The organism is Neptuniibacter caesariensis, from assembly GCF_000153345.1.
Lineage (GTDB): Bacteria > Pseudomonadota > Gammaproteobacteria > Pseudomonadales > Balneatricaceae > Neptuniibacter > Neptuniibacter caesariensis.
This window is the reverse complement of sequence record NZ_CH724127.1, coordinates 411,528-526,870: the sequence shown is the minus strand read 5'-3', so window position 1 is coordinate 526,870 and position 115,343 is coordinate 411,528. Positions and strand designations below refer to the sequence as shown.

General features: G+C 46.2%; 93 protein-coding genes, 1 tRNA gene, 2 other RNA genes and 1 pseudogene (1 of these 97 only partly in view). 43 read left to right on the top strand and 54 right to left on the bottom strand.

Annotated features, from left to right (window positions below; all coding sequences use genetic code 11):
* Together MED92_RS16185 and safD are read left to right on the top strand one after the other, a co-directional pair.
* Positions 1 to 312: the final stretch of a TSUP family transporter gene (locus tag MED92_RS16185; protein ID WP_007022658.1), read on the top strand. Its footprint begins 450 nt before the window's first position; the window shows 312 of its 762 coding nt (coding positions 451-762); its start codon lies beyond the left edge, outside the window; the stop codon is at positions 310 to 312.
* A complete protein-coding gene (gene safD, locus MED92_RS16180; protein WP_007022657.1) occupies positions 309 to 1,679 on the top strand; it encodes a sulfoacetaldehyde dehydrogenase SafD in 1,371 nt (456 codons plus the stop codon). Before MED92_RS16185 ends, safD begins: the two co-directional genes overlap by 4 nt.
* Before the next feature lie 97 nt (positions 1,680 to 1,776).
* Here safD and pdxR read toward each other — a convergent pair whose 3' ends face one another.
* The 6 genes from pdxR to MED92_RS16150 form a co-directional block, all read right to left on the bottom strand.
* The gene (gene pdxR, locus MED92_RS16175) at positions 1,777 to 3,243 is read right to left on the bottom strand and encodes a MocR-like pyridoxine biosynthesis transcription factor PdxR (RefSeq protein WP_007022656.1); all 1,467 of its coding nucleotides are present in this window, start codon (positions 3,241 to 3,243) and stop codon (positions 1,777 to 1,779) included.
* Positions 3,244 to 3,397: 154 nt separating this feature from the next.
* Positions 3,398 to 4,789, bottom strand: a complete 1,392-nt coding sequence (locus MED92_RS16170) for an aminotransferase family protein (RefSeq protein WP_007022655.1) — start codon at positions 4,787 to 4,789, stop codon at positions 3,398 to 3,400.
* Positions 4,790 to 4,872: 83 nt separating this feature from the next.
* Complete coding sequence (rarD, locus tag MED92_RS16165) at positions 4,873 to 5,784, bottom strand: EamA family transporter RarD (RefSeq protein WP_007022654.1); 912 nt, start codon at positions 5,782 to 5,784, stop codon at positions 4,873 to 4,875.
* Between the two features lie 106 nt (positions 5,785 to 5,890).
* Positions 5,891 to 6,607, bottom strand: coding sequence for an aspartate/glutamate racemase family protein (locus MED92_RS16160; RefSeq protein WP_007022653.1), 717 nt, complete (start codon positions 6,605 to 6,607; stop codon positions 5,891 to 5,893).
* 9 nt (positions 6,608 to 6,616) lie between these two features.
* Positions 6,617 to 7,858 carry an NAD(P)/FAD-dependent oxidoreductase gene (locus MED92_RS16155; protein WP_007022652.1) on the bottom strand — a complete coding sequence of 414 codons (1,242 nt, stop codon included), beginning with the start codon at positions 7,856 to 7,858 and terminating at the stop codon, positions 6,617 to 6,619.
* A 25-nt stretch (positions 7,859 to 7,883) separates the two neighbouring features.
* Positions 7,884 to 8,234 carry a RidA family protein gene (locus MED92_RS16150; RefSeq protein WP_007022651.1) on the bottom strand — a complete coding sequence of 117 codons (351 nt, stop codon included), beginning with the start codon at positions 8,232 to 8,234 and terminating at the stop codon, positions 7,884 to 7,886.
* Between the two features lie 497 nt (positions 8,235 to 8,731).
* On the opposite strand from MED92_RS16150, the gene MED92_RS16145 reads away from it, so the two are divergent.
* The 4 genes from MED92_RS16145 to MED92_RS16130 all read left to right on the top strand — a co-directional run bounded on the left by MED92_RS16145 (position 8,732) and on the right by MED92_RS16130 (position 12,914).
* On the top strand, positions 8,732 to 9,196 hold the full coding sequence (locus MED92_RS16145; RefSeq protein ID WP_040663152.1) for a tripartite tricarboxylate transporter TctB family protein: 465 nt from the start codon (positions 8,732 to 8,734) through the stop codon (positions 9,194 to 9,196).
* Between the two features lie 14 nt (positions 9,197 to 9,210).
* Positions 9,211 to 10,731, top strand: coding sequence for a tripartite tricarboxylate transporter permease (locus MED92_RS16140; protein ID WP_007022649.1), 1,521 nt, complete (start codon positions 9,211 to 9,213; stop codon positions 10,729 to 10,731).
* Between the two features lie 92 nt (positions 10,732 to 10,823).
* The gene (locus MED92_RS16135; protein WP_007022648.1) at positions 10,824 to 11,768 is read left to right on the top strand and encodes a Bug family tripartite tricarboxylate transporter substrate binding protein; all 945 of its coding nucleotides are present in this window, start codon (positions 10,824 to 10,826) and stop codon (positions 11,766 to 11,768) included.
* Between the two features lie 195 nt (positions 11,769 to 11,963).
* Positions 11,964 to 12,914, top strand: a complete 951-nt coding sequence (locus MED92_RS16130; protein ID WP_007022647.1) for a LysR family transcriptional regulator — start codon at positions 11,964 to 11,966, stop codon at positions 12,912 to 12,914.
* A 54-nt stretch (positions 12,915 to 12,968) separates the two neighbouring features.
* Here the strand turns inward: MED92_RS16130 and MED92_RS18905 are convergent.
* From MED92_RS18905 to MED92_RS16110, 6 genes are all read right to left on the bottom strand, one after another.
* A non-coding RNA gene (locus MED92_RS18905) (RtT sRNA) lies at positions 12,969 to 13,090 on the bottom strand.
* A 285-nt stretch (positions 13,091 to 13,375) separates the two neighbouring features.
* Positions 13,376 to 14,200, bottom strand: a complete 825-nt coding sequence (locus MED92_RS16125; RefSeq protein WP_007022646.1) for a GIY-YIG nuclease family protein — start codon at positions 14,198 to 14,200, stop codon at positions 13,376 to 13,378.
* A gap of 573 nt (positions 14,201 to 14,773) precedes the next feature.
* The gene (prfH, locus tag MED92_RS16120) at positions 14,774 to 15,397 is read right to left on the bottom strand and encodes a peptide chain release factor H (RefSeq protein WP_007022645.1); all 624 of its coding nucleotides are present in this window, start codon (positions 15,395 to 15,397) and stop codon (positions 14,774 to 14,776) included.
* Positions 15,394 to 16,566 carry an RNA ligase RtcB family protein gene (locus MED92_RS16115; protein ID WP_007022644.1) on the bottom strand — a complete coding sequence of 391 codons (1,173 nt, stop codon included), beginning with the start codon at positions 16,564 to 16,566 and terminating at the stop codon, positions 15,394 to 15,396. The genes prfH and MED92_RS16115 overlap by 4 nt, the downstream gene beginning before the upstream one ends.
* A gap of 318 nt (positions 16,567 to 16,884) precedes the next feature.
* Positions 16,885 to 17,005, bottom strand: a non-coding RNA gene (locus MED92_RS18900) — RtT sRNA.
* Positions 17,006 to 17,046: 41 nt separating this feature from the next.
* Positions 17,047 to 17,134: transfer RNA gene (locus tag MED92_RS16110), tRNA-Ser, on the bottom strand.
* A gap of 231 nt (positions 17,135 to 17,365) precedes the next feature.
* Here MED92_RS16110 and MED92_RS16105 point away from each other — a divergent pair.
* The gene (locus tag MED92_RS16105; RefSeq protein ID WP_007022643.1) at positions 17,366 to 18,619 is read left to right on the top strand and encodes a diguanylate cyclase; all 1,254 of its coding nucleotides are present in this window, start codon (positions 17,366 to 17,368) and stop codon (positions 18,617 to 18,619) included.
* Positions 18,620 to 18,708: 89 nt separating this feature from the next.
* Here MED92_RS16105 and ftsZ read toward each other — a convergent pair whose 3' ends face one another.
* From ftsZ to MED92_RS16080, 5 genes are all read right to left on the bottom strand, one after another.
* On the bottom strand, positions 18,709 to 19,929 hold the full coding sequence (gene ftsZ, locus MED92_RS16100; RefSeq protein WP_007022642.1) for a cell division protein FtsZ: 1,221 nt from the start codon (positions 19,927 to 19,929) through the stop codon (positions 18,709 to 18,711).
* Positions 19,930 to 20,010: 81 nt separating this feature from the next.
* Positions 20,011 to 21,249, bottom strand: coding sequence for a cell division protein FtsA (gene ftsA / locus MED92_RS16095; RefSeq protein ID WP_040663384.1), 1,239 nt, complete (start codon positions 21,247 to 21,249; stop codon positions 20,011 to 20,013).
* Positions 21,250 to 21,954: 705 nt separating this feature from the next.
* Complete coding sequence (locus tag MED92_RS16090; RefSeq protein WP_007022640.1) at positions 21,955 to 22,608, bottom strand: hypothetical protein; 654 nt, start codon at positions 22,606 to 22,608, stop codon at positions 21,955 to 21,957.
* Complete coding sequence (locus MED92_RS16085; protein WP_007022639.1) at positions 22,605 to 24,083, bottom strand: DNA recombination protein RmuC; 1,479 nt, start codon at positions 24,081 to 24,083, stop codon at positions 22,605 to 22,607. Before MED92_RS16085 ends, MED92_RS16090 begins: the two co-directional genes overlap by 4 nt.
* 9 nt (positions 24,084 to 24,092) lie before the next feature.
* A complete protein-coding gene (locus MED92_RS16080) occupies positions 24,093 to 24,452 on the bottom strand; it encodes a hypothetical protein (protein ID WP_007022638.1) in 360 nt (119 codons plus the stop codon).
* A 353-nt stretch (positions 24,453 to 24,805) separates the two neighbouring features.
* On the opposite strand from MED92_RS16080, the gene MED92_RS16075 reads away from it, so the two are divergent.
* The 8 genes from MED92_RS16075 to MED92_RS16040 all read left to right on the top strand — a co-directional run bounded on the left by MED92_RS16075 (position 24,806) and on the right by MED92_RS16040 (position 31,407).
* Positions 24,806 to 25,852, top strand: a complete 1,047-nt coding sequence (locus tag MED92_RS16075; RefSeq protein WP_050764253.1) for an ion channel — start codon at positions 24,806 to 24,808, stop codon at positions 25,850 to 25,852.
* A gap of 58 nt (positions 25,853 to 25,910) precedes the next feature.
* Complete coding sequence (locus MED92_RS16070; RefSeq protein ID WP_007022636.1) at positions 25,911 to 26,261, top strand: hypothetical protein; 351 nt, start codon at positions 25,911 to 25,913, stop codon at positions 26,259 to 26,261.
* A gap of 17 nt (positions 26,262 to 26,278) precedes the next feature.
* Positions 26,279 to 26,917, top strand: coding sequence for an O-methyltransferase (locus MED92_RS16065; protein WP_007022635.1), 639 nt, complete (start codon positions 26,279 to 26,281; stop codon positions 26,915 to 26,917).
* Complete coding sequence (locus tag MED92_RS16060; protein WP_007022634.1) at positions 26,917 to 27,321, top strand: hypothetical protein; 405 nt, start codon at positions 26,917 to 26,919, stop codon at positions 27,319 to 27,321. The genes MED92_RS16065 and MED92_RS16060 overlap by 1 nt, the downstream gene beginning before the upstream one ends.
* 18 nt (positions 27,322 to 27,339) lie before the next feature.
* Positions 27,340 to 29,673: an intermembrane phospholipid transport YdbH family protein gene (locus MED92_RS16055; protein WP_007022633.1), complete on the top strand. Its 2,334-nt coding sequence runs from the start codon at positions 27,340 to 27,342 to the stop codon at positions 29,671 to 29,673.
* A 37-nt stretch (positions 29,674 to 29,710) separates the two neighbouring features.
* A complete protein-coding gene (locus tag MED92_RS16050) occupies positions 29,711 to 29,911 on the top strand; it encodes a YnbE family lipoprotein (RefSeq protein ID WP_007022632.1) in 201 nt (66 codons plus the stop codon).
* A 14-nt stretch (positions 29,912 to 29,925) separates the two neighbouring features.
* Positions 29,926 to 30,261 (top strand): YdbL family probable chaperone protein, encoded by a 336-nt coding sequence (locus tag MED92_RS16045; RefSeq protein WP_007022631.1) that lies wholly within the window; start codon positions 29,926 to 29,928, stop codon positions 30,259 to 30,261.
* Between the two features lie 87 nt (positions 30,262 to 30,348).
* Complete coding sequence (locus MED92_RS16040; protein ID WP_007022630.1) at positions 30,349 to 31,407, top strand: lipid A deacylase LpxR family protein; 1,059 nt, start codon at positions 30,349 to 30,351, stop codon at positions 31,405 to 31,407.
* On the opposite strand, the gene MED92_RS16035 is transcribed toward MED92_RS16040, so the two are convergent.
* Positions 31,402 to 33,237, bottom strand: a complete 1,836-nt coding sequence (locus MED92_RS16035) for a sensor domain-containing phosphodiesterase (RefSeq protein WP_007022629.1) — start codon at positions 33,235 to 33,237, stop codon at positions 31,402 to 31,404. The genes MED92_RS16040 and MED92_RS16035 overlap by 6 nt on opposite strands.
* A gap of 112 nt (positions 33,238 to 33,349) precedes the next feature.
* Between MED92_RS16035 and MED92_RS16030 the strand changes: the two genes are divergently transcribed.
* Both MED92_RS16030 and gcvP read left to right on the top strand, forming a co-directional pair.
* Positions 33,350 to 35,011, top strand: a complete 1,662-nt coding sequence (locus tag MED92_RS16030) for a diguanylate cyclase (RefSeq protein ID WP_007022628.1) — start codon at positions 33,350 to 33,352, stop codon at positions 35,009 to 35,011.
* Positions 35,012 to 35,337: 326 nt separating this feature from the next.
* Positions 35,338 to 38,238: an aminomethyl-transferring glycine dehydrogenase gene (gcvP, locus tag MED92_RS16025; RefSeq protein WP_007022627.1), complete on the top strand. Its 2,901-nt coding sequence runs from the start codon at positions 35,338 to 35,340 to the stop codon at positions 38,236 to 38,238.
* 132 nt (positions 38,239 to 38,370) lie between these two features.
* On the opposite strand, the gene MED92_RS16020 is transcribed toward gcvP, so the two are convergent.
* The 4 genes from MED92_RS16020 to MED92_RS16005 all read right to left on the bottom strand — a co-directional run bounded on the left by MED92_RS16020 (position 38,371) and on the right by MED92_RS16005 (position 48,609).
* Positions 38,371 to 42,159, bottom strand: coding sequence for a type I restriction endonuclease subunit R (locus MED92_RS16020; protein WP_007022626.1), 3,789 nt, complete (start codon positions 42,157 to 42,159; stop codon positions 38,371 to 38,373).
* A gap of 12 nt (positions 42,160 to 42,171) precedes the next feature.
* Positions 42,172 to 43,356, bottom strand: a complete 1,185-nt coding sequence (locus MED92_RS16015; RefSeq protein ID WP_007022625.1) for a restriction endonuclease subunit S — start codon at positions 43,354 to 43,356, stop codon at positions 42,172 to 42,174.
* 1 nt (position 43,357) lies between these two features.
* Complete coding sequence (locus MED92_RS16010; protein WP_040663374.1) at positions 43,358 to 46,117, bottom strand: type I restriction-modification system subunit M; 2,760 nt, start codon at positions 46,115 to 46,117, stop codon at positions 43,358 to 43,360.
* Between the two features lie 317 nt (positions 46,118 to 46,434).
* Positions 46,435 to 48,609, bottom strand: coding sequence for an SEC-C metal-binding domain-containing protein (locus tag MED92_RS16005; protein WP_040663148.1), 2,175 nt, complete (start codon positions 48,607 to 48,609; stop codon positions 46,435 to 46,437).
* Between the two features lie 888 nt (positions 48,610 to 49,497).
* Here MED92_RS16005 and MED92_RS16000 point away from each other — a divergent pair.
* A complete protein-coding gene (locus MED92_RS16000) occupies positions 49,498 to 50,115 on the top strand; it encodes a CBS domain-containing protein (RefSeq protein WP_007022621.1) in 618 nt (205 codons plus the stop codon).
* Positions 50,116 to 50,249: 134 nt separating this feature from the next.
* Positions 50,250 to 50,483: a DUF2789 family protein gene (locus MED92_RS15995; protein ID WP_007022620.1), complete on the top strand. Its 234-nt coding sequence runs from the start codon at positions 50,250 to 50,252 to the stop codon at positions 50,481 to 50,483.
* A gap of 29 nt (positions 50,484 to 50,512) precedes the next feature.
* Here MED92_RS15995 and MED92_RS15990 read toward each other — a convergent pair whose 3' ends face one another.
* The 4 genes from MED92_RS15990 to MED92_RS15975 form a co-directional block, all read right to left on the bottom strand.
* Positions 50,513 to 51,394, bottom strand: a complete 882-nt coding sequence (locus MED92_RS15990; protein ID WP_007022619.1) for a LysR substrate-binding domain-containing protein — start codon at positions 51,392 to 51,394, stop codon at positions 50,513 to 50,515.
* Positions 51,395 to 51,479: 85 nt separating this feature from the next.
* Entirely contained in the window at positions 51,480 to 51,824 is a 345-nt protein-coding gene (locus tag MED92_RS15985; RefSeq protein WP_007022618.1) for a DUF7352 domain-containing protein, read from the bottom strand.
* A gap of 140 nt (positions 51,825 to 51,964) precedes the next feature.
* Positions 51,965 to 52,108: a type B 50S ribosomal protein L36 gene (gene ykgO, locus MED92_RS15980; RefSeq protein ID WP_007022617.1), complete on the bottom strand. Its 144-nt coding sequence runs from the start codon at positions 52,106 to 52,108 to the stop codon at positions 51,965 to 51,967.
* Positions 52,109 to 52,118: 10 nt separating this feature from the next.
* Positions 52,119 to 52,379, bottom strand: a complete 261-nt coding sequence (locus MED92_RS15975) for a type B 50S ribosomal protein L31 (protein WP_007022616.1) — start codon at positions 52,377 to 52,379, stop codon at positions 52,119 to 52,121.
* Between the two features lie 164 nt (positions 52,380 to 52,543).
* Between MED92_RS15975 and MED92_RS15970 the strand changes: the two genes are divergently transcribed.
* The 4 genes from MED92_RS15970 (at position 52,544) to MED92_RS15955 (ending at position 57,218) form a co-directional block, all read left to right on the top strand.
* Positions 52,544 to 53,881 carry a dihydroorotase gene (locus tag MED92_RS15970; RefSeq protein WP_007022615.1) on the top strand — a complete coding sequence of 446 codons (1,338 nt, stop codon included), beginning with the start codon at positions 52,544 to 52,546 and terminating at the stop codon, positions 53,879 to 53,881.
* A 19-nt stretch (positions 53,882 to 53,900) separates the two neighbouring features.
* Entirely contained in the window at positions 53,901 to 54,461 is a 561-nt protein-coding gene (locus MED92_RS15965) for an LbetaH domain-containing protein (protein WP_007022614.1), read from the top strand.
* Between the two features lie 292 nt (positions 54,462 to 54,753).
* Positions 54,754 to 56,628, top strand: a complete 1,875-nt coding sequence (locus MED92_RS15960; RefSeq protein WP_007022613.1) for a thiamine pyrophosphate-dependent enzyme — start codon at positions 54,754 to 54,756, stop codon at positions 56,626 to 56,628.
* Positions 56,625 to 57,218, top strand: a complete 594-nt coding sequence (locus MED92_RS15955) for an indolepyruvate oxidoreductase subunit beta (RefSeq protein WP_007022612.1) — start codon at positions 56,625 to 56,627, stop codon at positions 57,216 to 57,218. Before MED92_RS15960 ends, MED92_RS15955 begins: the two co-directional genes overlap by 4 nt.
* Positions 57,219 to 57,271: 53 nt before the next feature.
* On the opposite strand, the gene MED92_RS15950 is transcribed toward MED92_RS15955, so the two are convergent.
* Entirely contained in the window at positions 57,272 to 58,177 is a 906-nt protein-coding gene (locus MED92_RS15950) for an MBL fold metallo-hydrolase (RefSeq protein WP_007022611.1), read from the bottom strand.
* A gap of 133 nt (positions 58,178 to 58,310) precedes the next feature.
* Positions 58,311 to 58,763 carry an Lrp/AsnC family transcriptional regulator gene (locus MED92_RS15945; RefSeq protein ID WP_007022610.1) on the bottom strand — a complete coding sequence of 151 codons (453 nt, stop codon included), beginning with the start codon at positions 58,761 to 58,763 and terminating at the stop codon, positions 58,311 to 58,313.
* Between the two features lie 131 nt (positions 58,764 to 58,894).
* On the opposite strand from MED92_RS15945, the gene MED92_RS15940 reads away from it, so the two are divergent.
* Positions 58,895 to 59,932, top strand: a complete 1,038-nt coding sequence (locus tag MED92_RS15940) for a PLP-dependent cysteine synthase family protein (RefSeq protein WP_007022608.1) — start codon at positions 58,895 to 58,897, stop codon at positions 59,930 to 59,932.
* Here MED92_RS15940 and rlmF read toward each other — a convergent pair.
* From rlmF to MED92_RS15920, 4 genes are all read right to left on the bottom strand, one after another.
* Entirely contained in the window at positions 59,929 to 60,849 is a 921-nt protein-coding gene (gene rlmF / locus MED92_RS15935; RefSeq protein WP_007022607.1) for a 23S rRNA (adenine(1618)-N(6))-methyltransferase RlmF, read from the bottom strand. The two genes, MED92_RS15940 and rlmF, sit on opposite strands and share 4 nt — an antisense overlap.
* Positions 60,850 to 61,049: 200 nt before the next feature.
* Complete coding sequence (locus MED92_RS15930; protein WP_007022606.1) at positions 61,050 to 62,297, bottom strand: HDOD domain-containing protein; 1,248 nt, start codon at positions 62,295 to 62,297, stop codon at positions 61,050 to 61,052.
* Positions 62,298 to 62,580: 283 nt separating this feature from the next.
* Positions 62,581 to 62,982, bottom strand: a complete 402-nt coding sequence (locus MED92_RS15925) for a YbaN family protein (RefSeq protein ID WP_007022605.1) — start codon at positions 62,980 to 62,982, stop codon at positions 62,581 to 62,583.
* A gap of 152 nt (positions 62,983 to 63,134) precedes the next feature.
* Positions 63,135 to 65,762 carry a nitrate reductase gene (locus MED92_RS15920; protein ID WP_007022604.1) on the bottom strand — a complete coding sequence of 876 codons (2,628 nt, stop codon included), beginning with the start codon at positions 65,760 to 65,762 and terminating at the stop codon, positions 63,135 to 63,137.
* Positions 65,763 to 65,973: 211 nt separating this feature from the next.
* Between MED92_RS15920 and MED92_RS15915 the strand changes: the two genes are divergently transcribed.
* Both MED92_RS15915 and MED92_RS15910 read left to right on the top strand, forming a co-directional pair.
* Positions 65,974 to 66,573, top strand: coding sequence for an ANTAR domain-containing response regulator (locus MED92_RS15915; protein WP_007022603.1), 600 nt, complete (start codon positions 65,974 to 65,976; stop codon positions 66,571 to 66,573).
* 18 nt (positions 66,574 to 66,591) lie between these two features.
* On the top strand, positions 66,592 to 67,617 hold the full coding sequence (locus MED92_RS15910; protein ID WP_007022602.1) for a CmpA/NrtA family ABC transporter substrate-binding protein: 1,026 nt from the start codon (positions 66,592 to 66,594) through the stop codon (positions 67,615 to 67,617).
* Here MED92_RS15910 and MED92_RS18715 read toward each other — a convergent pair.
* A complete protein-coding gene (locus MED92_RS18715; RefSeq protein WP_154715255.1) occupies positions 67,614 to 68,615 on the bottom strand; it encodes a hypothetical protein in 1,002 nt (333 codons plus the stop codon). The genes MED92_RS15910 and MED92_RS18715 overlap by 4 nt on opposite strands.
* A 362-nt stretch (positions 68,616 to 68,977) precedes the next feature.
* Here MED92_RS18715 and MED92_RS15900 point away from each other — a divergent pair, with 362 nt between their 5' ends.
* The 8 genes and pseudogenes from MED92_RS15900 to nirD all read left to right on the top strand — a co-directional run bounded on the left by MED92_RS15900 (position 68,978) and on the right by nirD (position 80,347).
* Entirely contained in the window at positions 68,978 to 70,357 is a 1,380-nt protein-coding gene (locus tag MED92_RS15900) for a CmpA/NrtA family ABC transporter substrate-binding protein (RefSeq protein WP_007022600.1), read from the top strand.
* Positions 70,358 to 70,416: 59 nt separating this feature from the next.
* Positions 70,417 to 71,403, top strand: a complete 987-nt coding sequence (locus tag MED92_RS15895; RefSeq protein ID WP_007022599.1) for an ABC transporter permease — start codon at positions 70,417 to 70,419, stop codon at positions 71,401 to 71,403.
* Positions 71,404 to 71,453: 50 nt separating this feature from the next.
* Positions 71,454 to 72,335, top strand: coding sequence for an ABC transporter ATP-binding protein (locus MED92_RS15890; RefSeq protein WP_007022598.1), 882 nt, complete (start codon positions 71,454 to 71,456; stop codon positions 72,333 to 72,335).
* A 311-nt stretch (positions 72,336 to 72,646) separates the two neighbouring features.
* Positions 72,647 to 74,116 carry a NarK family nitrate/nitrite MFS transporter gene (locus MED92_RS15885; protein ID WP_007022597.1) on the top strand — a complete coding sequence of 490 codons (1,470 nt, stop codon included), beginning with the start codon at positions 72,647 to 72,649 and terminating at the stop codon, positions 74,114 to 74,116.
* 103 nt (positions 74,117 to 74,219) lie between these two features.
* Positions 74,220 to 75,941, top strand: a complete 1,722-nt coding sequence (locus tag MED92_RS15880) for a bifunctional protein-serine/threonine kinase/phosphatase (protein ID WP_007022596.1) — start codon at positions 74,220 to 74,222, stop codon at positions 75,939 to 75,941.
* A gap of 288 nt (positions 75,942 to 76,229) precedes the next feature.
* Positions 76,230 to 77,357 (top strand): annotated as a pseudogene (locus MED92_RS19155) (NAD(P)/FAD-dependent oxidoreductase); the annotation flags it as partial.
* Between the two features lie 108 nt (positions 77,358 to 77,465).
* Positions 77,466 to 79,973 (top strand): nitrite reductase large subunit NirB, encoded by a 2,508-nt coding sequence (gene nirB / locus MED92_RS15875; RefSeq protein ID WP_040663358.1) that lies wholly within the window; start codon positions 77,466 to 77,468, stop codon positions 79,971 to 79,973.
* A 26-nt stretch (positions 79,974 to 79,999) separates the two neighbouring features.
* Positions 80,000 to 80,347, top strand: coding sequence for a nitrite reductase small subunit NirD (gene nirD, locus MED92_RS15870; protein ID WP_007022594.1), 348 nt, complete (start codon positions 80,000 to 80,002; stop codon positions 80,345 to 80,347).
* A gap of 128 nt (positions 80,348 to 80,475) precedes the next feature.
* Here the strand turns inward: nirD and MED92_RS15865 are convergent, their stop codons facing one another.
* From MED92_RS15865 to MED92_RS15845, 5 genes are all read right to left on the bottom strand, one after another.
* On the bottom strand, positions 80,476 to 80,784 hold the full coding sequence (locus tag MED92_RS15865) for a hypothetical protein (protein ID WP_007022593.1): 309 nt from the start codon (positions 80,782 to 80,784) through the stop codon (positions 80,476 to 80,478).
* Positions 80,774 to 82,492: a PepSY-associated TM helix domain-containing protein gene (locus tag MED92_RS15860; RefSeq protein ID WP_007022592.1), complete on the bottom strand. Its 1,719-nt coding sequence runs from the start codon at positions 82,490 to 82,492 to the stop codon at positions 80,774 to 80,776. The genes MED92_RS15865 and MED92_RS15860 overlap by 11 nt, the downstream gene beginning before the upstream one ends.
* A gap of 73 nt (positions 82,493 to 82,565) precedes the next feature.
* A complete protein-coding gene (locus MED92_RS15855) occupies positions 82,566 to 84,617 on the bottom strand; it encodes a TonB-dependent siderophore receptor (RefSeq protein ID WP_007022591.1) in 2,052 nt (683 codons plus the stop codon).
* 142 nt (positions 84,618 to 84,759) lie between these two features.
* Positions 84,760 to 85,905, bottom strand: a complete 1,146-nt coding sequence (locus MED92_RS15850; protein ID WP_007022590.1) for a response regulator — start codon at positions 85,903 to 85,905, stop codon at positions 84,760 to 84,762.
* A gap of 107 nt (positions 85,906 to 86,012) precedes the next feature.
* Positions 86,013 to 86,579: a DUF1285 domain-containing protein gene (locus MED92_RS15845; protein WP_007022589.1), complete on the bottom strand. Its 567-nt coding sequence runs from the start codon at positions 86,577 to 86,579 to the stop codon at positions 86,013 to 86,015.
* Positions 86,580 to 86,717: 138 nt separating this feature from the next.
* Between MED92_RS15845 and MED92_RS15840 the strand changes: the two genes are divergently transcribed.
* Positions 86,718 to 87,671, top strand: a complete 954-nt coding sequence (locus MED92_RS15840) for a methylenetetrahydrofolate reductase (RefSeq protein WP_040663352.1) — start codon at positions 86,718 to 86,720, stop codon at positions 87,669 to 87,671.
* Between the two features lie 38 nt (positions 87,672 to 87,709).
* Here the strand turns inward: MED92_RS15840 and MED92_RS15835 are convergent, their stop codons facing one another.
* On the bottom strand, positions 87,710 to 88,105 hold the full coding sequence (locus tag MED92_RS15835) for a hypothetical protein (RefSeq protein ID WP_007022587.1): 396 nt from the start codon (positions 88,103 to 88,105) through the stop codon (positions 87,710 to 87,712).
* A 420-nt stretch (positions 88,106 to 88,525) separates the two neighbouring features.
* Between MED92_RS15835 and MED92_RS15830 the strand changes: the two genes are divergently transcribed.
* From MED92_RS15830 to MED92_RS15815, 4 genes are all read left to right on the top strand, one after another.
* Positions 88,526 to 89,269, top strand: a complete 744-nt coding sequence (locus tag MED92_RS15830; protein WP_007022586.1) for a TetR/AcrR family transcriptional regulator — start codon at positions 88,526 to 88,528, stop codon at positions 89,267 to 89,269.
* A gap of 144 nt (positions 89,270 to 89,413) precedes the next feature.
* On the top strand, positions 89,414 to 91,801 hold the full coding sequence (locus tag MED92_RS15825) for an efflux RND transporter permease subunit (RefSeq protein ID WP_007022585.1): 2,388 nt from the start codon (positions 89,414 to 89,416) through the stop codon (positions 91,799 to 91,801).
* A complete protein-coding gene (locus MED92_RS15820) occupies positions 91,776 to 92,573 on the top strand; it encodes an outer membrane lipoprotein-sorting protein (RefSeq protein ID WP_007022584.1) in 798 nt (265 codons plus the stop codon). The genes MED92_RS15825 and MED92_RS15820 overlap by 26 nt, the downstream gene beginning before the upstream one ends.
* Position 92,574: 1 nt before the next feature.
* Entirely contained in the window at positions 92,575 to 93,780 is a 1,206-nt protein-coding gene (locus MED92_RS15815; protein ID WP_007022583.1) for a hypothetical protein, read from the top strand.
* A gap of 5 nt (positions 93,781 to 93,785) precedes the next feature.
* Here MED92_RS15815 and MED92_RS15810 read toward each other — a convergent pair whose 3' ends face one another.
* The 4 genes from MED92_RS15810 to MED92_RS15795 form a co-directional block, all read right to left on the bottom strand.
* A complete protein-coding gene (locus MED92_RS15810; RefSeq protein ID WP_007022582.1) occupies positions 93,786 to 94,499 on the bottom strand; it encodes a retropepsin-like aspartic protease in 714 nt (237 codons plus the stop codon).
* 193 nt (positions 94,500 to 94,692) lie between these two features.
* Positions 94,693 to 95,067: a translation initiation factor Sui1 gene (locus MED92_RS15805; RefSeq protein WP_007022581.1), complete on the bottom strand. Its 375-nt coding sequence runs from the start codon at positions 95,065 to 95,067 to the stop codon at positions 94,693 to 94,695.
* A 52-nt stretch (positions 95,068 to 95,119) separates the two neighbouring features.
* On the bottom strand, positions 95,120 to 96,439 hold the full coding sequence (locus MED92_RS15800) for a deoxyguanosinetriphosphate triphosphohydrolase (RefSeq protein ID WP_007022580.1): 1,320 nt from the start codon (positions 96,437 to 96,439) through the stop codon (positions 95,120 to 95,122).
* 148 nt (positions 96,440 to 96,587) lie between these two features.
* A complete protein-coding gene (locus MED92_RS15795) occupies positions 96,588 to 98,006 on the bottom strand; it encodes an aminotransferase-like domain-containing protein (RefSeq protein WP_007022579.1) in 1,419 nt (472 codons plus the stop codon).
* 207 nt (positions 98,007 to 98,213) lie between these two features.
* On the opposite strand from MED92_RS15795, the gene MED92_RS19100 reads away from it, so the two are divergent.
* Both MED92_RS19100 and MED92_RS15785 read left to right on the top strand, forming a co-directional pair.
* Positions 98,214 to 98,636, top strand: coding sequence for a hypothetical protein (locus MED92_RS19100; protein WP_007022578.1), 423 nt, complete (start codon positions 98,214 to 98,216; stop codon positions 98,634 to 98,636).
* Between the two features lie 285 nt (positions 98,637 to 98,921).
* Positions 98,922 to 101,210: a thioredoxin domain-containing protein gene (locus tag MED92_RS15785; protein WP_007022576.1), complete on the top strand. Its 2,289-nt coding sequence runs from the start codon at positions 98,922 to 98,924 to the stop codon at positions 101,208 to 101,210.
* Positions 101,211 to 101,274: 64 nt separating this feature from the next.
* On the opposite strand, the gene MED92_RS15780 is transcribed toward MED92_RS15785, so the two are convergent.
* Positions 101,275 to 102,963 carry a methyl-accepting chemotaxis protein gene (locus tag MED92_RS15780; protein WP_007022575.1) on the bottom strand — a complete coding sequence of 563 codons (1,689 nt, stop codon included), beginning with the start codon at positions 102,961 to 102,963 and terminating at the stop codon, positions 101,275 to 101,277.
* 142 nt (positions 102,964 to 103,105) lie between these two features.
* Complete coding sequence (locus MED92_RS15775; protein WP_007022574.1) at positions 103,106 to 103,477, bottom strand: VOC family protein; 372 nt, start codon at positions 103,475 to 103,477, stop codon at positions 103,106 to 103,108.
* Positions 103,478 to 103,710: 233 nt separating this feature from the next.
* Here MED92_RS15775 and MED92_RS15770 point away from each other — a divergent pair, with 233 nt between their 5' ends.
* Positions 103,711 to 104,277, top strand: coding sequence for a peptidylprolyl isomerase (locus MED92_RS15770; RefSeq protein ID WP_007022573.1), 567 nt, complete (start codon positions 103,711 to 103,713; stop codon positions 104,275 to 104,277).
* A 2-nt stretch (positions 104,278 to 104,279) separates the two neighbouring features.
* Here the strand turns inward: MED92_RS15770 and MED92_RS15765 are convergent, their stop codons facing one another.
* The 6 genes from MED92_RS15765 to MED92_RS15740 all read right to left on the bottom strand — a co-directional run bounded on the left by MED92_RS15765 (position 104,280) and on the right by MED92_RS15740 (position 110,142).
* Entirely contained in the window at positions 104,280 to 106,496 is a 2,217-nt protein-coding gene (locus MED92_RS15765; protein ID WP_007022572.1) for a heavy metal translocating P-type ATPase, read from the bottom strand.
* A gap of 81 nt (positions 106,497 to 106,577) precedes the next feature.
* Entirely contained in the window at positions 106,578 to 107,045 is a 468-nt protein-coding gene (locus tag MED92_RS15760) for a YiiD C-terminal domain-containing protein (protein WP_007022571.1), read from the bottom strand.
* On the bottom strand, positions 107,035 to 107,607 hold the full coding sequence (locus MED92_RS15755; RefSeq protein WP_007022570.1) for a nitroreductase family protein: 573 nt from the start codon (positions 107,605 to 107,607) through the stop codon (positions 107,035 to 107,037). The genes MED92_RS15760 and MED92_RS15755 overlap by 11 nt, the downstream gene beginning before the upstream one ends.
* Before the next feature lie 8 nt (positions 107,608 to 107,615).
* Positions 107,616 to 108,440 carry an NADPH-dependent 7-cyano-7-deazaguanine reductase QueF gene (gene queF / locus MED92_RS15750; RefSeq protein ID WP_007022569.1) on the bottom strand — a complete coding sequence of 275 codons (825 nt, stop codon included), beginning with the start codon at positions 108,438 to 108,440 and terminating at the stop codon, positions 107,616 to 107,618.
* Positions 108,440 to 109,213 carry an ABC transporter permease gene (locus tag MED92_RS15745; protein ID WP_007022568.1) on the bottom strand — a complete coding sequence of 258 codons (774 nt, stop codon included), beginning with the start codon at positions 109,211 to 109,213 and terminating at the stop codon, positions 108,440 to 108,442. The genes queF and MED92_RS15745 overlap by 1 nt, the downstream gene beginning before the upstream one ends.
* Before the next feature lie 8 nt (positions 109,214 to 109,221).
* A complete protein-coding gene (locus MED92_RS15740) occupies positions 109,222 to 110,142 on the bottom strand; it encodes an ABC transporter ATP-binding protein (protein WP_007022567.1) in 921 nt (306 codons plus the stop codon).
* 197 nt (positions 110,143 to 110,339) lie between these two features.
* Here MED92_RS15740 and MED92_RS15735 point away from each other — a divergent pair, with 197 nt between their 5' ends.
* Positions 110,340 to 110,735: a PA2817 family protein gene (locus MED92_RS15735; RefSeq protein WP_007022566.1), complete on the top strand. Its 396-nt coding sequence runs from the start codon at positions 110,340 to 110,342 to the stop codon at positions 110,733 to 110,735.
* Between the two features lie 19 nt (positions 110,736 to 110,754).
* On the opposite strand, the gene MED92_RS18710 is transcribed toward MED92_RS15735, so the two are convergent.
* Genes MED92_RS18710 through MED92_RS15720 form a run of 3 tightly spaced genes read right to left on the bottom strand, consistent with a single transcriptional unit; the run spans position 110,755 to position 115,187 of the window.
* Positions 110,755 to 113,601 carry a bifunctional diguanylate cyclase/phosphodiesterase gene (locus tag MED92_RS18710; RefSeq protein ID WP_007022565.1) on the bottom strand — a complete coding sequence of 949 codons (2,847 nt, stop codon included), beginning with the start codon at positions 113,599 to 113,601 and terminating at the stop codon, positions 110,755 to 110,757.
* Between the two features lie 4 nt (positions 113,602 to 113,605).
* Positions 113,606 to 114,802 carry a porin family protein gene (locus tag MED92_RS15725; protein ID WP_007022564.1) on the bottom strand — a complete coding sequence of 399 codons (1,197 nt, stop codon included), beginning with the start codon at positions 114,800 to 114,802 and terminating at the stop codon, positions 113,606 to 113,608.
* Complete coding sequence (locus MED92_RS15720) at positions 114,777 to 115,187, bottom strand: hypothetical protein (protein ID WP_007022563.1); 411 nt, start codon at positions 115,185 to 115,187, stop codon at positions 114,777 to 114,779. The genes MED92_RS15725 and MED92_RS15720 overlap by 26 nt, the downstream gene beginning before the upstream one ends.
* Positions 115,188 to 115,343 lie beyond the last annotated feature (156 nt).

The following is a 115,343-nucleotide window of genomic DNA, read 5'->3' as shown; positions in this document are numbered from 1 at the left end:
CCCCTACTGGCCGTATTCTTTTTCCGCGACGATCTGAGCAAAGAGGAGATTGTCTGCAATAAATCCTTAATGCAGATGTTCGCCCATATCACCAAGATCCCTGCTTATCTGTTTCTTGGATTCTCGTTTATCGACAACTTTTTCCTGATCGCAACACTGAGCCTGGCCGCTGTCGTCGGAGCAAAAGTAGGTGTTGTGATTTTAGGCCATGTCAAAACCAGCCTGTTTTTCACCCTGATGAAAGTCGCACTCTTTATTGCGGCAGGCCGTATTGGCTATGAGTTATTACCCACGTTTGGAGCCCTGCTATGAGCAACACATATTCCCTAGTAAATCCTTTTGATAACAGCCCTCTCGGTGAATACGAGTACACACCTTGGGCCACCCTGGAAAACCAGTTGGCAATGTTAAAAGAGGGCCAGCTCAGCCAGCGTAAGACTGCTGCTTTTCAAAGGGCTGGGGTGCTGAATAAATTGGCGGCGCTTCTCAAAGAGCATAGCGAAGAAATGGCGACACTGATCACACAGGAAACCGGTAAAACGATATTGGATTCCCGAGTTGAGATGATGCGCGCTTATAATGCTGCGATTGCCAGCGCAGAGGAAGCACGACAGATTCAGGGGGAGAGCCTGGATTCTGATGCCTACGCACCTGCTGGCGGAAAAATCGGGGTAGTTTGCTGGAAACCACTGGGCACGATTCTATGCATCACCCCTTTTAATTTCCCGATCAATATCGCCATCCATAAAATTGGACCTGCTTATGCAGCGGGTAACACGATCCTGTTTAAACCGGGCCCTCAGAATACCGCTTCTGCTCAGTTGCTGGTGAAACTTTGCTACGAAGCAGGTATGCCGGAAAATACCTTGCAGCTTTGCATGCCTGAGTTTTCAGATCTGGATCGTTTGAATGCCCACCCGGATGTTAACGCGATCAACTTTACTGGCGGCACCGCTGCGGCCAATGCGATCAGCGCAGCCGCAGGCTACAAAAAACTGCTTCTGGAATTAGGCGGAAATGATCCCCTGATCGTAATGGATGACGGCGATCTGGAAGCTGCGACAACCGCAGCAATCAACCACCGCTTTGCAACTGCAGGGCAGCGCTGCACCGCCGCGAAACGCCTGTTTATCCACGCAAATGTGTATGAAGCCTTCCGTGATCTGCTGGTCGAGAAAAGCAGTAAACTGGTGGTTGGCGATCCAATGAAAGACGATACCTTTGTGGGTCCGGTTATTAATCAGGGTGCCGCTGATCAGATCCGCACCCTGATCGAGCAAGCAATTGAAGATGGGGCCAGTGTTGCGCTGGGTAATCAGTATGAAGGCGCATTTGTTTACCCAACCATTCTGGAAAATGTCAGCCCAACCTCTGAAATCATGGTCGAGGAAGCCTTTGGGCCTGTAATGCCACTCTATAAATTTGAGTCTGTTGAAGAGATTATTCCGATTATCAATAACACCGCTTACGGTCTGCAAGCCGGCGTTTTCAGCCAGAACCTTGCCACTATTAAAGAACTTTACGAGCAGTTAGATGTCGGGACACTGGCGGCAAACGATGGCCCAGGGTTCAGAACAGAGCACTTCCCATTTGGAGGGGTAAAAGAGAGCGGTATCGGCCGTGAGGGCATCAAATACGCTATCCGCGAAATGAGCTATACCAAAACGCTGGTCATCTAAGCCAGCTTCTATTGGCGGGCCTATGAGTTCAGGCCTGCCACTTCTCAACAATATCTCTACCTTCAGTGGATTTATGCACTAGAGAAATGCATTCAACTCACCCTTTATTGATCAGCTCTGCCAGCTTCTTAATACCAGGCTCAATCAAACCCGTAGAAATGGATGAATACCCTAGCCGGAAACAGTTACGTGGAGCGTCTTGCTGCAAAAAATGGATATGACCAGGCTCAATGAGAATACTCTCCTCACGGGCGCGCAAACTAAGTTGCTCAGCATCCAAAGACTCAGGCCCCTCTACCCAGAAACAGGATCCACCGAAAACAGGCGCGGTATGCGATTCAGGCAAGTGGTTATTAAGGGCTTCATCCATCGCATTCCAGCGCGTTTTATAGTTTCGGGTGATATTCATCACCAGGGCATCGTGATAACCACGCTCTAGAAAAAGCGCCACAGAGCGCTGATTATTAGTTGCCGGATGGCGAACCATTAAACGCCGGAGGGCACGGGCTTCTTTTATCAACGCCTTTGGCGCCACCAGATACCCTAACCGCAAGCCTGGGGCCAGCGTTTTAGATAAACTGCCGACGTAGATCACCCGGTTATGCTCATCGAGGCTCTTCAGCGCGGGGATGGGGTTCAAATCGAAGTTGGTCTCACATTCATAGTCATCTTCGATAATGAAAAAGTCCTCTTCATCCGCTCGTTTAAGCAACTCATAACGACGCTCAAGAGGCATAGTCACCATCGTTGGGCACTGGTGACTCGGAGTGGTGTAAACCAGATCACATCCTTGTAAAGACTCATCAGGAATTAACCCAGACGCATCGGTTGGGATCGGCTTTAACTGGGCGGGATTTATCTTAGCGATATTACGAATATCCACGTAGCCGGGCTCTTCCAAACCGATAGTACTACCCTGATCAAGCAGTAGCTTAGCGATCAGATAAAGCGCTTGCTGGGCACCCACTGTGACTAAAATTTCATCGGCAGATGCCCAGACGCCACGCCTGGGCAACAGACGCGTACGAATCTGTTCGATCAACAATGGATCATCACCATCAAAACGATCGGCTGCCCAATCACTCACTGCTGTCGTGCTCACCGCATCACGGCAGCACTCACGCCAGTTCACAGTAGGGAATAAAGACGCATCAAACTGGCCATAGATAAACGGGTATTTATAGCGTTGCCAATCCTGTGGTTTAACAATGTTATGTTGCTGACTGGGGCGGATTTTGAAATGACGATCCCAATTGATCGGGTTCCGATCATCCTCTTCTCGTACAGAACTCTCAGGTGGGTTTGCGCTACCTTTAAGGATGTCGGGGTTAACAAAGTACCCCTTTCTTTCACGGGCGATAAGGTACCCATCATCGAGCAGGTGCTCGTACGCCAGAACAACCGTGTTGCGACCTATACCCAACTGTTTGGCTAGCTTTCGGCTGGAGGGCAATGCTTCATCAAGAGGAATATTTCCGTTAAGAATAGCCGTGGCAATTTGTTCGCGAAGCTGCTGCTGAATACTACGCCCCAGAGCAGAATTAAGATGAAACAAGTGAAACACAAGCCGCCCTCTTAATGGTGATTGTGAATGCTGACAATGTACACCTGAAGTCGTCCCAGGCAAAACAAAAATCCGGACGGGTGACCCCAGTACCGGATTTTCATATTAGCAGCGTCTCTCTTTTGGGGAGCGCTTTAGGCATAGCTGAAAGCTATTAACTGTCTGATGTTACGCTTTCTAACGCATCATCAAGCGCATCAACAATCCGGTCAATGTCTTCACGTCGCGCGATCAAGGCGGGGCTCAGGCAGATACAGTTATTCAACGTTTTAAATGAGCGATTGGTACGGCCAATAATCACTCCATTTGTCATACAGTGCGCGGCGATGGCCAGGCTGACAGATTCATCAACCGGCTCCTTGGTTTGGCGGTCTTTAACGAGTTCAAATCCGGCAAAGAGACCTTTACCACGTACACTACCAATCAGGCTGTGCTTTTCCATCAACTGGTTAAGGCGGCCGCGCAGATACTCGCCCTGTTCATTAACATTGTCGAGCAGGTTCTCGCGCTCAATGATTGCCATATTCGCCAAAGCAGCCGCTGGCCCCGCTGTGCAACCACCAAAGGTGGAAATATCCCGGAAATACCCCATTCGCCCAGCTTCAGCATCATTCAGCAACTCAAACACAGCTTCGGTTGTGACCGTGCAAGAGATAGCCGCGTACCCAGATGCCACCCCTTTTGCCATCGTCACAATGTCAGGCTGAATACCGTAATGCTGGTAACCAAACCATTTACCGGTCCGGCCAAGACCACAGACCACTTCATCGATGTGGAGCAATACATCATACTGCTGACAGATTTCCTGAACTCGCTCCCAGTAACCCTGCGGGGGCTCAATCACTCCACCACCGGCGGTGATGGGTTCCAGACAGATCGCACCGACAGTATCCGCCCCCTCTTCGAGGATCACCTTTTCAATCTGATTAGCCGCCCAAACGCCGTAATTTTCCAGATCGGCACCTTCCTGAGCACGATACTCACAGCAATGAGGAACTTCGACAAACCCCGGGGTAAAAGGCCCGTATTGATTGCGGCGTTCGAACTGCCCTGTCGCACTGAGGCAGGTAATAGTCGTACCGTGGTAGTCACGCTCACGATATAGAATCTTGCTTTTTTTACCGCCGTACTTCAGCTCCGCAATCTGGCGAACCATTTTGAACGCCTTTTCGTTCGCTTCTGAACCTGAATTTGAGTAATAAACACGACTCATACACGGCATTTTTTCCAGCAGCTTTTCCGCATACTCAGCCGCAGGTACATTCCCCGCAGTCTGAGCAAAGTAGTTCATCGTGACCAACTGATCCTTAACCGCTTCGGCAATTTCAGTCCGACCGTAACCTACATTGACCGTCCATACCGCACCGGATACAGCATCCAGATACTCATTACCTTTGGCATCCCAGACACGCATGCCCTCACCTTTAACAATGACCATCGGATCATTGGTTTTAAAGTTTTCATGTTGGGCGAGATGATGCCAGACGTAGTCGCGATCATTATTTACCACCTCTTTTGCATCAAATTCATTGGCCTGGAATGTCATGCTATTTCCCTCAATTATTCAGTTCATTTCATAACTGATAAGTTACTGAGCTGAGTGAAAAGCCGTTAGAGCCAGTTGTAAAACTATGATGATGCCAGTTTCTTCTTGATCGCCTTATGCACACCTGATGCACGTAAGCCATTGATGGAAAACAGCAAAAAACCAATCCAAACCAGTACAAATGTGACTAAGCGATTGCTGTCGATAGCCTCCATGAAGACAAATACGGCCAGCAGAAAATACAGAGTTGGCTCCAGGTACTGCAAAATTGCCACACTGGAGATATTCTTCATCCTTTTCACACCAAGGGAAAACAGGCCGAGCGGTAGAAGCGTTAAAGGCGCAGTTAACATCAGCAATTGCTGGGTGCGAAGATCTTCAGGCTTGAAGCTCATATGATCCGCTGCGAAAACCAGATAAATCAGGGCAAAAGGCACCATGATCAACACCTCCGCACTCAATGCATTCAACGTATCAATCTGTACCTGCTTTTTTATGAGCCCATAGCCACCAAATGCCAGCGCAATACCAATCGTCAACCAGGGAAAAGACTCAAGGTTAAAACAGGCATAGACAAAACCACTCAGGCAAAAAATCAGCGCCAGTATTTGAAAGCCATTCAATCTCTCTTTAAGAAAAAACACCCCAACCAGGATACTGACTAAGGGCGTCAGAAAAAATGCCAGGCTGACCATCAGTACCTGCCCATGGGTCACGCCCCAGGTATTGAGATACCAGCTAGTTGAAATGCAAGCCGTTGAGAGTATTAACCAAACACAAGAGCGCAGATCCAGCAGCAGCTTAAATACCCGAACCGGCGTCACCGTGATATACAGCAGCAGCGCCATCATAGGGATCGACCACAGTACCCTAAAAGCAAAAATCTCCACCGCCTCCACCCCTTTCAGGTGTTGATAAAAAAGCGGTAGTAACCCCCAAACCACAAAAGCTGAGGTGGTTAATAAAAGCCCTATATGGCGTTGTAACTTCTCCATAACAAATGCTCACTTTCAATGGCTTAAAAAACAAAAAAGCAGATACCCCCTAAATGGCACCATGGGGAGTATCCGCTGGAAAAAACTTCCAAAAGCGATCGGAACTTTACGAGATTTGTCGGTCCGCTGCGGAAGCAACCATCCGTGTCAGGCTGGAAAGATCAAATACGGGTAGGCCGAACTTCCGGTGAAGTGCCGGCGCAAAATGAGAGAGATCAGTACACTCAAGAACGATCGCACCAACCTCCGGGTTTTCGTCCAGCATCTTCTCGACAACCGTGGTCAGTTCCGTTTCAAACTTATCCATATCAAGATCATTAGAGTCGCCGCGCAAAATCACTTCGGCAAATTGCGGTTGATCCTGCATACCGGCAATAACCATAGGCTCATCCTGAATACCCACACCAGAAAGGTGAGCATCCGTTAACGCTTCAGAGTTAGCGACAACAACCCCAACCTTTTGGCTCGGCTTAATCATTCGAGAAACCAGCGGCACCTGAATAAGGCTCGACATAAAGACCGGGATATCGACGGCTTCAGCAATCGCCTTCTGATGCAGAGCCAGGAACCCGCAACTACCGGTAATCGCCTTGACTCCCTCTCGCTCCAGCTCTTTAGCGGCCTCGATAAAAGGCGCCAATAACGCAGGATCCCGATCGCGAATCAAGCGCTCAATCGTGGCGCCTTGAACAGTTTTATAAATCACAGGAAAATCGAAGCTGGCAGGATGTTTAATATGTCCTTCAGGCTTCGGGAAATATGACTCCAGTGAGATCACCCCAACAGTGACGCCACAAATGTTAATACCACCTTTTAAAATCACGCTATCACCTTAACTAAAACGCTCTGGAGCAAACGGCGTAATATCCACAGAGGTTTGCTCATTGTTAATAATCTCTTTAATCAACTGCCCTGTTGCTGCTGCAAAGGTCAGGCCCAGATGACCATGACCAAATGCCAGATTCACCCGGGGATGATTTTTCAATGTTCCGATGACGGGTAAAGAATCAGGAGTAGACGGTCGGCTCCCCACCCAACTGGAAACTACTTCAGGTTCGTTGCCCAGCATCGTGCTGGCATGCTTCAACATCGTATTGGTTCGACTAAGCTCTGCGGGCGCATCAGCATGCGCAAACTCAGCTGTTCCAGCCAAGCGCACACCATCCGCCATCGGCGTAAGAAAAACAGCCTTATCCAACCAACCGACAGGCCTGCTAATCTGCTTCTCTCCAAGATCGAGTGTTAAGTGATAACCTCGCTCACTCACCAGAGGAAAGTTAAAACCAAGAGGTTTCAGCAACGCTTTCGAAGCCACACCAGCACATATCACCACCTGATCAAAAGTAAGCGTCTGATCTGATAGTGTTATCGCTACACGCTGACTGTCTGGGATAACCTCTTGCGCAACGTCTTGAAGAAGAACACCACCCTTTTCAGAAAAATAGCGTGCATAGTTCTGGCTAATTGATACAGGGCTCACGGTAAACCGCGTGTCTGGATAGAAAACCCCACCGGCATAAAATCGTGCCAGATCTGGCTCCAGATCAGATACATCATGAGCGCTCAGGAAATCCAAACGAACGCCTGATTGCTGGCGCTCTAACATATCACCTTGTTTAGCATCACTAAGATCTTGTTCGGATGCGATTAAGGCCAGACAACCATTCGCCTTCACCAGATTTTGAGAGTCACTTAACCGCAGGAGTTTATCGGTCGACTCATAGGCGATTTTTTGTAGCGATGTTAATGCCTGTTTGCCCTGCTCATATTTTTCGCGGGTGCATGACTTAACAAATCCGAGCCCATAAGGGACCAGATTTGGCAGGTAGCTGGTCTGCATAGATAACGGGCTGGAGCTGTCCAGCAACATACCCGGCATCTTTTTCAACAGTGCAAACTTGGTAAATGGCAGGCAGGCATAATCTGCAAATAGCCCAGCATTACCAAATGACGCCCCCTGACCGGGCTTCTCTTTATCAATCAGGGTCACTTTATAACCCGCTTCCAGCAAGCTAATGGCGGTTGAAAGACCAACAACACCGGACCCGATGATAGCAACTGTCTTTGTTTGCATCTTAGTTGTCCAAACGGTGAAATACTTAAGCAGGTTTAGCTGCAACGACCTGAATTTCTACGAGTAACTCAGGCCTTGCCAAACGGGATTCAACACAGGCCCTGACCGGTGCATTTTCACTGTCGACCCAGGCATCCCATATCTCATTCATCTGGGCAAACTGAGCAATGTCTGACACCCAGATATTTGCACTGATCAGATGGCGCTTTTCGGTACCCGCATCCGCTAGTAACTTATCGATCTGATTTAGAATTTGCTGGGTTTGACCTGCCATATCCTGTGAAGGGTCTTGAGCAACCTGACCGGCCGTCCAGACAAGGTTTCCGAAAGTGACCAACTGGCTCATTCGCTGATTAGAGTGTTGACGTTGCAACATGAGATAGATCTCCGATGTAAAGCACTTACATGCTGCTAAAACCCTATAAGCTGGCTAAGCAACAAAAACGAACAGATCCAGAGAACATCAATAGGATGCACTGGCATCTTCAATAAGAGACCGACACCGGCCCCGTTGTTAAAGACATTATTTGTTGCAAAAAACATAATAACAAATCGTATTTTTTTAATAACTCATCAGAATTTCTTATATTGTTGGCCGCACACATTTTTCTGTGTTTCAGATGCAAAATTTCTTAACTCCACATTATTAATAGCTCAACCATAAAAATCACTGAACACATTACGTGACCTCAAGAGGAGAAACATAAGAAAAACTTATGTAATCAAATATTTTTTAGAATTGTATCTATGTTCTCTTTGATTACACTGAATAGATCGATAGGCCGAATTCTGAGTTCAGATCAGGCATAGCAAGGAGTGCTTCTATATCGAGTAAAAGAACGCATAACAATAAGAAGTGCTGTAGGTAATAAAATGGATAGAAGAAAAATAGACGTCGGACTTTCCACGTTTTTAATGATCATCTCAGTGATTATTCTGACAAACGACAATCTGGCGGACGGTGGTGCTGAAAGCGATCTGGGTATCCTTTTTTTACCTCGAGTTGTCGCAGGATTCATTATTCTCTTTGCTGCAATCATCGGCATTCAATCGCTGAGAAGTCTCTCTCAGGGGCACAAACCAGAAGGGCAAGAATTGATTGCTACTGATGGTTTCACCGGTATCTTCATATATATCGCTATCTTTGTATTCTACTGGTTAGCCGTTCCCTATCTGGGCTTCATGATCACGACACCGATCGTCATGCTCGCGGTTGCTTATTTACTGGGCGGGCGAAACTGGCCACCCATCATCGCAGTCTCTGTTATCACTCCCATACTGATTTTCTATGGTTCCCGTGAATTTCTGCGCGTTTATCTGCCGACCTGGGCATTTTAATAGGGGACGATGAAATGATTGATAATATTCTCAGCGGTTTCAGCTCTATCCTGGCAATCGGCCCTATTCTTGGCATTGTTCTGGGCGTTGTCATCGGTATTATTTTTGGCGCAATTCCTGGTATTTCAGCCATTATGGCGATCGCCATCATGCTGCCAATGACATTCTATGTAGACCCGATTATCGGCATTACGATGCTGCTGGCGGTCTATAAAGCAGGCATCTATGGCGGATCGATCTCGGCTATCCTTATTAATACACCTGGCGCAGCTGCCTCTTTCCTAACTGCACAGGATGGGCATGCTCTGACCAAGGCAGGCAAATCCGGCAAAGCACTGGATATGTCCCTGTTCGCATCCGTCTCAGGGGAGATGCTCGCTACACTGGTATTAATTCTGGTTGCGGCACCTATCTCTGCTATTTCGTTGCAGGCAGGTCCGATAGAGAAAGTATTCCTACTCCTGTTCGCATTTACGGTTATTGGCTCTATGGCCGGTGAATCAATCCCGCGCGGCCTGCTCTCTTGCTGCCTGGGTATGCTATTCGCCATGGTAGGCCTTGATTCAATTACCGGCTCATCCCGCTTTACCTTCGGCATTCCTGAACTGATGGGCGGCTTTACCTTTACCCCAATGCTAATCGGTATTCTGGTAATGCCAGAGGTGTTCAACGTCATCAGACGCCGTAAGGTGCCCCATCATGAGATGGCGATTACCCGCTCGCCAAAGCCTGCGGATAATCGTATCAGCCTTAAAGAATACCGCTCTGTATTTGGCACCATTCTAAAATCATCAGGTATCGGCACCTTTATCGGCGCGTTGCCTGGGCTGGGTTCCAGCACCGCTGCCTTCATGGCTTATGGCGAAGCGAAGCGTACCTCTAAGCAACCAGAGAAGTATGGTAAAGGTTCTGTCGAAGGTATCGCTGCTGCCGAATCAGCCAATAATGCGGTCTGCGGCTCAAGCATGATCCCAATGCTGACACTGAGCATTCCCGGGGATGATGTAGCAGCACTATTAATGGGTGCGTTCCTGATCCATGGCCTGACGCCCGGCCCGATGATCTTCTTTGAACACACAGAAACCATTTACGCTATTTTTGCTGGCTTCCTGATCACAGACTTGTTCCTGCTGGGTATTGCCCGCTCTGGATTTAAGTTCTTTGTGAAGATGGCTTCGCTACGCCGTTACTTCATCTTCCCATGCGTGACTGTCTTCGCGTTTACCGGGGCATTTACCGCCGGTCAAAACATGAATGACATTCTGATTTTGATTGTCTTCACTATTGTCGGATACAGCATGCGCCTGGTCGGCTTAAACCCAGCGGTCTTTATCATTGGTTTTATCCTGACACCTTTCCTGGAACAGAACCTGGATCAGGCCTTCGCCATTGTCGGTACGGATTACTCCCAATTCCTGGCTTCACCTTTCTCCTGGGTCTTTATCGCCCTGTCAGCATTCTTCGTATTTTCCAGTATGCGAATGCGCAAGAAGTCTGCAAAAGACCAGAGCACTGCTCGGGAGGAGGCTGCCTGAATTACACCTGAAACACTGTGTCGTGAGTCGTAAAGCGTCAAGCGCACCTTAAATGAAATATAAATATAGAAAAGCTTAAGGAAGTGAACATTATGAATTCAAAGAAAAACCTGCTGTCTATTGCTACCGCTGTAGCCCTGACTGTTGTTTCTGGCGCGGCATTAGCCGAGTACCCTGAAAAACCGATCAAAGTGATCGTACCTTGGGGCGCAGGTGGTGACTCCGATCTGACCACACGCATCTGGGCAGACGCGGTTGAAAAAGAGCTGGGAGTACCTGTAGTCGTAATCAACAAAACAGGTGGTGTAGGTGTCGTTGGTACCTCTTTCGTAGCTAACGCGAAACCAGACGGTTACACACTGATCAACGCTGGCCTGAGTAATATGCTGGTTACGCCTAACTTCAGTAACCCTCCTTACGGTTTTGACTCTTTCACACCGGTTGTTAAATTCACTTCCGTTCCATTAGCTGTCGTTGTTGCAAAAGACAGCCCTTACAAGTCATTCGATGACTTTATCGCAGGGGCGAACAGTAAAACAGTTACTCAGGGTTCCTGGGGTGCGGCATCTTCAGGCACCATCATGGCCAACATCATCGGCAACCAGGCAGGCTATAAAGTTAAATACGTTCACGGCAAAGGCGCCGCTGATTCTATGGTGTCTGTTGTAGGTGGCCATATCGATTCTGCTGTTTCTTTCCCGCCAGCTTTCGGCCCACATGTGAAAGCTGACCGTGCTCGCGTACTGGTAATGGATCAGAAAATGGACGCTTTCCCGGGGGTTCCAACCTTTGCTGACTACGGAATCAAAGGCACCTTTGGTGGCTGGTCCGGTGTCTTCGCTCCGAAGGGTGTACCTCAGGAAGTGGTAGATAAACTGACAAAAGCAACGGCTAAAGCGATGCAGCAGCAAAAAGTCCTCGATGCTTACAACAACATCGGTGCACTGGTTGATTTCCGACACGGCCCTGAGTGGGTTAAGGATCTAAACGCAACCTACGAAATCTATAAAGAAGAAGCGGCCCGCGTTAAAAAGTAAGCCTAAGCGGATAGACACACTAAAAGGCCGATGCACCCGCATCGGCCTTTCCCGTTACAGGCTTTGCTGTAATACAGCCAATACAAAACCCTCTCTTGCATCAAAACAAAGGTTGCCATCTCAAAACATAATTTTTTACGATATTATTCATGCAAACATCAGAATATCTAATGACCGAATAAACAGGATCAGACAATGAATCTTAAACAGATGGAAGCGTTTCGTGCAGTGATGCTTACTGGCTCTGTATCTCAGGCAGCCAAACAGCTTTTCCGAACCCAACCTGCGGTCAGTATGATGATAAGCTCCCTGGAAGAGGAAGTCGGCTTCCAGCTGTTTGAGAGACATAAGAAACGTCTTTACCCCACCCCGGAAGCCAACTATCTGTATAAAGAGGTTGAAGCGATTTTCAGTCGGATTCAGGATGTCAGCCAGACCGTCCAGGACATCCAGAACAAACAATTTGGTTTCCTGCGTATCGGCTGTATGCCAGGTCCATCTACCTTCTACTTACCAAACCTGCTGGCTGACTTTCTGGAAGATCACCCTAAGGTGCAGGTCTCTTTGCAAACACGAACATCCGACCTGGTCGCTGAATGGGTCGCCTCCAATCAGTACGATATCGGTTTAGCTGAAATCACCCAGCATCAGTCTCAGTTAGCGGAAGATGATCGCTTTACCCTGCCCTGTTTTGTCGCCATTCCAGCGGACAATCCACTTGCCCAGCATGAAGTGATAACAACCAGTCATCTGGATGGTGAACCCATGATCACCCTGCATCCGGACCATATGATCTTTCACGATCTGCTAACCCAGTTTGAAAAGCACGGGCATGCAATGAACGTAAGGCTGCAAACGCGCTTCTATATCCCGGCGCTGACATTTGTTGAACGCGGCCTTGGCGTTTGTGTGATGGATCCCATGTCGATTATCAGCTACCAGAGCTATGCTCGCCCCGGGAAGGTTGTGTTCCGCCGCATCAGCCCTGCAATAAACCTTAAGATAGGCATTTTTTATCCAAGCGACCTGCCGCGCTCGATGATCACCCAAGAGTTTGCTGAAAGATTACGGGAAAACCTGATTCAGATACGAGACTTCCCGGATCAGTATCTGAACTGGGGCGAGCCTCATACGTCGGATAAGTAAGAGCAGACACAAAAAAGCCCTGCGGTTAAGCAAGGCTTCTTCGATTTAAATCAATGGCGGTCAGGGAGGGATTATTTCACCCCTTCGGGGCCGTGGTCGCAGGCTCCCACGTTGTCTCGCTTCGCTCGGCTCAAACCCTCTTCTCGGGTTCTCATCCCTCAAGTTACAGACACAAAAAAGCCCTGCGGTTAAGCAAGGCTTCTTCGATTTAAATCAATGGTGGTCAGGGAGGGATTCGAATTTTAACATTAAGCTTCTGTTTTAAAAAAAATACCAAAAAATAGAATACCGACAGTGTTACAAACAGTGTTACTTAAATGCAAAGTCAGATAATGACTTGGAATCCATAACGGCTAGAGCGAGCAGTTTTAGCGCTTTTACTTTTTACAACGCCTAGCTCACCGGAAAAATGCGAGCGCAGCGAGTATTCTGTCCGGTGGAGCTACTTGTTATGCCCACGCTCAGTTTTTGTTGTAGCCGAAAGCGCCTCGTGAAAGAAACACCTCTTTCCAGTAGCTTTCTCGCTCAATAATGAACTTGTCGTCAACCTTCATTGGGCGATGTTCGAGCAATGACAGCGTAAAGTTGTTCTCTGCGTATTCAAAGCCTTCTGAATCAATAATTTTAGTAAGTTCGTCATTCCAGCCATGGCCAGTGCCAATATAGCAACTCCACCTTGACCAAACTCCAGAATCACCATATGCAGAGCCGACGTAAGTTTTTCCGTTGCTTTTATCGGTAATAACATACACACCCTTTATGTTTTCAAGAGCCGCCCTCCAATCCGGTTTCGATTGCTTGAATATTACTGACAAGGCGCTAAACGTGTGATTTATATTTTCATAACCTGGAAATTGTTCGCCCGAATAAGGCTGTTTCAAAATTTCACTCACCATCATGTTTTCGAGGTGATTCTCTAGGTAGAAAGCTCTGCCTCTTGATGGTTTTGGTAGTTTTATTTTCAGCCTTCCTACGTAAGGCGAAAATTCAGGCAGCTCTTCTATCTCGTAACTATGGTCGTGCGCAACATCGCCTCTATGAAGAACCCGATAAATCCCTCCAAAAAGCCAAGTGTCTGATTCTGGATAAAAGTCAATTAGTGAGAATATATATTGTCTTGAAAATTCATCTTTGCTGCTTCGCCAAGTATTCCATTGAAACCATTCGCCTTTGTCTCTTACATAAACATCAAGCGGCTGGTCACCGCCATTCCACCGAGCAGCGTGGAATTTGTACTTACTGGGATCATCAATATGAATGATGTTCGAGAGCGGTATGTCACGCATATATCGTTCCTTTTAAGACATAACATTTTAATCAAAAGCGCGCGCGTTTTTTCTGCTTACACGGAAAACCAGGGCTATCGTAATGAGTTGAAAATAAATCACTTTTTGACAACACCGCCATTTTCCTCCGATAAAAACGAACATTCGTGTTTTGATGAACTTCTGTGCGCAAAAGTCTGCGCAGCAATATCCCTAAGCGCTTAATATGTAACCCTTTTAAGAAAAAGACAAGAATAAAAGCGCGCCAGATGCAGCAGAAAAATGAGCATATAAATTGGACTTATCTATATGCTCTTCGCGAGTCATGTTTAAACTATCTTTCTATCCACAGAAGAATAGATCGAACATATCCGTTATTGGAACGAAGCGATCAAACCTTTAGATCGCGCTCAGCCCTCAAGTTACAGGCACAAAAAAGCCCTGCGGTTAAGCAAGGCTTCTTCGATTTAAATCAATGGTGGTCAGGGAAGGCTTTCAGTCCCCCCCTTCTTTTAAGTTTGGGTATTTCTGAAAGAACTCTTAAATTAATTTTTTAGATCTGCCGATCTAAGATGATATTCACTACAAGCTTTGTCACACAGCCACAAATTTCAGCCCCTTGAATACGCGAGCCGGGTTCCCCCGCTCTAATTCCTGATGCTGCAACCAGTGGGCTTTATCTAACCTGGATTGCTCCTCCCGCACTTGCTCAGCGAGCTTCTGCAAGATAAGCAGTTTAGCTAAACGCTTATTCGCATGTTGGCTGCGTTCGCTTTCCACCCTGACACTGATGCCCGAGCTGACATGTGTCGCCCGAACAGCAGAATCAGTTGTATTCACATGCTGACCACCAGCTCCGGAAGCCCTGCACGTTTGATAGGTTATTTCACCGTCGTTGGTCTCTTCCGCTATCTCATAAACCTGGCCGCTAAAAAACCAGTTTTTACGTTTATGTTTTGGCCTGAAAGGACTCTGACAGATCCATAACAAGACCCCTTGCCATGTTTCAGCAAACTGCTTCGCCCTCTGAGGGCTATCGGCATCACACTGCAACAACAGTGATTTATACCCGCCCCTTTTCTCAGATGGCGTACCACTGATCAACTTAATAGAGACAGCCTGCGCTTTGGCATCCTTATCCAGCTGCTTTAAAGCCAGGCCCACCGCATAAGCGCACTCATCTGGTCCCTGCCCAGCAGATAATTGCAGCAATATCATGAGCAATCTCCATTGGTTTTGAAGGTCAGAGCCGGGCGTAAACGTGCAATCACCCTAACTAAACCAGCATCACAAAGATCATCAATGATCGTTTCACAGTCTTTGTAAGCCTGTGGCGCTTCATCATAGAGCAGCTCTTTGTTGTTGCAGATCACTCGGCTACCCAGCTCTGTTTTAAGCAGATCCTGCTTTTTGTACTTACTACTCAAACGTTGCTGGCAATCGCCTCGCTTCCATTTACGACCTGCACCATGTGCCAAAGAGTGAAGACTTTCATCTAAACCCGATGAGACCTCATCAGTTGAAGCCGTTGGCTGAACCAGGTAACTGTAATCGCCACGTGAACCTGGAATGATCACAGCCCCCTGATCAGCCGGGGTTGAACCTTTGCGATGTAACCACGCTGGCTCACCACCGCACTCTGTTTTGCTGACGAGGTTGTGGTTAATATCCAGTATCAGTTCACCACTTTCCCTTATGGCTTTTAGAAAACGTTTGGCGATAAATTCCCTATTCAGCTCAGCCCAACGCAAGGCTTCATTATGTGCAGTGAGGTAATCATGAAACGCCTGGGTCTCAGCCAATAGCCCTTGGTGGTTAAAAAAAGAAATATGCTCTGTAAGGATTTTCTGCCCCAATCCTCTCGAACCCGAGTGAACCAGCAATAAAACCTTTTTGGCATCTATCCCTAATGCGGCAAGTTTGGCGCTGTCTTCGACCTGATCAATGACCTGGAATTCGGCAAAATGATTGCCACCACCGATGGTGCCAAATGCCTGATCAAACGCTGCATTAGTCACCTGCTTTTGCTGTTTACGCTCAGTAATCTCATCCTGCCAAGCACTCCCCAGTGGCGACTCTACATCATTCAGTTTTTTGATCCACTTCTGAACATTGAGCTTTCGCAACTCTGCGCTGGTTTGCCATAACGACATCCCACAGCCGATATCATTACCTACCAACGCCGGGTAGATTTTATTGCTGGTTAAGAAAGCCGCACCAATCGGATAACCGCGACCCGCATGCAGATCAGGCATACCTACCACTTTCAACATGCTATCCAGTTCAGATGTTTTGATTAATTGTTCTGTTGCAACACCCTCAATCCACGTTCGTTCAGACGCAATAAGGGTGACTTTATCAGTAATTTTTTGGACGGAATTGCCCATACACCAATACCTATAAAATTGGGTAAATAATTTAAAGATGTATTGGCAGGCCTAGAGACAAGGCGGGAGGAGATTGTAGTTCGCTTCCTGCGCTACAGAATCTGACCTGCAAAGAATGTAATCGCATATGTCATGATATTTCTCCTTTGCAGTTAGTTGGTTAAATAATATGCGGCGGGATGATACTGGGCAATACTAGCGAAATCAAGAGAGGGGCTGAACGATTCCATTCTAATTGCATGAATCGGGTTCTCATCCCTCATGCTACAGACACAAAAAAGCCCTGCGGTTAAGCAAGACTTCTTCGATATAAATCAATGGCGGTCAGGGAGGGATTATTTCACCCCTTCGGGGCCGTGGTCGCAGCTCCCACGTTGTCTCGCTTCGCTCGGCTCAAACCCTCTTCTCGGGTTCTCATCCCTCAAGTTACAGACACAAAAAAGCCCTGCGGTTAAGCAAGGCTTTTTCGTTATAAATCAATGGCGGTCAGGGAGGGATTCGAACCCTCGATACGTTTCCGTATACACACTTTCCAGGCGTGCTCCTTCGGCCACTCGGACACCTGACCAGCTCTAAAACTCGTTAGTGAAAAGACTTGTCTCAACCAACGAGGCGCGCATTTTAGCATAGCCTTGTGACACCGCAAGGCATTTAGCTAAAAAAAGAAAAATAATTTCCGAAGTGATTACGACACAGATCAAACGACCGACCGATTGGTCGAAAATTACACTACCCCTTGGGTTTACGGCTTAGTAAACTAAACATTCAATAACTAAAAACTCTAGAGATTCACCAAGTAATGCGGCCCGTTACCAGCCTAAAGAACGCCCTGTTTAACTCCCTGTATCGCTCGTCAATAATCAGCACATTTTTTGCCCTGATTATTGTCGCCACTCTTATCTTTCTATCTATAGAGAAGGATCTACGCCAGGAAGGCCAGTACCTAGGACAATTGGTATTTAAAGAGCTTCGTCAAGCCATGGACAGAGGCGCTAGTTACGAAGAGGTGGACCAGCTCATTGCTGAGATTAATGATCACGCGCCTGATATCACCTACTCAATGTATCGTAGTGAAGCGATACAAAATCAATTCGGTGAGGGGCGCGAACTCACTCAGGAGATACTTGCCCATTTAAACGGAAGTCCTGACGCTACTCATGTCGAATCGCTAGAGAAGATTCACTATTTTCGCTCCATCAATTTTCAACAGGAATGCCTGGCCTGCCACCAGAATGTGGCGGTAGGTGATCTGGCGGGTGTTTTAGATGTTAGCTTTCCTGCCCATCGGGTCAGAATTCCAATTTCCGAAGTTCTGATGGGGCTGTTTCTGGTTTTTAGCATCACGATTATCTCTTCCTATCTGGCACTCTCTACCGACCTGTTGTCGCATATGATCCGGCCGCTCCAGAAACTCGAGCGAAAGCTTAAAGAGACTGAAGGCCACCATGACCTTAATGAAAGACTGGAACTGGATTCTGACCTTAAAGAGATCCTCAGCATTGAGCACTCGTTTAATGCCCAGCAAGAGCTGCTGCACTCGGCTTTCCAGAAAGTAGAAGAGGTTTCTATCTTCGATACACTAACCAGCACCTATAATCGCCATCAACTCGACCGTTTATTCACCGAAGAAACTGTACGCGCGATCCGCCAGAAGAAACCGATGACCATCGCGATGATCGATTTGAACGGATTTAAGCAGATCAATGATACCCACGGCCATCAGGCAGGCGATGAGATCCTGGCGCATTTCTGCAAGGTGCTCCGTCATAACCTGCGCATGACCGACAAAGTCATCCGCTATGGAGGCGATGAGTTTATTGTACTGCTTCCCGATTGCAGCAAAGAGATGGCTGAGGGTTTATTTGCTCGTATTGAAGAGATCACATCCACAGAGCCCTACTATTACAAAGGCCAGGTTCTGTTCACTCAGTTCAGCAGCGGCACTGCGGAGTTTCCTAGCGAATCAGCGTCTGACCAAGGCCTGGAACTGATTGAAACCGCGGATGCGCGTATGTATCAAGAGAAGCAACGCCGAAAGGCAAACCGCACCTAATCTTTTAAAAGCGCTAGAAACAAAAAAAGCCCGGTTAAAATAACCGGGCTAAGTAATACCTGGAAGGTATAGAAAACAATATTAAATAATTAGTCAGCCTGACGACGCAGGAAAGCAGGGATATCCAGGAACTCCAGATCATCCGTACCTGTCTTCTGCATTACCGGTTGCTCAGATTCAACTTCACGGTGAATCTCAACTGGTTGAGCACGCTCTTTTGGCGCTTCACTACGGTTTGTACGCATTACCGCTGGCAGTTCCAACTGATCGAAATCAGTCGCTGCGCCCGCTGCAGTAGCCACTGCAGAGGCACGGCCAGTTCCCGTATTAACAACCTCAACCTGGGCTTCTTCAGCTCGACCCAGGCCTGTCGCAACGACAGTTACCGTAAGCTCATCAGTCAGCTCAGGATCGATAACTGTACCAACGACGATAGTGGCGTTCTCAGAAGCATACTCTTCAACGATGTTACCCACTTCCGAGAACTCACCCAGACTGAGGTCGAGACCAGCGGTGATATTCACCAGAATACCACTCGCCCCCTTCAGGTCTACGTCCTCAAGCAATGGGCTGTTAATCGCGGCTTCCGTTGCTTCAGTTGCACGGTCTTCGCCACGGCCACTACCGCTACCCATCATCGCCATACCCATTTCGGACATGACGGTGCGCACGTCTGCAAAGTCAACGTTGATCATACCCGGACGGATAATCAGATCAGCGATACCCTGCACCGCACCTTTCAGTACATCATTACATGTATTGAAAGCATTAATCAGACTCGTATTTTTACCTAGTACAGGTAAAAGCTTTTCATTAGGGATAATGATCAGAGAATCAACATTCTCTTTCAGCTCTTTAATCCCTTCTTCAGCGATCTTAAGACGCTTGCGACCTTCAAACGTAAACGGTTTAGTCACAACCGCAACGGTCAGAATACCCAAATCACGCGCTACTTCAGCAACGATAGGTGCTGCACCTGTACCGGTACCGCCACCCATGCCAGCAGTGATGAAAACCATGTCCGCACCATCCAGCATTTCGGCCAGACGTTCGCGATCTTCCAAAGCTGCCTGACGGCCAACTTCAGGGTTTGCACCCGCACCCAGACCTTTAGTCAGTTCACCACCGATCTGAATGACTGTTTTAGAATGCATGTTATCCAGCGCCTGAGCATCTGTATTCGCACAGATGAACTCAACCCCATCAACATCACAGCTAACCATGTGCTGTACGGCATTACCGCCACCACCACCAACACCGACAACCTTAATGACGGCGCTTTGCGGGATGCTATCTGCCAACTCAAACATACCGATCTCCTTCCAGATTTTGCGCTTTGTTATACGACCAGCGCTTAATATTGTTTTCTTCCGTTAACCTGTATCCCGGTTTCAGAAATTACCTTGAAACCAGGTCTTCATCTTATTAATTACGCTCACCTGCTCGACCAGCTCTACTTCAGGAATTTCCTGCGCAGGCTCATTACCCAGATCGTCATGAGCGTAAAGCAGCAACCCCATACCTGTTGCATAGATAGGGTTACCCAAAATATCTTCCATTCCTTTTACCCCATGCGGTGAGGCAAGGCGCACCGGCATGTGGAAAATCTCTTCAGCAAGCTCAACGGCGCCTTCCATCTTGGAAGTTCCGCCAGTTAGCACAATGCCTGCCGCAACCAGGTCCTCGAAGCCACTGCGACGCAGCTCAGCCTGAACCAGGTTGAATAACTCTTCATAGCGAGGCTCAACCACCTCAGCTAATGCTTGTCGTGACAATGTCCGTGATGGTCTGTCACCAACACCCGGAACCATGATGGTTTCATCAGGTCCAGCCAACTGCGCAAGCGCGCAGGCATATTTAATTTTGATATCTTCTGCATGCTGCATCGGTGTGCGCAGCGCCATAGCGATATCATTGGTTACCTGATCACCAGCAATAGGAATGACTGCTGTGTGGCGAATGGCACCACCGGTGAAAATGGAGATATCCGATGTACCCCCACCGATATCGACCATACATACGCCCAGCTCTTTCTCGTCTTCCGTTAAAACGGAGTAACTGGATGCAAGTTGTTCCAACACCAAATGATCAACTTCTAAACCACAACGGCGAACACATTTCTCAATGTTCTGCGCAGCGTTCACTGATCCGGTTACCAGATGCACTTTCGCTTCAAGGCGCACACCGGACATACCCAGAGGCTCACGAATACCCTCTGAATTATCAATCTCATATTCCTGAGGCAGGATATGCAGAATCTTCTGATCTGCAGGAATCGCAACAGCGCGCGCTGCATCGATGACCCTTTCCAGATCATAATCAGTCACTTCTCGGTCACGAACTGCCACAATGCCGTGCGAGTTCAGACTATTGATATGACTTCCAGCAATCCCAACGGTTACGGAGTGGATTTTGCAACCGGCCATCAATTCGGCTTCTTCAACCGCGCGTTGAATGGAGCTCACGGTAGACTCAATGTTCACCACCACCCCTTTCTTTAATCCACGGGATGGATGGGAACCGATACCAACGATGTCAATGCTGCCGTCGACATTGATCTCACCCACAAGGCAAACAACCTTGGAGGTACCAATATCAAGTGCAACGATCATATTAGAGTGAGCTGTCATTTTATCTTGCCAAATATTTTTACTAGCTGACTTAATTTTACTAAATAAGAAAAACAAACCAACCTTTTTTCAATGAATTTTTTTAAATTCTGAATACTTTTTAGGCAATCTTAAAAAATAAAATCCACTGGCTATAAATTTACTATCGGCAACAAAGAAAAAAGGTTGAGAAAAAATCCTTATAAATTTCAAGAAGCTACTGAAAGCCGCCTTTGCACTTTTGCTTGATGATTAAAATATAACCTCTTCTTTCAACAGCTTAAAAAACGCGAATAAATCAAAACTTAATTTTGATTATTTTATTATAAATCAATATTTAATTTTGATTATTCTCAAATAAATCAAAACTTAATTTTGATAAATCTCAATTAACTCAAAACTGAATTTTGATTTTTCACGGAATCATCAATATCTGAATTTGCATAAGTAACAGCCTAAACTGTTCAATTTATAAGCTATTTAAAATGGCTTTTTAACTATGAATTTGATTCAGGAGGACAAGATTTTGAATAGAGACAGGTCAAAATATACAGCTACGGTTTGACGCTTTTCAGTAGCCAATCGCTCAAACGAGCGTAAGGGTGGATCCTACAAAAGGAGGTAGGCTTATTTAGGGAATTCGACGTACAACTAGTATGTCTGTAATCGTTGCCTTGATCTCGAACCGCTCTGAAAGCCTGTACCCAAAGGGCATAGAAAAGTCGTTCAGGACTTATTCGCAGGTTCCTTAGATTGATAGGAGTAACTGCAATCGTAGTTCCGCCAATCGAAACCCAGCTCCGAATCAAGATAACGGCGTATGCTAGTACAACCGTCGGCTAGATATGAGGTATCCAGGAAGTTATCCAGAACATCAGCCCCCTGCCCCTCAGCAGCTTGTAAGCAGAATGCCAGATAACGAGGAAAAGGCAAAATATCATCTCGCCAGAGAGGCCCCTGATAATAACGTCCTACCCGCTCATAGAACTCTTTCTCAGAGCCGCATTTCTGAAAGCGATAATGCTCATCAGTCGACTGTGTGCACATCTTCGCTACCGTTTTCACCCCTGATGAATCAACGCTTTCAACATCAACCCATTCAAAGCGGTGCTCACGTTCGTAAAGCTCACTGAAGCTTTCTTCTGAACATTCAAATTGCGAACATATCAGAACCGATGTCTTATCTGCCTCCGTAGCACAGGATGCCAACTGCAAGGACTGGGGGTCGGCTCCATGCCGGCTTAAGAAAACAATTCCTACTTTGTTAAAGATGCGCCGATAACCCGGCACACGGACCAGCCGGAAATTACAGAGATCAGGTACGGTTTCACGAGCAGAGGATTCCGATAGCAGTGAACCATAACCAATAATGGAGATCATGACTTATCACTCTCGATTGCACGATCCACCAGCTCTTTGGAAATCTGTTTTTTGCCTTCGGCACCTAACTTTTGCAGCATCGCCACCTGGCTGACCAGATTACCCCTACCACTTGCCAGACGTTTATGCGCAGTATCAAAGGCTTGTTGGGTTCTGTCCAGATTACGCCCTATATCATCAAGGGATTCCAGGAAACCAACAAACTTATCATGAAGCTCACCGCCTCTTTTGGCGATCTCCTGCGCATTCTGGTTTTGATGCTCATAACGCCAGATGTTGTGAATGGTCCTTAAGGTAACCATCAACGTTGCCGGGCTCACCAGCATGATATTCCGATCAAACGCCTCTTTAAAAAGCGCAGGCTCCTTTTCTAAGGCAAGTAGAAAAGCCCCTTCAATCGGGATAAACAAAAGCACAAAGTCGAGGCTTCGTATATCACTCAGGCCTTGATAGGCTTTTTCACTCAAGCCCTTGATATGACCTCTGACAGAGAGCAGGTGTTCGCGAAGGAAACGGGCCTTTTCAGCCGGATCTTCTGCTGCACAGTAACGTTCATAGGCTGTCAAAGACACTTTGGAATCAACGATGATATCTTTTCCGTCAGGTAGATGGATCACCGCATCAGGCAAATACCTCTGCCCCTCTTCCGTGACAGCTACCTGAAGTTCAAACTCATAGCCTTTGCGTAAACCCGACTCTTCAAGCGCCCTCTCCAGGATCACTTCACCCCAGTTACCTTGCGCCTTACTATCGCCTTTTAGGGCTTTAGTCAGGTTAATAGCATCCTCACTCATCTGTTGGTTGAGGTCACGCAAGTGATTGATCTGCTCATGAAGGGCACGACGATCTTTCGCCTCTTTGTCGTATACATCCTCAACCTTGCGCTTAAAATCACCCAACTGATCTTTCAACGGATTGAGTAACTGTCCCAGATTCTCCTGATTGCTATCGCGGAACTGTTTACTCTTCTCATCAAAAATCCGGTTAGCCACATTCTGGAACTCTTCGCGAAGTTGCTCGCGTGCTTGCTCCAGGGTCTTTAGTTTATCGGCGTGAGCCTCTCTTTCAGCTTCCAGTCGTGTCTCAAGTTCTGCGACGACTTCACTTCGGTCAGCCAACTGAAAGGCGGTCTGCTCCAGCTTTTTTTCCAGATGTTTCTTTTCCTGAACCGCCGTCGTTAACAGAGGCTCAATGCCTCTTAGTCTTTCGGTCAGACGCTCGCGCTGTAGCTCGGTGTGGTGTTGTTCACTTCTGAGCTGCTGTAACGCTTCAGTTGCTTCATTCAAGCGCAGAGTGATCGCTTGCTCAGATGCCAGCAGATTAGCTTTTTCTTGCGCCGCAGCGGCTTCCAGATCAAGCCATTTCTGGCGCTGAATACGGGAAGTAAAATAAGAGAGGAGGAGAATGGTAAAACCACCTGCTGCTAAACCTAACAGCAGGCTTGTCAGATCAAGAGACGATAGGTCCCAGGTCATAATGTTTCTTTACCAATAAAGGTACAAAGCGGCCATCGCCACCAGCACCAAAGGTGAAGTGATCAAGAGCGCTTTAAGATCGCCCAAAACCTTCTGAATAATGACAACATGGATCACAGGGAAAGTGATGAACATACAGAGTAACGGAATCCACCAGTCCAGCTCTTTGAAGCCGTAGGCCATCGCAAATAACAGGGTTACAGCCGCAAGGTTGCCGCCCATGATGATCGAAACTGTACCATTCTTAGTTGAAGCGAAGGCAGGTTTTTCTTCTTCAGGCAGTTTATTAAGCGCCCCTGCACTCAGAGCGGCAGAAAGTGAAACCAGACCTGTAACAAGGAAGATAACCAGAGGATCAATGATGGGCACGATGAATCTCCAAACAACAAAACTATAAAGGGCGCATTGTATGCCTTTTATCACTCAGAGTTAACAGAACCTTTGCATCAGCCAATCGCGCCAAACAAACAATTAGACATATACTTATATCCAATTGGAATTTAAGATTCCTCTAATGTAACATCACCCTGTATTCACCGATTTATGGCTCTATCTAAATCCGCTGTTTGATCCAGTGGAGAGAAAATCCATTTGGGCGTTGCTCGCTGCGGAGCAACGCCTTTTTTTTGCCTTGTCTTTATCGCACCAGCATACCGCGACTTGTTTACGGCCTTAGCTCCACGGTAAAATTCTTAGCTCAATCTATGGATGCCGCTTTTTTCATGCCTATTTTCAAAAGCTTACGGAAGCTAATCTACCGTCACTTTAAGATTATGAAATGGCAGGCCGTACTCGCATTACTACTGTTATATGGTGTGAGTAGCTGGCTCCTTCTGTTTCTTGCCGGCGAAAGTAATCTTATTAATCAGGACTACCTATACTGGTTGGTCGTTACAGCCTCAACGGTTGGCTACGGTGACTTATCTCCTGAGACCGCCTTAGGCAAAGCGATTGTTGCTTTCTATATCATCCCTTTTGGTTTAGGTATGTTTGCCCTTACCGTGGGCAAATTTGCCGCATTCAGCGCATTTCAGTGGAGAAAAGGTGTTATGGGCCTTAAAGAACTTAATTTAGATGATCACATCGTTGTGGTTGGATGGAATGAGCACCGTACCCTCCCTCTGCTTAAGCTGTTAAAGACAGAAGCAAAGCAGAATCTAAATCGAGATATATGCCTCTGTGTAGCCGATGAGATGGAAAACCCTCTACCCGGTGTTATCGAGTTTGTCCGCTGCATTTCACTCAATGATGAAAGCGGCCTGGAACGTGCCGGTTTAAAAGAAGCTTCAACCATTATCATCGATTGCACCCAGGATGATCAGACCCTCAGTGCTGCTCTGAATATCTACAACCTTAATCCACACGCTCACATCATCGCCTATTTTCGCGATGAGAGCCTGAGCAAACTACTCAAACAGCACTGCCCAACCATTGAGTGTACGCCATCCGTTTCTACAGAAATGATGGTTAAATCAGCGATGGACCCAGGCTCCAGCATTTTGCATCACGAACTACTCAATGCCACAACAGGTATGACGCAATATTCTGTTGTGGTTCCTGAAAGCATTCCTGAGATGTCAGTACGTGATCTCTATGTGCCATTAAAAGAGCAGTATTCAGCGACATTAATCGCGGTTGATCTGGACAGTGACGGTCGTCCCGAAGTGAATCCGGCCCTAGAGCAGCGAGTTCGCGCAGGCTGTACGGTCTACTATATTGCAGAAACCCGTATTAAAGATTTTAACTGGGCGCTTATCTCTGGCCACTGAGTATCGGGAAAAGTCTCATACTATCTATCATCCTTGCGATCATAGGAGGAAACATCTTATGCGAAGGCTGTTTCTGCTTTTATTAGCTGTCTTCAGTTTCAATGCAGTTTCTGAAACCCAGGCCCCCGAACCGCAACTCTATAGAGTATTAGATGGCGGTTACACCGTCTGCCAGACATTGCCCCAGTATGAGCAACTAATGAAGTGGTCTCTGTATGGTGTGGGTAGCCCCCCGCAAACGGGTTGCTTTCCTGCGCCGGTAAATGCAAAAGCAATTATCAAGCAGTGCCCGGAAAATGATATTATTATCTGTCAGTTTGAAATCAGCCCTGAAGATGGTCGACCAACCATGCAAGTCTGGGCAAGTAAAGTTATGTTGAAACCCGTTCCGGCTCAATCCGGAAACTAAAGATAGAGAAAGAATCAGTGGAATTTCTGGTAAACGAAGCCGTTGAAGATTACGCATTTCAAAGCACGACCCCTGAACCTGAGTTGCTTCAGGAACTGATTGACGAGACCAACAAGAATATGGGCTGGCCGCAAAAGCTGTCTGGCCGCTTGGTTGGTCGAACGCTTAAGTTCCTTGCCCAACTGCATCAGCCAAAGAATGTATTAGAAATTGGCATGTTTACGGGCTATTCCGCGCTATCTATCGCTGAAGGCATGCCTGATGATGGCAAGATTATCTGCTGTGAGACGAACCCCAGAGCCATCGAATTCGCGCAGACATTCTTTGATCGCAGCCCACATGGGCACAAGATTGAGGTGATCTTTGGTAAAGCGATCGAGACCATTGAAACACTGGATATGGAACTGGATTTCACATTTATCGATGCTGATAAGCGTAACTATCTGAACTACTACCGTAAGGCATTAGAGATGACCCGCCCGGGTGGTCTGCTCGTCGTAGATAACATGCTCTGGTCTGGAAAAGTGCTACAGCCTGAATCCGATATCGACGACGTACTGGTCGATCTGAACAAAGAGATTGCGGCCGATCCAAACGTGGAGAATATCTTCCTCACCGTTCGCGACGGCATGAATGTGGTTCGGAAAATTCGCTAATGCCTTATCTGATCAGCCATTCTGAATCCGATAACCCGCAGCTAGAGATAGTCGCTGCAGTTCCCGCTGATAGCTCGCCAAGCACACTCATAATTAGTGCTGCATCTGATCTGTTGGATATCTATCTGGAAACAGATGAGTCCCACCCGCTGATGGAAGCATTGCGCAAAGTAAGAGCTGAATTTCTGGAAGATCTGGATTCTGTTGCAACCGTTCCCGAAATTTATGGTCTGATGTATTGGTTGTTGCAAGAACAGGGTATCGACAATCGCGGCGAGTCACTGGAAGAAACGGCCGACCGGTTAGGCGATATCGATATAGAAAATGATACTGACCAATTCTCTGATCTAATCTTTCATTTGAAAGATGCTGTGGAGCGTCTCTACGATCTGGAATTGGATTAGCAGCTGTCAGGAGGTGGGATGTCAAAGCTAGGAAAGCGTGTCTGGATCATACTCCTCCTGTTTCTTACCCTTCTTTTGGTAAGTACGCTCGCCTTATACTTTGCTTCACCTGCCCTCGCGGAAAAAGCGCTTAATCACTGGCTGCAGAAACAAAATTATTCTTCGATCGAATTACAGATGAAACCTCCAGGCTGGAACAAGCTGGAGATCGAGCAGATATCGCTTACCAAAGATAGCGAAGACAAAGTCATTCATCTGAGTTCCGGCAATATTCAGGTAAGTTACAACCCTCTTGAGCTGTATTTAAACCATCGCCTGGAAAGCTTGCTGCTTCCCCAGTCTAAAATTCGTATCGAATTTAAAGAAGCTAAAACGGTTCAGGAATCGGAATCTGAGCTGATTGACCTGTCAGGTATGCTCCCCAGCCAATGGTTAAGTAAAGTACCGGTTGGCGCACTTCGTGTGGGTGAACTTGATCTGATTCTGGATTACCCAGAAGGCCAAAACGATTGGGAGTTCAAAGGCGCCCTGCTTTTAGAAAATAGCACCCTGTATAGCCGTATTAATTTCAGCCGCAATAACAGTGAACTCGGCTGGGGTGACCTGCAATTAAACGCAGATGATCAACTTAAACTTCGCTTGCTTGAACAAGACACACCCTTTGTTGTGCTACAGGGACAAATTCAGTTTGCCAAACAATTGATGTTGAATTCAAAGCAATCCATTACCCTGAACAAACTCAGCGGAATTGGGGATAAATTTGGTATTACCGGCCTTCCAGAGCTATCAGGCTCGTTGGAATTTGAAGGCATCAGCAGCTTCCCGGTAAAAACTCGATTAACGCCGGATGCATTACTTAAAAGTATCCAAACCCAGCAACAGCTAACAGGCCATATAAAAGCCGCAAGCATTACTGAGCAGCTGGAAAGCGCGCAGATCAATTTAGAAGGCAAGCTAGGATTCTCTGTTGAGAAACTAGAGATCGAGCTATCGAAATCCAGCTCTGCGGAACTGCAAGGTTTAAATCTGATCCCTAACAAACCTCAGATAGAGCGTGCATCACTGAATCTGACCCAGCCTTTGCAGCTGGATATCAATCTGGCATCGGTATTTATGGATGAAGAAATTAGCCCACAGATATCCCCTATCGCCTTTGAACTAGAGACCAGCACAATAACGCTGCCTTCTCTATCAATTCCTGAAAGTAAAACCGCCATTTCACTTAAAGATATTAATCTCAAAGAGCATTCCTTAAACGGAGAGGTCAGCATAGCAAGGCTGACACCCAAGGTTCCAAACCAGAAGGTTCCACCGATAAGCGTTAACAGTCAGTTCAAACTGACGAAAAAACAGTTTGCGCAAAAGTTACGCCTTAAAACCGCTAATCTTCCGTTTCAAATTGATGCTTCAACAACCACTAACCTTACCAATCAGAAAACCCGTGCTAACTGGAAATTAAAACCGATCGCCCTAAAGAACATCGATCGAACCCTGGCTAATTTCGTAAAGATCCCCGCTAACCTTGCTGTACAGGGCGGCACTTTATTCCACAACGGTAGTGCTCACATCAATGCTCAGGGGGCCTATACCGCCACCCTGAATAACAGCCTCCGTAAAGTGAACTTCAGCTGGGATGAGATTTTCTTTGAAGGCTTAGAACAGGATTCCCGTAGCAGAATTCGTAGTAACGGCATAATAAGTGATACAGGCAACATTAAGCTTAATAAGGTTATAAGTGGTGTAGAGATCACAAAGGTCCAAACCCAGTATGCCTATGAGCATAAAAAAGGGCGTGATCAAATTAAGCTGGAAGCGACCCAGGCTGAGTTGCTGCAAGGGTTAATAACATTTGCTGATTTTGGATTTAATCCTCTGAAACCCGACTTCAGTACTCAGGTCTCAATAAAGCAGTTAGATCTGGGGGAAGTGTTAGCACTTGAGCGGCAACAAGGCCTATCCGGTGAAGGTAAGCTGAATGGTGCATTTCCGCTTCGCTTCAGTGATAACCAACTGACCATAAGCGATGGCATACTCACAGGCGAACAACCCGGTGGGCGTATCACCTTCACACCTTCAACCGCGGTCCAGGCTTATGCAGCAGCGAATATTGGTCTGAAGATGGCCATAGAAGCATTAGGCAACTTTCACTATGACACGCTGGAGATCGGCCTTAACTATTTGAGTGATGGCACTGCACTGTTAAAAACACGTTTAAAAGGGAAAAACCCGGAATGGAATAAAGGTCATCCGGTGGATTTCACAATCAATGTGGAAGAGAACATCCCTAAGTTAATAAAAACGCTACAGTTTGCTGATAAATTGACGAAGACAATTGAGAAACGTTACCGTTAGAATAAATTGGAATCTGTAGCAGAGTTGAGGAACAACCATGAAAGTAAACCAGATATTTCCAACACTGGTTATTGCGATTTCACTCGCAGCAGTAAGCGGTTGTTCGCCGCGGGTAGAAGTGGCAGTACCCAGTGAACCGATCACCATCAACCTGAACGTTAAAATCGAACATGAGATTTTAGTTAAGGTTGACCGCGAGATCGATGAACTTCTCTCTGAAAACAGCGACATCTTTTAATAGGAGGACAAGGAATGAATTTAAAGGCAATTTTAACCTCCATTATTCTGGCAATTTCACTCGTTGCTGCACCGGCTTGGGCTATATCTAAAGATGATGCCAAAGCGCAGGGACTAATCGGCGAACGTAATAACGGCTATCTGGGGATTATCACCTCTTCGCCGAACGCAGACCTTAAGAATCTGGTCACTGGCATCAATAATAAACGCCGTGCAGCCTATGACAAAGGTGCAAAAAAGGCCGGTGTTGAGCGTTCTGTATTTGAACTGCGTATGGGACAACGCCTTCAGGATCGAGCACCTTCGGGCCATTACATACAATTACCCAATGGGAAGTGGCAGAAAAAATAAGCCCTCTATCCCAGTAAGAGAAGCACAGATTATCTGTGCTTTTCTTTTATCCGGGCCCTGCCAAGCAACCTAATTCAGGACTCAGCCATGAAAACGATCCCGCCCTTAATCTTAAGTTTGTGCTGCAGTATGCTAAGCCAGATCAGTCAGGCTGAAGAGCAACCACCCTGGACCCTGAATCTGTACTTTGAAAACGATCTGTTTTCAGAAACTGATCAGAACTATACCAACGGTATTCGCGCTTCATGGGTTTCCCCTAACGTAGACAACTATCTAAAGGACGAGAGACTACCGGAATGGGTCAGAGATGTTAGTCCTTACTTACCGCTATTCGACCCTAGCGATGACAGCGCGCAGAAAGTAGAACGAAATGTGGTTTTAACCCTGGGTCAGCAGATCTATACCCCGGAAGATATTGATCGCTACTCCGTGGATCCTAATGATCGCCCCTATGCTGGCTGGTTATATGGTGGCATCGCCTACCACAGCCGTACCCGCGACAAGATGAACACTGCCGAACTCAATTTGGGGGTTGTCGGGCCTCTGGCGTTAGGCGAAGAAGCACAGGACTTGATACATAGTATTCGAGGCTTCCAGAAATTTAATGGCTGGGATAACCAACTGAAAAATGAACCCGGTTTCCAGCTGGTTTATGAACATAAAAACCGTATTTTCAAAAGCAGGCTCAGCCCACTTTTCGAATATGACATGATTCTCCATGCAGGGGGAAGTTTAGGTAATGTCGCCACCTATCTAAATGGTGGTGCAGAGTTTCGATTTGGCTGGAACCTTCCGCAAGATTTTGGCACCGCAGCGCTGCGCAGTGGTGGGGATAATAGCGCACCCGGACTGGGTGACGGTCGCTATCAGCGCGGTAGCCGGGACAAAAACCTGGGGGTACATGCGTTTATTTCGATGGATGGCCGCTGGGTACTCAGAGATATCTTTCTGGACGGCAACACGTTCAGAGATAGCCATTCAATTGATAAAGAACCCCTGGTCGGTGAAGCAGCTTTCGGTATTGCCGCCCTATACAGAGGCTGGAAACTCTCTTTCGCAAGGGTTCATCGAAGCCGCGAATTTGAAGGGCAGCCCGAGGGGCACGCATTCGGTTCTCTCAGCCTAAGCTATTCCTACAGCTTATAGCCCTAAATACTTGTGAACCTCTTGAATGGGTAGCGGTTTAGCAAAGTAGTAGCCCTGGAAATATTCGCAGCCCAGATCCTTCAGGAAATCCACCTGGGCTTTTTCCTCCACGCCCTCAGCCACAAGCTCAATCTGTAAACCCTTGGCCAAACCGATAATCGACTGCGCTATACAGCGATCATTTTCCGATGAGGGAAGACCATCAACAAACGATTTGTCGATCTTCAGCTTAGTCACCGGCATATGCTTCAGTCGTGACAAAGAAGAATAGCCCGTACCAAAATCGTCAATCGCCAAGCGTACGCCAAGTTCAGACATAGCATTGAGCTGAGCCCGAACAAGCGTTGAATCCTGACTAATCAGCTCTTCGACAATCTCAAGTTCAATCGCAGAAGATGGCAGATTATGCTCGCTAAGTACCTGCTCAATCTCTTTCGCCAGCATTGGATCATATAGCTGCTCACTGGCGATATTGACTGAAACCCATTGAACATCCCCCCCCATTTTCTGCAATTGCGAGATATCCTGACTCGCCCGTTGCAACATAAAGGAACCAATCCGCCCCATTAAACCGAGCTTTTTAGCTGCTGGCAGAAAATCCGCCGGTGAAACGAGGCCCTTTGTTGGATGTTGCCATCTTACCAGCGCCTCTAACCCAACCACTTTGCGCTCATCAGGGCACAGAATTGGCTGATAAAAAGCAGTGAGCTCCTGGTTTTTTAGTGCATCGACAAGCTCATTTTCTAAGGTGCGTTTACCTTCTAGTTCTACCATCCACTCAGTGGAGAAATATTGTACGCCTCCCCGGGACTGATCTTTAGTCCGCTGCATCGCAATCTCTGCACAGCGCAGGGGATCAAATGGTAGGTCACCCTCGGAAGGATAGATAACCACGCCCGTACTGAAATTGACACTTATCGGTGGCGAATCCAGGCAGATAAACTCTTTCTCAGCCACATACTGAAGTTCCTGTAGCAGCTGCTGTAGCTCTTCTGACCCGCGCAGGTTAGGTATCCAGATTGCGAAGGAATCACCCCCTATTCTGGACAGTCGATAGTGGTGGGTGAGTGAAATGGAAGAGAGCTGCCTGGAAAGCTCGACTAGTAACTGGTCTGCAACCTTATGGCCATGGGTTTCATTCACAGCACCAAAGAAATCGATGCCTAGTAAGATAAGTGCCCGACTTCGATCCGGATCAGGCGAATCCTGAAGATCATAATCAAGGCGCTTCTGGAAATTGTTTCTTTTTTCTAAACCTGTAAGGCCATCAAACTGTTCCAGAAACTCAAGCTGTTCTCTGTCTTTCAGCCAAAGTTCATGCTCATTAATCATCGAGATGTTATCTGCTAACGAAGCCACATAAGACATCTCAGCCATATCCCAGGAGCGCTGCTGATCTATCTGCTCCAAGCAAACCACCCCACGCAGCTCACCTTCTGAAAAAATCGGCGCATCCAGCATAGAACAGATAGCATTGGGAATAAGGTAGGGTTCCGAAAACTCGCATGTTCGATCATCGGTAATGGCATTGTCGGCATTGATCAGGCGACTTTCTCTGATGGCGCGAAAATAAGCAGGAAAATCCTTTTCGAAGAGCTCGACACCAAAATAATAACGATCTTCATCAAGGATGTATAAAACCTCACAGGTGATACATCCACGATGATTATCCAGTTTCCAGACACTGACACGGGATACGTTTAACTGCTTCGCGCAGGCTTTAACAATCCGCTTTAGCTTGGTAATCCGAGGAAACTCAATAAATCCCTGACCATGACTCACTGTCATCAATGACTTGTGCAAACGAATCAATTTCTCGATCGATGCCATTCACGACTCCTATGATCCAAACAACTGTTCTAATCTATTTCTGAAAAAAGTATAGCTTTTATCTACAATTTGTAACGAGCTTTCTTAAAAAGATTAGGGGAATTAAGTACCTATGAAGCTAACCAAAAAGCTGATCCTTGGTGAAATTATCTTCTTTCTACTCTTAATGGGTGGAGTCTTTTTTGCTGTATTTACATTTGTGTTACCTGAAATACGCGCCATAGAACGGCAGGGTCATCTTAAGAATCTGGCTAAAATCGAACATGCTTTCCAGAATGAGTTGGAACGTATAAAAATCGCTACCATCGACTGGGGCGAGTGGGACGATACCTACGAGTATGTCGTTAAACCCAGCCGGGATTATGAGGAATCGAATTTACTGGTCGATTCAATAGAGGACCTTAAAGTTGATCTTCTGATCATCCTCAACAGAGATCACCAGGTTATATCTAAACTCCATACAGAAAAGATGGGTAGCCTTGAGCGTATCAACTTACTCAAAGGTCAAAACTGGAGTCATTCGCATCCTCTATTACAATACTTTTCAGATAATGACTCTGCGATTTTTTTCACCGAGAAAGGCCCGTTGCTACTCGCCAGGCACCCTATTCTGACCAGCCAGTCTACCGGGCCAGCCAATGGTTACCTGTTTTTTGCCAGACTTTTAGATAATGAATTTACCGAACATGTATCGAGCTCTCTGGAGCTGGGCTTTACTGCTTCACTTGTAGATAAAACCACACTGCAACCCAGCGTAGAGTTCATCAATGACGATCTTTCACATGCTGTTGGTTATCAACAGCTCGCGAACAGCGTCGATAAAGTAATTCAGTTAGATATTGAGCAGCCCAGGCCTTTCTACCATCAGGCAATGAACGCTACCAAAATATCGCTGCTGGCCGTATTTATTATTGGATTAATGGCCTGCTTTGCGACTTACTTCATGCTGAAAAAGATCTTGGTCAACCCAATTATTCTGTTGCAGAAACAAGCTGAACTATTCACTAAAAGTGAAGGCAAACCCGCTTTTAGCGTTTTGCAAAGGGATGATGAGATTGGTGCACTATCCACATCTTTTGCCGAAATGGCAAAAGAGCTGTCTAATGACTTTAACCGGTTAGAACAAGAACGAGATGAACTTGAAAATGCCAGTCACACCGACGCTTTAACCAACTTAAAGAACCGCCGCTATCTTGAAGAGCTTATGCACTCTGAAGACACCTGGAAAGCTAAGGGTGATTGGACCATCTTCACCCTGGATTTGGACCATTTCAAAAAGGTTAACGACTCCTACGGGCATGATGTGGGTGATGTGGTCTTACAACAATTCTCAAAGGTCATTACTCAAAATTTCCGAGAGCAGGATATTGTCGTTCGAAGCGGCGGCGAAGAATTTACGGTTATTTGCAGACAAACAGATCAGCAAACCGCCAACAGTATTGCCGAACGGCTTCGCCTTGCAACAGAGATGAAAACGTTTGGCAAAGACAATAATCTAAGAATCACTTGTTCGATCGGATTCTTTACCATGAATATTATGTCCGCTGAAGCAGGACTTAAATATTGGCAAAGTATGATAAAAGTATCTGACCTTGCCCTTTATGCCGCCAAACACAATGGTCGAAATACCTGGGTTGGGTTGAACTGCCTAATGGGCTGCGAACATGGCACATACCCCAAAGAACTTCCAGATATCGGAACATGGATTAAGGAAAGAAAACTGCAACTTTCCAGCCCAAAAGCTAATCCCGAAGAGATGATCTGGAGCGCATAAACAGAACCGCCAAAGCGGCTCTAACAACGCATCCACAATACCTCGCTCAGGCATATTTGGTTTCTACATTTCTGATCAATGAACGGTAGAAAACTGCTTTCAGGCTATATCTGCTTTGTATTCCCCAAACATCAACCTCTGCTCACGATGAGAAATTACTGTTTCCTAAAATAAACTTTTGTCTATTTTCTATCACAAAACAGGTAAAAAACCGGTATCATTAGCCAAATTTTGAGCAGCACACCAACATAACTAAGGTAGCGAACTGAAGAGCTTCTGACTCTGCAGATTCAGCGACCAGACAACTGATCATAGGTAACACTAAGATGCCGACACAGAATCAGGCTCCTTTGGCGACTTTGGAGCAGACAGACGCGTTTATCGCACGCCATATTGGCCCTTCTGCCGCTGAGCAGCAGGCTATGCTGAAAGAACTAGGCGTAGCGGATCTTGACCAACTGATTACTCAGACTGTACCTGAGGACATTCTGGTCAAAAGCCCAATTAATCTTCCGGATAGCCGAACTGAAGAGGAGGTACTGACCTACCTTAAATCAGTGGCCGCTAAGAACAAGATCAATACATCGATGATCGGCATGGGCTACACCGATACAATCGTGCCAAACGTGATTCTGCGTAACGTGTTGGAAAACCCAGGCTGGTACACCGCTTATACACCTTATCAGCCTGAAGTCTCTCAAGGCCGACTGGAAGCGATTCTTAACTTCCAGACTATGGTACTGGACCTGACAGGTCTGGATCTGGCCAACGCTTCCCTTCTTGACGAATCCACTGCTGCGGCAGAAGCGATGACGCTATGTAAGCGTATGTCAAAAGCGAAGAAAGCCAATACCTTCCTGATCGATAAAAACGTACACCCGCAGAACATCAGCGTTATTGAAACTCGTGCAGAACCGCTGGGTTACGAAGTGATTGTGGGTGATGTGGCTGAGCTGATCGATCAGCACGAATGCTTTGGTGTGCTGGTTCAGTACCCAGGCACCTTCGGTGATGTAAATGATTACGCAGAGCTGATTGAGAAAGCGCACGATAAGAAAGCACTGTTCTGTGCGGCTGCCGATATCATGAGCCTGGTAACGCTGAAATCTCCTGGCGAGATGGGCGCTGACGTTGTATTCGGTTCTGCGCAACGCTTTGGTGTGCCTATGGGCTTTGGTGGCCCGCATGCGGCGTTCTTTGCAACACGTGATGCCTACAAGCGTTCTGTACCAGGTCGTATTATCGGTGTTTCTGTTGATTCACGCGGTAACAAAGCCCTGCGTATGGCGATGCAAACCCGCGAGCAGCATATCCGCCGTGAAAAAGCGACATCGAACATCTGTACTGCGCAGGTTCTGCTAGCCAACATGGCCGGCTTCTACGCGGTATACCACGGCCCACAAGGCCTGAAAACTATTGCCGGTCGTATTAACCGTTTCGCTTCGATTCTGGCGAAAGGCCTGCAGAGCAAAGGCGTTGAACTGGTTAACCAGAGTTGGTTTGACACGATTACCATCAAACTGGATAACGCAGAAGCGGTTTATAGCAAAGCGCTGGAAGCAGGCATCAATCTGCGTAATACGGGCGATAACCAGTTAGGTATGACCTGTGACGAGTGTACTTCACGCGAAACAATCAACACCCTATGGGATTGCATCCTGGGCGAAGATCACGGCCTGAATCTGGAACAGATCGATGCTGAGATCGCTGCATCAGGTGAGAACTCCTACGCCGCTAATCTGGCGCGTGAATCAGAGATTCTGACTCACCCAGTCTTCAACAGCTACCACAGCGAAACAGAGATGCTGCGTTACCTGAAGAAACTGGAAAACAAGGACATCTCCCTGGCGCACAGCATGATCGCACTGGGCTCCTGCACCATGAAGCTAAATGCGACAGCTGAGATGATCCCTGTCACCTGGCCTGAGTTCGGCAAGCTTCACCCGTTCGCGCCAATGGACCAGGCACAGGGTTACAAACAGCTAATCGATGAGCTGGAAGAGCAGCTCAAAGCGATCACTGGCTTCGACGCAGTCTGCATGCAGCCTAACTCGGGTGCACAAGGTGAGTACGCCGGTCTGCTTGCGATTCGCAAATACCACCAGGCAAATGGTGACGGTCACAGAAATATCTGCCTGATTCCGACATCCGCTCACGGTACTAACCCTGCATCGGCTGCACTGGCAGACATGAAGGTGGTTCTGACTGCCTGCGATGAAAACGGTAACGTTGATGTGGCTGATCTGCGAGCAAAAGCAGAACAGCATAAAGATGACCTGTCCTGCCTCATGATCACCTACCCATCGACACACGGTGTATATGAGGAAGATATTCGTGAGATCTGCCAGATCGTTCACGATAACGGTGGTCAGGTCTATATGGACGGTGCCAACCTGAACGCTCAGGTAGCCGTAAGCCAGCCTGCAGAGATCGGTGCAGACGTTTCGCACATGAACCTGCACAAGACATTCTGTATTCCTCACGGTGGCGGCGGTCCGGGCATGGGCCCTATCGGTATCAAAGCGCACCTGGCACCTTTCGTTGCCAACCACCCAATCCAGCAGATCGATGGTCCTAACCCAGAAAACGGTGCCGTATCTGCAGCACCATGGGGCAGTGCATCGATCCTGCCAATCTCTTGGGTTTACATTGCCCTGATGGGAGGCACAGGCCTGCGCGCTGCGACTGAGAATGCGATTCTGAACGCAAACTACCTGTCTAAGAAACTGGGCGAACACTACCCTGTTCTTTACACAGGTCGTAACGATCGTGTGGCACATGAATGCATCATCGACATGCGTCCACTCAAAGAGTCTTCAGGCATCACTGAGGAAGATGTGGCGAAGCGTCTGATGGATTTCGGTTTCCACGCGCCAACCATGTCCTTCCCGGTGGCAGGCACGCTGATGATCGAGCCTACTGAGTCTGAATCTAAAGCAGAACTGGATCGCTTTATCGAAGCGATGGCGCAGATCCGTGAAGAGATTGGCCAGGTAGAAGACGGTGATATCGACGCGGAAAACAACCCGCTACGTAACGCACCGCATACCATGGCTGACCTGATCGGCGGCGACTGGGATCGTCCATACAGTTTTGAACAGGGCGCTTTCCCGGTAGCACGCCTGCATACCAGCAAAGTATGGCCAACGGTGAACCGTATCGACAATGTATACGGCGACCGTAACCTGTTCTGCTCATGCATTCCGGTTGAAGATTATGCTGAGTAAGTAACTGAGGATCATTAATTAAGTTGGTTAACTTCTGAGTTTAATTTTGCAAAAGCGAACCAATTGGTTCGCTTTTGTTTCTTTGAAGCAAATATCAGCTGGCGCTTAGCTTACATTCCATACAGTATGTGATTAGTGCTCAATACCCTTCCATTTCTCAGCAAGTTTTTCGTTAGTTTTGAAGTCAACAACATTTGGTGAGCTAACTATGCTCTCTTTTTCAGCATTTTCCATTTGGGATTGCTTTAACTTCTCTTTTCGTTTTTTGATTAATAATGATGGGAGAGCAATAAATGCGGCACTCAAAGTTCGTTTACTTAAGTCATAACCACTAGCAATAACAACGGTTTCAATAACTGGTTTGTATGCCTCATCGCCAACAATCTCCACTAAAAATGCTATGAACTCTGTATAAACACTCCCCTCTTTGGCCTCTTTGAGCGCCCACACAATACCGCTCTGACCTTCTTGGTATAGCGGAAGGTCAAGTTCCTTAGTCACCTGTTCAAGCTCTACAAGTGCGGTAAGGGTAATGTCCAAAACGTCAGAAGAGACAACACCTAGCTCTTTTAACTCGGTGTAGCAGCTCATTGCCAACAACGAAGCTGGGTTATCTTGATATGGCGCTTCAGTTTTAAACGTAATTGAACCTAGTTCAAGCGCCCCTGGTAGAGATATCAGCTGGCCAGCCCGATAAAGCGTCACATCACCAATCATTAATGGCTGTGGCTTCAATTGCTGCTGTTCATCGATATTAGCAGGCTCATCCACATTAAACACTTCCGACTGTTCAAAGATAAACGCTCTTAGGTGCTTATCAATGAGCATATTCATTCTAAATAGGGGAATCGTTTTTCCTTCCAACTGCTCAAAGAACGCTCTCGCTTTATCTCTGTTTACAGTAGATTTAAGAGTATCAAAACGCCCAAAACGGTTAAGGTTCTCTTCGTCGATTACACCATTTATGAGTTGTAGCAACAGGTCTTTGTCTAACCCTAGCGCTTTTACAATACCGTCGATGCGGGCTTGCTCTGCTTTGTTTTGATAGCGATTAATATAATCTCTAAAGCTATTGCCTTCACTAAGACGTACATCGCCACGCTGCAAGTCATTCAAGAATAATCTAGCATGTCGCTGTTCTTCTTGTGTGAGGGATGAAAATGACTGATGCAGCTCATTAAGCGTCCGTTCTGTCTCCTCTGCACTAACCCCGCTATTTAACACACGTAAATAACGCTCGAATCTACTATTCATGTAGTCAGAATCTATTCGACCAGTATCAATTTCAGTCAAATAGCCCACGATATCGAATGGAATATCTGATTTTGAGCCGCTGGGATCGCGCTCGCTTTGGCTTGCCAGTTCTCGGTATCGCAGAGCCAAACCTAGATACACTTGCTCACCACACTCTAATGAACCATCAGTCCAATCTAGACCTTGAATTTTCGCGGCTTCAAGGTGTTTGTTGAAATCGCGATAAAGTGCTGCAAATTTCGCGCAGGCTTCATCATCTTCTGGCAGACACTCAAAATCTTGCACATCCGCATTGTTAAATACGGTTTGGATTTCAGCAAAGATTTCATTCATCGCCTCAATGTTGCTTTCTAACTTATCCACGAGCAAACCCAAAGGTTTATCTCCAGAATAGAGCTTCACTGCCTCATCAATATGGCGCTCCATCGTGTCTGGGTAGCGATAATAACGAATTGTGCCATGCGGCTTGTCTGGGCCAAACAAACGGTTGGTGCGTGAGAAAGCTTGGATAATGTTCTGGTATTTGATCACCTTGTCTAAATAGAGCGTATTCACCCATTTAGAGTCAAACCCCGTCAACATCTGGTCAACTACAATCATCAAATCAAGCTGTTTCTCTGGCTCTTTATGGATGCCCTCATACGGCTTTTTGTGCGACATCCGCGCCGCCATATCTTGCTTGAACTTCGGGTGACGGCCGAAGTCGAAGTCTTGACCAAACATCGCATTGTAATCCGCCATGATCTCTTCAAGGCCGTCCGCCTTAAAGGTTGGACCACGTTCTGCGCAGCCATCTACACTATTTTCCCCTTCATTGTTGATGTTAGGGTCAAACAGCGCCGACACTTTAAGCTCAGGTTTGGCGGCTTTAAATCGACGATAGTAATCGATCGCTTCCGCAATACTGCTGGTTGCCAAAATGGCATGAAATTTATTAGCTTGGCTTAATATTTCCCACTGCTCAATGATATCTGCAACGACTTGTTCTTGATGCGTATCCGTTTCATATTGAGTTTTTGGCACATAGTCTTCAATGCCTTTTTCATAACGATCATCAGGCAACGCTATCCCAGCCAACGGCACATCGTTCATAAAGTGGTTAAATTTTTTCTTCTTTTTGGGGTCTGCCATTGCCTCAGAGACCGTTTGCGCTTTTGCTTGCTGCAAAGCGACCGCTTCCCTTAGCTCCCGCTCTTTGAAGGTGCGTATTTTGTATGGATCAAAACCCAACACATTTTTATCGCGGATACCATCGGCAAGGCTATAACGGTGCAGTTCATCGCCAAAAATATCGGGCGTGGTGGTACCTTTGATCTCATTTTCACCTTGGATAGGTGTGCCAGTGAAGCCAAAAAACAGCGCCTTAGGGAAGGTTTTTTTGATGACGGTCAACATGTTACCAAACGTTGAACGGTGTGCCTCGTCTACAATAAATACGATTCGCTTCTCTCGAATAAGATCAATATCCGCAGAATTGGTGGCGGTCCCTTGGTCGTCGACCGCTTCAAAGATGTTGCTCATTTTTTGAATAGAGCTAACGATCAATGTCTCTTTTGGGTCTGAGCTTTTTAGCTTAGTGACCAACACATCGGTGCTTTCGGTAGCTTGCACCTCTTCCCTGTCATCGGCAAAATTGCGATACTCTTTAAGCGACTGTGAACCAAGCTCAATTCGGTCCATCAAGAACACCACTTTGTCGGCGTCACGAGACTGTGCTATTAACTGAGCGGACTTAAAACTGGTCATGGTTTTGCCCGACCCCGTGGTATGCCAAACATAACCACCAAGCCGGTCAGCATTCGAATTAATCTGTCGCCATTTAGTTTTCGCGACCTTATCAGAGATAGCATTAGCGGCGTAGTATTGATAGCTACGCATAACCTTGAGCACCCCATCGGTATTATCTGCGACGGTGTAGAAACCAATCAACTGATGTGCCATCGGAATCGAAAGCAGTGTTGACGCTACCTCTTTCCAGTGATTGACGGGGTCATTGTTCACATTGCCCCAATTAAATTGGTAATCAGGGTTAAACTTGCCATCGGCACCTGGGTTAGCGAAGTATTTCGACTCTTCTGGCTGCATGGCTACAAACACTTGCACCAGTGAAAACAAGCCGCTAAAAATCCCCTCTTTGGAGTACTTCTCTATTTGGTTCACCGCTTGACTAACTGGAATTCCACTGCGTTTTAATTCAATGTGAAACACAGGCATGCCGTTGATCAATAACATAATATCACCACGGCGATCATTACGCAGAGGGCTGCCACGCTCAAACTTAGGTTGCTGAACGATTTGATAACGGCTTTGTCCTGCCGCTATTTCTTGTCTGTCGTAGATCTTTAAGCTGACTTCTTTGCCCAAATGTTCTGGGTCATTCTCGTTGTCACGCTTAATTGCAACGGTTTTACCGTTAATAAAGCCATTGAGCTTAAACGGTGTTTTAAGCTCTTTGATTTGCTCGATGATCTGTTGCATCTCACCGTTCGTGAGCGGCACATCGTTCAAACGATCACGCTGGCGATTGTTCTCAAATAAAATGTTTGCCCAGTTTTGTTGCAAGTCAGCTTCGGTTTTGTTTTTAAGAACCTCGCGCTCCCAGCCTTTATCGATCAGTACCTCGATAAAGGCTTGTTCAAAATCCGCTTCTTTTTTAAAAATGGTCATCGGCTATCCTTGTTACACGAACATTTTATCTAAGCATGCTTGCTTAATATTTTTGAGTTTGGTGATTTGTTGGTTGTGTTGATTAATTAACAAACCGAGCTTTAGGAAATAATCACCAATTTTGATTTGTTCTTCTTGCTGTTCAGGAAAGCAAACCGACAGCTCTCTAAAATCTTGAACACCTAAAGATTTACGAGTTGAACCTGTCGTTTTGTTATCTACTCGACCCTTAAAAACACTCGTATTCATGTACCCCTTCAGGTAAGGAGAATACAATGTAACCGGCTTAACAATCGCCATCGTTGGTGAATACGTATACTCACGATCTACGTTACTTGATAGATCAATAATCTTCCCGATAGAGGCAACACGCCCATAAGCAAAATCCCCTACTTCAACCTGATACCTTTGTCGATGTTCACCATAAATATGATAAGGAACAATTCTCACGTTCTTAAAGTCAACATGTCCATTCTCATCGACATCGCCAATACCAATAAAAGGAACTCCATTCGCTACAGCATCAGGCGCTCGATGGCTTGGGTGCGGATCTATAACATGTGCAATTTTTGATAGCGACGTGGTGGTCCAATTCCCAGTAAAACCATCAAAACGAACTTCTGGTACCGTTTCGCCAGCCTTTGGAAACATCTTTTCCAGCATGGCTTTTTTCAGGTTGCTGAGCTTGTCGTGCTTTTGTTGGTGCTGGTTGATTAGGGTGTCGAGTTTGTGGAAGTAATTGCCGATTGCGGTTTGCTCAACTTTACCAGCGGTAAAAGTTTCTAACTCTGAAAGTTTATTTACCGAAAGACCAGGCTGAGCTGATTGCCCAGAATATTGCCCTAGATTCATTGATCCAAGTTTATAGTAAAGGAAAAGCGTGTCGTTTTTTTCATTGGCTTGTACGGCTATTGCATGCTCAGTGAAAAAAGCCTTTCCATTAGAAAAGTTCATATTTCCGCAAAGTGCCCCCTGCCTGCCTATTAGAGCATAGGAACCTTCATGGTTGTACTCCGAGGTATAACCTCGAAGACCATTTCCACCATAAACTGGGTACGCACCGTCCTTATTAATATCTTCTGATCTTATAAACTTCCCACTCCGGAAATTTGAACAAAGGCTAGCTAGAGTAGCTTTCTTCCACTCACCACTAAAACCGTCAAAGCGAATTTCTGGTTCTTTCAATTCCATAGCCATCTTACTCACCCTTCAGCAATTTAGTCAGTTCCGCTAAGCCCTGCATATCAAACTCATTGCCTGTCAATTGGTCCATCATCTCTGCTAGCTCATTTTCTGAAGTTTGAATCTCATTGGCCACTTTGGAATAGGTCACGGCGTACTTATCAGCTAGTGATTGGACTTTAGTAGTTAAGCGGTTAACCACAGCACTTGGCATAGAGGCTAGCTCATCACATAACGGCGTGATCCACTTGAGCTCTAATAGAGTATTGACCTGATCATCAGAGAGTTTTTCTATCGTTGACTTGGTATTGATATGTAGCTGTAGAGCTTTCTCTTTGATATCCGCTTTTAGCTCCGCTTGCTCATCCAGTAGCTTGCTAGCCTTAATCACTTTTCCTTCAATAGTTTCGGGATCAAAACTAAACTCTGCACGTAGCATTTTGAGGTAAGAATTCACTTTACCTTTGGCGTAAGTGCCGTTTTTGCTGGCTTCCATTTGATGCCATTGAACCTGTGGATACTCTGCAATAAATGCTAACTTTTCGTCCACCTTGGCTTTGTTATCGAGTAACGCAATATACTTATTAAGAGCAGCTATCTCTTCAGAATTAATGCCTAGATAGGCATCTATTACCGCTAAACTTAAACCGGCTTTAGCAAAAGAATCATTATTGTCATTGAGTACAGAATCGTCTTCTTCCTTGAAATATTCAATAAGTTCATCGATAGTCGAAACAACCTCACTGAGCTTGTCTTCTTGCATTTTCAGCTCGTTTAAATCATCAATCAGATAGTTTTTTTGCACCAATTCAAACGGCATAATATGGCCTTTCCAGCCTTCTTGTACTTCGGTCTCTTTGCCTTTGACTTTCTTGATGATCATATTCGGGTCAACCTGCTTGGTAGCATCAAACCCTTCGGTTTGCATCATTTCAAGATCGGCACTAATGATCTGCCACTGGTCACTAAGCAGCTGGTAGGCCTGATATTTATCCACCAAAGCGATCGGCTGCATGCGCTTAAACAGTTCGATACTTAATTGCGCTTGTTGTCGGTTGCGGTTAACGTTTGCCCAACCCTCAATTAAGGTGTTTTTTAGGTACTCATCAAAGCCCTCAAACGCTTGCTTGTATGCCTGAATAAACGCAAGCAGTTGCGGATGCAGTGCAATCGTAGCTTGCACTTGGCTTTTCTCAACCGCCAACTCGCTGTATTCGGATGATTTCGCGGTAAACAGAGCATCAAGAAGCTCTGGCAAGGCATCCCAGTACTCTTTTAGGGCGGCTATTTCACGGTTTGGAATACCCCCTAACATGGTCGCGTGAATATCCCACGTTTCAGCTGCTGGTGATGAGTCCACATAGCGTGGAATATTGAGGTTGTACTCGTTTTCTTGAATGGTTTTCTTGCTAGCCACTTTCGAAAACTTAGCATTATCTTGGCGATTAATCACAGCATCGGTGATGCGCTTGATATCTGAGTCTTGCAGTTTGTTGTTTTTACCTTCTTTCACAAAGTGTTTTGACGCATCTACAATCAATACATCATTGTTTTCACGCTTCTGCTTGAGCACCAAAATCACAGTTGGAATGCCAGTACCAAAGAAGATGTTAGCTGGTAAGCCTATGATGGCATCAATGTGATTGTTTTCTATCAGTTGCTTGCGGATCTCGCCCTCTTCACCACCACGGAAAAGGACACCGTGTGGTAACACAATGGTCATAATGCCATCGGGCTTGAGGTGGTATAAGTCATGTAAGAGAAAGGCAAAATCGGCTTTGGTTTTTGGTGCTAGGCCAAAGCGAGCGTAACGCGGATCGTTCTCTTTGTTTTCTGGTTCCCACTTTTGTGAATAGGGAGGGTTGGAGACTACAGCATCCACATACAGAGGTTGGTAAGTCTCTTGCGGGTTAGTTTCATCAAAGTATGGCCAGTCATCTTCTAGCGTATCGCCATTACGAGTGGTGATGTTATCAGGCAAAATCCCGCGCATGATCAGGTTCATACGAGTTAAGTTGTAGGTACTTTGCTTAAGCTCTTGTGCGTAATATTTGATGTCATCTTTGCTCTTGGCATGTTTTGCCACTGAGCTACCGATGTTAATCAAGAGTGAGCCAGAACCACTGGTTGGATCGTAAATCTCAATCTCATCTTTATGTTTGAGCTCGTGCGCGGTGATTTCAGACATCAATAGCGAGACTTCATGTGGCGTGTAGAACTCGCCCGCTTTTTTTCCCGCATTGGCTGCAAACTTTTCAATCAGGTACTCATAAATGTAACCCAGCACATCATAGCCAAGATTCCCCGTCATCGGGATGGCTTTAATAAGATGAAGTAAGTCGCTGATTGCTTTGGTTCGCTTACCAGAGGTCTCACCCAGTTTGCTTAAACCCGTCTCTAGCGTAGTGAAGATCCCTTCAAACAGTTTTTTATGTTTTTTATTGATCAAACGGTTAAAAGCTGACAATGCATCGCGAACATTCGACTCATCAAACTCTGTGCTTGAATCCACCCAAGTCGAGAATAAATTGTCATAGGCAATGAAAAACCCTTTCTCTCTTCGGATATAATCCACTGTTTCTGTGTCATCTTCGGCCAATGCCTTAATGTCATCTGGTGTCATCCCTTGCTCGATAAGGAAGCTCACTTGGGTATCGCTCAGATATTTGTAGAAAATGAAGCCTAAGATGTAGTCTTTGTATTCGTTTGCTTCGATTTTAGAACGCATCTGGTTTGCTGATTCCCAGATTTTTGCTGCGAGTTGTTGTTTATTCATATGAAGTATTAAATTCTCAAAAAGATCAACACACATCAGTGTTGAAGCTGAAACAGGTATTTTCTGCTTCTCGGGCAGGATGTATCAGAGCACCGACTGCTAACGATGCATTTCATTCACAGATATTTGCTAGTACTTATCAATTGATAGAGTCACTGTCATCAATATTCCAAATATATTTGGTTCCAAAAGTTAACATCAAGTCAACCAATCTCATGCGAGAACATTAAACCCTTTGGATATTAAAAGAAATCCGCATTTTTATGCACTAAGCAGCAACATAAAAAGTTCTAAGCAATAAAAGCTTCCTGCAGGCTCTAGTAACAACATATCTTATATTTCTTTCCACTCCCGCAGTAACACTTATCATTTCTACCTACTTTTCTGGTTGGTCTCACAAAAGTTCGAAAATTGCTAAGCTCTTTTGGATGTTTCATATGTCTCGTTCGATCATCCAGTTCTTGTGAGGCTTCCCAAGGATAATCCTGATCCACTCCAAACTTAATTTCCTCAGTCCAAGGACAGATACACAAACCTAACCATCTATCCTTACCTTCTTTGTACTTCCTGTTCTCACAGTGTTTTACTAGAACTTCGTAAGCCTCTTCATCTGGCCAAGGGTTGATATGAATTGTCATGCCAAGCTCATTCTCAGGCATTAGTGTAAAATCGTGCGGCCTTCCATCGTCCTTTGCTCTGCGCAACATCTCTGAATAGTAGCGATCAAAACTTGCTTGATCTTGAGGATAAAGCTGCAATAAAAACAGACCTAGTTGAATACCCTCGGGTACATTGTGCACATCGATAGACTTAATCAACCTTTGAATAGGACTATCTAAGCCTCTTGTAAGAATTCCAGTTGGGGTCTCCTCACCTGGGTACCCCTCCCTTCTAGACAAAAATGCTATATCTACAGGTATAGAAGAATGCCCGCCTAACACTAAAACTGGATCCTTATCACTTCTAGAATGCCTTAACCCAGAAGTTAGATGCATGGCAAATACGGCATGTTCTTTTTCTGAAACAACAAGCTGTCTATTATTGACCCTGAGGTTTATATAATTGAGAAAGTGTAGAGGGCTTGTTAGAAACTCACTGATTATATCTAAGAAGAAAACATCCATGACATACGGTGGCTGTATTCCCTGACATGATCTAGTAACAAGGTAGGAATCAACTTGTGAATTTAGCGAAGGGTAATGATCGGAAATGACACAAACAGGGTAGATTTCCTTTAATTGATTTTTTAGTTTTAACTCTTCCCCCGATTCAGTAACCAAGCGGTATTTATTTAGCTTGAGTGACTCGGCACAACTAAACGCTTGATCATAAGCAATCTGTACCGCTTGAAAAAAGTCCTTCTCTAAAGCATGTTCATCACCTTGCTTTGCTTTCAAAGTCAGGCGCTTGGATTTGGCTTGAAGGACAATCGCTCTATCGCCATATATAACTAGGACATCTATCTCATCAACTGTTTCTTTTTTCGACTTCTCTATCGTTACATTTCGATAAACACGCTCTTTTCCAAAAACCCTCTCAAGACGCTCAGCTGCAAACTCTTCAGTAAACGCCCCTCTATTCGAAATAAAAGCACTGTAATACTCTTTGTCTTTGATTAGCCAATAAAACGGAGCTTCATATAGAGCGGCACATAAGCTGGCGGCTTGCAATAAAATAAAATGATCACCGCAGCGAATAATTGGCTGAGCATCTATAGGATTGAAATCCGTCGGATTAGAGAACTGTTTAGCAGCCTTTACCCCTTCAATTGTGAAGGTTTTTAAAAAAGCTCTAATCGTTTCAGCCTTTTCTGCTGATTCTTCTACAAGTTCTGAAAAGGCAAATGAATATAGTGGTAATACCGACTCAGTTAACTTTTCTTGATCAATGCGGTTTGGAAATCTTCGATTTAACTTGCTGTTTAGGAGCCTGTAAATGCTTTGGTAGAGACAAATAGCTTGCTCAATTGTAAAGTTCTTATTCTTTACAAACCATTGATTATCTTTGATATAACGACGTTTAGAAAGATCGATATATTGCGAGCCATATGCTGATTCGCCAGCGTAAAAGATAGCTTCCTTTAGCCATTTACGACCTTTAGGGTACTCTCCTGTTTCAGTTCCACCCAAGCCCTTAAAAATTGAAGCGTGTAAATCTTGTAATACTTCCTCCGTTCTAACTAGCAGATGGTTAATCTCTTTAACGGAAATTTCCTTGTCCCATTGCTCACCCTTCAACATCAAACAAGTAATCAGAGATATCTCAGTTCTCAGTAAAGACTGGCTTGAATAATGATCAGCAAGGTGTTCATAACTCAGCTCGTCATCGCAACTGAATGTATATTCACGTAGGCAGACTGTTGCAATGACATGAATAAAACCCGGAGATTTGCATAGCTTCTCTAACTCTTGAAATACCTCTCGCTCTGAACGGACACTCGGTAACTTCTGGTGTATTAGATCAAAATACCCTGACATTAATAAACCTTCCATGGACTAACAAAAGAACCACACTCCTAATAACTTAGTAGCGTATAGCTCATACGCATGAAATTGAAGTACCTTAATGAGTTACACAACTGAAAAAGTGATAGTGAATTGTACTTATGAGAAATTAAGTAGGCTAATCACCCATTGCTTATCTGCTAGTACGAGACGATGGGATTCAAAATCCCTTACCTTCAAGAGCATTCCGGCTGAAAGCTTTAAAACCGCTGATCAAGCCTTTTAACCTTTCGCAGGAACATCTCTTCTGAATCGACCGAGATGCATTGCACCTGCGGGCGCTCATTATGCCCTAGCCTGACAAAATTGTAGGCATCTGAGACAGCAATCATCAGCTCATCTTTGTGGGCATAAAGTCCGGCGAGGAAGAACTTTCCTTTGCCAAGGCCTTAGGAACCTGCGAATAAGTCTCATGCTTTCTCAGTGGGCTATAGAACGGCCATATGCGCGAAAGTCAGTGCAGCGAAATGTCTGGACCTTTTCAAACTGACTGACAAAGCAGATGGCCGTTATAAAGCCCACCCTATGGGGCTTGCAGAGCAAACGAATCGCTTTGTTAATAATTTTCCCCAGGCAACCAGCATGACTGTAATTATTGCCGCGTGCTTCAATTGCTCTGTAAGCCTGAGGCGCATAGGACTTGTTAGCAGGTTCCTTAACCAAAACGAATGATTTTCTTATGAACCCTGACGATTAATTCTTTGTTAACTGATTTCATGTCAGACCTCCTGAAGTAAGTTAAAACTATAAAACGCTCCCTTTTAAATCACATCCAATTTTTTCGAAACTTGTTTTAGAAAATTTCTGAACGTTATTAACAAAAAGAACTTTTAGGCGTTGAATAATTCTAAATGTAAAAGCCAGCAAGGAATTATTATGTTCTCAGTCTACAGTAACGAAAACAGTGTATTTAGCGGGACACTCGAAAACCTGATTACCGTTAAACCACCGCCTGAAGTCGTTGGCGCTACGTTAAAAGCGATACAGCCAGAAGTTGAAACGGTTTCAACAGCCTATCAACCCAGCAGAAGCGCACTGGATACCTATCGGGATCTTATTCATGCTGATCCGAAAGAGCAGATCTGCCATGTTCATGAAGTAATGCACACTGAATATCTGCTGATTAATGACGATCTGCCCTTTCATGAAGCGCTTGTCAAAATGACTGCAGAGCAAGTACACGCAGCGCCTGTGATTAACCAGCAGGGCCGTTTTATTGGTGTTCTTGATGCCCTGTCCATTATTGAACGTCTGGCTCAGCCCGAGGCTGATCTTGCCGAGCTTCGTATTAGTCAGGTGCGCAACTGTATGACAGCGGATGCCATTACCACGGTACCGGTTACCAGTATTCGTCGCGTCGCTCAGGTAATGCAGGCTTACAACCTTGAGATAGTTCCTGTGGTTGATCAATTCGAGATCGTTGTTGGGGTCGTCACCCCCTTAGCTCTGGCTAAGGTAATTGCTATCGATCCGCCCATTAGTGTTTGGACATAGCACAAGGGAATAAGGCTTAAAACATACTGAAACATAATGTTTCCAATTTTTCTGAACAATAAGCAAAAGAAAGCAAATTTATTAATTAACGAATCGCGAGTTAAATATATTAAAAAAACAAAGAGGATAGAGAAATGCTTTATTACGACACAGAAATGCAACAGCTGTTTAAACAGCTGGGTTTAAATGATGACCCTGATAGTATCGATGATTTTATTGAACAAAATAAAATCTATACACACGAACTGCATATTGCCGATGCGCCTTGCTGGAGTAAATCACAGTCTGATTTTTTAAGAGAATCTATCTATTACGACAGCAAATGGTCTGACTCCATTGATGAACTGGATATTATACTGAGAAACTAATGAATGATTTATATGGCAAGGGACTGCCCTCACTCCTCCTGAATCATGTTCTTCAGCACTGGATTAATGATCGCGCTTTCACGGTAGAGTAAAAACAGATCATCCGTTACCGCTTCCGCCTCACCTATCATCTCAACATCGTACTGCTGACATACCTCCTCGGTAATGTAGCCCGGCGCTGAAAAGAAACCTTCACCTGACTGCCCCAGCACTTTTAACAGGGCACTGTCGTCAATTTCAGCACGGATATTGATCTCTATATCATTCTCTTTAAACCAATCCTTTAATTTGCTCAGATAAGGTGTTTGCGCACCGTAACTCAGAAAGTCTCCGCCTTTAAGACAAGCCGGAAACGCCTCTTTGAGATCTTCGAGTTTTGAACGACTGTAGAAAAACGCCATCGTGGTGCTAAGTAGTTTATGTGCCCGTAGCCCTTCACGGTCACACTCTAACGGCAGATAGTCGGTAAGGATTGCATCGAGTTTTTTCTGTTTCAGCTGTACCAGTAGCTCCTGGGTATTGGCGGTCTTACACACCAGATGAATCTGCTCATTGGTATCCAGGGCAGGTTTAATGATTTTCCAGGCTAGAATACGGTGCACTGTCGGGGCTATACCGATTGTGAAATCAAAACTACGATTCTTTTCTGAGGTATCCAGAAGGTGCTCTAACTGGGAAGTTGTATCGAAGATCTTTTCAGCATAAGCGTATACCTGCTTACCCATCGGCGTAAGCACCAGATTACGGCCCTCCCGCTTGAACAACAGGTGGTTTACGTTATCTTCAAGTGTGGCTATCTGTGCACTTAGCGTCTGGGGGGCAAGATCCAGAATATTACAGGCCTGAGTAATAGAACCTTCACGGGCCGTTAACCAAAAATAGTGCAGGTGTTTCAGGTTGAGCATTTTCATACGACAAACCTCAGAAATATAACCTAGCGTTTTACTAGGTTATATTTCTGAGTATTTTTGTCAAGTATTAGAAATGTGTTTGATATTATGCAGCCCTGGGATCAAAGTTATCTGCCTTCCATTCTGGTAAAGATGCCAGTGTATGCTCTTGATCACTGGATACCTCAAACAGATGGAAAGCTTCCGGTTTGAGCAGATCAATCGCGGTATGTATGTGTGCGTAATCTTCGGGTACGGTTTGATTGGTTTTCTTAACCACAAAGCTTTTTTGCACTGCTGGGATATCTGCGCGTAAAGGCGACTCTACCCAAAGTGAAATAACTTTCTCAGTTACCAGGTACTCAACCCGGACTATTCTGAAACCCTGCTTCAGCGTAATGGTCTGGATTTTATCGTCAGTCAGTAAGGTGTGTTTCTGTATAGTTTTCATGTTGAGCCTCCTTTTTTAACTACTATCTATGGAAGCTCTGAAGATAAAAACAGATTTTCTGAGCACTACGTTCACATTTTTTCTGAACGAAGTGCCCAGTACAAACCCATCGCCAATTCCCTGGCTCATGAAACAGGAAGCTATCGTTTCTTTTTAGCCGCACCCTGGCGAGCTTTAAAGCGCGGATTACTTTTGCAAATAACATATAAACGGCCGCGACGTTTAACCACCTGGCAATCAGGATGCCGTTCCTTCGCCGTCTTTAATGAGCTTAATACCTGCATAATCGGCTCCTTACTGCGATCGGCTTGCGCGATTACCGAAACGCTTGTTGAACTGTGCAATACGCCCTTCCGCCTTCGCCTGGCGTTTCTCACCTGTGTAAGTTGGATGCGAAGCACTGGAGACATCCAGTGTCACCAGTGGGTAGGTTTTCCCATCTTCCCAGACAACAGTTTGATCACTTTTGCAGGTTGATCGAATTCGAAAATCACGCCCACAGCTTGTGTCCCGAAAAATCACATAGTCATAATCCGGATGAATACCCTTTTTCATCTACATCTCCAATAAATGTTATACCATAACAATATATATGAGACTCATTATCATTTTCAAGTAGATTTACAATTTACTGTCCACTCGTTGTTCCTGTCTAAAGTGGTTCAACTATTAATTGCTATATTATAACATTGCTTAAATTCTTATACTGATACAGTTCTATGACTTCCACACTGATAAAAAACTGCACGCTCGTAAACGAAGGCCAGATCATTGAAGCAGACCTTCGTATTCAGAAGGGCCGCATTGAACAGATAGGTTCTGAGCTTTCAGCTCAGACAAAAGACCAGATTGTTGATGCAGAAGGTGCCTGGTTATTACCGGGTATGATCGATGATCAGGTTCATTTCCGCGAACCCGGCTTAACCCATAAGGGAACTATCGCATCAGAATCTAAAGCCGCTGTAGCCGGTGGTATCACCAGCTATATGGAGATGCCTAATGTCTCCCCTTCTACAACCACTATCGATGCGCTGCATAAGAAATATGAGATTGCCAGAGTCTCCTCTGCCGCAAACTATGCTTTCTATCTGGGTGCAACGGAAGATAATCTGGAAGAGATAAAGGCCCTGGACCCACAAACCGCCTGCGGTGTAAAAGTCTTTATGGGTGCTTCGACCGGTAACCTGCTGGTAGAAAACCCGGTTGCACTGGAAGGTATCTTCCGCGACTCGCCGGTACTGATCGTGACCCACTGTGAAAGCGGGCCTGTTATTAGTCAGAACCAGAAACGCTACGATGACAAAGGTATTCAGCCGGTTATTCAAGATCATCCTATTATCCGTGATGCTGAAGCCTGCTACCGTTCCTCATCCTGTGCAGTACAGCTGGCGCGTAAATATTCCAGTCAGTTACACGTTTTGCATATTACGACGGAGAAAGAACTTGCTCTTTTTGAAGCGGGACCGGTACAAGGAAAAAACATCACCGCCGAAGCCTGCGTTCACCACCTGTGGTTTAGCGACCAGAATTACCCTGAAAAACGCAATCTGATTAGGTGTAATCCCGCGAATAAAAGCGCCACCGACAGACACGCCCTGATCGCCGCACTTCATGATGGCCGTATCGATATTATCGCGACTGACCATGCACCTCACACCTGGGATGAAAAGCAGCAACCATACCCGCAAGCACCCGCCGGATTGCCCCTGGTTGAACATGCTTTACTAAGTTTGATTGATCACGTTAAAGCCGGGCGCATGAGCATTGAGCAGGTCGTTGAAAAGGTTTGCCATAACCCGGCGATTCGTTACGGGATTAGAGAACGAGGCTACCTACGTGAGGGATATTTTGCTGATCTTGTTCTGGTCGATCCTAAAGGAAGCACAGCGGTATCTCACGGAGATGTCCGCTATCTGTGTGGCTGGAGCCCATTCGACTCGCACACATTCCAGAGCAAGATCTTAAGCACCTGGGTGAATGGTTCACAAGTCTTTGACGGTAGCCATGCATACCCAATGCCAGGTACTGCAGCCGCTTTACGTTTTGATCGTTCATAATAAAAAGGTTTCTAAAACCATGCTAAGAAAAAACCCTAGTGGTGATTACCCTGAGGTATCATCCAGCTCATTTATTGACCCGACAGCTATCGTTTGCGGAAAGGTCACTATTGAAGAGAATGTATTTGTAGGACCTTACGCGGTAATCCGCGCGGATGAAGTCAACGAAGAGGGTGAAATACTACCCATCATCATCAAGAAAGACTCCAACATTCAGGATGGCGTAGTCATTCATTCTAAAGGCGGCGCTGCCGTTACCATTGGTGAGCGCACCTCTATCGCACACCGCGCAATTATCCATGGCCCATGTACCGTGGGGGATGATGTTTTTATCGGCTTCAATACGGTTATATTCAGAGCGCATGTTGGAATGAATTCTGTAGTGCGGCATAACTCTGTGATTGATGGTCTGGATCTGCCCGAAGCTTTCCATGTTCCACCGATGACCAATATAGGTCCCGGATTTGATCTGAGTACCATATCTCCGGTGCCTCCCGAATACTCGTCGTTCTCTGAATCGGTCGTCTCCGCTAACCACGCACTGGTAGAAGGCTACAAAAAGCTTGGCAACGAGCTTTAGTAAAGATCTCTTAACATGTCACATTAAGGCATATTTGGCCGCATTTTATGCGGCCTCTTTTTTACCCCTCCCTCCCCTTTAATTCCACTACCTGTCTTAAGCAAAAAATTGTTTTTCACTGCTTTAGCGTTACCTACACCTTATTTCCATCTAAAAAACATGGTTATTTTGGATAATTATTGACCTACATCCGGTTTCACACTGCAAAGCCTCGCTACAATCGAAGAAAATGATTCATAAATAGAAAAATAATCGCGATTTATATATCACTTCGCGAAGTGAGGAAGAGCCAGTGAGCACTGCAGAATCTACGGCGCAGTACGAGCGTCAGTTTATTTCCGGCAACATGGCTGTCGCGCAGGCGGCACGGGATGCCAACGTCAAGGTCGCAGCGGCCTATCCAGGAACACCGTCAACTGAGATACTGGAATATGTAGCCGAGTTTCCAGAGATCTACTCGGAATGGTCAATCAACGAGAAGGTTTCTCTGGAAGTAACCATTGGGGCTTCAATGGCAGGTAGCCGTGCACTGTGTGCTATGAAGCATGTGGGGATGAATGTCGCATCTGATGCCTTTATGACCCAAACACTGATCGGTGCAGTCGGTGGACTAGTGATTGTCGTCGCCGATGACGTTGGGCTTTCTTCTTCACAAAACGAACAGGATTCCCGCTATTGGGGGCGTTTTGCCCACCTGCCCGTGCTTGAACCAAGCGATGCGCAGGAAGCTTATGACTTCACCCGCGCCGCCTTCTCAATTTCAGAAACCTATGAGGTTCCGGTCATTGTGCGGCTCACAACACGCATCTGCCACGTAAAAGGTGTAGTCGTTAATAGTGTGCCGGAGCTTCATAGCACTGCTGGATTTGTTAAAGACCCTTCCCGTTTAGTGATGGTACCGGGCAATGCTAAAGGCCGTATTCCTAAAATGATGGCCCGGGATCTGGCACTTAAACAATATGCCGAGACCTGCGATTTGAACTTTATCGAGGAAGGTAAAGACTCGGCAGTAGGTTTTGTTACCTCCGGGGCCGCTTACTACCATGTAAAAGAAGCCTTCCCCGAAGCACCGGTGTTAAAGCTGGGTTTTAGCCACCCGGCGCCTATCGAAAAGATTCGTGCTTTTCAGGAACAGGTTGAAAAGCTCGTCGTCATCGAAGAGGTCGAGCCCCTGTTAGAAACTGAACTCAGAGCGGCAAATATTGAACTGTTCGGTAAAGATATTGTGCCTCGTATCGGTGAGCTTTCGCCTCCGGTCATTAAGCCCGCTGTGGAAAACCTACTGGGTAAAAACGAGCAGTATAAGAATATTATTCCAGCTCAGGATATCTTCCCTCGTCCACCGACTATGTGTGTGGCTTGCCCACACCTGGGGATCTATTACTGCCTATCTCACATCAAGAATACGATCATCTCCGGCGATATCGGCTGCTATACGCTAGGTGCAGGGCACCCTTGGAACGCATTGGACACCTGCATCAGTATGGGGGCCAGCCTGAGTGTTGCTCAGGGTATTGATAAAGGCCGCGGTGAAAGCGATCAAAACAAAAATGTGATTGCCGTTATTGGTGACTCAACCTTCCTGCATATGGGAATGCAGGGCTTACTCGACATCACCTATAACAAAGGGAATGTAACCATCCTGCTGCTTGATAACCGCGCGGTTGGAATGACAGGAGGACAGGATGCTCCCTCTTCAGGTATCAACCTTCAGGGCGAGCAAACCAGTCAGGTAGATTTCCGCAAACTCTGTGAAGCCCTTGGTGTTAAATCCGAGCGTATTCGTGAGGTAAACCCTTATGAAATGCCAATCCTGTTTAAAGCGCTCCGTGAAGAGGTCAAAGTCAAAGAGCCGTCTGTAATTATTACCAATCAACCTTGTGTACTCACTGAACGCTACAGCAAGCTTCCTCCTTTAAAAGTTGAAGATGATAAGTGCACCGGTTGTGGTAACTGTCTGGACGTTGGCTGCCCGGCTATCACCGTGACCCGACGTGAGACCGTAGTCAAACCCAATGGCAAAGAGAAAGAACTGGCCTTTGTCCAGATAGACAGTGCCGCTTGTACCGGTTGCACCTTGTGTACAAAACCCTGTGCGCCTGATGCGATTGTTCCTGCAACTGAGTTCAGTTGTGCCCATAAAATCAATACGGTGGAAGTCCAGTGAAAAACGAAGTAACCAACATAATGGTCTGCGGTATTGGTGGACAAGGCGTCATGACCGCCGCCGATATTCTGGCAAATACCGCTTTAGACATGGGATATGACGTTAAGAAAACAGAAGTCGCGGGGATGGCACAACGTGGCGGCGTGGTCACATCACATGTCCGTTTTGGCAACAGGGTGCTTTCGCCATCAATTGCCCCAGGTGAAGCCGATCTGATTCTCGCTTTTGAGCCGGCAGAAGCCTTACGCTGGAGTGAACACCTTCGCCCGAGTGGCAAGGTCATGGTTAACAGCTATGCACAGCTTCCTCCAGTCGTCTCCATCGGATTGTTTGATTATCCTGATAATCCCTTTGAACAACTACTTGAGAAAGGCCTTGATGCTCACCAGTTTGATGCTGGGCATGCCGCCATTGATCTGGGCGACCGCAGGTTGATCAACTCCATTATGCTCGGTGCTATAGCTGATCATCTACCCTTCCCTGCAGAGACGCTCGAGCAGCATCTGCTTGCCCGGTTTGCGCAAAAAGGGCAAAGCGTGGTGGATATGAACAAAGAGGCTTTTAGTATCGGCCGGACCGCCTTTGCATAAAAGACAGACAATTAAAAAGGGGGCTTAGCCCCCTTTTTAGTTTTCATCTGCGCTTACCGGTCAGCATCAAGGCTACTGTTGACGATTCCGATCCATACCCCTGAAGAGAGGAAACCTTTTGTCCAGCTATCCCATTTAGGGGACAGCCCTTTTAGCTGCATCTGGCCTAGGTTCATACCCTGCTCCCGCATCGCCTCGACTTCGGCAGAAGTACCCTCAAGCATCGCTTTATAAGCCGCCAATTCCTGCTTGTTTGACACAGGACCATGACCCGGAATTACCGTCGTGTTTTCATCGATCATATTGAGCACACGGCCAATATTTCTGGCCATTTGCGAGACACTGCCACCATTCTGGATATCTACAAAAGGGAAAAAGCCATTGAAGTAATGGTCCCCCATATGCACCACGTTGGCTTTTTTGAAGAACACAACCGAATCACCATCCGTATGTCCACCGGGCAAATGCACCAGTTGAACCTCTTCATCGTTAATGTGCAGCGTGAGTGCCTGCTGGTAAGTAATTGATGGCAGCGCATGCTCCGGATAAGGTTCTGTTTTCATATTAAACAGCTTAACTTCCTGAGAGGTCAGCAACCTCTCACGAACCTTATCGTGAGCGATGATCTGTGCGTGATGGCCAAAGTGATGGTTACCCTCTGTATGATCGCCATGCCAGTGAGTATTTATAATGTAGGTAAGCTTGTTCTCCCCACCATACTTTTTAAGCGCTTCCTGCAACCCAGCAGACATATTCCGATAATCGTCATCGATCATCAGGATGCCCTGATCGCCGACCAGAATCCCAATATTTCCTCCTCGGCCCTTAAGAAGGGAAATATTGTCGGTCAAAGCTTCGTGCTTAAAGCTAGGTCCCTGCTTATGGTGGTTTTCTGCATTCGCTGATAGGCAAAAAGCTGAACTAAGTAGCAAAACACTGAGTGTTTTTGCGAAAGACATATCTATTCTCCCTGAGATAGTCTGTATTGATCATGACAACATTATCCCAGCATAGATAATGATCCACCAGCCGGATCTTTAGATCTTTAGTTGCATGGCCAATATGGGAAACTATGCCGCAGTAAAGAATAGTTTAAATCGGCAAGGAGGTACTGTATTTGATCTCCTCCATCGCAAAACTGGACGTAACATCTGACAGACCATCGATCTGCTTGACCATTTTTTTATAGAAACGATCAAAAGCGTCAATATCACTCACAGCAACCCTCAACAGGTAATCCCACTCGCCTGCCATTCGATAACATTCCATGACTTCATCAAAGCGGCTCATTTGCTGGGAAAAATTATCTAACCAGTCGTTATCATGCTGCTGAGTTTTGATATGCACAAATACAGATACACCCAGTTGGGCTTTTTTCGCATCCAGTAAGGCAACTCTGGATTTGATAATTCCCTCTTCTTCCAGGCGTTTAACTCTTTTCCAGCAGGGCGTAGTCGAAAGGTTAACTTGTTCTGCCAGATCCGTAACCGAGATGGATGCGTCACGTTGCAAAATCCGCAGAATTTCACGATCAAGCCTATCCATAGAAAATATTTCCCATTATTAGTAATAATAAAGAATTTATTTTTAAAAAGACTAGCCAAACAAGGTTACTTTGGAAAGTAATTTTCTCCATTACAGATAGAATTTTCTTATTCATTAGAGGAGTTCTGACCATGCAGTGGCTATCCCAGGCAATCGCAAAAATTAAAGCTGAGCAACAACGTTCTGCTGATACTCACTTAATTAAGCTGGATCTTCCGACGCTGACCAATATCGATATCTATCTGAAAGATGAGAGCACTCATCCAACCGGCAGCCTTAAACATCGCCTGGCACGTTCACTCTTTCTGTATGCGCTTTGTAACGGCAAGATTCACGAGGGGACAACCATTATCGAAGCCTCTTCAGGTAGTACGGCAGTATCTGAAGCCTATTTTTCACGGCTGCTTGGGTTACCCTTTATTGCGGTCATGCCTCGCTCAACTGCTAAAAGTAAGATCGACCAAATAACCTTCTACGGAGGTCAGTGCCATTTCGTCGATTGCCCCACCCAGATGCATCAGGCGGCAGTCGAGCTGGCCAAAACAACCCAGGGCTATTTTATGGACCAGTTCACCTATGCCGAGCGCGCTACAGATTGGCGGGGAAATAATAATATCGCTGAAAGTATCTTTAGTCAGATGGCATCAGAAACCCACCCTGTGCCCTACGCTCTCGTTATGGGAGCGGGAACAGGAGGCACCTCTGCAACCCTTGGCCGCTATATACGTTATAAAGGGCTAGACTCAAAACTGGTTGTTGTCGATCCGGAAAACTCGGCTTTCTATCCCAGCTATTGCGGCCAAACTAACTTCGCGACTAAAGCCAGTCGAATTGAGGGGATAGGAAGGCCTCAAGTAGAAGCCTCTTTTCAACCCGATGTGATCGATCAGATGATTCAGGTACCTGATGCTGCAAGTATCGCAAGTATTCGCTGGCTGGAGAAAGTTACCGGCCGAAAAGCCGGCCCATCAACCGGCACAAACTTATGGGGCACACTGAAGATCGCCCAACAGATGAAGGAAAAAGGCTTAACGGGTTCGATCGTGACGGTCCTTTGTGATGGCGGCGAGCGCTATGCCAACACCTACTACGATTCGAATTGGGTCAGTGAGAACATTGGAGATTATTCTCACTATCAGTCGCAATTGACTCAGTTCCTGACGGATTAACTGTTTTCCCTGAACCAATCTTGGCGCTGTTTGGCGGTTAAAAAAGTCCAGGCGATAAAACGACTGACTTTCTGGCCCTGGGCCATTTCAATCGTCGCTACTTTTTTGGCACGCGCATTTTGCAATGAGCGGTAGATTGGTTTCAGGTTTTCCTTTTTCGAAACCAAGCAGCTAAACCACTGGCAATTTTGCCCATAGGTAGCGCTTTCTTTAACCATTCGCTTGATAAAAGCGATCTCCCCGCCTTCACACCAGAGTTCATTATTTTGCCCAGCGAAGTTCAGTTCCGTTTTGACCTGGCTTTTGCCGGTTAAGTTACGCAGCTTTCTCAGATTAGCTTGATTCGCTTCCTTTGCTGAAGCATGAAACGGCGGGTTACAAAGGGTAAATGCGAAGCTTTCATTCTCTTTAATAATCCCTTTGAAGATCTGATTCGGGTTGGATTGCTGTCGAATATCCACCTTACCCTTTAGCTGGGGATTGAACTTCACCAGATGTTTGGCGGTGTTGACCGAAACAGGATCAATATCCGATCCGACAAAGCGCCAGTCATAACTACAGACACCTAATATGGGATAGATACAATTTGCCCCTGAACCTATATCCAGCCCTTTAACGTAGCGACCTTGCGGTACTTCCCCGCCATTGTCTTTAGCAAGCAACTCTGCCAAAGCATGAATATAGTCAGCTCGACCCGGTATTGGAGGACAAAGATACCCTTCAGGGATATCCCAATGCTCAATTCCGTATTCTGTTTTCAAAAGCGCCTGGTTTAGTAGCTTAACGGCCAGAGGATTTGAGAAATCGATAGACTCTCGCCCACTCGCCGCTTGGTAAACGCATGGTTTCAGTTCGGGCACTGCTGCGCAAAGCAGGTCAAAGTTGTATCCCCCACAATGAGGGTTATTGGGATGCATTTATGGCACTCAACATTATCAAGCTTGAAAGGTGGCTGTAGCCAGTATGGCGGGAGATTCTAACAATTCCAGACTGAATTGTATCTTCTTACTCAAGATGGAGAAAAAGGAAGCCAGACCCTACCGATCACAGACCCCAAACGTATGTTCCCTGTAAGGCCTGGCAAACTTTCCCAGCGATTTTAGAGATCCTCTCTTTTTTATATATTTGAGACCATGCGAACACGGTACTCGTTGGCGACAATACGCCACTGTGGGACTTCTTCCATGACTCCCACTTGGTCCAGATAACGCAATGATAGATGACTGGCCAGATCGCACTCGCCCTCTACCGGCACTGAAGGCAACATAGCGTCTGCAACATGTACTGCGGTCAGAGGCGTAAACTCTTTACTGTTCGACAAATGCGGAACGTGATGCAGCATTACTGCTTCAACAACCTGTGGCGGGATGTTCCAAAGAGCAAGCAGAGCACCGGCAACCTCACCATGAAAGAAACCAAATGCGGCCTTCTCAACCAGATAGATCGGCTTTTGCTTCTTCACTGCGTAGTTAAGTAGCTTTTTGTATTGTTCAGGATCATGGGAAGCCATAATCAAGATGCCCAGGTCGTGCAGTAATCCCGCAAGAAACGCTTGCTCTTGCATCACCTTACTCGCACCAACCCTTCTACAGATAGCCTGAGCCAGACGGGCAACCAGCAGAGAGCGCTGATTAATCTTTTCAAAATCGAAAGCATCCCAGTCCCGACTCTGTTTGAACTGCTCATTGAGCTGACAGCTCAGCGCGATACTGCGAAGGCTACGTACCCCTAGCAAAGAGATCGCTTCTTTTAGGTCGGATATTTGGCGGTTCAAGCCAAAGAAAGCTGAGTTTACTTGTTTCATGACTTGAGCAGTAACCGCAGGGTCCTGCTCAACAATATGACTGATATCGCCGAGATCTGCGATTTCAGAGCTTACCGCATCAGTTAGCTTGCGGTAGATACGCGGCGGTGTTGGTAAACAACCAATACTGCCAATGTATGACTGTAACGAAGAGCGGTTTAGTAACTTAACCAACTTCACCAGGTAATCCAGCTCATCACTGATTTCCGGGAAACTTATATGACTCGGAAAAATACGATGTGCGCTGTCTGCCGCTTTTGACTTATAAGAGGCGTTCCAGAACTCAGCGCCGATAAATACCCGAACGGTATGGGGCTGAATTTTCTGGATATCATTCATTAACTCAATATCAACTAAAGCGCGCATTGAACAAGGGATAAATACAACATCATATACCTGCTGTTCCAGCTGCGTGATCAGACTATCCTTGGAATCAAATCGAACAAAATCCCAGTTTAAATCGGATTCAGTAACATCTTTACTCCAACCTGCATAACCACCCTCTACATCCAACATGGCTGCGCGGAAGTTGTGAGATGAACTTTTAGCAACGGTACCCATGACCTTTTCCTGCTTACTTAGTATTAATCAAACGAGCACTTGGTTAAAAAGTGTTCGTGTTTTATTAAATCCTAGTGCTTAGCCGCTGGATTAAAAGCCAGGTTTTACTAAAATTTTAAGTAGTTTTTATGCAAAAAAATCATCTTTGTTTGAAAATACCCCCAGCCCCCACAATTCGCAGCTCTCGAAAGGTTCCAAACTGTTTTTAGTAAAATTTTATGCTTTTTTTAATGAGTAAATTTCACTATCAAAAGTGAATTGTCGTTAAAAAAAGGTAGTTTTTTTAAATATCTTTTTGGATAAGACGGCTTGGGACTTCAGAGGGGCGGGACCAGATATAGTAAAGCGCAAAGCAAATGGTAACGACAACCATCGCCTTAAGGCCATAATGGAAGGTTTTGAAGAACATGGGATAGCTAACCATTAACAACATCATCGACGTTGACAGGATCTTAGCTTTAAGCGGGATGATACCGTTCTCTTCCCAGTCCCTTATCAAGCGCCCAAAGTAGCGATTATTCAATAAGGACTGATGCAAACGTTCAGAACTACGGGAAAAGCAAAAAGCAGCCACAAGCAAAAATGGGGTTGTAGGTAATAAAGGTAACAGAACACCTATCAATCCCAACAAAACACAGAATAAACCTGCAACCAGATATAACGAGCGAACAACTGTTTTGCGCACCGGCTCTCCTTATAAGACTTCAACCCGGCAGACGGGATCTTGAAGATAATACCTATAAGATAGCAGGAAAAAAAAGGCATCTTACGATGCCTATAGTTTTTCTCTACTCTGGAAAGGCTTTACATTAGCTAATGAATGGCCTTTTTCTGGTTTTACTTTGCTATCAATGCATTTAGCTCCGGGATACAGGAACCGCAGTTAGTTCCGCATTTCAATTTCTCCCCTAATGCTTCAGCCGAGCAGCACCCCTGGCTGATCGCATCCTCAATTGCATTGCTACCTACCTGGTAACAGCTACAAATAATACTGCCCGGATCTTCTATCTCACATCCTGTAACACTCAGTAGGAAACGTCGCTGATCCAGCGAAAGTTCCGTTTCAGCAAACATCTCTTCCAGCCAACCGGTACTGGGTATCTGCCCATAAGGCATAATAAAGAATGCCCATTGTAGCTTCTCACCCTGCAAGCCTGCGGCTCGAAAACTCTGTTCAGCTTTATCTTCTAACCAGATATCCACTTCACCAAACTTATCACGGCACCACTGAAGTGGATCATCCAGTTCAGCGGTATCTGCCAGATAGTAGAATTCGGTTTCCTTTTTCGGAACCCGCGTCCAGTAGGTCACGGGGAAATCTGGTTTCATCTCAGCCTGGCAGATAAACCATCCCTGCCATTTAGGGTTGAGCGCTTCAATAGCAACCCGCCCATGTTTCGATTCAGGCTGTCCTGAAATTGGGTCTGTCACTGGCTCTAACAGGACGCCCATTCTTGCTTTTGCACTGAATTCACCATTCCAGTGCATTGGCACAAATAACTCACCTGGTCGTTGATCATCGGTAATTCGCGCACGGCCAATGTATTCGCCCTGAGGGTGGCTTAGTTTAACCAATTCACCTTCTACAATGCCTTCTTTCTGCGCATCTGCCTGACACAACTCAACAAATGGCTCATCGCGATGGGAGAATAAGCGGCTGGTTCGGCCGGTCATCGCCATCGTATGCCACTGATCCCTCAACCGGCCTGTATTCATCACATAAGGAAGTTCTGGCGTAGGTAGCTGTTTCGGTTTGTTGGCTGTAACAGGAATAAATCGGGCCTTTCCGGAAGGTGTATAAAATCGACCATCGGCAAACATACGCGCGGTACCGTATGGTGCATCATTGGTCACCGGCCACTGCACAGGTTTTAACGCATCATAGGCTGTTTCCGTAATATCGGAGAAAAGACTGATATCAAAATCGCGCTTACCGTCGTTTTCGAAACCTGATAGTTCTGCATGTTCTGCAAAAATCTGATAAGGGTGCTGATAATCAAAAGCTTCAGCGTAACCCATGCGTTTAGCCACTTCAGATATGATCCACCAGTCATGCTTTGCCTCCCCGCTAGGTGGCAATAACCCTCTTTGTCTGGAAATTCGCCTTTCCGCATTGGTTACCGTGCCATTCTTTTCACTCCACCCGGTAGCAGGCAGGCAGATATCGGCGTAGCGGATAGTTTCTGTACTGGCCATGCAATCCGAAACAACAACCAACGGACACTCTTCCAAAGCCCTAGAGACCTGGTTGGTATTAGGTAAGCTAACTGCAGGGTTTGTGCCCATTACCCAAACTGCTTTTATCTCTCCTTTTTCTACCGCCTGGAACAGATTCACAGCAGTCAGACCATTCGCCTGGGCAATGTTAGGAGCATCCCAAAACCTGCCCACACGATCGATCGCTTCTGCAGAGCTAAAGTCCATATGTGCAGCTAACTGGTTTGCCAGCCCACCGACTTCACGACCGCCCATCGCATTTGGCTGTCCAGTAATGGAGAAAGGTCCAGCGCCGGGGTACCCAATTCGCCCTGTGGCAAGATGACAGTTGATAATGGCATTGGAGTTATCTGTTCCACTGGAGGATTGGTTTACCCCCTGTGAATAGAAAGATATAACTTTGTCAGTTGCACTAAACAACTGATAAAACTGTTCCAATGTCGCCAGATCAATTCCACAGTACTCCGCAAGTTCAGCCCGACTATTGAACTGCTCGGAAGCCGCGCTAATAGCCTCATTAAAACCTTCTGTAAATTGCGTGACATATGCTCGGTTAACTAGATCTTCGCTCGATATATAGCTCAGCAAACCGGAGAATAACTCACTATCCGTGCCCGGTTTTATCGCAAGATGAAGATCAGCCAGATCACAAGTAGCAGTGCGACGTGGGTCAACAACGACAACCTTCAAATCAGGATTCTTTCGTTTCGCCGCCTGCATGCGCTGAAACAGAATAGGATGGTTCCAGGCAGTATTACTACCCACAAGAACCAACAGGTCAGTTTGCTCCAAATCATCATAGCAACAAGGCACAGTATCGCTGCCAAATGCTCTTTTATACCCGGCAACAGCAGATGACATACACAGGCGGGAATTGGTATCTACATTGGCGGTTCCAATAAACCCTTTAATGAGTTTGTTAGCAACATAATAGTCTTCGGTCAGTAGCTGACCCGATAGATAGAATGCTACCGAATCCGGACCATGCTCTTTAATAGTGCACAGCAATTCTTCAGCGACCCGATCCAGTGCATCAGCCCAACTAACCCTTTGTCCATCGACCAGAGGCGATAACAACCTGCCATTAGTACCAAGCACCTCATGTAGGGAGGAACCTTTTACACACAAACGTCCATAATTTGACGGGTGTTCTTTATCTCCCTGAACCTTTGCAACAACGCCCTCTCCCAGCTCAGCATCAACGCCACAGCCCACACCGCAGTACGGACAGGTTGTCAACTTGTGCATCCTAACCTCCATTAAAAACCTTACAGCTAACGTTGGAATTGCACTTATCCGGGTTCACAGGAACACACTACCGAGATGCCTCAGATAAGTGCGCTCCGTTGCGCTGTCTGAAATGTAATTAACCTTGAGGCAGCAAGCTCCGTGCCAGATAGTGGAACAGTTATTGCTTAGTTAAAACCAAGTCCATAACCGGAAACGGAAATCACATTCGATGAAACACCTAAATGTGCTGATAATAGATGAGGAAGCTGATCGCGTTCAGGCGCTTAAAGACGCCCTGCATCAACTTGGGCACCATGTTGTCTGCCATCTATCAGATACTTCCGACCTTAATCACCATGTGGAGAGCTTCCACCCGGACATTGTCATTATAGATATGGATTCCCCAGACAGGGATACGCTGGAAAGTATGGCAACGATGAGCCAGAACAACCCCAGACCCATCGTCTTTTTTGCTGAACAACAGAATGACCGCCGGACCATGGCTGCTGCTATCAACGCAGGTGTCAGTGCATATATCGCTGACGGCTTACAAGCAGATCGGGTGAAAGCCATCATGGATACGGCAATCGCGCACTTCGACGCGCACAGCCTGATAAGAACTGAACTAGAAGAAGCCCGCACCCAACTCGCCGACCGTAAAGTCATTGAAAAAGCCAAAGGGATGTTAATGAAGCATCAAGGCTGCGATGAAAACCAGGCCTATCAGACCTTGAGAAAGATTGCGATGGACAGGGGGCAAAAGCTACCTGATGTCGCGGCCAGCGTCATTGAGGTACTTAATGCCACCAATGGCCTGCTTAAGAAGTAGAGATATGAAGGAGTCGCTATGACAGCGCCAACCGAACTAGAAAAAACCAAGCTGACTCTGGGCTTTGTTGCCCTCCTCGACTGCGCTCCACTGGTTGTTGCCAGAGAAAAAGGCTTCTTTAACAAATATGGGTTGAGCGTTGTGCTCAGCAAAGAATCTTCCTGGGCAACCATCCGCGATAAGGTCAGCTTTGGTATTCTGGATGGTGCGCAAATGCTTGCACCGATGCCACTCGCTGCAACATTAGGCCTGAACGGAAATAAGACCCCAATGGTAACGGCCCTAGCTTTAAGCCAAAACGGCACGGCCATTACTTTGGGCAAGGAGCTGTTTTTAGCATTATCTCAACATGTCACTGACTGGGATAACGATGAGACGGTGGGTTCTCAGTTCAAAGCCCTCATTAAGAGTATGGGGCGTAAACCGGTGATCGCTACCGTCTATCCATACTCAAACCATCACTATCAACTCCGCTACTGGCTCAAAAAACATAACATCAGCTTTGCAGATGATGTGGAACTTGTCGCAATTCCTCCAACAAAAATGCTCGAAAATCTGTCGAACGGTCTGATTGATGGGTATTGCGTTGGCGAGCCTTGGAACAGTCTTGCTCTGATCAACCAAAGTGGTGGCTTGCTGACCACTGGCTATAGAATATGGGGAACACAGATTGAAAAAGTGCTGGGTGTAACGGCTCAATGGGCTGATGAAAACCCGCTGACTCACCAGGCCCTGGTTCGCGCTATATACGAAGCATGTGAATGGTTATCTCAGAGCGAAAATAAAGACGAGCTTATCGAGTTATTATCTCTCCCTCCTTACCTGGACAGGTCTGCCAACCTTATAAAAGGGTTCACACCACCCTACTCAATGGAGCAGCGCTTCTTTGGGAATGAGGTCAATCTGCCAGGTCAGCAACAAGGTCAGTTTTTATTAGAGCAAATGCAAGCGTGCGGGCAACTTTCTGACGAACAGATCGATCTCTTCTCGATCAGTAAACAAGTGTTCCGTGAAGATCTGTATAGGGAATGGTGTACAAATTAGGGAATAATTTGTACCTGATCGCTGCCCGCAACCGGGGGTTCAATACCTTTGGCCCTCAAGGCAGACCGACTAAAAATATACCGCCCAAGATTCTGGGTCACTATAGATATTTTCCCCGAATTCACCGGGGTGTTCAGCATAAGGTTTGCAAGTCTGGCAACGTCATGCCCCATGATGGTACCGCTGACAATCATACCCGCCATTATTTTATCCTTTGCAATGGCTTGTTTATGAACCGTCAAAGCAGGAACAGGGCTATGCTTACCTACCCAATTACTCAACTCATCCAGACTGACATATCGCCCCTCGCTATCTTTCATAGCACCGAAGCCTGCCACTAATAACAGATCGTAACCATTGGCACCGCTGTCGCGAATAGCGTTCTTCCAGGATTCCATGTCAGATATTCTAAGCACATCAGCGCTTATCGTGCGATTAACACTCAACCGAGCTTGATTGCCCAGATCATAGAGATGAAATGCCCGGGCGGTCGGACTGTCCCCCAACAGAATTAACGCTTTTTTGTAATGATGGCCCGTTTGTTTAATAAACTCAGCAATCGTACGTTTTATGAGTGGACGCTCCATCACGCCAGTCACACGCGCCTCTTTTACTACCCAGGGATAGTCAGCCCTGATATCTCCATTAATGCCACAGAAAACCAGCGGAGTAGTGGCCGAAATCTTTAGACCCAATAATTTCAACGCGTTGTCATCACAGATAATGACCAGATCAGGCTTTTGCTTTTTGAATTCCTGAAAGGCTTCATCAGCCGCTTGCTGAAACATATCAACAGGAATTCGTTTGGTGTCCATATAATGGATACTAAGCGCATGCCCCTCGAGCAACTCTTCACGTATCCCGCGCGTCACATCCTCAACCCACTGCAACTCCTGATGGTAACTATGGATTAACATAATCCTGTTATCAGCATTCACAGCCATACAATAAGCCACTATTCCAATGGCAGACAACGTTCGTAATATTTTATTAATCATCAGCGCCCCGTACAGATCAGGCAAAGCTATCAATGCATCTAACTAAATATAGCTAAGAAACCGATCATTTTCTGCGCACTGAAAAAACGCACTCACCTAGGTTCACTGCTTCTATTTTGTGCAGCGCAATATCTAAGCCCTCTCATCAAACACTCCCCAGAAAAACATAACTATATGATATAAATGATTTTTTAATGGTTGGCACAGCTAATGCAATAGAGCAATTAAATTCGATACAGTTTTAAAAAACCGTATCAGAAAAAATTTAAACATTTATTTTCAGGCAAAGGCGCCCGTATTGATCATTTATTTTATGGTCATGACGGCGCCTTTTTGTTTTTTGAGATTTGGAGGAACAATCCATGCTTAAGAAGAAAAAGGCTCTACTAAGCAAAGTTATCAGCAGTGCCGTGCTTGCTGCTTCATTGGTGACGGTACCCGCGTGGGCTGCTATTGGTGAGCCAGAGAAGGAAGATCTGAAGTTCGGTTTCATTAAGCTGACCGATATGGCTCCTTTAGCAATTGCATACGAAAAGGGCTTCTTTGAAGACGAAGGCCTGTATGTAACCCTTGAAGCACAGGCAAACTGGAAAGTTCTTCTGGACCGAGTGATTGACGGTCAGCTAGATGGTGCCCACATGCTGGCAGGCCAGCCATTAGGTGCGACGATCGGCTTTGGTACCCAATCACATATTATTACCGCTTTCTCAATGGACCTGAACGGTAATGCGATCACGGTTTCCAACGATATCTGGAGCCAGATGAAGCAGCATGTACCTATGGGCGCTGACGGCAAACCTGTACACCCTATCAAAGCAGATGCGCTAAAGCCTGTTGTTGAGAAGTATCAGGACGAAGGCAAGCCATTCAACATGGGTATGGTATTCCCGGTTTCTACGCATAACTATGAACTGCGTTACTGGCTGGCAGCAGGCGGTATCCATCCAGGCTACTATGCACCACATAAAGGTGATACTTCTGGCACCATCGACGCAGACGCACTGTTATCGGTTACCCCTCCACCACAGATGCCAGCAACTATGGAAGCAGGCACTATCTACGGCTACTGCGTAGGTGAACCTTGGAACCAGCAAGCCGTATTCAAGGGCATTGGTGTTCCGGTTGTAACTGACTACGAGATCTGGAAAGACAACCCTGAGAAAGTATTTGGTGTATCAAAAACCTGGGCAGACGAGAATCCGAATACCCATTTACGCGTTGTGAAAGCGATGATTCGTGCCGCGAAATGGTTAGACGATAACAACAACGGTAACCGCCCTGAAGCAGTAGAAATTCTGTCTCGCTCAGAATACGTAGGTGCTGATTACGATGTTATCGCTAACTCAATGACAGGTACATTCGAGTACGAGAAAGGCGACAAGCGTGAAGTACCTGATTTCAACGTATTCTTCCGCTACAACGCAACTTACCCATACTACTCTGATGCGATCTGGTACCTGACTCAGATGCGCCGTTGGGGCCAGATTGCAGAACCTAAATCTGACCGGTGGTTCATGGATATTGCGAAAAAAGTATATCGCCCTGACATCTATGCTGAAGCAGCTAAAGAGCTGATTGAAGAAGGCAAGATGACAGCAGACATGTTCCCTGACTTTGCAACTGAAGACGGTTTCAAATCACCACAGACTCACTTTATCGATGGTATTACTTACGACGGCAGCAAGCCAAATGAATACCTGAAGAAGTTCGAAATCGGTCTAAAACCTGAAGATAAGATTTAACCTCAACTGCTTGAAATGCCCCTTGCTTTAGCAAGGGGCAAACTGAGGGAGAAAGAGCCATGAGTAATACAACCGCGTTGTCAGGCGTTAGTGCCTTTTTAGAAAACCCTAAAGCTAATTTAGGTAAATTAAGCAAATCACTGCTTGTACCTTTGATTGGTCTGCTTGCATTCCTGTTCATCTGGGAGATTGGAGCTAAAAGCATCCATACATCCCTAGGTGCCTTCCCAGGCCCAATGGCAGTGTACGAGCAAAGTGTAAACCTGATTAAAGATCATAATCGTGAGCGGGAAAAAGAAGTAGCATTTTACAAACGCCAGGAAGAGCGTAATGCGAAAAAGCTTGCGAAAAGTCCCGATGCAAAGATAAAAGTTCGCCCCTACACCGGCAAACCAACCTTCTTCGATCAGATTGGTACCAGCCTGATTACGGTATTAGCGGGCTTTGTGTTGGCGTCCCTGATCGCAATCCCAGCGGGTATTATGATCGGTCTGAACCAGACCCTGTATTCAGCATTCAACCCCTTAATCCAGTTGTTTAAACCCGTTTCACCTTTAGCCTGGCTACCACTGGTGACAATGGTGGTAAGTGCGGTGTACGTGAGTAAAGATCCGATGTTTGCTAAGTCATTCATCACGTCCCTGATTACCGTATCTCTGTGCTGCTTGTGGCCAACACTGCTGAATACCGCTGTAGGTGTATCCGGTATCAGCAAAGATCTACAGAACGTTTCTCAAGTGCTGCGTCTAAGCTGGCTTGCCCATGTGACAAAGATTGTACTGCCTTCTTCTATTCCGATGATCTTTACCGGTCTGCGCTTGTCACTAGGTATCGCATGGATGGTATTGATCGCAGCAGAGATGCTTGCGCAAAACCCTGGCCTGGGCAAATTCGTCTGGGATGAATTCCAGAATGGTAGTTCCAGCTCTTTAGGACGCATTATGGTTGCCGTACTTGTTATCGGTCTTATCGGCTTCCTTCTTGACCGCGTGATGCTACTTATCCAGAAAAAAGTTTCCTGGGATAAAACTGCGGTACTGCGTTAATTGAGAACAGAATTATAAGCCTGGGGGGATTCCCCCAGCAGGAGAAAATCATGACTCAGCCTCCAAAGCACTTAGAACTGACAAAAGTCGATATCGATTTCCCGACACCAACGGGCCCATTTAAAGCACTGAAAAATGTAAACCTGACCATTAATAAAGGCGAATTCGTTTCTCTGATTGGTCATTCCGGTTGCGGTAAATCAACAGTACTAAACATTGTGGCCGGCCTTTACCAGGCAACAAAAGGTGGTTGCTTGCTGGATGGGAAAGAGGTCAACGAGCCCGGACCTGAACGTGCTGTTGTCTTTCAGAACCACTCATTGCTTCCCTGGTTAACCGCTTATGAAAATGTGGAACTCGCCGTAAAACAGGTTTTTGGCAAGCAAAAGAGCAAGGCCGAAGTAAAAGAGTGGATCGAGCACAATCTCTCCTTGGTGCATATGGACCATGCTATGCATAAACGCCCTGATGAAATTTCCGGTGGTATGAAGCAACGTGTCGGTATCGCCCGAGCACTTGCGATGGAACCTACAGTATTACTGATGGACGAACCTTTTGGTGCACTGGACGCATTGACCCGTGCCCACTTGCAGGATTCCCTGATGGAGATCCAAAAAGACCTGAACAACACTGTCATCATGATTACCCATGACGTGGATGAAGCCGTCCTGCTATCTGACCGTATCGTGATGATGACGAATGGTCCGGCAGCAACCGTAGGTGAAATTCTGGATATCGACCTGCCACGGCCCCGTGACCGTATCGCGCTGGCTGATGATCCAAAGTACAACCACTACCGCCATGAAGTGCTGACCTTCCTCTATGAGAAGCAGCGTAAACCCGATGAAAACAGCACTGCAAAAACTGAAGAAAAAAATGTGGCACAAGACCTGCAAGAAGATAAAGCAGATAGCGAGGATCAAGCTGCATAAGTGCTCAACGCCCCCATTCAAAGCCGAATAAGGGGCACTAACACAAGCCAAAGCAGTGCACTGCTCTAAAAACGCACCAAGAAGGCGCGCGTTTTAGCAACGGTGTGAATTAATAACTCTGGTACTCGCGCCCATTGAACAAAGGCGTTCGAACTCCCCTTCACTCAGGAGATGTGTGAATTGGGAGATTTGAACGCCTTTTTTCGTTTTGGGACCGACTTTATAGCACCTTGATTGCTGTTGATTTAAAGGAGCCAGAACAGAGGTTCTCTCTGGCTCCTCACAATTTATAACTATTAGAGGCCAATGACATGAGCGGAAGCGACAAACTTAACATTTTCTCGTTCACCGGGAAGATGAAGATCCTGCATATGAGCTGGATCGCTTTCTTTATCACCTTTTTTGTTTGGTTCAACCATGCTCCACTGCTTGGTGCAATTGCAGAGTCACTGGGGCTAACTAAGGCTGAAGTAAAAACACTTTTGATCCTGAACGTCGCTCTGACCATTCCAGCCCGTATCATCATCGGCATGCTGACCGATAAATATGGACCAAGGATCACTTACGCATCACTGCTATTTATCGCCAGCATCCCTTGCTTTGCTTTCGCGCTTTCCACAGATTTCGCCCAGGCCGCTATCTCTCGCTTCTTACTTGGTTTCATTGGCGCCGGCTTTGTCGTGGGTATCCGTATGGTGAGTGAGTGGTTTCCTGCTAATGAACTAGGGACTGCTGAAGGCATCTATGGCGGCTGGGGCAACTTTGGTTCGGCAGCGGCAGCTATGTCACTTCCGACGCTGGCACTGATCTTCGGTGGCGAAGATGGCTGGCGCTATGCGGTTGGCCTGACCGGTTTAATGAGCCTGATCTTCAGTTACATCTGGTACAAAAATGTTTCTGATACACCAAAGGGTTCAACCTACTTTAAGCCTAAGAAGATCGGCGGGATGGAAGTAACCAGCAAAGGCGATTTCTATTTCATGCTGGTCATGAAGATTCCGATGTACGCAGCACTTTCCCTGCTTACCTGGAAGCTGTCACCAGCGGGCGTTTCTATTCTTTCAGAGTCTGCGGCCATTGCGATCTATGTCAGCCTGGCCTTCATCCTGATCTACGATTGCTACAGCGCATATAACGTTAACAAGGAGATTTTCGTTAAACCCGTACCCGAAGTGGAGCAGTATAAATTTAAGCAGGTTGCGGTATTAAACGTACTTTATTTCGCTACATTCGGTTCGGAACTCGCAGTTGTCTCTATGTTGCCCTTGTTCTTCTCTGAAGTATTCGAGCTGGATATGGTCTACGCAGGGTTACTCGCATCAGCCTATGCATTTATGAACCTGATGTCCCGACCTGGGGGTGGTTGGATCAGTGACCGTTTTGGCCGTAAGAAAACGCTACTGATCCTTACAGCTGGTTTAGCGGCGGGTTATGCGACTATGTCAATGATTGATAGTTCATGGCCTCTATTCCTCGCGGTGGCTGCTGCGATGGCATGCTCTTTCTTTGTCCAGGCAGGTGAAGGTGCAGTTTTTGCGGTAGTGCCACTGATCAAACGTCGCCTAACAGGTCAGATCGCTGGTATGACAGGCGCCTACGGTAATGTTGGAGCTGTATTCTATTTGACGGTTCTCTCTATGGTCGACTATTCAACTTTCTTTACCGTTATTGCTGCAACAGCGGTACTAGGTTTTGTTGCATTGCTTATGCTTGAAGAGCCAAAAGGTCATATGGCTGAAGTGAATGAAGATGGTACTGTTGAACTTATCAAAGTTAACTAATACTGACAGTATTTAAGCAATCCCATTCGCACTGAGTGGAACTACAGCATCAGAGAGTTAATCTCTCTGATGCTCATTACAACAATAAAAACGGGTAACAAACATGAGCTCAAAAAACCTGTCTTTACGCTTTGGCGGTCTTTCCAGCGCTGGCATAAAGGATCTGAATCAGGACGCATTTGCAGCTCATTTACCGACCACAACCGATCTTGAATTTAAAGGCGGCGCTGCTGTTATCGCAGACGGTGTGAGTAGCTGTGAAGATTCGCATATCGCAAGCCAAACCAGCGTCACAAGTTTTATGCAAGATTACTTCAGCACACCACACAGCTGGAGCGTTCGCAATTCAGTTTCCCGGGTTATGACCGCCCTGAACAGCTGGCTGCATAAAGAAAACAGCCAGAGCAGCCGGGAAAAGGACAGTATGCTATGCACCTTCTCCGCCACTATTATCAAGTCCAACACACTGCATCTGTTCCATGTAGGTGATTCCCGAGTTTACTTGTTTCAGGATGGCGAGCTTGAACAACTTACCAGTGACCATGTACGTAAGTCCGGGGGTAAGAATTACCTTGCTCGTGCACTCGGCGGCGATCGTCACCTTGAAGTTGATTACAGCACACGCGCATTAAGTGAAGGTGACCTTGTCATTATGACAACGGACGGTGTACATGACTTCATCAGTCCTAAGGATCTGAAAAGCATCATTTCCACCGGCTTTGAAGATGCGGAATCAACGGCCAAAAAGCTGATCGATCTGGCCCTAAAAAACGGTAGTGATGACAACCTCACTGCACTGATTACTTGCGTAGACCAGTTGCCAAAAGAAACCCTGGATGAGAGTCATACTCGACTCATACAGCTACCGATCCCTCCGGTAATGAAAGCCGGGAACAAAATTGATGGTTATGAAGTCCTAGACGTGATTTTCAGTGGCACCCGTAGCCATATGTATCTGGTAAAAGATCAGGAAAATGCAGACAAATACGTACTGAAAGCCCCTTCTACTAACTTCTCAGATGACACACTCTACCTGGATGGTTTTATTCGTGAAGAATGGGTAGGGCAACGTATCGATCACCCTAACGTAATGAAAACTTACCCAGGTAAACCTGATAAACGTTTTCTCTACTACCTTGGGGAGCATGTTCAGGGGATGAACCTCAGAGAGTGGATGAATGATAATCCCAACCCGCCTCTCGACGAGGTCAGAGACCTGACAAAACAAATTATTAGGGGCCTAAGGGCATTCCAGCGAGCTGATATGGTTCATCAGGATCTGAAACCCGAAAATATCATGATCAATCAGGATGGACGGGTAAAGATTCTCGATTTCGGTACTGTAAAAATAGCCGGAATCGAAGAGATGAACTCGCCATTGGATAAGTCGATCCCACAGGGTTCAGTAAACTATGTGGCGCCTGAATATCTGCTGGGAGAAAAAGGGAATTTCAAATCCGATCTGTTCTCTCTGGCCACAATTGTCTATGAGATGATCTGCGGCAAGCTACCTTACAAAGAGATGTCAGCCAATCAGATCAGCTTAAAAAGCTATGCGGAAATGGACTATACCCCTGCCCTCCACCATCGCAGGGATCTTCCGCTTTGGGTTGAAGGTGCGCTAAAAAAAGCATTGCAACCAAACCCGCGGTTTCGCTACGACGCATTCTCTGAGTTTCTTCAGGATATCACCCATCCAAATCAAAGCCTGGAATCAATGGTTCAGCATCAGCCGTACCTGGAAAGAAACCCGCTACTTGTCTGGAAAGTGATTGCCTTGATTCTGTTGATGATCAACTTAGTGCAATTTTATCTGGACCAATAACAGACCGTAGCAAACAAGCACCATAAAAGTGCACGCAAATACTGCACTGCATTAAAAAAAACCATATTAATACTAAGATTTTGCCCACTAAAGCCCCCTATAAAAATAACCAATTGATTTTATTGGTATTTTAAAACATGGCATAACATGTGCTTTAGATAAGACACCTATCCACAACGATTTGTGGTCAGGTTCACAACAAGCTCTGAGAACAAAGGCGTTCTGCAAATAGCACTGAAAAGTGTTAGCTGCGAACGCCTTTTTTATTTTTTGGAAGAACACTGAACTATGAAACATCGCCTGGTAATCATCGGAAACGGAATGGCAACTGGCCGCCTTTTGCAGCTGATCGCTGACAGTGCAGCCGATCGTTTTGATATTTCAGTGTTTGGGGAAGAGCCCGGCGGTAGTTATAACCGAGTACTGCTTTCTCCACTTCTCGGTGAAGAGATCTCATTAGAACAGGTCATGACTCTGGACCTCGACTGGTACAAAAATAACAACGTTACCCTCTATAGCGGAGACCCTGTTGTTCATATTGATGCCAGCCTCAAACAGGTCATCAGCCATAAGAACCTACGGGTTTCCTACGATTCACTCATCATTGCTACAGGTTCTAATCCGAGTGCAGTCCCTGTTGAAGGTTCGAGCCTGCCCGGTGTCATGAACTTCCGTACCCTGCAAGATGTTGAAACCATGCAGCAAGTAGCAGCCACTAAGAAGAATGCAGTGGTGATTGGTGGAGGTTTTCTCGGACTAGAAGCGGCTGAAGGTCTTCGGCTTCAGGGTATGAATGTAACGCTGCTACACAGAAGCGATTACCTCCTCAACAAACAATTGGATAAACCCGCCGCACAGATGCTGCTAAACAATCTGCAAAAACGTGGCATCGATTTCAGATTAAACGCTAACACTCAGGCGTTTCTGGGTGACACACAGGTTGAAGCGGTTGAACTGGACAGTGGTGAAGTTATTCCAGCTGATCTGGTTATCACGGCGATCGGTGTAAGTCCTAATTCGCAACTTGCAGAGGCTTCCGGATTAACAGTTAAGCGCGGCATTCTGGTCGACAAACAGATGCGTACCAGCGACTTAAATATTTACGCTTTCGGTGAGTGCTGCCAGTTTGAAGAGTACACATATGGATTAGTCGCGCCTATCTGGCAACAGGCGGAGGTCGTCTTATCCAGCCTGATTGGTGAGACATCAAACTACCGCGAAGAGCCGGTAGCCACCCAACTCAAAATCAGTGGTGTCGAACTGTTCTCATGCGGCGAACTTATCGACGCTGATGATCGTGACACTCTGATCTATCAAGACTTCAAGAAAAATGAATACCGCAAATTGTGGTTAAAAGAAAACCGACTGGTAGGTGCAGTGCTGTATGGCGATGTACGTGAGGGCCAGTGGTATTTCGAACAGTTAAAAGAAAACAACGATCTGAGTGCCTGTAGACAGCAACTGCTGTTTGGCAGTCCGTTATGTGCTCAGGACACACAGACAGAAAACATGGGTATAACTTCTATGACTACAGAATCCAATAAACGCCAGTTGGTTGTTATCGGTAATGGCATGGTGGGTCACCACTTTGTAGAAAATTTTGTGAACAGCAATGTTGCCGGTGACTACGAGATCCATATTTTAGCTGAGGAATCCCGCGCTGCTTACGACCGGGTACATCTCTCAGAGTATTTCAGCGGATCCAGCTATGAAGATCTGTGTCTGGTAGAAGAGAACCTATATGAGAAACACGGCGTTCACCTGCATTTAAGTGAAGGTGCAACGCAGATCGATCGCGATGCAAAGCAGGTCATCACTGAGCAGGCTGTATACTCCTATGATACGCTTGTAATGGCCACCGGATCATACCCATTTGTCCCCCCCATTCCGGGCAATGATGGTGAGGCCTGCTTTGTTTATCGCACACTGGAAGATCTGGATAAGATTCAGGCATGTGCTGAAGATGCGAAAGTTGGCGTTGTTGTGGGTGGCGGTTTGTTAGGTTTAGAAGCTGCAAACGCTCTGAAATCACTGGGTCTCAAATCACATGTTGTAGAATTTGCCCCACGCCTGATGCCTGTTCAGTTAGATGAAGACGGCGGTGAGCTACTAAAGAAAAAGATCGAAGCACTGGACGTGGATGTTCACTGTGAGAAAGCAACCACTGAAATTGTTGCCGGTGAAGAACATACCTATCGCATGAACTTCAGCGATGGTTCATTCCTTGAAACTGATCTGATTCTCTTCTCAGCAGGTATTCGCCCACAAGATACTCTGGCACGAAGCAGTGAGCTGGAGATCGGCGAACGTGGCGGTATCCTGGTTAACGATCAGTGCCTGACATCCGACGAAAACATCTACGCGATTGGAGAATGTGCTTTATGGAATAACCAGATCTTCGGTCTGGTTGCGCCAGGATACACCATGGCGAAAACGGCTGTAGCCGCTATTGCGGGTGATGAAGCTGCCTTTACCGGTGCGGATATGAGTACCAAACTGAAACTACTGGGTGTTGATGTTGGCTCTATCGGGGACGCCCACGGTAAAACCCCAGGCAGCATCAGCTACCGTTATCTGGATGAAGATGAACAGACGTACTACCGGATCATTGTTTCAGAAGATAAGAAAAAGCTATTAGGTGCAGTACTGGTGGGTGACAACAGCAAATACGACACCCTACTGCAATACGCTCTGAACGGCATCGATCTTCCTGAAAAGCCACAAGGGCTTATTCTGCCATCGATGGATGGTTCTGCCGCGCCTGCGCTAGGTCCGGATGCATTACCAGACGAAGCCACTATCTGTTCCTGCCTGAACGTAACTAAAGGTCAGATCTGCTGCTCCATTGATGAAGGTGCCACCAGCGTAGCCGATGTAAAAGATGCAACTAAAGCAGCTTCAGGCTGCGGTGGTTGTGCCGCCATGCTGAAAAGTGTTGTGGATAATGAATTATCCAAGCGCGGTGTAGAAGTTAATACTGATCTCTGCGAACACTTCGCTTATACCCGTGAAGAGCTTTATCACATCATCCGCGTGGAAGGTATCCGTAGCTTCTCTGAGCTTCTGGAAAAACACGGAAAAGGCTTAGGTTGCGAGATCTGTAAGCCAGCCGCCGGATCTATCCTGGCATCTTGCTGGAACGAGCATATTCAGGAAAAACCTCTGGTAAGCCTTCAGGATACCAATGATACCTTTATGGCAAACATGCAGAAGAACGGTACCTACTCTATCGTTCCACGTGTGCCGGGTGGTGAAATCACTCCCGATAAGCTGATCGTGATTGGTCAGGTTGCCAAGAAATATAACCTGTATACCAAAATCACCGGCGGTCAGCGTGTTGACCTGTTTGGTGCGCAATTGCATGAACTGCCATTGATCTGGGAAGAGTTAGTCAACGCAGGTTTCGAAACCGGCCACGCTTACGGTAAATCCCTGCGTACCGTTAAATCTTGTGTGGGTAGCACCTGGTGCCGTTTCGGTGTCAACGACAGTGTCGGTATGGCGATCAACCTTGAGAACCGCTACAAAGGCCTGCGCGCACCACACAAAATCAAATTTGCCGTTTCCGGCTGTACACGTGAGTGCGCAGAAGCTCAGTGCAAAGACATCGGCGTGATTGCTACAGAAAATGGCTGGAACCTTTATGTATGCGGTAACGGCGGTATGAAACCTCGCCATGCTGACCTGTTTGCAACCGATCTGGACGATGAAACGCTGGTCAAATACATCGACCGTGTACTGATGTTCTACATCAAAACGGCCGACCGTCTGCAGCGTACTTCAGTATGGATGGAGAATCTTGAAGGTGGTCTGGACTACCTGAAAGAGGTGGTTATCGATGACAAACTTGAGATTGGTGAAGAGCTGGAAGCTCAGATGGCCCACATCGTATCTACCTACGAGTGTGAGTGGAAAGCCACCCTGGAAGATGAAGAGAAGCTGAAACGTTTCCGTACCTTTGTAAATACCGAAGACCAGGTTGACCCTCAGATTGTACATATTTTAGAACGCGACCAGGTTCGCCCGGTTTAAGTCACAGATAATTAGGAGAAGCGAAGATGACTACTAATCCAAAAGCAAACTGGACCAAGCTTTGTTCTAAGGATGATCTTGTGCCTCACTCAGGTGTAGCAGCAAAAGTTGAAGAACAACAGGTCGCTCTGTTTTACATCCCCGAATTTGCCGATGAAGTCTTTGCTATCGGCAATCATGATCCTTTCAGTGGTGCTAATGTTCTGGCCCGAGGCCTGATCGGTGACCTTAAAGGTGAACCGATGGTTGCCTCCCCTATCTACAAACAACACTTTTCTCTCAACTCCGGTGTTTGTTTTGAAGATGAAGAAGTCGCTGTACCGGTATGGCCAGTCCGATTAGAAGGCGATGATGTGGAGATTCTTATCGCTTAAGAAAGATGCAAACTCAACCTGCTCACGGAAGAGCCTGGTGCTTCAATAATGACTCATACCCATATTTTTGAAGCATGTCTCCTATGACTATCCATAGGTTTAGCGCAGGCACATGCCTGCGCATTTTTTTACTCCGCTTCGATCTCTTCCATATCGACTTCAACGACATGCCCAGGCCCCGCATCCAACAGGATATAAAATTCAGATTGAGGTCTGGCAAAAACAAACGCTGACGCACTGTCAGTATTACCTGCTAAAAGAGGCTCATCTTCGTAAGAGATCACCTCAAAAGGGAGGTTTTCCGCGCTGGAGCCATCAGAAAAACTTGCCTGACATGCTACCCCTTCAGCGCTATCTTTGCAGTCTACAAAAATACTGTGCGCAGACAGGTTCCCTGCTACCATACACAAACCAATAAGCCAAAAATTAACGCGCATCTACCGTCTCCTCTCCGTTAGGCATTAAGCTCCAGGATGCCTGATATACATCGCCTTTCCAGGTGACCGCTGTCACCCAGAGTTCCGCATTGTCCTTTATCTTTTTTGGCAGCTGCATATGTACATGCTTTGCTCCGACAGGGCCATGAATCAGTGTTCCTGGTGCACGCAGATTCCTGGGTTTACCTACCTTGGCATAGATAAACTTAATCGATTCCAATGCGGCTTTATCGATCTGAACATTGAGATTAGTTTTTGCCCCTGCTCTGATAGGTGGTAGATCTTTTTCCAGCAGACCGGCCACCGCATTCATCGATACACTCCAGGGCCCCAGTGGCTGTTCCTGATAAATAAAACCACTACCTTTGGTACCCTGGCTGCTAAGGGTCAATGCTAAACCGGTACCCATCACAACTCCCGCGATCAGCAACGCATTGAGATATTTAAAAGCCCCCATCGGGCCTCCCCAGGGTTTAATAACATCAAATATCTTAATAAGTTTCTGCCTGACACCCGTGAACCGGGCTGCACGTTTCGCCGCACGACGTGTGCGCTTATAGCTGATGATCAGACCACTCACCGACAGGAAGGTCATTCCCAAACCGCCGATGAAATAGAAGGTTTTCACGATAAGATCAGGTGCTCCACCTACCGCCCAGGTGCCATAATGAATAGGCGTCATCGCCAGATCGGTACGCTGCATTAAAGAGAGTTTATCCGCTGGAAATACGTCGATAATCTCTCCTGTAAACGGGTGAACCATAATTCGGGTTCCCTTCCATTCACTGATCAGCCACTCGCCTTCGCTACCTATAATTTCAAAAGGATCAGAATTATGCTCCGGTGTGTTGATAATGTTTATCTGCAGATTAGGACGCTCCTTCAACACCCGATTGACCACCTCCTCAGCGGACAACATCTTGGGGGCTTGATCGGTGCCTAAATGATCCAGATCAGCATAGGAAAGCAGTGGCTTTCGAGGATGGGCTTCAACAATACTCGGTACGCCAAAATGTTTTACGAAAGGATCAAAATAAAACCACCAGCTCCCAGTCACTCCGATAACCAGGACAATCCACAAACTCCATAAACCAATCAGTTTATGCAGATCCGCCAGAAATACACGGGTGTTACCTGTACGTGGTTTACGTAAAAAGTAGCGCCAGAATTTAGGGAAAGCGATTAACCCCGTAATGAGTGACAGCAATACCAACAAGCCCAAGGCATTTACCAGACTGTTTCCTATCGCAGGAAGAAACAACGTCGCATGCATAAAACCGATAAACTGACCAATCGAAAGTAAAACGGTGTCATCTTTCACTTCGCCGGTATAAGGGTCTATCCAGGCATGGCGATAGCCCCCGTTATCATCGATAAAGCGAGCATATGAATTCAGGCTTGGGTAATTTTCGCTGGTACGATAAAAAAACAATCCATTCTCAGGGTAAGCCGCTTGAAGCTTATCCAACATTGCACCGGGGTTCTGCCTTTCATCCTGAACGTCTGCTCGCATCTCTGAATAGATCAACCAGTCCAATTCTTGCTGAAAGACTGCGATGGTTCCGGTAAACAGTACGACCGTCATCAATAGCGTTAGTTTGAGTCCAACAAAGCTATGAATGAGATAAGCGATATATTGCTTTGAGAGCTTACTTTTTTTCTTTGCCCTGCGTTGCTGGGCCTGCTCTTCTATAGTGGCTATTGTCATGATTTCTTTCCTAAACTAATAAACGCAAAAAGCCCTGCCTGAAGGGGCAGGCAGGGCGCTCTGAATTCAGCGTTTAAAATTTGTAACGTGCATTCAGTGTTGCGTTTAGCTTTTCTCCATAACCACAGTCAGTACCGGCACTACGGCACCAGGCAACATAAGTTTTGTTAGTCAGGTTTTTCACGTCAGCCGTGAATTCCCAATCACCGGTTTCATAGCCAACCATGGCATCAAGCAGCGTAACGCCTGGAACTGCAGGGCCCGTTCCGCCCCAGCCAACCGTGTCCCCTGTGTAGCGAACACCAAAGCCGGCTTTCCAATTAGATGGGAATTGATAATGAGACCACAGTGAGGCCTGACGCTCAGACAGATATGGAATACGCGGACCATTTTCATCTTTAGTATTCAGATCAGAGTAATTGAACAGCACACTAAAACGATCCCAGTTTTTCCTCGCTTCCAGCTCCCAGCCGTCAATCTCGGCATTGCTTTGTGCCAGGCCGCCAGGTGTGGACCCAGACGAAACTCGCCCAGTTTCTTCAATTTCGAAGTAAGCGAGAGTCACACTGGTGCTGCTATCCGGAGACAGGTATTTCACACCATACTCCATCTGCTCGCCTTCAGTAGGTTCAAGAATACCGCCTGCACCATCAGAATCGGTATTAGGTTCAAAAGACTCGGAATAGCTCACATAAGGAGAGATTCCGGAATCGAACTGGTACATGTATCCCAGATGCTTGGATAACGCGCTTTTAACACTGCCATTTGTATCGGCACGGTCATGCCTTAATGCCGTCGAAATGATGTTGTTACCAATTTTGATATGATCAGCAACGTAAACACCTAACTGTTTGGTAGTCACTGCATCCGGATCAGTAATATCCGAAGGATCAATGACAGGCAAAGAACCATAAACAGGATTGAACAGATTGATGGAACTTGTGAACTGGCTGTACTTATTCCACTCATCTGTAGTGATGTCCTGATGATCTATACCCAGCGTGAGCTTGTGCTCTGTATCAGCAATTTTGAAATTGCCATTAACGCGGGTGTCGATACTAAAACCTTCAGTACTGCGATCTGACATCGTCGCTCTTCGAACAATATCTCCTGATGCATTTGCTGTTGCTCCCCAAGGAGCTGCGGTAAAGATCTCACGCGTTTCAGTGTTCGCATCAACATAACGTGCTACCGATTTTAAGCGCCAGGATTCGTTGAATGCATGTTCAAACTCGAGCGTTAGCGCTTTTTGTTCACGATCATACTTGTCCCAATCCGGCTCACCCACAAACCTGGAAGGGTCAATAAAACCAAGCGGGTGAGCATCGAGCGTACCTTGCTGAGGCAGGAACATCGCATTGACTGCGCCTTCACGCTTTTGGTAGTTAGCTATGGCAGTAATCTGCGTTTTATCGGTGATCCGCCAAGTTACCGATGGCATGAACAGCAGCTCGTCATCATCCGCATAATCGACCTGCGTACCGCTATCGCGGGCTAAACCGACGAACCTGACGAGTACTTTGCCTTCATCATCCACAGCGCCAGTCCAGTCGGCCGCTAACTGCTTACGATCAAAAGAGCCAACTTGCGCCCAGAATTCACCCTGCTGCTCTTCCTTAGGTCGCTTAGAAACCGCATTGACCAGTCCACCAACCGTACTTTGTCCGTAAAGAACCGAACTTGGCCCCTTTAATACCTCCACCTGTTCGAGCGCAAAGATACTCGGGCGGACATTATTATAATGAGAGTAATGGGAACGAAGTCCGTCAAGATATTTCAGTGGGTCAGCACCACGTACCATTGCCGAATCGATACGTGTATCAATACCAAAGTTGCCAGCATTGACACCTGAGGTATAAAGCAGAGCATCCTGAATATTTTTTGCTCCGGTGCTTTGAATAAAGTCTTGATCAATCACAGCAACAGAGTATGGCAACTCTTCGATAGGCGCTCCGACCTTACTGACCTGAGCTTCTACCTCTAATGGTTGAGCAAGTCCTTTGGACTCCTGACCTACCACTGTGACTTTATCGTTTTGTACAGTTTCTTCTGCTACAACCTGTAGAGAAGTGATTCCCATCGAAGCTGCTGCAATGCAAACAGCTAAGTACTTCTTGTGAGTCATTATAAATTCCACCCTAGTCTTATCAGGGCGGGAATATACTTGGGAATAATTCTCATAATCAATAAAATTTACATTTGTAAAAAATGTAACAATTATTGACCAACCAGGATTAGGTTATCTGACGGTGAATTTAAGAGGGGTATTACTGATTAGCTTTTAAAGCCTGGAGGTTGTGACCCATTTTATAGAGTAGCATGTCACGATCGACAGGTTTGAGCATCACCTCATGAACCCCCATCCGCATCGCCTCCTGAACATTTGCATTATCTCCCGGCTTCGCTAAAACCATGATACGGGTCTTTTCCATATCAGGATCCTGGCGAATCTGATCGATAACAAAAAGCGCACTCATATCAGGTAGCGTCAGGTCCATTAACACTACATCCGGTTTCCAGCTATTAAGCAGCTTCATTGTATGTGTAGCACATCCGGATACCTGCGCTTTGTACCCACCAGAATCGAGGATTGCTTTAATCTTATCCCTTTCTGTCGCTTCATCTTCCAACAACAAAATATTGCTATCATCAAAGACGACGTCACTATCTTCAAGGATCCGCTCTTTTTTAACCGAGGCTACATCAGCTATCGCCTGTGAACGCTCCTCTACTTGCTGATTCGCTGCTCGCTGGTGCTCCCCAACCTGCTGGATATGCCCTTGGGCATGATTATCAAAAGCGCTTCGCAAACCTGAATGGTGGGATTCGGCCACCCCACTATCCTTAATGACTTTCTCCCGCATCTGTTCCATTGAGAAAGACATCAGGCTCATCAGCTTTTCATAATTCTCAGCGTTGAGGTCCTTAATATCTCCATCACAGCTGACAATTTGATCCAGGTACTCGCACAGGCTCTCAACCGAAAAAGCATCAGCAGGCAGTGTATTCGTCATCTGCTGAGTACGGCGAATAAAACGTAGTCTTAGAAGCAGATGATAGGGATCATATAGAGGGCGGACAATAAAATAGTCATCAAAGACATCTTTATTGCAGATACTGAAAGCTTCTTTCAGGTCTTCTCGACTGCAAAATACAATTTTGCGGAACAGGATTTTATCAACGGACTTCTTAGCACTGAGCAGATGCAGGTAGAAAATTTCATTCTCCTGAATCGTATTTAGCCCCATCAAAAGTACATCGATTTTTTGTTCAGTAATTACAGAGAGGGCTTCTTCTTCAGAAAAAGCAATAAAGAAGTGAGGGAAGTGACGCTTTACCATGTTGCATAAAGATTCCAGATCATCCTTATGCTTGACAACTAACAACACTGAAAAACGGTTCTCAATTCCCATAAACCATCACCTGCTCACACTTAAACTCGCGATCCCTGCTATTAATATTTCCGTTCTGCTAATAATGGCCTGAAAATGCACTTTTTTCACTACCTAAGCGTAGAACCTTAGGCTATTTCCCCCAGAGAAAAACGCTCACCATGACTTGAAACAACTAATTTCACAGCCCCATTATCATCAAGCTCTTCTGCAAGTTCGACTAACTGATAGAAAACATTGCGATGAATCAGCCCTTTCATACCAAACCGAACATTGATGTAAGGTGACGGCTCCCCTGAGTCTTCGAATTCATCAACCCATAACGCGTGTTCCGGACCCGCTTCTACCACATCTCCAGTGGTGCTGGTAAATAACAAGACCTGCTTTCCTTCGCGACTCTCTACCTCAAGCTCAGTAAATAGAAAGGGGGCATCATCAACCCGAATTCCGATCTTTTCTACAGGGGTCTTAAGGTAATGTTTACCCTCTTCAAACCATAGTACAGTTGAAAAGAGTTTCACCATGGCAGGTCTACCAATAGGCGTCCCCATGTAAAACCATTTTCCGTCTTTAGCGATACGCATATCGATATCACCACAGAAATCTGGATTCCACTTTTCTACTGGAGGAATTCCACTGCCACTCTCTTTTATCGTCTGGGACACGCGCCCCAGATCAAAGGTATTCTCGCTCACTTAAACCTCACTCGTGCAGAGCTTATTAATAAACTTCAACTTAGCTCGCAAAACTTTCATCTTATAACCTAATCACATGAATAATATTAATTGTTAGAATAGTCAGCAATTAAAGCTTAGACAAAAATGCACACCAAAATGAAACAGGATCTTAAAACAAAGTTTAGTGATAGCAGCCGCGGTGTCTATCTGTTTGGAACTACACCTCCAAAAGATGGTATTGAAGATGCGACTGTATCCTCTATTGCCGACAAACTACTTGAGCGTTTGGCTCATGTAGAGTTCGACGGTCTGATTGTCTATGACATTCAGGATGAAAGTAGCCGCATCGACAAACCACGTCCGTTTCCTTTTATGCGGACTCTGGATCCACGTGCTTACTCTAAACTGTTAAGAGAGAAGTCAGAAAAGCCGGTGATTACTTATAAAAGTGTATCGCAGAGAGACGAAGCGGCTTTCACAGAATGGCTTGACGAGGCGTGGAATAAGTATGGTGTCCGCGACACCGTTCTGGTTGGAAGCCCTTCATCGGAAGGCGAAATCCAGCTTAGCCTGAATGATGCTTATAAAGTTATTGAGAAACACCCCGCACAATACCAACTAGGTGGTGTAACCATCGCTGAACGTCATGCGTCGAAACGGAACGAGCATGAGCGTCTGATCAGCAAGATCGATCAGGGTTGTGATTTCTTTGTATCCCAGGCGGTTTATGATGCTCAGGCAACCATCGACATGCTGAGTAGCTATGCCCGTAAATGTAGAGAAGAAGGAATTACACCCAAACGCGTCATCCTGACCTTTACTCCGTGTGGAAGCACCAAAACACTTGAATTTATGGAGTGGCTGGGTATCTCTGTTCCTGAAGCAACACGCTTTAGAATCATGGATGCACATAACCCACTGCAGGAATCTATCCGTATCTGCCGGAATAACCTTGAGCAGATACTGGAAGCCGTGATGCCGCTGGATATCCCTATCGGCCTGAATATTGAAAGTCTGACAAACCGAAAAGAAGAGATCGATGCTTCGATTCGACTGTTCAAACTTCTCAAATCAGTTGTAGATTTGAAACTGGCCGAAGCTGCGCTATAAAAAAACAAGGCCGCTTAATAATAAGCGGCCTTTTTCTTTCACATCAGCACCCGATTAATCTGTAACAGCCTGTGCGTCCGCTCCAGATCTTCCCGAACCCGCTGTTTATAAGCTTTAGAATTAACACATTCAGCAGATTTCTGCCTTAACACAGTCCATTCCTGAAGGTTCTCTTCCTCTTTTAAAAGCATTTTGAACGCTTCGGGAAAATCTTCCTCCGTTGAGATTTTGGAGATATCTACTTCCCCCTTCAATAAATAGACAGAATCCCCTTCATCACAACACACCCTGGATTCACTGAAATGAAACAGGTGCGATGCGTATTCCGGGGTAAAACAAACAGGCATATCAAAGTTGCGCTTTCCCTTGCTGGCCAGTTCCATCTGCCCTTCTTCTCCATGCTTAACTGCAAGTACATACGTAGCTACTTTCATCCCTAACTCCTTCCCTGTGATAACAACAGTGTCATCTTCTATGAATCAACGCCCTCGGTTTCCTTTTTGAGGGAACTGCAGATTTAGAATCACTACAATTTAAGACAGTCAGAAGTGTAGACAATCTACAAGATTCTGTGGTGACAATTCTGTCATTATTAAGATTTTTCAATGCCTGAAAGTTAAGAAACAGCCCCCTCCACCGGATATTCCGGAAAACTTTAGAAATCCCTAATTTAAATGTGTGCCCCGAGTTTTGGGGAAGTAATTGAAATTTATTAATGATCAATCAATTTTCAAGATTACCAAAATGCAACAATTCCTAAAATAGTGAACAGTTTGTTGTAGAAAACGCTATTGAATATTTTTTGATAAATCGCTATTTTTGACGAACCGTCATTAAAAAACAGTTTCCCTTTTATGAGCCCGAAAATTATAGATGAAGCAACCCTTGAAGCCCGCGAAGAAGAGATCATGCGGACCGCACTGGAAATAATCTCCGAACTGGGTGTTGCCGGGCTAACAATAGACAAGGTGGTTTCTCAGCTGCCCTATTCTAAAGGTACCGTATACAACCACTTTACCTGTAAGGAAGACCTATTAACCGGGCTATGTAATCGTAGTGTAAAAAGCGTTGCGGCACTCTTTGAAAGAGCCATAACCTTTGATGGCAGTAGTCGGGAGAAAATGCTCGCAGTGGGTTATGCGTACATGCTGCACTCTATGCTAAATCCTACCGAGTTCATGCTGGTTATCTCTGCGAAAACCCCTTCCGTACGAGAGAAATCAACAGAGCGACGCCAGGAAGAGCATGTTGCACTAGAGAACAGACTGCTTGGCGGTCTTCTACAGGTTATTTCCAACGGCCTTGCATCGGGTGAGCTACAACTACTTCCTCATCTTAGCCCTGCTCAGGTCGCCTTCTCACTGTGGTCTATGAGTTTCGGAACCATCGCGTTACTCCATGAAACACTTGACCGCTGTAGCGTCCGTATCGAAATGCAGCTGGAAAGAGAGCTGGTCAATCACTGCAACATCCTGCTGGATGGCCTTAACTGGCAACCTTATACACAGGAACACAATTGGATGGACACGATTGACCACTTTAAGAATGAACTGTTCGCTCCTGAAGTCGAGCAACTGAGAGAAAGATTAAACGGATAACCCGATAAGTTTTCGAGAGAGCGGTGCCAGACACCGTTTTTTCAATGGTTTTTATTGACACTTCGTCAATATTGGTTGTTTATAAATTAACCAAAATTGCCTTAAGAGCAATCTAACATCCCAAAGGGACCCTGGAGCAGGAAAATGAGAGATCGTCTTTTCCGATTCGTGATAGACCATCCGGTCTGGGTGATTCTATTATCTGTGCTGTTTGCCTTTGGTGCCGCATCTGGCGCCAAAAATCTGGTCTTTAAAAGCGATTATCGTGTGTTTTTCAGTGAGGAGAACCCTCAGCTGACCTCATTCGAGTCGATGCAAAAGATTTACAGTAAAAGTGACAATGTTGCTTTTATCATCTCCCCGGATGACGGAGAGGTATTTAAACCCAGTACTCTGGCTGCGATTCATCAGTTAACCGAAGAATCCTGGCAGGTACCGTTCTCGACGCGAGTAGACTCGATTACGAACTTCCAGCACACCTGGTCAGAAGAAGACGACATGATCGTCGAAGATCTGGTGTTGGATCCTGATACACTTGCTGACTCTGATATGTCTCGCCTGAAAGAGATTGCAGTTAATGAGCCTTTGATGCTGCACAAACTTATTTCAGAAGAAGGCCATGTTAGTGTCGTAAATATTACCGTTCAACTGCCCGGGGTTAACCCAGTAGAAGAAGTACCGCAGGTTGTATCCAAAGTCCGGGAAATGCGCGACAACTTCATCGCTGCCAACCCTGACCTGAAAGTGCACCTTTCCGGCATGGTGATGATGAATAACAGCTTTGCCGAAGCTTCCCTGAGCGATAACGCTACCCTGGTTCCCATTATGTTTGGTGTAGTGATTCTGGGTATGGTTTTTCTGCTAAAAACCATCAGCGGCACCATCGCAACGGTCGTTGTCATTCTCTTCTCTATCGCTGCCACTATGGGCTTAGCCGGATGGAATGGCATGTTCCTTACGGGGCCCTCATCCAGTACGCCTATCATGGTCCTAACCCTGGCTGTTGCGGATTGCGTGCATATATTAACGACCATGTTCTACGAGATGCGCCAGGGCGTTAAGAAAGAGAAAGCGATTCAGGACAGTCTGCGTATTAATTTCCAGCCTATCTTCCTAACCAGCGCAACCACTGCGATCGGCTTTATGAGTCTTAACTTCTCTGACTCTCCTCCGTTCCGCGATCTGGGTAACATGGTTGCAGTGGGCGTCATGCTGGCATTTATCTTCTCGATTACTGTTTTCCCTGCACTTCTGCGCTTACTGCCGCTGCGTGTAAAACAGATCGAAGAAGGCGAAAGCGACACTATGTATAAGATTGCCGGTGTGGTAATCGAAAAACGCCGCATCCTTCTGCCTGGCATGGCATTGATCATGACAGCGATTGCTGTGTTGGTACCTATGAACCAACTGAATGATGATTTCGTTAAGTATTTTGACGAAACGGTGCCATTCCGACAGGCTACCGACTACATGCAGGATAACCTATCCGGTATGACCTCGATGGAGATCTCTATCGATAGTAAGGAAGCCAGCGGTATCAATGCACCAGCTTTCCTTAAAACTGTAGGTGATCTCAGCGAATGGTTACGTGCTCAGCCTGAGACTGATCACGTCAATACGCTAAGCGATACGATCAAGCGTTTGAATAAGAATATGCACAGTGATGATCCTTCTTATTACAAACTGCCTTCAGATCGAGAGCTTTCAGCTCAGTACCTGCTGCTTTATGAGATGTCCCTGCCATATGGTCTGGATCTTAATAATCAGTTGAATGTTGATAAGTCCTCAACACGTGTTGTAGCGACCTTTATGAACATGACCAGCACCCAGCAGATCGAGATGGAAAGCCGTATCTACGACTGGTTCGCTGAAAATGCACCTCAGTACAAAGTTGCGATCGCCAGCCCAAGTCTGATGTTTGCCCATATCGGTCAACGTAATATTTACAGCATGCTACTAGGCACTTCGATCGCTCTTGTTCTGATCTCTGTGCTGCTAGGCTTTGCGCTACGCTCTGTGAAATTTGGCTTTATCAGTCTGATTCCTAACCTGGCGCCTGCTGCAATGGGCTTTGGTGTCTGGTTCCTGATTGATGGCCAGATCGGTCTAGCTCTGTCAGTCGTAGCCGGTATGACACTGGGTATTATTGTAGATGACACCGTTCACTTCCTGAGTAAGTACCTACACGCCAGAAGAGATCGGGGTAAAAACAGTAAAGAAGCCGTTCGTTACGCTTTTGGTAGCGTAGGGCGTGCTTTATGGATTACCACCATCGTATTGGTAGCCGGTTTCATGGTACTCGCCCAATCCAGCTTCAAACTGAACGCTGATATGGGGCTATTAACCGGTCTAACGATCCTGATTGCACTGATTGTAGACTTCCTGTTCCTGCCACCACTACTCATGATGCTGGACAGAACAGTTGAAGAAGAGAAAGAAGACAATACACCTGACAGCTCAAATATGAAAAACGAAGCTGTAGCTAAAGATTCTGAAGGAGAGAATGATGACTCTGTTAACCAACTCGCTTAAAGCCGTGTTGATTTCGAGCCTGGCTGCAGCGCCTGCAGTCGTAATGGCTGAAACTGCTGAAGAGAAAGGTCTGCGCATTGCCGAAGAAGCTAAAGCAAGCGACCTTGGTTGGAAAGACATGCAAGCTCAAATGAACATGATCCTGCGTAACAAGCAGGGCCAGGAAAGTGTTCGTGAAATTCGTATGAAATCACTCGAGATCGAAGACGATGGCGATAAAAGCCTGTCAGTTTTCGACAAACCACGCGATGTTAAAGGCACAGCATTCCTGAGCTTCTCTCACCCAGTTGGTGCGGATGACCAGTGGCTATACCTGCCAGCGCTTAAGCGAGTAAAGCGTATTGCTTCACGTAATAAGTCTGGCCCATTTATGGGTTCTGAGTTTGCCTATGAAGATCTGTCTTCATTTGAGGTAGAAAAATATACCTATAAATTTATCCGTGACGAGGCTTGTGAAGGCGGTAACTGTTTTGTAGTTGAACAATACCCTGTAGATAAAAACTCAGGTTACACCCGCCGTGTAGTCTGGCTTGATCAGGCAGAATACCGTCCATGGAAAATCGAATTCTATGACCGTAAGGATTCACCACTTAAAACGCTGACCTACCATGAGTACAAAGAGTATGAAGGTAAGCACTGGCGTCCTGACCTGATGAAAATGGTAAACCACCAGACGGGTAAAAGTACCGATCTGACCTACCAGGGTTATCAGTTCAAAACCGGGCTTTCTGACTCTGACTTCAACAAAAACACCCTGAAACGGGCACGTTAATATGAATAGCCAGAAACTACTCCCCTGGCTTCTGGCGGCAGGGCTGACAACAGCCCTGCCATCTCAGGCCGAAACCTACTATGAGATGTCCGGTAAAGTGACCGCTGACCTGCGTTACTTTACTCAGGATGGCCAGTTTGCCAATCAGGATTACGATACCAACCTTTCATTTACCGTAGAGCCTGAATTCTATTGGGAATGGAATGATGGTGCAGACACGCTGACGTTTACCCCTTTCCTTCGTGTAGATGAGAACGACAATGAGCGTACTCATGCCGATATCCGCGAACTAAGCTGGGTTCATATTGGTGATGACTGGGAACTACGCACCGGTTTGCGCAAAGTTTTCTGGGGTGTCACCGAATTCCAACACCTTGCCGATGTGATTAACCAGACCGACGGTGTCGAAGACTTCGATGGTGAAGATAAGCTCGGCCAACAGATGATTAACCTTTCTCTGGTAAAAGACTGGGGGATCGTTGATCTGTTTCTCCTTCCCGGCTTTCGCGAACGAACCTTCGCAGGTGAAGACGGCCGTCTAAGGGCTGGGCTGGTTGTGGATACCGACCAGGCTGAATATGAATCAGGAGCGGGTGAAAATCATCTGGATACAGCTATACGCTGGAGCCATACCATCGGTGATTTTGATCTGGGTGCATACTGGTTCCACGGTACTAACCGTGATCCGAAATTGGTTGCTCGTAATATCAATGGTAAAACCGTGCTAGTTCCATACTACGAGCAGATGGATCAGATCGGTTTTGATGCGCAGGCAACTATCGATAGCTGGCTATGGAAGCTCGAGACCATACACCGGGATACAAGCTCTGAAAATTACTGGGCTGCACAAGCGGGCTTTGAATACACCTTCTACGGTATTCAGGACTCAGCAGCTGATCTAGGCGTTCTACTCGAATATGGCTGGGACGAACGTGGTGAAGAAGCTGACGCAGCGGTTCAGAACGATCTGTTTATGGGAGCAAGAATTACCCTGAACGACGCTGAAAGCACAGAGATTCTTGGCGGTATCAGCCATGATCTGGACTACGACAGTCAAAGCTTGATTGTTGAAGCCAGTAGACGGATTGGTGATTCATGGAAAGTTAGCGTAGATGGGCGCTTCTTCAGCGCTGATGATCAGGCGGATCTAAGTTACAACTTTAGGCAAGATGACCATTTGCAGTTTACTGTGGAACGTTACTTCTAAGCTGACTACTCTTCTGGAACAGCCGTTGCGGATTTCAATTGCTGTTCCAGAATATTCAATTCATCTAACTTATCTTGTAATGCCTGATACTTCTCGGGATACCACCTTATATGCTGTTTTTCCCGATCGAGTTCAAAACGAGCATTATATAAAAAATCCATTCCCAACAGGCCTTGATTTGATCCACTTCCACCTTTGAAATCTATGACCGAAGCCTGGATATTCTCTGCCTTATAAGGGCCAATTTCTACGCTATTTAGACTGACCTTCTCGGTCAAAACGACCCTGCCATCAGCAACTCTCGCAGCTCCTCCTGAAAGAAATTGCGGAGATAAAGACTGTAGTGCGTCTTTGTGCAGAACGGTGACCGAAGCTCCTGTATCCATGACGAGGCTAAGGGTTTTCTGCCTTCCACCATAAGAGATTCTCACAGGTAGCAAAACCCTGTTTGATTGAAACTGAAAAGGCGTAATCCATTTGCGCATTGCCTCTTGGATTCTTCTTCTCTCTGTAGAAATTTTAGAAATAGCTAACTGGCGATCTCTTTCAAGCTGAAGCTGATCAATCTCAGCTTGTGAAAGCTTCTCATTGCTTTCTTCTCGGCTTTCCAATTGCGAGCGATATTTTGCCGGTACCTTTGAAAGACGATCAACAAACACTTTCTTGCCCGTTTCATCAACATATTCGTAGATTTGAGCTTCAGAAAGATTAGAAAACATTACGCAAAGCGCAGTTACTACAAAACATCTACGAAACATAAAGCAACCTTTTAGCTATAGCTTCGAAAATCACTTGTCGAGTTAAGAAATAAAACCGCTTAATCCATTAAAAACAAACAACGCCACAATCGCTAAAAAAACCAAACCGAAACGCATAACCAGGCAACGTGTACATCTCTTCTTACCTGACACATCAGCCTCCTGCTAACTTCACAGTAAAGCCTTCTTTTTCCAGCATAACTTTCAACTTTTCCCGGTGGTCGCCCTGTATTTCAACAATTCCATTTTTTAATGCGCCACCTGTTCCACAACTCTTCTTGAGTTTTTTAGCCAGGGTTTTCAGCTCAGCTTCCGGTAAAGGGATACCCGAAACCGTTGTTACGCCTTTGCCTTTTCGGCCCGATGTTTCCCTGCGGATGCGTACCACACCATCAAGGCCCGCGAGACGATTCTGCTCATCAAGCTCAGAACAGATGCAAGTATCGATCGCTTCATTACACCCTGGGCATAATTGCCCTTTTTCGGTTGAGTAAACCAAGCCACTCAATTGATCTTTCAGTGACGCCACTGATAATTCCTCGTAGGTAAAATCTCATTATAAGCGGCAACAAGGTTTTTCCCTAACTTAACCCGCCAATTTGCCTTGCGAGGTAGGTTGCATAGTTGTCCGTCATTCCACTAATAAAATCCAGAGCTCGCATATAAGCTTTATAGAGCGGTATCTGGGGTCTTGGAGCATGAATACCCATCAGACTAATAATCCTTTCACTGCGATAGCTAAGCCCCTCACCTTGCAGCCTATGATTATCATGAACTGCATGACAAAATGCCTCCAGCAAGACACCTAATGTCGTATAAGCCCCAACTTCTAGCTCAGTCTTCCGTGTATCAGGGAACACCTTCTCTTTTGCCAAGCTCTTAGCTAGCTGTAACCCATCCCTGACATCTGCATCACCATCAGCCAGAAGTTCACCTTGATATTCGCCGCGCATAATCAAATGCTGGTTATCCATATACGCCTGAACAGCAGAGCCCACCATGAACTCCATCGCTTTACCCCGTAGCGCTGAAATTTTACGACGAGAGGAAGCCTGAGTACTAAATATGTCATCTTCAAAAGAAACATCACCGCAGAGTTGTAACAGAATCGGTTTTATTTCATCGAAACTGAGGATATTCAATTCGATCGCATCCTCAAGGTCGAGAATGGCATAACAGATATCATCCGCTGCTTCCATCAGATAGGTTAGCGGATGACGGCACCAGCGGTTTTCGCCCAGTGAGATCAATCCTAACTCCCGACCCAGCTTATTAAGAATTTCCAGCTCGGTCTGATAAGCACTGAATTTACCTTTATCACCGGAATGTTCAGCGCTCCATGGGTACTTAAGCAGTGCCCCCAGGGTTGGATAAGATAAGCGTAAACCACCATCGAACAGATGGTTTTCTATACGGGTGACAACACGAAACCCCTGCGCATTACCCTCAAAAGTCATCAAGTCCAACTTCTCTGCTTCACTCAGGCTTTTTAAAAGCACGCTATCTGACTGACGCTTGAACCAATCGCGGATCGCATATTCACCCGCATGGCCAAATGGCGGATTACCGATATCATGGGCAAGGCAAGCAGACTGAACAATCATGCCAATGTCATAAGCAGTTGCCCAATCAGGAAGTTGTTCCCGTATCTGTTCACCAACGCGAATGCCCAGACTACGCCCTAAACTACCCACTTCAATCGAGTGGGTCAGGCGAGTGTGAATATGATCGTTCAATGACATGGGGTGAACCTGAGTCTTCCTTCCTAACCGCCGAAAGGCACTGGAAAAAATAATACGGTCCTGGTCTTTGTGGAAATGACTTCTGCCAATCTCCTCATCGGTTAACTCAGCATGTCCATAACGCTTAGTCGATAATAACCGTTGCCACTGCATCTCCATCTAATACTCTCCTGAACAGATAGGGCTGGGAAGCCAATGAATAGGCACCCCTTAAGCTATCGGCCATATGATGCCCAGCTATAGATAACCCGAAGCATATTTTAGCTAGGGAGCCTGCGAGCAAGTCCGAGACCTATTCTCAGGTTCCCTAGGCTTGCTCCATAAGCAGCAGTGCTTGTTTCGCAAGCTCCTGCAGCGCTGCCCTAATCTCTTCATCAGGTTTTTTCGCAAAATTCAAACGCAGGAAATTACGGTACTTTCCTGAAGCTGAAAAAATAACTCCCGGTGCTATGCTGATTTTCCTATCTTCAAGGCACTTATTCAGTTTTACCGTATCAACTTCGATCGGCAATTCTACCCAGAGTAGATATCCACCTTCGGGATAGCTGATACGGGTTCCTTCTGGAAAATAGCGCTTAATCAAATCGATAGTCATATCCCTTGCGACTTTATACTGGGCACGCATCTTTCTCAGGTGACGCTCGTAATAGCCATTAGCAATAAATTCAGCTACAGCCTGCTGCTGGACCGGGGGGCTACTCACCGTCGATACAAATTTTTTATGCAATACTCGTTCAGTACATTGCCCTGGCGCCACCCAACCGAGTCTTAAACCGTATGCAATTGTTTTTGAAAATGAAGAGCAAAGCAGAACCCGCCCTTCCTCATCAAATGACTTAATCGTGCGAGGCCTCGGGGATTTGTAGTAAAGGTCACCATAGATATCATCTTCGATGATAGGGAGGTCGTACTGCTGAGCTAACCTTAGCAGCTCCTTTCTACGTGGTTCTGGCATGGTATAACCCAGCGGGTTATTACAAGTAGGGGTCACTTGGATTGCAGCGATCGGCCATTGATCTAAAGCCATCTCTAAAGCTTCAATACTAATACCTGTTTCAGGATGGGTGGGGATCTCTAAGGCTTTAAGCCCTAATGCCTTTATCGCTTGGGTAGAACCATAAAAACTGGGGGAATCCGTGGCAACAATGTCACCCGGTTTGGTCACGGCTCTCAAGCTACAAACTAACGCTTCCTGACATCCACTTGTGATAATAATTTCATCAGGATGTAGCTTACAGCCTGAAGCTAAGGCCAACCGTGCAATCTGCTGTCTTAGAAACTCCGATCCATGAATATCGCTGTAGTTAAGGAAGCTATCCGAAGCATTAGCCGCGGCCTGTGTCATCGATTTCATTAAAGGTTTTAATGTCGGTGTATCAATCTCTGGCATTGCTGTACCCAACGCCACATAGCCATTACCTTTAGCATTGTTCAACAGGTGATAGACCTGCTCCCAATGGGAAACCTCTAACGGACGCTGCGCGGGCCTGCTCACTTCAGGCAGATCCGGCAGATCACCTCTAGGCTTAACGTAATATCCCGATTTAGGCCTAACTTCCGCATAACCTTGCTCTTCAAGTCGCTGATAAGCTTCCTGAACCGTTGAGATACTCACCTGACTTTCCTGGCTTAATACCCGAATAGAGGGCAGCTTGCTGCCTACCTGGTAGTAACCCTGATCTATTCGATGAACCAAGCCTTCGAGAACTTTCTCGTACAGTTTCATATGCAAAAAACACCACAGAGACAAAAACAGTACAGATTAAGACAATTTTCACATCACAGTCTGTTAATTGCTAAATCTGTACATTAAAACAAAACAAAAATGTAAATCTGTAATGCAATTCTACAGTATTTTAGAATATTTGAACACTAAACAAACAGTTCTGTAATCATCAATCAATTACAAAGTAAAACTGTAAGGAGAAGAAAGATGAAGAGATTAAGGAAATACAGCGTTTATTTGCTTGGAGCAACACTGATAAGCGGGTGCGATAGCAGCTATCACACTTTTAACGGCGTTTCAGGCTTTTCTTATGAAGAAATAAAACCGCATACTTATCAGCTGAGCTATACAGGCTCGCCAAAAGACAGATTAATTGATGTGGAAACTATGTTGCATCACACGGCACGAGAACTCTGCCGCGGCGGTGCGTATAACCTCTCTGAGAAGAGGTCTATGGTAGAACGCGCCTCTACCCAATTAACCGCGGCGGGAAGCGATGAATCAGTCCATAAAGTCGAAGGTGAGCTACAGTGCCTGGCACCAAACTACGCCTTACACATGCAGAACTCTTTCTTATTTGGCAAAAACTTTGCCACCAATGAACTTAAACGCAGGGGTTCCTCTGACTAATTGCTCACGGGCAAACAAGCTTCCGCATTGCGGGCATACACATGGGGTCTGAGTAAAATCTTCTCTGATTCTCTCTTTGAAGCATTTGACTAGAGACCCCTTCCCCCCCTTACGATATTTATAAAGCAAAGCTCTGCACTTAGCGCAGTAAACATCGACAGTAGTCACCGGCCCCTTTTTATTAGGTTTTGCCATTCAAGTGTTTCTATTCCAAGATTAAGTCATCGGCAGGATAGCGATCTATTCTCGAATTGTCATGGAACTTCTCCGCAAGGAATAAGCACGATGGGATACTTCAGTAAGCCACTTATTCTTACATTGTTTTGGCTTTCCCTCACGAGCCTTCAAAGCCACGCAGCCCCCATTGAGGCTCAACCCGAACTATCGGTAAAAACTCAGTATCAACATCCCAACGGCTTACCTATCTATACAAATTCGCTGGTAAATGAAATTTCACCTTACCTTCGCCAACACGCCCATAACCCTATTGAATGGAATAGCTGGTCCGCAAAACCGTTAAAGAAAGCTAAAGAAACAAATCGGCCTGTCTTTATTTCAATTGGCTATTCAACCTGCCATTGGTGCCACGTGATGGCAGAAGAGAGCTTCGATAATGAAACGATCGCAACCCTTTTAAATGAAAGGTTTATTAGCATTAAGATAGACAGAGAGCAACATCCTGCGATCGATAGTTTCTATATGCAAGCTGCGACTATTCTAAAAAGCCAGAGGGGCTGGCCCCTAACAATTCTGGCCACCCCGGATGGTATGCCATTCTTTATCAGCTCCTACCTAACCACTGATCAACTTGCTGAAACACTTAATAATTTCTCAGAGCAATGGCAGAAAACACCGCAAAAACTACAGGCCAAAGCAAACGAAGTACAGCAGCAGATTGCTGATATGAACAGGGAGACTGAAGCAGAGGTACAAGCTGTTAATCAATACCAAACGGAAGCAACAGTTTTCTGGATGAGCCAATACGATGAGTTTAACGGTGGCTTTGGAAACGTCTCCAAATTCCCGAACGCTCCCGTTCTTGAATTTCTCCTCTACCAATCCCTGCTCAACTCCGATTCCAACCTATATGACGCCATCCTCCATACACTAAACGCGATGATGAATGGCGCAATTCACGACCAACTAGATGGAGGATTTCACCGCTACACGATCGATCCTGAATGGCAAACACCTCACTTTGAAAAAATGCTCTATGATCAGGCGCAGCTGGCTCGACTGTATTGTTCTGCGTACGCCATCACCGGGGACCCTGAATACTCCAGGACGCTGAGGTCGACACTACAGTTTATTGAACAAAGCCTTCAAGCACCGAACATGCTTTTTTATTCGGCCATAGATGCCGGAGATAAAGAAAATGAGGGTGCCTATTATCAATGGTACCGATCAGAACTCGCATCTGCTCTGACAGAAGAGGAGTTCGACCTGACCACCGAATACTTTGGGTTAAACAACCAAAGTGAATTCGAGGGGCCTTATACGCTTACTCCAGCTATCTCGCCCCGGGAATACATCTTAGAAAACGGCATCAATACGCACCGCTTTATCAAACTGCTAAAATCCATCAAAGCGAAACTTGCTACACAAAGAAAGCTTCGACCACACCCGCATATCGACAAAAAAATTATTACATCATGGAATGCAATCACCATCAGCATGCTCGGTGCTGCAGCCAAATGTCTTGATGATCCTGACCATCTAATTACCGCTAAGCAAACGGCGGATGCTCTATGGAGCAAGCATAAAGTCAGCCACGGCTTGCTTAGAGATAGTGTAAAAAACCGAACAGGCGCATGGGGAACACTTGAAGATTACGCTCAGTTTGCCCTGAGCAATCTTGATCTGTACGACCTTACTCAGGAAAAGAGATGGCTTAAACGTGCAGAAATACTAACGCAGGAACTGGTAGATAAGTTCTGGGACCAAAGCAAAAAGCGTCTTTTCCTTACTGAAAAACAACACCTCACTCCTTTCAATCTAAGTAGCCAGACAGACTCCGCCAAACCAGGGGGCCATTCACTTGCTTATGGACTCTTCCTACGCATGAGCACAGTGAGCGAAGACCTGCGCTACCCCGAACTAGCAAAAGAATTACTTAACTCTCTTTCTACCCAACTGAAACAAAGCCCCGAGCAATTTAGCCACTTGCTTAAGGCACATCTGGCCGCCCAATACCCTATAGGCTCCATACAAAGTTTTGCCAAAGGCTCTGGACTCGCTTCACTGGAAAAAAGTGAAACAGGGTTTAAGCTGGCCCTCAATATAGAACCAGGTTGGCATCTGACAGCGACATCTGCCGATCAAAAGCTCAAAGGCTTAAAAATTAAGGCATCATGGGCTAAGAAGATTGATCTGCCCAAACCCAAGAAAAGCACACAACAGCTATCCAGCGCCCCTATGTGGGTTTACCAGCGGCAGACTGAAATTAACCTTGAACCTAATCAAACCAATACAACAGTCCTACTTGATCCCATCCAGGTAGAGCTTCAAGCATGCGGCAACAATGTTTGCCTTGCCCCGGAAACACTCTACTTTTCCCCCCGCCTGGCGGAATAAAGCCAAATAAAAAGCGGGCTTATGCCCGCTTTAAAAGATCTAACCGCAATTCAAGCTGAAATCATTAAGCTTTAAATTGGTTCACAAGGGATGTCAGCCTCTGCTCTAACTGGGTCATTTCAGACGTCGTATTCGACAGCTGATCAGCATTACTGGAGGCTCTTTCAGAGATATCAGCAATGTGTTGAATACTTCTGCTTAGCTCATCAGCAACCGAAGTCTGCTGCTCAGCCGCTGTAGCAATCTGAGTACTCATGCCACTGATATCACTCACAGCCGTAGTAATATTATTCAGCTGCTCACCGGTATGACCTGCTTTTTCAACAGTCTCATCTGTTTGTACCCGGCTACGCTCCATCTCCTGTACAGCCTGACGTGCTCCACTCTGAAGCTTCTCAATCATCGACTGGATCTCATCCGTACTTTGCTGAGTACGATTAGCCAGTGTTCTTACCTCATCAGCAACGACCGAGAACCCACGCCCTTGCTCGCCGGCACGAGCAGCCTCAATCGCAGCATTTAGTGCCAGAAGGTTGGTTTGGTCCGCAATCTCTTTAATAACGTTAATAACGGTACCAATATGCTCGGAATCCTTATCCAGCTGCTCAATAACGCCAGCTGCATTGTTCACTCCTGACTGAAGCGACTGAATAGAAGAGATCGTTTCATTTACAACCCGCTGACCGCCAATCGCAGATTCATCCGCTGCTTGTGCTGAATGGGACGCATTGGTTGCATTTGATGACACTTCCTGGACAGCCGCAGCCATCTCATGAATCGCTGCTGCCACTTGTTCTGTCTCTCGGCGCTGCTCATCAACGTCCTGACGGGTATGATCCATTACCCCTGTCATACGAGCAGTCGCTGACGAAAGCTCCTCAATAGACCCCTTAACTTCAACAATCAGAGTCTGGATTTTCTCAGCAAATGCATTAAAGCCATGTGCTAACTCACCCACTTCACCTTTAGCATTAGTATCCAGGCGTTTACTCAGATCGCCTTCACCTTCACCAATATCTTTCAAGGCTGCAGCTGCAGCTGCCAGTGGATTCGCAATACCATTAGAGAAGATGACCGCAAGGAAACCAAACACGATAACAAAGCCACCGCCAATCATCAGGATGAACATCATCGTATTGGAAATTTCGTCTTCCAGTACCTCTGTCGCTGCAGCGACCTGATCATCGATGTCATCAATATAGAAACCAGTCCCTACCATCCATTGCCACTTATCCATGCCAACGGCATAACTCAGCTTATCAACATCAGCATTTTTAGATGGCTTGGTCCAAACATAAGTGAGGTACCCACCGCCTTTCTTCGCAGAATCAATCAACTCTTTCACGATCAAGGTACCGTTAGTGTCCTTCAACCCCATCAGGTTCTTACCTTTTAACTGAGGTTTAGGGCGCGTTGCCAGATTGGTACCATCGTATTTATAAACAAAGATATAACCATCCCCTTTCTCTCCGTAAGTCAGATTGGTCATTATCTCTAAAGCTTTGTCTTCTGCGACGGTATCTCCAGGTGCGGCATTGTCGTAAATATGCTGCACAGACGAAACGGCAAGATCAATATAGCTTTTCAGTGAATCCTGCTTACTTGCCATCAACTCGCTGCGCAGCTTTTCGATCTGATGTTCACCCAATACCCTTAACTGAGTATTTGCAACAAACATGACGACACCAAGAACCGCCACTAAAGGAATGATTGTTAACAGAAGCATCTTCTGCTTCAGCTTCATATTGCCCATTATTAAGTGCACTCCCACTCTGGTCATAACATCACGAAATGTAACGTTATTGACTTACTGGCTTTGTAGTTATGGTTGGTAGTTTGAACTACTCTTTTTTCTAGTATAAACGATGACCCTTGTACTTTTACTATGACAAAGGTCAAGCAGCTTTTAACTCGATACGATTCCCGTCAGGATCTTCTATATAAACAGAACTTCCAAACCCAGAAGCGCCATTTCGCCTTTCTACTGAGCCATAAGGCACAGAGTTCCTTCCTAAATAGGGCAACAACACTTCTGGTTCGAAAGGCGAAATCTGCAGACAGAAATGATCTACATTACTGCACTTTTCAAGCAGATCGACAGGCTTTAGGTCGATAAGCGATGAGCCCGCCTTTAATTGATACAATTCGGGCTTGTCCAGCTTGCGAACAAGTTCACAGCCCAAAACATCAATGTAAAAGCGAAGGCTTTTATCTACATCGGCCGTATTCACTACGATATGGTCAAGTTTCTCGATCGAAAAACACATACCCCACCAATCGGTTCAGATAGCAACAGCGCCTGCGCATTGGCTAACCCCGAACCAAAACGACACTAAAGAGCCCTGCAATTACTACTATAGAACGTATCTCGTAATAAGCAAAAGTCATTGTATATCAGGCAATTGCTTTGTCTAATGACTTTTCGCGATGTAGTTATTTCCTCATTTATCCAATTCCAATAAACTGGATTCATTATCTTTAATGATCTAATGGAACAATTATGTTGAAGTCACTCACCAGCCTGGCACTCTGTCTGGCATTATTTGCAGGAAACGCTTTCGCTGAAAGCAACCCAAAAGTTCTGATGAAAACCAATAAAGGTGATATCACCCTGGAACTTTTTCCTGAGCAGGCCCCTGAAACCGTAAAAAACTTTTTAGAATATGTGGATAGTGATTTTTATGACGGCACTATTTTCCACCGCACCATCGCGGCATTTATGATTCAGGGTGGCGGGTTTACAGAAGATATGAATCAGAAAGATGTTCACGATCCGATAAAAAATGAATCAGGAAATGGGCTAAGCAACAAACAGGGAACGATTGCTATGGCGCGGACTAATTATCCGCACAGTGCAACATCGCAGTTTTTCATCAATGCGGTAAACAACCGGAACCTGGATGCTCGCGGAAATCGTTTTGGTTACGCAGTATTCGGTCAGGTAACTGACGGGATGGACCTGGTCATTCAGATCAGTCGCACCCCAACAGGATCAAAAGCAGGACATAGGGATGTACCTAAAAGCCCCATTATCATCGAGTCAATTGAGAGAATCGAAGCTGAATAAGACTACAGTTTCACATTTCTCAATCGGTTAGCATTACTTACCACGGTAACCGAAGACATAGCCATAGCCGCCCCGGCTATGGCTGGGTTTAGCAGCACACCAAACACTGGGAACAACAGCCCCGCCGCGACAGGAATAGCAAGGCTGTTATAGATAAATGCGCCAAACAGATTCTGGCGAATATTTCTCACCGTATGCTTGGAAAGGCTCATTGCTTTATTAACCCCCCGCAAAGAGCCTGAAATAAGGGTTACATCTGCACTAGCGATAGCCACATCAGCGCCCGTACCAATGGCATACCCCAAATCGGCCTGAGCCAGTGCAGGCGCATCATTGATACCATCACCGACCATTGCAACGACATGACCTTCACTCTGCAGATCGGCGACAACCTGACGCTTATCCTCAGGCTTCACCTCTGCTATGACACGATCAACGTTGACCCTGTCACCAATAATCTGAGCTGTTTTCTGGTTATCGCCTGATAATAAAATGACACGCAGACCTGCTTCCTTCATTTCATTAATTGCGATAAGCGAATCCTCTTTCACAGGGTCTGCAATACCTACCAACGCACAAACAGAACCATTACGGCTCACATACACAGGCGTCATCGCCTGCTGGCTCAAATCATCGGCCGCTGAAACAAATGGAGATATATCCACGTTCTGCTCTAGCATTAGTTGCTGATTACCTACGAACCAGTCATTTCCCTGAAGAACAGCGATAACACCTAAACCGGGCAACTCTTGAAACTGCTCGACTTCAAATTGCTGTTTCATCACATACGAATCACAGATAGCCCTGGCCAGTGGATGCTGTGAAAGACTCTCGACCGAGAGCAGCTCCTGAATAATGTGCTCCTGCTCATCTTCGCTAATAAAGAATTCGACTTTTTCAACAGTAGGCTTACCCTGCGTCACCGTTCCCGTTTTATCGAGCAATACGGTAGTGACTTTCTCTGCCTGCTGCAAAGCATCTGCATTACGGATAAGAATGCCTTGCTTCGCCGCTCTTCCTACTGAAACCATAACCGACATCGGTGTAGCTAAACCCAGCGCACAAGGGCAAGCGATGATAAGCACTGTCATCATTGTAATGACGGAATAGGTAAGCTGAGGCTCTGGCCCGAACGCCCACCAAACTAATGCCGTCACCAGAGCAATAACCATTACCACAGGGACAAATACCGCGGCAATTCTGTCAGCCAACTTGCCCAATTCCGGTTTGCAGTTCTGCGCATCCCGAACCGATTCAATAATTTTAGCCAAAACCGTTTGAGCACCGATCTGTTCGACCTGCATGACCAAACTACCAGAGCCATTAATCGTGCCCCCGACCAATTGATCATCTGCCTGCTTATGAATAGGCAGAGACTCTCCGGTGAGCATCGATTCATCAACATGGCTTTCCCCAGTTAACACGACCCCATCGACTGGGACACTCTCACCAGGTCGAATTCTTACCTGATCACCCGGAGCCAATAGTGCTACCGGGACTTCCTTCTCTTCACCCTCTCTTAAGCGAATTGCTGTAGCAGGCTGAAGATTCATCAGACTGCGAATCGCCTCGCCCGTGTTCTTTCTCGCGCGCGCCTCCAGCGCCTGACCAAGAAGAATAAAACCGAGAATCATCACTGAAGCTTCGTAATATAGATGACTGGCTTGTTCGATCAGTTGTCCACCCGCCAAGACATAGATAATAAGACCTGTTGAGTAAACCCATGCAGCCCCAGTACCCAATCCTATCAGCGTATCCATGTTGAAACTTCTACGCTGAATAGACTGCAAAGCACCTTTGTAGATGTGACCCGCACAAAACCACATGATGGCAAGGGTAAGCAGGCCAATGACAGCACCTTGAAGTAAACCAGTCCCTAAGGTCAGATCAGGCATAAATCCCAGCCAGCCCTGCACCATCAAAAGGAAACCAAAGCCCAGCGCTATAAGGCTACGCTTAATCGTCAGATGATAATGGGCCAATTCCGCGGCTTCGGCCTGCTCTAAACCATCATTATCATCCAGCGGAACCGCTCCATATCCAGCTGCCTCAACCGCGCTAATAACATCAGACACATCGGTTTCGGAAGATACCGTCAGACTGCGGTCGGCAAAATTTACCGAATAATCGTCGATGCAATCAGATTGTTTTAAACCTTTCTCCAGAGACCGGACACAACCTGCGCATTTAACACCCTGCAGAGATAAACGATAGACCATTTTTGCACCTAAAATGATGGGATTTATCTATAGAATAAACCCTGAAGTAAACTTCAGGGTCAAGCGGAAATCAGAAAGGAATTAGCGAGGCTTTTTTTCCAGCGCAACGTAGCTGCCGGTAAGACGTAGCGCAACTTTATCCTGTTGAAGGATTTCGATGACCAGATCCATCCGGGCACGCCCTTTTGCATCCATTTTTTCATCAAACTGCTGCAAAACATTGCGTTCTGGCAGTGAAGTGGCTGCGGTGAAATCAGAAGTCACCGGTAGAAAATACTCTAGATGGCTATCTCTGATGACAACATCATCATTACGGCCCTGCTCCCTCAGATAGAGCGTCACAATACTCCAACCGCAGAGTGTCGCCACTGTTGCCAAAGAACCGCCAAAACCTGTGCCTTTATCATTTACATTAGGTTCCAGCTCAGCCGACATCTTAAGCTGTTGGCCATCCCACTCCAATGGCAGAAAGCCCATATGGTTAATGAGTGGGATCTGACCTTTAAGCCATTCCAGAAATTCATCTGCGGTCTTTTGCTTATCCGTCACGCTTCTCTCCTGTCCATGTCTGAACATAATCTTCCGTATTATGAAGTGGAACTTTCTTAAGCTTCTTAGGCGTTCCCAAGTAGATGTAACCGATCAGGGTCTCATTAGCAGCTAAACCTAACCCCTCTCGTACAACGGAATGATACGCCATATCCCCCGTTCTCCACATCGCTCCCAAACCCATCGCATGTGCCGCATGAAGGATATTCTGAGCCGCACAACCTGCGGCAACCTCTTGCTCAAGCACAGGTACTTTAGGGTGTTCCTGAGTAGAAGCGATCACCACAATTAAAGTAGGCGAGCGCATAGGCATATTACGAACTTTATCCTGACGATCCTCAGGCAGATCAGGGTTATCCTGAAGAGAAGCCTTTAAAAATAGCTCACCCAGGTTATTACGAGCCTCCCCTGACACCGTTAGAAAGCGCCACGGTCTGATCGCACCATGATCAGGTGCACGCATAGCGGCCTGAAAAATACTCTCCAATTGGGTATCGGTTGGGCCTGGCTCTACAAGCACTGGGCAGGAAACACGATTATGTAACAGTTCTATTGCTTGCATGGGGATCCTTACTGTCTGCTCAGGCGAAGATTATCGATATCATCACAATCACTACTGCGGAAAGGATTGATGTCTAACCCTCCACGACGCACATAACGTGCGTACACATTAAGAGACTCAGGCTGGCAGCACTCCCAAATATGCATAAAAATATTTTCTACACACTGCTCATGGAAATCTCCATGCTCACGGTATGAAATGATATATTTCAACAGCCCTTCACGGTCAATCTCTTTACCACGATAACTAATGCCGAGCGTTGCCCAATCTGGCTGCCCGGTCACCGGACAGTTAGATTTAAGCAGATGGCTGTATAGCACCTCTTCAACCTGATCTTCGCCTGTTGTCAGCAACGCAGGTTCCGGCGAATACTGAGTAATCTCTACATCCTGATTATCTATACAGAAACCGGTAAACTGACCAAACTCCGGCGCCTGATCCGGATGATAAATTCGTACATCGACCCGCCCATTAGCCGCCTTGGACAGATCGCTAATCAGGCGCTCCTTAACCTCTTCCTCACTGTCAAACTTGCTCAGGTTGAAAGAGTTCAGGTACAGCTTAAAAGACTTGGATTCGATGATATTTTCTGAATCAGCAAAGATTCTAAACTCAGCTAGGCGTACTTCAGGCTTACCGCGCAGGTTCAGCCAGGAAAGCTCGTACGCATTCCAGATATCCACACCCTGAAAAGGCAGTTCCTTACGCAGAACACCCTGTTCAGCCCAGTTAATATCTCTGGCAATAGGATACAGAAGGCCTGGATCATAGCTATTAACGTATTCAGTACCCTGACCTAACGGGGAGTTAGTAATTACTTCATGCTCTTTCATTAGCTGCGGATACCTTTACCGTTTTGTAGCAGATAGAGTGCGTAAGAAAACAACACCGTAATAAACAGGACTATGATAGCAAAGGCAAAGCCCACATTAATATCACTCACCCCCAGAATACCGTATCGGAAGGTATTCACCATATAGAGAATCGGGTTCAGCTGCGACACGCCCTGCCAGAACTCAGGTAACAACTGGATAGAGTAGAACACACCACCCAGGTAAGTCAGCGGTGTCAGTACAAAGGTTGGAATAATGCTGATGTCATCAAACGAATTAGCAAACACTGCATTAATAAAACCGCCAAGCGCGAACAGCACTGAAGTCAGAAAAACCACCGCAATGGTCACCAGAGGGTTTTGCACCTGCAGATCAGTAAAGAACAGCGACAGCATCGTCACGATCAAGCCAACCCCTAAACCACGAGCAACTCCACCGATAACAAAACCGCTGAGTATGACCCAGTTCGGTGTAGGCGATACCAACAACTCCTCAATGTTGCGCTGAAACTTGGTGCTATAAAACGAAGAAACAACATTACTATAGGAGTTAGTGATCACTGACATCATAATCAGTCCGGGAACGATATACTCCATGTAGTCAAAGCCACCCATCTCACCAATTCGACTGCCAATCAGGTTGCCAAAAATGATGAAATACAAGGTCATTGTAATGGCCGGCGGCAGCAGCGTCTGAGCCCAAATTCGCGTAAAGCGGCGTATTTCCCGACGAACAATAGTCCAGAAAGCAACAAGAATACTATTAACGGTCATGATCGTTCCTAATCCAGATTTTTTTCTACAAGGGAAACAAACAGCTCTTCCAGGCGGTTTGATTTGTTCCGCATACTCTTAACCTCAAGTCCCAGCCCCTCTAACTGGCTAAAGACCGAATTCAAACCCTGCTCTCTTGCGACATCAACCTCAACAGATCCGCCCCCAACTAAACGGGTCACGTATCCTTCCAGCTTGGGCGCAGCTTCTAATTCACTATCAAGATCTAATACAACCGTTTCTATATTCAATTGCTCCAGTAGCGCACGCATACTGGTATTCTGAACAATCTTGCCATGATCAATAATGGCAATATTTCTGCACAGGCTTTCTGCCTCTTCCAGATAATGGGTGGTCAGAATGATCGTGGTCCCGGCGCGATTGATCTCCTGTAGGAAATCCCACATGGATCGTCTCAGTTCAATATCAACACCGGCTGTCGGCTCATCAAGAATCAGCAGTTTGGGATCATGCATCAGTGCACGAGCGATCATTAAACGGCGCTTCATTCCACCCGAAAGCATTCGCGCGGCTCCGTTTCTTTTTTCCCATAAACCCAGTTGTTTCAAGTAATAATCCGCACGTTCATTTGCCACCCCTTTACTGATCCCGTAATAACCCGCCTGAGTGACCAGAATGTCTTTTACATTCTCAAACATGTTGAAATTAAACTCTTGAGGCACCACCCCAAGGTGCATTTTTGCCTTGGTTTTCTCGGTATCAAGGTCATGATTAAAAACCGATACTTCACCCGCACTTTTATTGACTAGAGAAGAGACAATGCCGAGGGTGGTTGACTTGCCGGCCCCATTTGGACCCAGTAGGGCAAAAAAATCGCCTTCCTCAACATCAAAAGAGATATCTTTTAATGCCTCAAATCCATTACCGTAAGTTTTCCGCAAGTTTTTAACTGATAACGCTAAGGTCATGCCTTTATCCTGGGTATTTACAAAGAAAACACTGGGCTGCAACTCATCCCGCCGAAAAGAGTTTTTCAGCAGATCTAACTTGCGGACAAATGTGATTTTTTCAAGCTATCTTTATGAAGATACAGATAGTTTTAATACTACTGGCTGCTTTTGGATTCAGCTTATAAAATGTGCCTCCAGTTAACCGGGAGACAGGAATGACATCTTACCAAATTCACCACCTGAATTTCTTAAAAATTGCTTACAACAATTTCATTAATCGTGAACCGTTCAAGTCTGAAGAACTGGTTCAGGATGATCTCGACTTCATTGAGGAATTTAAGGAGTTGATTGAAGCATTTACAGAATCCAAACCCGGTGTCCACGATCATGGCCAGGACTTTATCGACAAGGCCTTTCGCCGTTACCCGGAGCTCGCCCATTTGATCGCCCGCGATCTGCTTTGGTACTTTGGCGGTAATAACCTGCATAACATGACTGATGATGAGATTGCCAAATTTCAGCGTCTCGACGAAATGCGTTTTGAAGCCGAAGACAAAGGCGAAGAGTTCGATTACATCAATAAAAGAGCAGGCCTGTTCGGCCAGAATTAAACCGCCCTTTACGAAGTCATCACTCGAATGAGATCTCAACTGCCTGATTCATAACAAAATCGGGCAGCTCTTCTGCTGGCAATGGGCGGCTAAAGTAATAGCCTTGTATCAAATGGCACCCATGGGTTCTTAGATACGAGAGCTGCTCACTTGTCTCAACACCTTCGGCCAATGCCTCAAGGCCCAAACTTTTCGCCAACACAATGATAGCCTTAACAATCGCTTCGCCTTCCGGATCAGATCCAATATCTCGCACAAAGCTTTGATCAATTTTTAGCGTATTGATGGGCAGTTTTTTTAAGTAACTGAGTGAAGAGAACCCGGTACCAAAATCATCCATCGACAACGAAAGCCCCATCTCCCTGAACTTATGCAGTTTAGGAATGGTGATCTCCGGCTGCTTTAACAGGAAGTTCTCTGTTACCTCAAGATCCAATAAGTGCGGCCTGATTCCTGATTCATCCAATGCTGTCTGAACCGTCCCCATTAGACTCTCGTGCATAATCTGCTGTCCGGCGATGTTCACCCCGATGCGGAAATCCATACCCTGATCATGCCAGATTTTACCCATCCGGCATGACTCACGTAGCACCCACTCCCCTATAGGCACAATCAACCCCTGCTCCTCGGCAAGCGGGATAAATTTTGCCGGAGAGATCATCCCCGCCTCAGAGTGTTGCCAGCGCAGCAGCGCCTCAACCCCCATGACATTACCCGTTCGGGTATCGATCTGCGGTTGGTAGAATATTCGGAATTCATCTTTTTCCAATGCCCGCCGCAGGTCATTCACCAAAGAAAAGCGTTCATAGCGCTGGCTGCCCTGTTCATCATGGTAAAAGCGTAGTTGATTTTTACCGCTCTCTTTAGCGTCAAACATCGCTACATCAGCATGCTGGATCAGACTCGTGACATTATCGCCATGGTCCGGATGCAGTGAGATCCCGATACTGATCGTACTGAAAATCTCGTAACCATCAATAAAGAACGACTGCCTGAAGGCCCTGATAATATGCTGCGCAACATTCTCAATTTCTCGAATATTCGCCCGCCCCTCCAGCAGAACCGTAAATTCATCTCCCCCTAAGCGAGCTAATACCCCATCATTGCAGATGATGTTTTGGATACGTTCTGCCGCTTGCTGCAATAGCTCATCCCCTACCGGGTGACCTAAAGAGTCATTCACGTCTTTAAATGAATCCAGGTCGCAGAACAAGATAGCCAGAATACCGTTCTTTTCCTGATAGCGTTTGATCGCCTCATCAACCTTTTCAGTAAACAGTAAACGGTTGGGTAAAGCGGTTAACGGATCATGATTAGCCATCCAGACCAGGCGTTTTTCAGCATGCATTCGCTCGGTCAGATCCAGACCGATTGTCAGAACCCTGATATCGCCACCGGGGACGCTCAAAACGGAATGCAACCAGGAAATCTGCAACATCTGCCCGTTACTGGAACGTATCGATGCCTCCATCTGAACTTTATGCTCTTTGCGCTCAATCAGATGAGCCAGCAACTGCCTATGCTGAGGTAGCGATCCAGTTTCATGGTTCAGCTCCAGAAATCCCATCATCTTGGCTTCAGATTCACTAATCCCCAGAACCTGCTGACCGAAGCGATTGAGTGTTTCAACACGACCGTTATCATCCTGGGTGATAATGATAGCCTCAGCAGTATCCAGCAAACTGGTCACCAGATCCCTTTCTGCTTCTAACTGAACCGAACGCTCCGTTAGGTTTTGTGCCCTTTCCAGCAAAGAGGTTTCAAGCCTTTCCAGCTTATAAGAGAGATCAACCGTACTACTTTTTAAAAGATCCAGTTCATCTTCAAAAAAGCCCGAACGGTTGTTAATACCCAGGCGCTTTCTTATCTCTTCAAACGCGCTATTGGCAAGCAATGGCAGTGCTTCAGAGACATCTGAAATCGTCCGGAATGGAGCCCGTAAAAACGCAAGCTGAGCGATAGCTGCAATCAATAAGCCGACGCCGGAAATAAACAACTCATGTAATAGATCCTGGCGCGCTTCTTCATAACGCTTGGTATTTTCATCAATCAGTATCCAATAAGCCCGTTCAGCCTCAGCGCCCTGGGGCGGTTCTAAAACGATCTGATAGCTCCGTCCATTATTATCCAGCTCAAAAATCCCGCCCTCAGCCGGAATATTGAACTGGTTCACTAACTTATTAAGCAGGGTAATATTTTCGGTCTTCTGGGTAAGGTATTTTAGGTCCAACTTCCACAATCGCGCAGAATTGGGGGTGCCACGTGGTTGAACTGCCAATCCAATGTCACGACCACTCTGACTCTTAAAATCGAGAATAATGTCATGCAGTGCGCGGCCTACTACCAATACACCGATACTCTCTTCACCTAGTCTTACAGGTACGGCGACGAAACGCAGGCAGTCCTCACGGCAATGAAAGTAGCGAACAGGCTCTTCAGCATCGAGAACACCTGAAATAACATTGACCGGCAGTTGTATCTTGATGCCTAACTTGTTGTAGGCACCGCCAAAACTGTCATAAAGATACACCGCATCAAGAGAACCATTCAGCAGAAAGCCCGGAAAGAAATCATCTAATGCCGCGACATAATCTTCAGCGGTGACAGATTTTCCTTTCATCTCCTCTACAAACTTAGGAATGATCTCAGCGACTTCGACTAAACGATCGTAAGAGGAATCAACCAGCCCCTCCAGGATAGCCAGATCTCTCTCTGCTGCCTGCCCCCTTTCCTGCTCAACCCGCTTAGTTAGCTGGTAATAGGAGTAAAAGCCATAGCCCAAATGAACTACAGCCAACACAAGCATCAGGTTTATAAAAACCTTCCAACGTAAACTAAAAAAAGATCTTTCCTTAGATGTCTGCATTCGTTCAGAACCTGTAAGTGGCCTGCAGTGACAGCATATCCCAGTCTTCTTCTGTATCGGAAGCCACCGGATTGTCCTGAACAGCTAACCAGCCTGTTCCTTCAATCCTGTGCCACTCAGCTCTGACCAACCAGTTCTTGGCCGGGCGCCACCCCACACCCAGAGTCCAGTCAAAGGCATACTGGCTATGCGCCGGCCGACCTGACAGTGCTTCCGCTCTCTTTCCGTCACGATCATTCTTATCTATGTATAGTATATCTCGGCGTATAAAGAGACTGAGCTGATCATTAATTCTGCGTTCCGCCTGCACGTAATAAGATTCACTCACATTTTTTGGCTGTAAAGCATACAAACCACCCAGGCTTCCCCAGCTAATGGACTGACGCATATATTCACTCGTGAAACTCCAGTGCTGAAGGTTGTACTGCAGAGAAAATGCGAGGATACCTATATCAACATCACCATCCCCTGGTGCCCCTGGTGCAGGTGAATCCGGCCCATCAAAATCGAAATAGAAATTCCCGTAGTTCAGCCCTGCAACCCAACTATAGTCATGAGGTCGGTATTCTGTACGGAAAAGATAGCCCTTACTGGAACTAAACTCCCCATCCCAGTCTCGATTGAGATAAGCAAACTCAATATTCTTATCTTTGCGGGGAATACCAGCAACCAGTTCGCTATCCCAAACCCCACTATCAAAGAACTTTCTGCCATATAGGCGTATACCATCTGATGAAAGCTCTAAATTACGCGCTTTATCAAAATACAACGATTGCGGAAGGACAATAGATGGCCGGGTAAATGAGACATCACGGGTTTTATTGTACAAACCGAAGGGATTTTTGTTTCGCCCAAAGCTGATACCTGCACTCCCGTTTTGATCCTCAAAAAAGCGGTAATCCAAAAGAAGGTAGTCAATCACGGGATCGCCATCATCAACACCACCCGCAAGACGCGAAACCGCCTGCCCACTTAACAGAAGATCGTCTTTAAGATTCCAGGCACCATTGATCCCCAATTCCCGAAAATCAAAACTACCGTTCTGACTATCCCCGTAAAAGTTATTGTTATCTGTATAAAAGTAGCCCTGGGTGACAAAGCCATTCACTTCATAATTATCACCCGCAACAACGGGGTTCGAGAGATAAAGCAAAAAGATGATCGAGGCAGTGCGCCTAGTCCACTTGTAAGACTTTAACATCATCCCCTCCCTGGAATTTCGGATCCTGAATATAGCCAATTGCTCCCGCTGTCGATTTTACTCTTTCAAGCATCTCACGATGATTTGCCACGACAATAGGGGATTGCCCGGCGCCTGAAAACACCGCCCGGTCCCAGATTTTGATTAATTGGTACGGAAATAACCCCAGCTCCTGCTTCACAAATTTCTTATGAGGAGGTTGATACGGGGGGAGTATAAAAACACGAACAGCCTGACCATCCGGCCAAGTCCGGGCCCGCATAGAAAAGACAGAGAGCAAGTAATGACGACTCACCTTGTCTATAGAAACGTCAGAATTGACGATCACCTCAGACAAAGCAGTCCTTGGCAACAACAACAGCAATAGAACCAGAACTCTGATCATATAATGCAGCCAACCACATCCTGTGAAACAAACGAGTATGACCCACCAGCGATAAAGATATCCCAGTTAAAGTCACAAAACATTGTTTTATTCTAGACGAGCCTGAGCACATACGCTGTAAAACATATGTTTAATTAGACTAAGGAAGTATAAAAG

What these genes read in the sequence shown, in the direction of transcription:
- MED92_RS15910 (WP_007022602.1), top strand. Translation starts at nt 66,592, where the DNA reads ATGACAGCGCCAACCGAACTAGAAAAAACCAAGCTGACTCTGGGCTTT.
- MED92_RS16060 (WP_007022634.1), top strand. Translation starts at nt 26,917, where the DNA reads ATGCCTTATCTGATCAGCCATTCTGAATCCGATAACCCGCAGCTAGAG.
- MED92_RS15720 (WP_007022563.1), bottom strand. Translation starts at nt 115,187, where the DNA reads ATGATCAGAGTTCTGGTTCTATTGCTGTTGTTGTTGCCAAGGACTGCT.
- MED92_RS15755 (WP_007022570.1), bottom strand. Translation starts at nt 107,607, where the DNA reads ATGCAAGCAATAGAACTGTTACATAATCGTGTTTCCTGCCCAGTGCTT.
- MED92_RS16045 (WP_007022631.1), top strand. Translation starts at nt 29,926, where the DNA reads ATGAATTTAAAGGCAATTTTAACCTCCATTATTCTGGCAATTTCACTC.
- MED92_RS16105 (WP_007022643.1), top strand. Translation starts at nt 17,366, where the DNA reads ATGCGGCCCGTTACCAGCCTAAAGAACGCCCTGTTTAACTCCCTGTAT.
- MED92_RS15885 (WP_007022597.1), top strand. Translation starts at nt 72,647, where the DNA reads ATGAGCGGAAGCGACAAACTTAACATTTTCTCGTTCACCGGGAAGATG.
- MED92_RS15725 (WP_007022564.1), bottom strand. Translation starts at nt 114,802, where the DNA reads ATGTTAAAGTCTTACAAGTGGACTAGGCGCACTGCCTCGATCATCTTT.
- ftsZ (WP_007022642.1), bottom strand. Translation starts at nt 19,929, where the DNA reads ATGTTTGAGTTGGCAGATAGCATCCCGCAAAGCGCCGTCATTAAGGTT.
- MED92_RS15890 (WP_007022598.1), top strand. Translation starts at nt 71,454, where the DNA reads ATGACTCAGCCTCCAAAGCACTTAGAACTGACAAAAGTCGATATCGAT.
- MED92_RS16050 (WP_007022632.1), top strand. Translation starts at nt 29,711, where the DNA reads ATGAAAGTAAACCAGATATTTCCAACACTGGTTATTGCGATTTCACTC.
- MED92_RS16040 (WP_007022630.1), top strand. Translation starts at nt 30,349, where the DNA reads ATGAAAACGATCCCGCCCTTAATCTTAAGTTTGTGCTGCAGTATGCTA.
- MED92_RS15825 (WP_007022585.1), top strand. Translation starts at nt 89,414, where the DNA reads ATGAGAGATCGTCTTTTCCGATTCGTGATAGACCATCCGGTCTGGGTG.
- rarD (WP_007022654.1), bottom strand. Translation starts at nt 5,784, where the DNA reads ATGGAGAAGTTACAACGCCATATAGGGCTTTTATTAACCACCTCAGCT.
- MED92_RS15995 (WP_007022620.1), top strand. Translation starts at nt 50,250, where the DNA reads ATGCTTTATTACGACACAGAAATGCAACAGCTGTTTAAACAGCTGGGT.
- MED92_RS15970 (WP_007022615.1), top strand. Translation starts at nt 52,544, where the DNA reads ATGACTTCCACACTGATAAAAAACTGCACGCTCGTAAACGAAGGCCAG.
- ftsA (WP_040663384.1), bottom strand. Translation starts at nt 21,249, where the DNA reads ATGACAGCTCACTCTAATATGATCGTTGCACTTGATATTGGTACCTCC.
- MED92_RS16115 (WP_007022644.1), bottom strand. Translation starts at nt 16,566, where the DNA reads ATGGGCAATTCCGTCCAAAAAATTACTGATAAAGTCACCCTTATTGCG.
- MED92_RS16085 (WP_007022639.1), bottom strand. Translation starts at nt 24,083, where the DNA reads ATGACCTGGGACCTATCGTCTCTTGATCTGACAAGCCTGCTGTTAGGT.
- ykgO (WP_007022617.1), bottom strand. Translation starts at nt 52,108, where the DNA reads ATGCAGGTATTAAGCTCATTAAAGACGGCGAAGGAACGGCATCCTGAT.
- MED92_RS16030 (WP_007022628.1), top strand. Translation starts at nt 33,350, where the DNA reads ATGAAGCTAACCAAAAAGCTGATCCTTGGTGAAATTATCTTCTTTCTA.
- MED92_RS16130 (WP_007022647.1), top strand. Translation starts at nt 11,964, where the DNA reads ATGAATCTTAAACAGATGGAAGCGTTTCGTGCAGTGATGCTTACTGGC.
- MED92_RS16170 (WP_007022655.1), bottom strand. Translation starts at nt 4,789, where the DNA reads ATGACATTCCAGGCCAATGAATTTGATGCAAAAGAGGTGGTAAATAAT.
- MED92_RS15830 (WP_007022586.1), top strand. Translation starts at nt 88,526, where the DNA reads ATGAGCCCGAAAATTATAGATGAAGCAACCCTTGAAGCCCGCGAAGAA.
- MED92_RS16140 (WP_007022649.1), top strand. Translation starts at nt 9,211, where the DNA reads ATGATTGATAATATTCTCAGCGGTTTCAGCTCTATCCTGGCAATCGGC.
- prfH (WP_007022645.1), bottom strand. Translation starts at nt 15,397, where the DNA reads ATGATATTGCTGCAATTATCTGCTGGGCAGGGACCAGATGAGTGCGCT.
- MED92_RS15865 (WP_007022593.1), bottom strand. Translation starts at nt 80,784, where the DNA reads ATGCGCGTTAATTTTTGGCTTATTGGTTTGTGTATGGTAGCAGGGAAC.
- queF (WP_007022569.1), bottom strand. Translation starts at nt 108,440, where the DNA reads ATGAAAGAGCATGAAGTAATTACTAACTCCCCGTTAGGTCAGGGTACT.
- MED92_RS16020 (WP_007022626.1), bottom strand. Translation starts at nt 42,159, where the DNA reads ATGACCATTTTTAAAAAAGAAGCGGATTTTGAACAAGCCTTTATCGAG.
- MED92_RS15785 (WP_007022576.1), top strand. Translation starts at nt 98,922, where the DNA reads ATGGGATACTTCAGTAAGCCACTTATTCTTACATTGTTTTGGCTTTCC.
- MED92_RS15940 (WP_007022608.1), top strand. Translation starts at nt 58,895, where the DNA reads ATGCAGTGGCTATCCCAGGCAATCGCAAAAATTAAAGCTGAGCAACAA.
- MED92_RS15990 (WP_007022619.1), bottom strand. Translation starts at nt 51,394, where the DNA reads ATGAAAATGCTCAACCTGAAACACCTGCACTATTTTTGGTTAACGGCC.
- MED92_RS15965 (WP_007022614.1), top strand. Translation starts at nt 53,901, where the DNA reads ATGCTAAGAAAAAACCCTAGTGGTGATTACCCTGAGGTATCATCCAGC.
- MED92_RS15775 (WP_007022574.1), bottom strand. Translation starts at nt 103,477, where the DNA reads ATGTGTTTTTCGATCGAGAAACTTGACCATATCGTAGTGAATACGGCC.
- MED92_RS15740 (WP_007022567.1), bottom strand. Translation starts at nt 110,142, where the DNA reads ATGACCTTAGCGTTATCAGTTAAAAACTTGCGGAAAACTTACGGTAAT.
- MED92_RS15895 (WP_007022599.1), top strand. Translation starts at nt 70,417, where the DNA reads ATGAGTAATACAACCGCGTTGTCAGGCGTTAGTGCCTTTTTAGAAAAC.
- MED92_RS16090 (WP_007022640.1), bottom strand. Translation starts at nt 22,608, where the DNA reads ATGATCTCCATTATTGGTTATGGTTCACTGCTATCGGAATCCTCTGCT.
- MED92_RS16075 (WP_050764253.1), top strand. Translation starts at nt 24,806, where the DNA reads ATGCCTATTTTCAAAAGCTTACGGAAGCTAATCTACCGTCACTTTAAG.
- MED92_RS15765 (WP_007022572.1), bottom strand. Translation starts at nt 106,496, where the DNA reads ATGGTCTATCGTTTATCTCTGCAGGGTGTTAAATGCGCAGGTTGTGTC.
- MED92_RS15780 (WP_007022575.1), bottom strand. Translation starts at nt 102,963, where the DNA reads ATGGGCAATATGAAGCTGAAGCAGAAGATGCTTCTGTTAACAATCATT.
- MED92_RS15855 (WP_007022591.1), bottom strand. Translation starts at nt 84,617, where the DNA reads ATGACTCACAAGAAGTACTTAGCTGTTTGCATTGCAGCAGCTTCGATG.
- MED92_RS15860 (WP_007022592.1), bottom strand. Translation starts at nt 82,492, where the DNA reads ATGACAATAGCCACTATAGAAGAGCAGGCCCAGCAACGCAGGGCAAAG.
- MED92_RS15820 (WP_007022584.1), top strand. Translation starts at nt 91,776, where the DNA reads ATGACTCTGTTAACCAACTCGCTTAAAGCCGTGTTGATTTCGAGCCTG.
- MED92_RS15795 (WP_007022579.1), bottom strand. Translation starts at nt 98,006, where the DNA reads ATGAAACTGTACGAGAAAGTTCTCGAAGGCTTGGTTCATCGAATAGAT.
- MED92_RS15815 (WP_007022583.1), top strand. Translation starts at nt 92,575, where the DNA reads ATGAATAGCCAGAAACTACTCCCCTGGCTTCTGGCGGCAGGGCTGACA.
- MED92_RS15950 (WP_007022611.1), bottom strand. Translation starts at nt 58,177, where the DNA reads ATGTCTTTCGCAAAAACACTCAGTGTTTTGCTACTTAGTTCAGCTTTT.
- MED92_RS15800 (WP_007022580.1), bottom strand. Translation starts at nt 96,439, where the DNA reads ATGGAGATGCAGTGGCAACGGTTATTATCGACTAAGCGTTATGGACAT.
- MED92_RS15835 (WP_007022587.1), bottom strand. Translation starts at nt 88,105, where the DNA reads ATGAAAGTAGCTACGTATGTACTTGCAGTTAAGCATGGAGAAGAAGGG.
- nirB (WP_040663358.1), top strand. Translation starts at nt 77,466, where the DNA reads ATGACTACAGAATCCAATAAACGCCAGTTGGTTGTTATCGGTAATGGC.
- MED92_RS15810 (WP_007022582.1), bottom strand. Translation starts at nt 94,499, where the DNA reads ATGTTTTCTAATCTTTCTGAAGCTCAAATCTACGAATATGTTGATGAA.
- MED92_RS15900 (WP_007022600.1), top strand. Translation starts at nt 68,978, where the DNA reads ATGCTTAAGAAGAAAAAGGCTCTACTAAGCAAAGTTATCAGCAGTGCC.
- MED92_RS16150 (WP_007022651.1), bottom strand. Translation starts at nt 8,234, where the DNA reads ATGTTGCAACGTCAACACTCTAATCAGCGAATGAGCCAGTTGGTCACT.
- MED92_RS16000 (WP_007022621.1), top strand. Translation starts at nt 49,498, where the DNA reads ATGTTCTCAGTCTACAGTAACGAAAACAGTGTATTTAGCGGGACACTC.
- rlmF (WP_007022607.1), bottom strand. Translation starts at nt 60,849, where the DNA reads ATGCATCCCAATAACCCTCATTGTGGGGGATACAACTTTGACCTGCTT.
- MED92_RS16155 (WP_007022652.1), bottom strand. Translation starts at nt 7,858, where the DNA reads ATGCAAACAAAGACAGTTGCTATCATCGGGTCCGGTGTTGTTGGTCTT.
- MED92_RS16055 (WP_007022633.1), top strand. Translation starts at nt 27,340, where the DNA reads ATGTCAAAGCTAGGAAAGCGTGTCTGGATCATACTCCTCCTGTTTCTT.
- MED92_RS16125 (WP_007022646.1), bottom strand. Translation starts at nt 14,200, where the DNA reads ATGCGTGACATACCGCTCTCGAACATCATTCATATTGATGATCCCAGT.
- MED92_RS16035 (WP_007022629.1), bottom strand. Translation starts at nt 33,237, where the DNA reads ATGGCATCGATCGAGAAATTGATTCGTTTGCACAAGTCATTGATGACA.
- MED92_RS15915 (WP_007022603.1), top strand. Translation starts at nt 65,974, where the DNA reads ATGAAACACCTAAATGTGCTGATAATAGATGAGGAAGCTGATCGCGTT.
- MED92_RS16015 (WP_007022625.1), bottom strand. Translation starts at nt 43,356, where the DNA reads ATGGCTATGGAATTGAAAGAACCAGAAATTCGCTTTGACGGTTTTAGT.
- MED92_RS16145 (WP_040663152.1), top strand. Translation starts at nt 8,732, where the DNA reads ATGGATAGAAGAAAAATAGACGTCGGACTTTCCACGTTTTTAATGATC.
- MED92_RS15770 (WP_007022573.1), top strand. Translation starts at nt 103,711, where the DNA reads ATGTTGAAGTCACTCACCAGCCTGGCACTCTGTCTGGCATTATTTGCA.
- safD (WP_007022657.1), top strand. Translation starts at nt 309, where the DNA reads ATGAGCAACACATATTCCCTAGTAAATCCTTTTGATAACAGCCCTCTC.
- MED92_RS15850 (WP_007022590.1), bottom strand. Translation starts at nt 85,905, where the DNA reads ATGGGAATTGAGAACCGTTTTTCAGTGTTGTTAGTTGTCAAGCATAAG.
- MED92_RS16070 (WP_007022636.1), top strand. Translation starts at nt 25,911, where the DNA reads ATGCGAAGGCTGTTTCTGCTTTTATTAGCTGTCTTCAGTTTCAATGCA.
- MED92_RS15840 (WP_040663352.1), top strand. Translation starts at nt 86,718, where the DNA reads ATGAAACAGGATCTTAAAACAAAGTTTAGTGATAGCAGCCGCGGTGTC.
- MED92_RS15930 (WP_007022606.1), bottom strand. Translation starts at nt 62,297, where the DNA reads ATGGGTACCGTTGCTAAAAGTTCATCTCACAACTTCCGCGCAGCCATG.
- MED92_RS16010 (WP_040663374.1), bottom strand. Translation starts at nt 46,117, where the DNA reads ATGAATAAACAACAACTCGCAGCAAAAATCTGGGAATCAGCAAACCAG.
- MED92_RS18710 (WP_007022565.1), bottom strand. Translation starts at nt 113,601, where the DNA reads ATGCAGACATCTAAGGAAAGATCTTTTTTTAGTTTACGTTGGAAGGTT.
- MED92_RS15985 (WP_007022618.1), bottom strand. Translation starts at nt 51,824, where the DNA reads ATGAAAACTATACAGAAACACACCTTACTGACTGACGATAAAATCCAG.
- MED92_RS15745 (WP_007022568.1), bottom strand. Translation starts at nt 109,213, where the DNA reads ATGACCGTTAATAGTATTCTTGTTGCTTTCTGGACTATTGTTCGTCGG.
- MED92_RS16135 (WP_007022648.1), top strand. Translation starts at nt 10,824, where the DNA reads ATGAATTCAAAGAAAAACCTGCTGTCTATTGCTACCGCTGTAGCCCTG.
- MED92_RS15920 (WP_007022604.1), bottom strand. Translation starts at nt 65,762, where the DNA reads ATGCACAAGTTGACAACCTGTCCGTACTGCGGTGTGGGCTGTGGCGTT.
- MED92_RS15975 (WP_007022616.1), bottom strand. Translation starts at nt 52,379, where the DNA reads ATGAAAAAGGGTATTCATCCGGATTATGACTATGTGATTTTTCGGGAC.
- MED92_RS18715 (WP_154715255.1), bottom strand. Translation starts at nt 68,615, where the DNA reads ATGATTAATAAAATATTACGAACGTTGTCTGCCATTGGAATAGTGGCT.
- MED92_RS15880 (WP_007022596.1), top strand. Translation starts at nt 74,220, where the DNA reads ATGAGCTCAAAAAACCTGTCTTTACGCTTTGGCGGTCTTTCCAGCGCT.
- MED92_RS15945 (WP_007022610.1), bottom strand. Translation starts at nt 58,763, where the DNA reads ATGGATAGGCTTGATCGTGAAATTCTGCGGATTTTGCAACGTGACGCA.
- MED92_RS19100 (WP_007022578.1), top strand. Translation starts at nt 98,214, where the DNA reads ATGAAGAGATTAAGGAAATACAGCGTTTATTTGCTTGGAGCAACACTG.
- nirD (WP_007022594.1), top strand. Translation starts at nt 80,000, where the DNA reads ATGACTACTAATCCAAAAGCAAACTGGACCAAGCTTTGTTCTAAGGAT.
- MED92_RS16005 (WP_040663148.1), bottom strand. Translation starts at nt 48,609, where the DNA reads ATGGAAGGTTTATTAATGTCAGGGTATTTTGATCTAATACACCAGAAG.
- MED92_RS15735 (WP_007022566.1), top strand. Translation starts at nt 110,340, where the DNA reads ATGACATCTTACCAAATTCACCACCTGAATTTCTTAAAAATTGCTTAC.
- gcvP (WP_007022627.1), top strand. Translation starts at nt 35,338, where the DNA reads ATGCCGACACAGAATCAGGCTCCTTTGGCGACTTTGGAGCAGACAGAC.